Source organism: Enterobacter sp. CPE_E1241 (genome assembly GCF_045618265.1).
Lineage (GTDB): Bacteria > Pseudomonadota > Gammaproteobacteria > Enterobacterales > Enterobacteriaceae > Enterobacter > Enterobacter adelaidei.
Genome location: NZ_JBIWYV010000001.1, coordinates 457912 through 570719 on the forward strand (window position 1 = coordinate 457912; position 112808 = coordinate 570719).

The 112808-nt window shown below is 52.1% G+C and carries 108 protein-coding genes, 4 tRNA genes and 3 pseudogenes (1 of these 115 running past the window's edge); 63 read left to right on the forward strand and 52 right to left on the reverse strand.

Annotated features, from left to right (window positions below; all coding sequences use genetic code 11):
* Positions 1-339: 339 nt before the first annotated feature.
* The 4 genes from ACJ9Y9_RS02165 (at position 340) to ACJ9Y9_RS02180 (ending at position 5967) form a co-directional block, all read left to right on the forward strand.
* A complete protein-coding gene (locus ACJ9Y9_RS02165; RefSeq protein WP_407226053.1) occupies positions 340-3459 on the forward strand; it encodes a hypothetical protein in 3120 nt (1039 codons plus the stop codon).
* 528 nt (positions 3460-3987) lie between these two features.
* Positions 3988-4275 (forward strand): hypothetical protein, encoded by a 288-nt coding sequence (locus ACJ9Y9_RS02170; protein WP_123923331.1) that lies wholly within the window; start codon positions 3988-3990, stop codon positions 4273-4275.
* A gap of 82 nt (positions 4276-4357) precedes the next feature.
* Positions 4358-5176, forward strand: coding sequence for a hypothetical protein (locus ACJ9Y9_RS02175; RefSeq protein WP_032676604.1), 819 nt, complete (start codon positions 4358-4360; stop codon positions 5174-5176).
* On the forward strand, positions 5176-5967 hold the full coding sequence (locus tag ACJ9Y9_RS02180; RefSeq protein ID WP_032676605.1) for a site-specific integrase: 792 nt from the start codon (positions 5176-5178) through the stop codon (positions 5965-5967). The genes ACJ9Y9_RS02175 and ACJ9Y9_RS02180 overlap by 1 nt, the downstream gene beginning before the upstream one ends.
* A 27-nt stretch (positions 5968-5994) precedes the next feature.
* On the opposite strand, the pseudogene umuC reads toward ACJ9Y9_RS02180, so the two are convergent.
* A pseudogene (gene umuC / locus ACJ9Y9_RS02185) lies at positions 5995-7041 on the reverse strand (translesion error-prone DNA polymerase V subunit UmuC); the annotation flags it as partial.
* A 250-nt stretch (positions 7042-7291) separates the two neighbouring features.
* Between umuC and ACJ9Y9_RS02190 the strand changes: the two are divergent.
* Positions 7292-9430 carry an AAA family ATPase gene (locus tag ACJ9Y9_RS02190; RefSeq protein WP_407222983.1) on the forward strand — a complete coding sequence of 713 codons (2139 nt, stop codon included), beginning with the start codon at positions 7292-7294 and terminating at the stop codon, positions 9428-9430.
* A 296-nt stretch (positions 9431-9726) separates the two neighbouring features.
* Positions 9727-11160, forward strand: a complete 1434-nt coding sequence (locus ACJ9Y9_RS02195) for a DNA cytosine methyltransferase (protein WP_039025476.1) — start codon at positions 9727-9729, stop codon at positions 11158-11160.
* A 33-nt stretch (positions 11161-11193) separates the two neighbouring features.
* On the opposite strand, the gene ACJ9Y9_RS02200 is transcribed toward ACJ9Y9_RS02195, so the two are convergent.
* The 5 genes and pseudogenes from ACJ9Y9_RS02200 to umuD all read right to left on the reverse strand — a co-directional run bounded on the left by ACJ9Y9_RS02200 (position 11194) and on the right by umuD (position 16406).
* Complete coding sequence (locus tag ACJ9Y9_RS02200) at positions 11194-12402, reverse strand: type II site-specific deoxyribonuclease (RefSeq protein WP_407222984.1); 1209 nt, start codon at positions 12400-12402, stop codon at positions 11194-11196.
* A 154-nt stretch (positions 12403-12556) separates the two neighbouring features.
* Positions 12557-14683 carry a tyrosine-type recombinase/integrase gene (locus ACJ9Y9_RS02205; protein WP_407222985.1) on the reverse strand — a complete coding sequence of 709 codons (2127 nt, stop codon included), beginning with the start codon at positions 14681-14683 and terminating at the stop codon, positions 12557-12559.
* Positions 14667-15671, reverse strand: a complete 1005-nt coding sequence (locus tag ACJ9Y9_RS02210; protein ID WP_407222986.1) for a tyrosine-type recombinase/integrase — start codon at positions 15669-15671, stop codon at positions 14667-14669. The genes ACJ9Y9_RS02205 and ACJ9Y9_RS02210 overlap by 17 nt, the downstream gene beginning before the upstream one ends.
* 73 nt (positions 15672-15744) lie before the next feature.
* A pseudogene (locus tag ACJ9Y9_RS02215) lies at positions 15745-15972 on the reverse strand (DNA polymerase V subunit UmuC); the annotation flags it as partial.
* Positions 15972-16406: a translesion error-prone DNA polymerase V autoproteolytic subunit gene (umuD, locus tag ACJ9Y9_RS02220; protein ID WP_032676607.1), complete on the reverse strand. Its 435-nt coding sequence runs from the start codon at positions 16404-16406 to the stop codon at positions 15972-15974. The gene umuD and the pseudogene ACJ9Y9_RS02215, both read right to left, overlap by 1 nt.
* A 186-nt stretch (positions 16407-16592) precedes the next feature.
* On the opposite strand from umuD, the gene ACJ9Y9_RS02225 reads away from it, so the two are divergent.
* Positions 16593-17780, forward strand: a complete 1188-nt coding sequence (locus ACJ9Y9_RS02225) for an FRG domain-containing protein (RefSeq protein ID WP_032676608.1) — start codon at positions 16593-16595, stop codon at positions 17778-17780.
* 583 nt (positions 17781-18363) lie between these two features.
* On the opposite strand, the gene ACJ9Y9_RS02230 is transcribed toward ACJ9Y9_RS02225, so the two are convergent.
* Entirely contained in the window at positions 18364-18657 is a 294-nt protein-coding gene (locus tag ACJ9Y9_RS02230) for a hypothetical protein (protein ID WP_123923334.1), read from the reverse strand.
* Between the two features lie 89 nt (positions 18658-18746).
* On the opposite strand from ACJ9Y9_RS02230, the gene ACJ9Y9_RS02235 reads away from it, so the two are divergent.
* Complete coding sequence (locus ACJ9Y9_RS02235; protein ID WP_032676611.1) at positions 18747-19637, forward strand: integrase domain-containing protein; 891 nt, start codon at positions 18747-18749, stop codon at positions 19635-19637.
* A gap of 239 nt (positions 19638-19876) precedes the next feature.
* Here the strand turns inward: ACJ9Y9_RS02235 and nirD are convergent.
* The 4 genes and pseudogenes from nirD to nirA all read right to left on the reverse strand — a co-directional run bounded on the left by nirD (position 19877) and on the right by nirA (position 23358).
* Positions 19877-20370: pseudogene (gene nirD / locus ACJ9Y9_RS02240) on the reverse strand (nickel resistance OB fold protein NirD).
* Between the two features lie 159 nt (positions 20371-20529).
* Positions 20530-21672, reverse strand: coding sequence for a nickel/cobalt efflux protein RcnA (locus tag ACJ9Y9_RS02245; protein ID WP_032676613.1), 1143 nt, complete (start codon positions 21670-21672; stop codon positions 20530-20532).
* 12 nt (positions 21673-21684) lie between these two features.
* Entirely contained in the window at positions 21685-21954 is a 270-nt protein-coding gene (gene nirB, locus ACJ9Y9_RS02250; RefSeq protein WP_032676615.1) for a nickel-sensing transcriptional repressor NirB, read from the reverse strand.
* A gap of 105 nt (positions 21955-22059) precedes the next feature.
* Positions 22060-23358 (reverse strand): MFS transporter, encoded by a 1299-nt coding sequence (gene nirA, locus ACJ9Y9_RS02255; RefSeq protein ID WP_032676616.1) that lies wholly within the window; start codon positions 23356-23358, stop codon positions 22060-22062.
* A 273-nt stretch (positions 23359-23631) separates the two neighbouring features.
* On the opposite strand from nirA, the gene ACJ9Y9_RS02260 reads away from it, so the two are divergent.
* Both ACJ9Y9_RS02260 and chrA read left to right on the forward strand, forming a co-directional pair.
* Positions 23632-24585 (forward strand): chromate resistance protein ChrB domain-containing protein, encoded by a 954-nt coding sequence (locus tag ACJ9Y9_RS02260; RefSeq protein ID WP_032676617.1) that lies wholly within the window; start codon positions 23632-23634, stop codon positions 24583-24585.
* A 114-nt stretch (positions 24586-24699) separates the two neighbouring features.
* Positions 24700-26058: a chromate efflux transporter gene (gene chrA, locus ACJ9Y9_RS02265; protein WP_072268467.1), complete on the forward strand. Its 1359-nt coding sequence runs from the start codon at positions 24700-24702 to the stop codon at positions 26056-26058.
* Between the two features lie 228 nt (positions 26059-26286).
* Here the strand turns inward: chrA and ACJ9Y9_RS02270 are convergent, their stop codons facing one another.
* The 6 genes from ACJ9Y9_RS02270 to ACJ9Y9_RS02295 form a co-directional block, all read right to left on the reverse strand.
* Positions 26287-27045 carry a hypothetical protein gene (locus tag ACJ9Y9_RS02270; protein ID WP_032676619.1) on the reverse strand — a complete coding sequence of 253 codons (759 nt, stop codon included), beginning with the start codon at positions 27043-27045 and terminating at the stop codon, positions 26287-26289.
* A gap of 53 nt (positions 27046-27098) precedes the next feature.
* Positions 27099-28019, reverse strand: a complete 921-nt coding sequence (locus ACJ9Y9_RS02275; RefSeq protein ID WP_407226054.1) for a methyltransferase domain-containing protein — start codon at positions 28017-28019, stop codon at positions 27099-27101.
* Positions 28020-28082: 63 nt separating this feature from the next.
* Positions 28083-28445: a hypothetical protein gene (locus tag ACJ9Y9_RS02280; RefSeq protein ID WP_226991620.1), complete on the reverse strand. Its 363-nt coding sequence runs from the start codon at positions 28443-28445 to the stop codon at positions 28083-28085.
* Positions 28446-28594: 149 nt separating this feature from the next.
* The gene (locus ACJ9Y9_RS02285) at positions 28595-29284 is read right to left on the reverse strand and encodes a hypothetical protein (RefSeq protein WP_032676623.1); all 690 of its coding nucleotides are present in this window, start codon (positions 29282-29284) and stop codon (positions 28595-28597) included.
* A gap of 13 nt (positions 29285-29297) precedes the next feature.
* A complete protein-coding gene (locus ACJ9Y9_RS02290; RefSeq protein WP_032676624.1) occupies positions 29298-30035 on the reverse strand; it encodes a HupE/UreJ family protein in 738 nt (245 codons plus the stop codon).
* Positions 30036-30078: 43 nt separating this feature from the next.
* Entirely contained in the window at positions 30079-30444 is a 366-nt protein-coding gene (locus ACJ9Y9_RS02295) for a hypothetical protein (protein WP_032676625.1), read from the reverse strand.
* 749 nt (positions 30445-31193) lie between these two features.
* Between ACJ9Y9_RS02295 and ACJ9Y9_RS02300 the strand changes: the two genes are divergently transcribed.
* The 7 genes from ACJ9Y9_RS02300 (at position 31194) to ACJ9Y9_RS02330 (ending at position 36179) form a co-directional block, all read left to right on the forward strand.
* The gene (locus ACJ9Y9_RS02300) at positions 31194-31610 is read left to right on the forward strand and encodes a hypothetical protein (RefSeq protein WP_032676627.1); all 417 of its coding nucleotides are present in this window, start codon (positions 31194-31196) and stop codon (positions 31608-31610) included.
* Between the two features lie 88 nt (positions 31611-31698).
* Positions 31699-32064, forward strand: a complete 366-nt coding sequence (locus tag ACJ9Y9_RS02305) for a hypothetical protein (RefSeq protein WP_001003975.1) — start codon at positions 31699-31701, stop codon at positions 32062-32064.
* Between the two features lie 154 nt (positions 32065-32218).
* Complete coding sequence (locus ACJ9Y9_RS02310; protein ID WP_032676630.1) at positions 32219-32527, forward strand: hypothetical protein; 309 nt, start codon at positions 32219-32221, stop codon at positions 32525-32527.
* An 81-nt stretch (positions 32528-32608) separates the two neighbouring features.
* A complete protein-coding gene (locus ACJ9Y9_RS02315) occupies positions 32609-33232 on the forward strand; it encodes a hypothetical protein (protein WP_032676632.1) in 624 nt (207 codons plus the stop codon).
* Between the two features lie 95 nt (positions 33233-33327).
* Entirely contained in the window at positions 33328-34320 is a 993-nt protein-coding gene (locus ACJ9Y9_RS02320; RefSeq protein ID WP_032676633.1) for an ArdC family protein, read from the forward strand.
* A gap of 91 nt (positions 34321-34411) precedes the next feature.
* The gene (locus tag ACJ9Y9_RS02325; protein ID WP_000493293.1) at positions 34412-35365 is read left to right on the forward strand and encodes a DUF1281 domain-containing protein; all 954 of its coding nucleotides are present in this window, start codon (positions 34412-34414) and stop codon (positions 35363-35365) included.
* Between the two features lie 130 nt (positions 35366-35495).
* Positions 35496-36179: a hypothetical protein gene (locus ACJ9Y9_RS02330; protein WP_000793034.1), complete on the forward strand. Its 684-nt coding sequence runs from the start codon at positions 35496-35498 to the stop codon at positions 36177-36179.
* 83 nt (positions 36180-36262) lie between these two features.
* On the opposite strand, the gene ACJ9Y9_RS02335 is transcribed toward ACJ9Y9_RS02330, so the two are convergent.
* From ACJ9Y9_RS02335 to ACJ9Y9_RS02360, 6 genes are all read right to left on the reverse strand, one after another.
* Complete coding sequence (locus tag ACJ9Y9_RS02335; RefSeq protein ID WP_032676634.1) at positions 36263-36541, reverse strand: hypothetical protein; 279 nt, start codon at positions 36539-36541, stop codon at positions 36263-36265.
* Complete coding sequence (locus tag ACJ9Y9_RS02340) at positions 36538-37185, reverse strand: hypothetical protein (RefSeq protein ID WP_032676635.1); 648 nt, start codon at positions 37183-37185, stop codon at positions 36538-36540. Before ACJ9Y9_RS02340 ends, ACJ9Y9_RS02335 begins: the two co-directional genes overlap by 4 nt.
* 35 nt (positions 37186-37220) lie before the next feature.
* Positions 37221-37766, reverse strand: coding sequence for a hypothetical protein (locus ACJ9Y9_RS02345; RefSeq protein ID WP_032676637.1), 546 nt, complete (start codon positions 37764-37766; stop codon positions 37221-37223).
* Between the two features lie 57 nt (positions 37767-37823).
* Positions 37824-39020: a conjugal transfer protein TraF gene (locus tag ACJ9Y9_RS02350; RefSeq protein WP_072268468.1), complete on the reverse strand. Its 1197-nt coding sequence runs from the start codon at positions 39018-39020 to the stop codon at positions 37824-37826.
* Positions 39021-39128: 108 nt separating this feature from the next.
* The gene (locus tag ACJ9Y9_RS02355) at positions 39129-40145 is read right to left on the reverse strand and encodes a hypothetical protein (protein WP_032676639.1); all 1017 of its coding nucleotides are present in this window, start codon (positions 40143-40145) and stop codon (positions 39129-39131) included.
* A gap of 176 nt (positions 40146-40321) precedes the next feature.
* On the reverse strand, positions 40322-40882 hold the full coding sequence (locus tag ACJ9Y9_RS02360) for a hypothetical protein (RefSeq protein WP_032676640.1): 561 nt from the start codon (positions 40880-40882) through the stop codon (positions 40322-40324).
* A gap of 197 nt (positions 40883-41079) precedes the next feature.
* Here ACJ9Y9_RS02360 and ACJ9Y9_RS02365 point away from each other — a divergent pair, with 197 nt between their 5' ends.
* Positions 41080-42618 (forward strand): TraI domain-containing protein, encoded by a 1539-nt coding sequence (locus ACJ9Y9_RS02365; protein WP_032676641.1) that lies wholly within the window; start codon positions 41080-41082, stop codon positions 42616-42618.
* A gap of 40 nt (positions 42619-42658) precedes the next feature.
* The gene (locus ACJ9Y9_RS02370; protein ID WP_032676642.1) at positions 42659-43612 is read left to right on the forward strand and encodes a site-specific integrase; all 954 of its coding nucleotides are present in this window, start codon (positions 42659-42661) and stop codon (positions 43610-43612) included.
* Positions 43613-43888: 276 nt separating this feature from the next.
* On the opposite strand, the gene ACJ9Y9_RS02375 is transcribed toward ACJ9Y9_RS02370, so the two are convergent.
* The 6 genes from ACJ9Y9_RS02375 to aspA form a co-directional block, all read right to left on the reverse strand.
* Positions 43889-43964, reverse strand: a tRNA-Phe gene (locus tag ACJ9Y9_RS02375).
* Between the two features lie 127 nt (positions 43965-44091).
* Positions 44092-44667 (reverse strand): transcriptional regulator, encoded by a 576-nt coding sequence (locus tag ACJ9Y9_RS02380; RefSeq protein WP_028016412.1) that lies wholly within the window; start codon positions 44665-44667, stop codon positions 44092-44094.
* A 49-nt stretch (positions 44668-44716) separates the two neighbouring features.
* The gene (locus tag ACJ9Y9_RS02385) at positions 44717-46408 is read right to left on the reverse strand and encodes a protein-disulfide reductase DsbD (protein WP_028016413.1); all 1692 of its coding nucleotides are present in this window, start codon (positions 46406-46408) and stop codon (positions 44717-44719) included.
* Complete coding sequence (gene cutA / locus ACJ9Y9_RS02390) at positions 46384-46707, reverse strand: divalent cation tolerance protein CutA (RefSeq protein ID WP_028016414.1); 324 nt, start codon at positions 46705-46707, stop codon at positions 46384-46386. The genes ACJ9Y9_RS02385 and cutA overlap by 25 nt, the downstream gene beginning before the upstream one ends.
* A gap of 113 nt (positions 46708-46820) precedes the next feature.
* The gene (locus ACJ9Y9_RS02395) at positions 46821-48122 is read right to left on the reverse strand and encodes an anaerobic C4-dicarboxylate transporter (RefSeq protein ID WP_028016415.1); all 1302 of its coding nucleotides are present in this window, start codon (positions 48120-48122) and stop codon (positions 46821-46823) included.
* A 115-nt stretch (positions 48123-48237) separates the two neighbouring features.
* Entirely contained in the window at positions 48238-49674 is a 1437-nt protein-coding gene (gene aspA / locus ACJ9Y9_RS02400) for an aspartate ammonia-lyase (RefSeq protein WP_003855923.1), read from the reverse strand.
* A gap of 335 nt (positions 49675-50009) precedes the next feature.
* Here aspA and ACJ9Y9_RS02405 point away from each other — a divergent pair, with 335 nt between their 5' ends.
* Positions 50010-50474, forward strand: a complete 465-nt coding sequence (locus ACJ9Y9_RS02405) for an FxsA family protein (RefSeq protein ID WP_028016416.1) — start codon at positions 50010-50012, stop codon at positions 50472-50474.
* A 34-nt stretch (positions 50475-50508) separates the two neighbouring features.
* On the opposite strand, the gene yjeH is transcribed toward ACJ9Y9_RS02405, so the two are convergent.
* The gene (gene yjeH / locus ACJ9Y9_RS02410) at positions 50509-51747 is read right to left on the reverse strand and encodes an L-methionine/branched-chain amino acid transporter (RefSeq protein WP_028016417.1); all 1239 of its coding nucleotides are present in this window, start codon (positions 51745-51747) and stop codon (positions 50509-50511) included.
* A gap of 179 nt (positions 51748-51926) precedes the next feature.
* Between yjeH and ACJ9Y9_RS02415 the strand changes: the two genes are divergently transcribed.
* The 3 genes from ACJ9Y9_RS02415 (at position 51927) to ACJ9Y9_RS02425 (ending at position 54383) form a co-directional block, all read left to right on the forward strand.
* Positions 51927-52220, forward strand: a complete 294-nt coding sequence (locus ACJ9Y9_RS02415; RefSeq protein WP_003855929.1) for a co-chaperone GroES — start codon at positions 51927-51929, stop codon at positions 52218-52220.
* A gap of 31 nt (positions 52221-52251) precedes the next feature.
* On the forward strand, positions 52252-53895 hold the full coding sequence (gene groL / locus ACJ9Y9_RS02420; RefSeq protein ID WP_028016418.1) for a chaperonin GroEL: 1644 nt from the start codon (positions 52252-52254) through the stop codon (positions 53893-53895).
* 134 nt (positions 53896-54029) lie between these two features.
* On the forward strand, positions 54030-54383 hold the full coding sequence (locus ACJ9Y9_RS02425; protein ID WP_023310115.1) for a DUF4156 domain-containing protein: 354 nt from the start codon (positions 54030-54032) through the stop codon (positions 54381-54383).
* A gap of 45 nt (positions 54384-54428) precedes the next feature.
* On the opposite strand, the gene epmB is transcribed toward ACJ9Y9_RS02425, so the two are convergent.
* Positions 54429-55457 (reverse strand): EF-P beta-lysylation protein EpmB, encoded by a 1029-nt coding sequence (epmB, locus tag ACJ9Y9_RS02430; RefSeq protein WP_028016419.1) that lies wholly within the window; start codon positions 55455-55457, stop codon positions 54429-54431.
* A 40-nt stretch (positions 55458-55497) separates the two neighbouring features.
* On the opposite strand from epmB, the gene efp reads away from it, so the two are divergent.
* From efp to ecnB, 3 genes are all read left to right on the forward strand, one after another.
* Positions 55498-56064 carry an elongation factor P gene (gene efp, locus ACJ9Y9_RS02435; protein ID WP_010427766.1) on the forward strand — a complete coding sequence of 189 codons (567 nt, stop codon included), beginning with the start codon at positions 55498-55500 and terminating at the stop codon, positions 56062-56064.
* 58 nt (positions 56065-56122) lie between these two features.
* Positions 56123-56254, forward strand: coding sequence for an entericidin A/B family lipoprotein (locus ACJ9Y9_RS02440; RefSeq protein WP_024907352.1), 132 nt, complete (start codon positions 56123-56125; stop codon positions 56252-56254).
* A gap of 108 nt (positions 56255-56362) precedes the next feature.
* Positions 56363-56509 carry a lipoprotein toxin entericidin B gene (gene ecnB, locus ACJ9Y9_RS02445; protein WP_003025482.1) on the forward strand — a complete coding sequence of 49 codons (147 nt, stop codon included), beginning with the start codon at positions 56363-56365 and terminating at the stop codon, positions 56507-56509.
* 37 nt (positions 56510-56546) lie between these two features.
* Here ecnB and ACJ9Y9_RS02450 read toward each other — a convergent pair whose 3' ends face one another.
* Complete coding sequence (locus ACJ9Y9_RS02450; protein WP_028016420.1) at positions 56547-57146, reverse strand: LuxR C-terminal-related transcriptional regulator; 600 nt, start codon at positions 57144-57146, stop codon at positions 56547-56549.
* A 262-nt stretch (positions 57147-57408) separates the two neighbouring features.
* Here ACJ9Y9_RS02450 and sugE point away from each other — a divergent pair, with 262 nt between their 5' ends.
* Positions 57409-57726, forward strand: a complete 318-nt coding sequence (gene sugE / locus ACJ9Y9_RS02455; RefSeq protein WP_028016421.1) for a quaternary ammonium compound efflux SMR transporter SugE — start codon at positions 57409-57411, stop codon at positions 57724-57726.
* Here the strand turns inward: sugE and ACJ9Y9_RS02460 are convergent.
* Positions 57723-58253: a lipocalin family protein gene (locus tag ACJ9Y9_RS02460; protein WP_028016422.1), complete on the reverse strand. Its 531-nt coding sequence runs from the start codon at positions 58251-58253 to the stop codon at positions 57723-57725. The two genes, sugE and ACJ9Y9_RS02460, sit on opposite strands and share 4 nt — an antisense overlap.
* A gap of 95 nt (positions 58254-58348) precedes the next feature.
* Positions 58349-59494 carry an ACT family cephalosporin-hydrolyzing class C beta-lactamase gene (blaACT, locus tag ACJ9Y9_RS02465; protein ID WP_028016423.1) on the reverse strand — a complete coding sequence of 382 codons (1146 nt, stop codon included), beginning with the start codon at positions 59492-59494 and terminating at the stop codon, positions 58349-58351.
* A 132-nt stretch (positions 59495-59626) separates the two neighbouring features.
* On the opposite strand from blaACT, the gene ampR reads away from it, so the two are divergent.
* Positions 59627-60502 (forward strand): LysR family transcriptional regulator AmpR, encoded by an 876-nt coding sequence (ampR, locus tag ACJ9Y9_RS02470; RefSeq protein WP_028016424.1) that lies wholly within the window; start codon positions 59627-59629, stop codon positions 60500-60502.
* A gap of 30 nt (positions 60503-60532) precedes the next feature.
* Here ampR and frdD read toward each other — a convergent pair whose 3' ends face one another.
* Genes frdD through frdA form a run of 4 tightly spaced genes read right to left on the reverse strand, consistent with a single transcriptional unit; the run spans position 60533 to position 63826 of the window.
* Positions 60533-60892: a fumarate reductase subunit FrdD gene (gene frdD / locus ACJ9Y9_RS02475; protein WP_013095272.1), complete on the reverse strand. Its 360-nt coding sequence runs from the start codon at positions 60890-60892 to the stop codon at positions 60533-60535.
* 10 nt (positions 60893-60902) lie between these two features.
* Entirely contained in the window at positions 60903-61298 is a 396-nt protein-coding gene (frdC, locus tag ACJ9Y9_RS02480; protein WP_028016425.1) for a fumarate reductase subunit FrdC, read from the reverse strand.
* A gap of 10 nt (positions 61299-61308) precedes the next feature.
* The gene (gene frdB, locus ACJ9Y9_RS02485) at positions 61309-62043 is read right to left on the reverse strand and encodes a fumarate reductase iron-sulfur protein (protein ID WP_028016426.1); all 735 of its coding nucleotides are present in this window, start codon (positions 62041-62043) and stop codon (positions 61309-61311) included.
* Positions 62036-63826 carry a fumarate reductase (quinol) flavoprotein subunit gene (frdA, locus tag ACJ9Y9_RS02490; protein ID WP_028016427.1) on the reverse strand — a complete coding sequence of 597 codons (1791 nt, stop codon included), beginning with the start codon at positions 63824-63826 and terminating at the stop codon, positions 62036-62038. The genes frdB and frdA overlap by 8 nt, the downstream gene beginning before the upstream one ends.
* A gap of 310 nt (positions 63827-64136) precedes the next feature.
* On the opposite strand from frdA, the gene epmA reads away from it, so the two are divergent.
* Both epmA and yjeM read left to right on the forward strand, forming a co-directional pair.
* Positions 64137-65114, forward strand: coding sequence for an elongation factor P--(R)-beta-lysine ligase (gene epmA, locus ACJ9Y9_RS02495; RefSeq protein WP_028016428.1), 978 nt, complete (start codon positions 64137-64139; stop codon positions 65112-65114).
* A gap of 195 nt (positions 65115-65309) precedes the next feature.
* Positions 65310-66809, forward strand: a complete 1500-nt coding sequence (gene yjeM / locus ACJ9Y9_RS02500; protein WP_028016429.1) for a glutamate/gamma-aminobutyrate family transporter YjeM — start codon at positions 65310-65312, stop codon at positions 66807-66809.
* A gap of 38 nt (positions 66810-66847) precedes the next feature.
* Here yjeM and mscM read toward each other — a convergent pair whose 3' ends face one another.
* The 3 genes from mscM to rsgA all read right to left on the reverse strand — a co-directional run bounded on the left by mscM (position 66848) and on the right by rsgA (position 72309).
* On the reverse strand, positions 66848-70171 hold the full coding sequence (mscM, locus tag ACJ9Y9_RS02505; protein ID WP_028016430.1) for a miniconductance mechanosensitive channel MscM: 3324 nt from the start codon (positions 70169-70171) through the stop codon (positions 66848-66850).
* Positions 70172-70190: 19 nt separating this feature from the next.
* On the reverse strand, positions 70191-71159 hold the full coding sequence (asd, locus tag ACJ9Y9_RS02510; RefSeq protein ID WP_028016431.1) for an archaetidylserine decarboxylase: 969 nt from the start codon (positions 71157-71159) through the stop codon (positions 70191-70193).
* Positions 71160-71256: 97 nt separating this feature from the next.
* Complete coding sequence (gene rsgA / locus ACJ9Y9_RS02515; protein WP_032666746.1) at positions 71257-72309, reverse strand: small ribosomal subunit biogenesis GTPase RsgA; 1053 nt, start codon at positions 72307-72309, stop codon at positions 71257-71259.
* A 107-nt stretch (positions 72310-72416) separates the two neighbouring features.
* Here rsgA and orn point away from each other — a divergent pair, with 107 nt between their 5' ends.
* The 4 genes from orn to ACJ9Y9_RS02535 all read left to right on the forward strand — a co-directional run bounded on the left by orn (position 72417) and on the right by ACJ9Y9_RS02535 (position 73458).
* Positions 72417-72962, forward strand: coding sequence for an oligoribonuclease (gene orn, locus ACJ9Y9_RS02520; RefSeq protein WP_028016433.1), 546 nt, complete (start codon positions 72417-72419; stop codon positions 72960-72962).
* Positions 72963-73158: 196 nt separating this feature from the next.
* Positions 73159-73234: transfer RNA gene (locus ACJ9Y9_RS02525), tRNA-Gly, on the forward strand.
* A gap of 36 nt (positions 73235-73270) precedes the next feature.
* Positions 73271-73346 (forward strand) — tRNA-Gly (locus ACJ9Y9_RS02530).
* 36 nt (positions 73347-73382) lie between these two features.
* Positions 73383-73458, forward strand: a tRNA-Gly gene (locus ACJ9Y9_RS02535).
* Positions 73459-73728: 270 nt separating this feature from the next.
* Here the strand turns inward: ACJ9Y9_RS02535 and queG are convergent.
* On the reverse strand, positions 73729-74868 hold the full coding sequence (gene queG / locus ACJ9Y9_RS02540) for a tRNA epoxyqueuosine(34) reductase QueG (RefSeq protein WP_028016434.1): 1140 nt from the start codon (positions 74866-74868) through the stop codon (positions 73729-73731).
* On the opposite strand from queG, the gene nnr reads away from it, so the two are divergent.
* From nnr to rlmB, 14 genes are all read left to right on the forward strand, one after another.
* A complete protein-coding gene (gene nnr, locus ACJ9Y9_RS02545; RefSeq protein WP_028016435.1) occupies positions 74867-76390 on the forward strand; it encodes a bifunctional ADP-dependent NAD(P)H-hydrate dehydratase/NAD(P)H-hydrate epimerase in 1524 nt (507 codons plus the stop codon). The genes queG and nnr overlap by 2 nt on opposite strands.
* Positions 76383-76844 (forward strand): tRNA (adenosine(37)-N6)-threonylcarbamoyltransferase complex ATPase subunit type 1 TsaE, encoded by a 462-nt coding sequence (gene tsaE, locus ACJ9Y9_RS02550; protein WP_028016436.1) that lies wholly within the window; start codon positions 76383-76385, stop codon positions 76842-76844. Before nnr ends, tsaE begins: the two co-directional genes overlap by 8 nt.
* A 16-nt stretch (positions 76845-76860) precedes the next feature.
* On the forward strand, positions 76861-78198 hold the full coding sequence (amiB, locus tag ACJ9Y9_RS02555; RefSeq protein WP_028016437.1) for an N-acetylmuramoyl-L-alanine amidase AmiB: 1338 nt from the start codon (positions 76861-76863) through the stop codon (positions 78196-78198).
* Positions 78199-78207: 9 nt separating this feature from the next.
* Positions 78208-80052, forward strand: a complete 1845-nt coding sequence (gene mutL / locus ACJ9Y9_RS02560) for a DNA mismatch repair endonuclease MutL (protein WP_028016438.1) — start codon at positions 78208-78210, stop codon at positions 80050-80052.
* Positions 80045-80995, forward strand: a complete 951-nt coding sequence (miaA, locus tag ACJ9Y9_RS02565) for a tRNA (adenosine(37)-N6)-dimethylallyltransferase MiaA (RefSeq protein WP_028016439.1) — start codon at positions 80045-80047, stop codon at positions 80993-80995. Before mutL ends, miaA begins: the two co-directional genes overlap by 8 nt.
* A gap of 85 nt (positions 80996-81080) precedes the next feature.
* A complete protein-coding gene (gene hfq, locus ACJ9Y9_RS02570; protein WP_008502919.1) occupies positions 81081-81392 on the forward strand; it encodes an RNA chaperone Hfq in 312 nt (103 codons plus the stop codon).
* A 73-nt stretch (positions 81393-81465) separates the two neighbouring features.
* Positions 81466-82746 carry a ribosome rescue GTPase HflX gene (gene hflX, locus ACJ9Y9_RS02575; RefSeq protein ID WP_028016440.1) on the forward strand — a complete coding sequence of 427 codons (1281 nt, stop codon included), beginning with the start codon at positions 81466-81468 and terminating at the stop codon, positions 82744-82746.
* A 56-nt stretch (positions 82747-82802) separates the two neighbouring features.
* The gene (hflK, locus tag ACJ9Y9_RS02580) at positions 82803-84065 is read left to right on the forward strand and encodes an FtsH protease activity modulator HflK (RefSeq protein WP_028016441.1); all 1263 of its coding nucleotides are present in this window, start codon (positions 82803-82805) and stop codon (positions 84063-84065) included.
* A 2-nt stretch (positions 84066-84067) separates the two neighbouring features.
* Positions 84068-85072: a protease modulator HflC gene (hflC, locus tag ACJ9Y9_RS02585; RefSeq protein WP_028016442.1), complete on the forward strand. Its 1005-nt coding sequence runs from the start codon at positions 84068-84070 to the stop codon at positions 85070-85072.
* Positions 85073-85143: 71 nt separating this feature from the next.
* Entirely contained in the window at positions 85144-85341 is a 198-nt protein-coding gene (locus ACJ9Y9_RS02590) for a DUF2065 domain-containing protein (RefSeq protein ID WP_010427497.1), read from the forward strand.
* 104 nt (positions 85342-85445) lie between these two features.
* Entirely contained in the window at positions 85446-86744 is a 1299-nt protein-coding gene (locus tag ACJ9Y9_RS02595) for an adenylosuccinate synthase (RefSeq protein ID WP_024907332.1), read from the forward strand.
* 193 nt (positions 86745-86937) lie between these two features.
* Positions 86938-87363 carry a nitric oxide-sensing transcriptional repressor NsrR gene (nsrR, locus tag ACJ9Y9_RS02600; protein ID WP_023293453.1) on the forward strand — a complete coding sequence of 142 codons (426 nt, stop codon included), beginning with the start codon at positions 86938-86940 and terminating at the stop codon, positions 87361-87363.
* A 38-nt stretch (positions 87364-87401) separates the two neighbouring features.
* Positions 87402-89843, forward strand: coding sequence for a ribonuclease R (gene rnr / locus ACJ9Y9_RS02605; RefSeq protein ID WP_028016443.1), 2442 nt, complete (start codon positions 87402-87404; stop codon positions 89841-89843).
* 69 nt (positions 89844-89912) lie between these two features.
* The gene (rlmB, locus tag ACJ9Y9_RS02610; RefSeq protein ID WP_028016444.1) at positions 89913-90644 is read left to right on the forward strand and encodes a 23S rRNA (guanosine(2251)-2'-O)-methyltransferase RlmB; all 732 of its coding nucleotides are present in this window, start codon (positions 89913-89915) and stop codon (positions 90642-90644) included.
* Positions 90645-90685: 41 nt separating this feature from the next.
* Here the strand turns inward: rlmB and ACJ9Y9_RS02615 are convergent, their stop codons facing one another.
* Positions 90686-91960, reverse strand: a complete 1275-nt coding sequence (locus ACJ9Y9_RS02615; RefSeq protein ID WP_028016445.1) for an MFS transporter — start codon at positions 91958-91960, stop codon at positions 90686-90688.
* A gap of 201 nt (positions 91961-92161) precedes the next feature.
* On the opposite strand from ACJ9Y9_RS02615, the gene ACJ9Y9_RS02620 reads away from it, so the two are divergent.
* Positions 92162-93784, forward strand: a complete 1623-nt coding sequence (locus ACJ9Y9_RS02620) for an isovaleryl-CoA dehydrogenase (protein ID WP_028016446.1) — start codon at positions 92162-92164, stop codon at positions 93782-93784.
* Here ACJ9Y9_RS02620 and ACJ9Y9_RS02625 read toward each other — a convergent pair.
* From ACJ9Y9_RS02625 to bsmA, 3 genes are all read right to left on the reverse strand, one after another.
* Positions 93781-95712 carry a methyl-accepting chemotaxis protein gene (locus ACJ9Y9_RS02625; RefSeq protein WP_028016447.1) on the reverse strand — a complete coding sequence of 644 codons (1932 nt, stop codon included), beginning with the start codon at positions 95710-95712 and terminating at the stop codon, positions 93781-93783. The genes ACJ9Y9_RS02620 and ACJ9Y9_RS02625 overlap by 4 nt on opposite strands.
* Positions 95713-95882: 170 nt before the next feature.
* Complete coding sequence (gene yjfN, locus ACJ9Y9_RS02630) at positions 95883-96170, reverse strand: DUF1471 family protease activator YjfN (RefSeq protein ID WP_032666749.1); 288 nt, start codon at positions 96168-96170, stop codon at positions 95883-95885.
* Between the two features lie 136 nt (positions 96171-96306).
* A complete protein-coding gene (gene bsmA, locus ACJ9Y9_RS02635) occupies positions 96307-96636 on the reverse strand; it encodes a biofilm peroxide resistance protein BsmA (protein ID WP_028016449.1) in 330 nt (109 codons plus the stop codon).
* 137 nt (positions 96637-96773) lie between these two features.
* On the opposite strand from bsmA, the gene yjfP reads away from it, so the two are divergent.
* The gene (gene yjfP / locus ACJ9Y9_RS02640) at positions 96774-97496 is read left to right on the forward strand and encodes an esterase (protein WP_028016450.1); all 723 of its coding nucleotides are present in this window, start codon (positions 96774-96776) and stop codon (positions 97494-97496) included.
* Here the strand turns inward: yjfP and ulaR are convergent.
* Together ulaR and ulaG are read right to left on the reverse strand one after the other, a co-directional pair.
* Positions 97493-98248, reverse strand: coding sequence for an HTH-type transcriptional regulator UlaR (gene ulaR, locus ACJ9Y9_RS02645; protein WP_407226055.1), 756 nt, complete (start codon positions 98246-98248; stop codon positions 97493-97495). The two genes, yjfP and ulaR, sit on opposite strands and share 4 nt — an antisense overlap.
* A 109-nt stretch (positions 98249-98357) precedes the next feature.
* Positions 98358-99422: an L-ascorbate 6-phosphate lactonase gene (ulaG, locus tag ACJ9Y9_RS02650; RefSeq protein ID WP_028016452.1), complete on the reverse strand. Its 1065-nt coding sequence runs from the start codon at positions 99420-99422 to the stop codon at positions 98358-98360.
* 358 nt (positions 99423-99780) lie between these two features.
* Here ulaG and ulaA point away from each other — a divergent pair, with 358 nt between their 5' ends.
* From ulaA to ACJ9Y9_RS02680, 6 genes are read left to right on the forward strand one after another with little or no spacing between them, the layout of a single operon-like run.
* Entirely contained in the window at positions 99781-101181 is a 1401-nt protein-coding gene (ulaA, locus tag ACJ9Y9_RS02655) for a PTS ascorbate transporter subunit IIC (RefSeq protein WP_028016453.1), read from the forward strand.
* Between the two features lie 12 nt (positions 101182-101193).
* Complete coding sequence (gene ulaB / locus ACJ9Y9_RS02660; protein WP_003856022.1) at positions 101194-101499, forward strand: PTS ascorbate transporter subunit IIB; 306 nt, start codon at positions 101194-101196, stop codon at positions 101497-101499.
* A gap of 9 nt (positions 101500-101508) precedes the next feature.
* Positions 101509-101976: a PTS ascorbate transporter subunit IIA gene (ulaC, locus tag ACJ9Y9_RS02665; RefSeq protein WP_028016454.1), complete on the forward strand. Its 468-nt coding sequence runs from the start codon at positions 101509-101511 to the stop codon at positions 101974-101976.
* A gap of 12 nt (positions 101977-101988) precedes the next feature.
* Positions 101989-102639, forward strand: coding sequence for a 3-keto-L-gulonate-6-phosphate decarboxylase UlaD (ulaD, locus tag ACJ9Y9_RS02670; protein ID WP_023345304.1), 651 nt, complete (start codon positions 101989-101991; stop codon positions 102637-102639).
* 9 nt (positions 102640-102648) lie between these two features.
* Complete coding sequence (locus ACJ9Y9_RS02675; protein WP_028016455.1) at positions 102649-103509, forward strand: L-ribulose-5-phosphate 3-epimerase; 861 nt, start codon at positions 102649-102651, stop codon at positions 103507-103509.
* Positions 103502-104188 (forward strand): L-ribulose-5-phosphate 4-epimerase, encoded by a 687-nt coding sequence (locus tag ACJ9Y9_RS02680; RefSeq protein ID WP_028016456.1) that lies wholly within the window; start codon positions 103502-103504, stop codon positions 104186-104188. The genes ACJ9Y9_RS02675 and ACJ9Y9_RS02680 overlap by 8 nt, the downstream gene beginning before the upstream one ends.
* A 142-nt stretch (positions 104189-104330) precedes the next feature.
* On the opposite strand, the gene yjfY is transcribed toward ACJ9Y9_RS02680, so the two are convergent.
* Positions 104331-104606, reverse strand: a complete 276-nt coding sequence (gene yjfY / locus ACJ9Y9_RS02685; RefSeq protein ID WP_028016457.1) for a DUF1471 family protein YjfY — start codon at positions 104604-104606, stop codon at positions 104331-104333.
* A gap of 345 nt (positions 104607-104951) precedes the next feature.
* Between yjfY and rpsF the strand changes: the two genes are divergently transcribed.
* The 4 genes from rpsF to rplI are packed head-to-tail and all read left to right on the forward strand — an operon-like array spanning position 104952 to position 106391.
* A complete protein-coding gene (rpsF, locus tag ACJ9Y9_RS02690; protein ID WP_014830397.1) occupies positions 104952-105347 on the forward strand; it encodes a 30S ribosomal protein S6 in 396 nt (131 codons plus the stop codon).
* A 6-nt stretch (positions 105348-105353) separates the two neighbouring features.
* On the forward strand, positions 105354-105668 hold the full coding sequence (priB, locus tag ACJ9Y9_RS02695; protein WP_008502895.1) for a primosomal replication protein N: 315 nt from the start codon (positions 105354-105356) through the stop codon (positions 105666-105668).
* A 4-nt stretch (positions 105669-105672) separates the two neighbouring features.
* Positions 105673-105900 (forward strand): 30S ribosomal protein S18, encoded by a 228-nt coding sequence (gene rpsR / locus ACJ9Y9_RS02700; RefSeq protein ID WP_000135199.1) that lies wholly within the window; start codon positions 105673-105675, stop codon positions 105898-105900.
* A gap of 41 nt (positions 105901-105941) precedes the next feature.
* A complete protein-coding gene (rplI, locus tag ACJ9Y9_RS02705) occupies positions 105942-106391 on the forward strand; it encodes a 50S ribosomal protein L9 (protein WP_028016458.1) in 450 nt (149 codons plus the stop codon).
* 68 nt (positions 106392-106459) lie between these two features.
* Here the strand turns inward: rplI and ACJ9Y9_RS02710 are convergent, their stop codons facing one another.
* On the reverse strand, positions 106460-107098 hold the full coding sequence (locus ACJ9Y9_RS02710) for an OapA family protein (protein WP_032666753.1): 639 nt from the start codon (positions 107096-107098) through the stop codon (positions 106460-106462).
* Positions 107099-107331: 233 nt separating this feature from the next.
* Between ACJ9Y9_RS02710 and fklB the strand changes: the two genes are divergently transcribed.
* Positions 107332-107952, forward strand: a complete 621-nt coding sequence (fklB, locus tag ACJ9Y9_RS02715; protein WP_028016460.1) for an FKBP-type peptidyl-prolyl cis-trans isomerase — start codon at positions 107332-107334, stop codon at positions 107950-107952.
* Between the two features lie 312 nt (positions 107953-108264).
* A complete protein-coding gene (cycA, locus tag ACJ9Y9_RS02720) occupies positions 108265-109674 on the forward strand; it encodes a D-serine/D-alanine/glycine transporter (RefSeq protein WP_049005168.1) in 1410 nt (469 codons plus the stop codon).
* A 95-nt stretch (positions 109675-109769) separates the two neighbouring features.
* On the opposite strand, the gene ytfE is transcribed toward cycA, so the two are convergent.
* Positions 109770-110432, reverse strand: coding sequence for an iron-sulfur cluster repair protein YtfE (gene ytfE / locus ACJ9Y9_RS02725; RefSeq protein ID WP_028016462.1), 663 nt, complete (start codon positions 110430-110432; stop codon positions 109770-109772).
* 242 nt (positions 110433-110674) lie between these two features.
* Between ytfE and ACJ9Y9_RS02730 the strand changes: the two genes are divergently transcribed.
* Positions 110675-112324 (forward strand): methyl-accepting chemotaxis protein, encoded by a 1650-nt coding sequence (locus tag ACJ9Y9_RS02730; RefSeq protein WP_028016463.1) that lies wholly within the window; start codon positions 110675-110677, stop codon positions 112322-112324.
* On the opposite strand, the gene ACJ9Y9_RS02735 is transcribed toward ACJ9Y9_RS02730, so the two are convergent.
* Positions 112321-112808 carry the 3' portion of a DMT family transporter gene (locus ACJ9Y9_RS02735; protein WP_028016464.1) on the reverse strand. It continues 478 nt past the right edge of the window, so only the last 488 of its 966 coding nucleotides appear in the window; its start codon lies off the right edge, out of view; it ends in the stop codon at positions 112321-112323. The two genes, ACJ9Y9_RS02730 and ACJ9Y9_RS02735, sit on opposite strands and share 4 nt — an antisense overlap.

A 112808-nucleotide genomic window follows, 5' to 3' on the forward strand; every position in this document is an offset into this window, starting at 1 on the left:
AGTGGCTCAGTCCCGGGAAGGCTCAGGGCCTCATCTTCAGAAAGCCACCCTTACTGGTGGCTTTTTTTTCAGCAGTCCGGGATCCTTGTTTCACCTTGGCACTCCTAGAAATTGCAGGTTGTAAAGCTCACAGTATTACATCATTGCTAAAATTGCATTGTATTCCGATTTTGTCTCTGATTATGCAATGTTCTGTTTCCCTTCGATCCGAAAAAAGCATAAATCGGATAATAGGGTGACGAACTTTGCATGAAGGGCATCAGGTGACATTTTCCAGAGAAAAAAAGCTCCCTACCGCTTATTATTCATGAAATTTCTTATGGAAAACGCAGGATATCTATGTTTGGAAAACTTCTAAAAAGTGTCTCATGGCAGGTCAGAGCTGAGCTCCGACGGAGCCTGAAGTCGAACCGGGATTACAAAAAACTACGCTGGAACCCGGTGGAGAGAATACTTATTGCCTGCACCACCCATTACATCCGGGCTATGCTGGTTCTCTGGTCCGCAGCCTTCGCGGCTGTTGGCGTGGTCGAATATTTTCGCCCTGTACTACTACCTTTCGCTCTGCAGCATTTCAAGGGTATTACCACGCTTTCAGGTTGGATGTCTAATTTACTGGGTAGCCAGTTGACTATTATCGGTATCGTTTTTCCACTTGTCGTGGGCCTTATAAGTGTTCTGTTTCAAAAAAAATCAGCAAGGATCCATATCCAATCAGCATATCAACTTCATTCCGGATATTTGTTTGCTGGTCTGAGTGGACTGTCACTTGCCGCATTTATTGTGTTGGGCGGTATGACGTTATCTGTTGGTGACAGATACCTTAATACAGCTTTCGCCGTTACTGCTTTTGTGTGGATGCTTTTCAATATTATTCTGTCTATCTGGTTCTTCGTCTCCAGTCTGAATGTCCTGGATGAGAGCAAGCGCGATCGACTAATGAATAAGTTTTTTTTGTCTCAGATAGTGGATGACTACATTCAAAAAGCATATATTCTGGCGTGGCTGCGCTACCCGGGGGCTAACGTAGGTGAAAATTACCTCGGTAATATTAAAACACTGCCTTACTCAATCTCTGAGAAAGACGACATGCTTCATGTTAAATCTAATATCAGTAAAGGTGATGTTGTTACAGATATTTATGTTAGGCCATTTTTATTTCTGCTGAGAAGGCTAGAGGCGGTAGATGGGCAGGATGCGGAAATTATCATTTTGCCCTCCTTTGGTGTTCGTTCTGGTGAACTGACTTTATTGTCATCGAGAAATATCAAGCCTGTTTCAGGATTGTGGCGGTGGTTATTTAGCCGTTGTATTGTAACAGGGCGCCCTGAGAACAAAAGGGATCTGGATGATATTACTTTTGATTTCTTTGGTGAGGCTTACGATGCACTTAACGATAAAAATATTAGCGTCTTCAGAACAGGGATTGAACGATTAACAGATACCTATACCTCTATCAAAAGAAGTTACAATTACGGGGTCGATAAAAATTATCTGGATGAAGTAAAAGAATCAGGTTTTAGCCATACTTTCAGTGATTCATTCCATTATGAATTGAGAAAGTTTTTTCGTGAATCCGTAAAATCAACGGAATATTCAGGCGAATATTTCCGTGAATCGATGGCCATTCCATTGCAAGTGTACAGAAAAACACAGAGCACGTGTTTTACCGATTTCAGACAGTTTTTACTTTCGCTTTTCAGGGTGTGGCATGTGTTAAACGAGTGGAAAGCGGGACTGGGGGGCCCCCTCTCGGCCAGCCAGGAGCTGACTCACCAGGCCCTTATCCGCGAGTATATCGGACTGTGGGAAGGCTGGAGTATGACCACGATCACTGGCAAACCCGGGAGTGAAGATTCTTCTGGCCGCCTGATGTATCATCTGCATAATACCGCCAGGCTTCTTATTCCGTCAGTGGTTGCCGATAATGCCTCTTCCGTGCGATATGCTCACGACGTTCTCTGCCTCTGGTTTAATCAGAGCCGGTTTACACGGTACTGGGAGGAAGAGTACCGCTGGCACAGTTTCTTCCTGACTCCGGATTATCTGTCCCAGAAGGAGACTGATCCGCAGTGGGATATGTTACTCAGGGGCAGCCTGTATAAAAAAGATGCGGCCTTGTCCATTATATTTTCAAATGCCTTATCTGATTTGCGGTTGTTAATGGCAGGGTATCTTATTGCGCATTTTGAACCGCAAAAAAATATAGACTTAGCCGATCTTGTGAATCATCTCATTATGTCTGAATTATATGAAGATAGAGATACACATGACACGCTGACGCCTGCATTCAGATGTTCTGTCGATATCATTGACATGATACTGAGAATTGAGCACTGTAATCTGCATACGAATACAAGCTGGTACAGTGGGTTATCCGAAACCATTGAGGTTATGAACTCATATAATGAAAGGCCTTACATTCCTGGGCGTATGTATACAGGAGTATATGAAGATTTAGGGAGTCTCTACGGGGCGTTTGCCTTGCTGGCTATAAAGCTCGCAAGGCCTGCGGAACAGGTTACACAGCGTGTTAATGAAGCCCTGGCGGGAGGGTTGTTTTCCTACTTCAGTAAACACAGAATAATTTCTATTCTTGAACGACTGAAGCGAGACCCTTCAGTCCCTTATGAAGGCTATATCATTTCAGAAGCAGATTATGTAACGAATGTGGTTTTTTTTAATGATGTTCTGGATAAATACATTGATGTTTTCAGTCGTAGTAAAATGGCAGATATCCTTGCTGCTGAAGTAGACCAGGAACGACTGCGGAATACCGATATTCGTCTTACAAAAGAATCCCCAGAAATATTGACTGAACATGCTCTACTTAAACATTTCAGCTTTTCTCAAGATACAGAGTGTAATCGCCACTGGCAGGTCAGATTTATCTCAGGCAATGTTTCCAAAGAGTATGTTTCCAGAGAGATAAATCGTAATTTCTACGGAGATTTTCCGTCTGTATCAGATGTAAGGTCAAATATTCTCAACGAACTGCATTATTTACTGTGGAAATCACAGGCCAAACTAACGATGAAAGTTAAAAGCCTGGATGTTCTTCTAAAACAAGTCGCGCGACGGTCCGCTGATCAAAAGAATTACATTCTGGTGATCTATGGTTCTTGCTTCAGTGAAGAATTGAGAGGTCTGGCCTATCAGCGGGAAAGACATGCAGCTTTTGACATACATGCTGATGCGTCAGCCAGGGGTATCCACTCTCTGCCCTTCAGGGTAAATAACTGTATTATTTACCTTGTCCACAATTCCGAACAGGAGTATTCACTTATGGTCAGCACGGAATCCTTTGGTGAACTCAGGCTGTTCAGGTATCCGGATGGAACCCTTTTCAACACCTTCTACCGCAGCAGCGACGATCCACTTGAAGGTGTAATGAAAACGCTCTGGGAGATGGAGATGGAAATCACTGATACACCAGTGGCGCGGTTTGAACATCGCTGATCAAAATTACGGTGACCCCTGATGGGGTCGCTGTTTAATTGAATTAGAGTTATCAATCAATACAAATTTTGCTCCTCAGGGAATAATCACCAATTCGCAACAATCCTTCTCTTTTAGTGCTATTCATACAATAATCCCTTTTCCCCGCTCCTGAGATCCGAAAAAAGGTTGACCCGGATCTGCTTCCCCCCTCCGGGGCGCTGCGGCTATTTAACCCGACATGTGGGGGGAATGCCGCCACCGTCACGCTATATGCTGTATTTTCGCCATCTTTCGTGACCCGGCGAGCAGGGCGGAAAAAGGCCGCCCTGCTTCTTCACTGACCGTGGTACCCTTCCGGAAAGTCGTTATACGTAAGAAAATCGGATCCCGCCGGAACCGGCATCCGGTAATTTAATGGCGTGGTTATATGCCTGGTTATTATCAGGTGAGTGATTATCACAAAGCGCGATAATACAAAAGGCAGGGATGGCGTCAGGAAGATATGTTTTCATGGCGGGAACATTTTATGTGGAATGAGTGAGAGGCGTGATGACATTTAAAGAGTTAATCAGTGTACTGAGACTCATGCACTATAAACTGGAGTGGCTGTGGATCCTGAATTTTGGCACCGGTACACCAGAACTTATAACGGGTGGGCGTTCACTTGCTGGATTTGATGCCCAGAGCAAAACATGGCGTTTTAATGCTGCCGACCGGTGCATTAAAGAAAGCGATAAAGTCTGGCCACCCCTCAATCGCCAGTCAGTTATGCAGCTGGATATGGGAGCAGTTAATTATATAAATCGGATGTACGGTGGTGATTCTGACGATTGACGGGATTTCACAACAGTGCAGGGGCGCTGAGTAATGGCGGGCGGGATTTCACATTTACAAAAACACACAGGAGGATGGCGTTATGGGAAGCCTCAAAGACCAGTTGATGGATATTGAAGCTGAACGATTTGATGAATGGCTTGAGGATAATTACCCGGATGTAGTCCCCAATTCTGAAGAATGGGAGCAGGCCGCGAACCTGTACTACTGGGAACAGGAGGCGCTTGCAGACCAAGCACAATGGGATCATGAACACGGGCTGTTTGTGGCTTCCCTGAATAATATTCAGGAGCGCTACCAGCATGCAAAACAGGAACTGAAGAAGCTAGATGCCCTGCTCGATAAGGAGCAGTCTGAACTGGTGTACAGGATGTCTTTCGTGCATACAGTTACAGTGATGGAGGCATACCTGATGTACTGCGCCAGGGCGCTGCTTGAGCATGACTGGCCACTTTGTCGTTTTCTTGTGGAGTATTACCTGAAGTCCGAACGTGTCAAAAAAAACGAAAAGCAGTCAGCTCGTGAGATGGAACTTCATATGTTCAGACCTGCTGCGCGCAATTATGTTTCCCGAATGACGTTTCATAACGTTAAAACTATTGAGCGCTATTTCGGTGCCGTACTCCACATCCCGCCCGTCTGGCCTGTTAAGCCGCTGGGCATCATTGCAGACTGGCGAAACGATCTGGTACACCGCAACGGCGTGGATGAATACGATGTGCCACGAGTCATATCAGCGCAGCAACTGCAGAATGCCCTGCAGAAAGTATCTGACCTGATAGAGGCCGCTCATCTGTCCCTGCGTCTGGAACTGGATTATTTCGGTAACTGGCGCACCGAGGAAAACCGGGAAATCATTTCATCAGCACTGTACATCCCTCCAGCCGGAGAAGAATCCTGATGACCGGACTCGTTACCCCTGGGCAGCATCCGGCACCTTCAGCGCTGTTACCGGTAGCCATCGACTACCCGGCCGCGCTTGCGCTGCGCCAGATGGCTCTGGTGCACGACGAACTGCCGAAATACCTGCTGGCACCGGAAGTCAGCGCCCTGCTCCATTACGTGCCGGATCTGCACCGCAGGATGCTGCTGGCCACCCTCTGGAACACCGGCGCACGGATTAACGAGGCACTGGCGCTGACGCGGGGGGATTTTTCGCTGGCGCCGCCGTACCCGTTCGTGCAGCTGGCCACGCTGAAGCAGCGCGCGGAAAAAGCCGCCAGAACGGCAGGCCGTGCGCCCGCCGGCAGTCAGGCGCACCGTCTGGTTCCGCTGTCCGACAGCCAGTACGTCAGCCAGCTGGAGATGATGGTGGCCACCCTGAAAATTCCGCTGGAACGTAAAAATAAACATACCGGCAGAATGGAAAAGGCACGCATCTGGGAGATCACCGATCGGACGGTCAGGACCTGGCTGAATGAAGCGGTCGAAGCCGCTGCGGCCGATGACATTACATTCTCCGTACCAGTGACGCCGCACACGTTCCGTCACTCCTATGCCATGCACATGCTTTACGCCGGTATTCCGCTGAAGGTGCTGCAGAGCCTGATGGGCCATAAGTCAGTAAGCTCGACGGAGGTGTACACGAAGGTGTTTGCCCTTGATGTCGCTGCCAGGCACCGGGTTCAGTTTCAGATGCCTGCAGATGAAGCAGTAAGTTTGATGAAGCAGATTACTCAACATGCGCGGTAAACCGGTGCATATACAGAGCTACTAGAATTATCTAATCGAAGCGCAAGGGAGATCTGACCATTTCGTTGTATAAGAAGGTGAGAGCATTTCACGTTTCATTTGCCACTCCGGCGCTATCCCTCGTCCGGCAAACCATATTTTTCCCAGTCCGGAATGGTTGATCCCGTCCAGCACTTTCATCAGCTCATCGCTGTTTGCGCGCGGCTGTATCTCGTCAAACAGGTTTAGCTGAGAAACTCCGGTGGGTGTAAAGTCATTCAGCATCACACCGGCCTTTGCATAACGATGGCCATCTATAAAAATACGATCCAGAGCTTTTACTGCGGCGGTGATGATGTCCCGTGTATCGAGTGTGGGAAGGAGCAGCTTTTCACTGGCCACGTTGCCGTAATAAGTCTCCTTGACTGCAAATGGTGAGGTTTTGACGAAAACCGAGATGTGCCGGCAATACTGTCGTTCTCCCCGTAATTTCTCAGCTGCCCGTTCGGCGTACTGACAAACAGCCTGACGCAGCGCCTCATAGGTTGTGATCCTTTCCCCAAAGGAGCGGCTACAGACAATCTGCTGTTTCGACGGAGGAGCCTCTTCAAGCGATATGCATGCTTCCCCATTCAGTTCGCGTACCGTGCGTTCCAGTACTACCGTGAAATTCTTGCGCACAAAGGTCGGGTTCATGCGGGCCAACTGCAGAGCAGTGGTGATCCCGTAGGTATTCAGTTTTTTGCCGATGCGACTGCCAACACCCCAGATTTCTTCGACTGGCTGCAGGGACAGCAGTTTCTCCGTTCGCTTCAGGTTTCCTGGTGTCAGGGCCAGTACGCCCCCGAACTGGGCCCATTCTTTTGATGCCCACTGCGCAGATTTAGCGAGGGTTTTGGTTGGCCCCATCCCCACACCGATTGTTAACCCGGTCCCGTTCTGGACATACTCGCGTAGTTGCCGGCCGAAATCCTCAAAATTCATGCAGCTATCGATGCCACGGATGTCGAGGAACATTTCATCAATGCTGTACTGTTCCACGCGCGGTGCCAGTTCTTCCAGGTGGGACATTACACGGTTGCTCATGCTGGCATTTATGTGGAATAGAAAATCAATATAAATAATGCATGCTTTAAAAGATTACTATGAACTAAAAGCATACGTCCGAAATTGTTACCATATCTCAAGATTCACAACTAATAATTTCGTATATTAATCCGTCAGGGCAGGTAGTCAGCTATCTGTTTGGCTTCCCTGATGCGATGGCAAAATGAAAAGACCACCGTTATGGGTTTAATAAAAAGATACAGTCTTCTCCAGCTCAGCATGTTAGAAGGATTTTTCAATGGATGTTGAAATCAACTACTGCAATAACATAGATAACGCTTGCATTACACTCTCTGAAAATAAACTTAACATTAAGTTCGCTCCAAATGGCACGGGTAAAAGCACCATATCACGTGCCATTTTGCACAGTGTTTCTCGTGATGCCGCTGGTCTTAACAGTCTGCTACCTTTTAAGTTTCGAGCAGCGAATCCCGACGATTTTCAGCCCAGTGTAACGGGTACAGAGCAAATTCAGGATGTAATGTGCTTTGATGAAAAGTACGTATCTCAGTTCACATTTCAGCCTGATGAACTGATTAGTAACAGCTTTGACATCTTTATCAAAACAGAAGCTTACAACCAAACGGAGCGAGAGATCGACTCGATGGTAATGGCAATCCGGCAGGAATTCAGTGGTAATGATGAACTTGAGCTATTTATTACACATCTTCAGGAGCTTAGTGGTGCGTTCAAGCTGACAAGCAAGGGCTTATCTAAAGCCTCTACTGGGATGAAGGGGTTGGCAGGGGGTAACAAGCTTCAGCATATTCCCTCCGGGCTAGAGTCTTATCAGCCATTTATTCAGAGTCCTCGTAATGTAGAGTGGATCGAGTGGCAGACCAAAGGGTATGAAAATTTCTGCTCACTCTCTGAGGGATGCTGTCCTTTCTGCACAGGTGATTCTCACGATAAAGCAGAACAAATTAGCAAAGTAAGCGCTGAATATGACAAAGCAGTGATCAAAAATCTGGTTGGTATCATCACAGTACTTGATAAATTAGGCGAGTATTTTTCCGAAGCCGCACGCTCCCGTCTGAGGGAAATAACGACGTTACAGGGAGGATTGGAGAAGAAGCATGAAGACTATCTTGTTACCGTAAAGCAGCAGACAGAAAATCTTCTGGCCATGCTCTTAACATTAAAAACCCTGAACAGCTTTACTTTTAACGACGCCGGAAATATTCGTGCCTCTTTAGCCTCTTTTCGTTTGGATGTGAAGTATTTTTCCGAGCTGCAATCTGATAAAACTCTTGCAACAATTGGGCGACTGAACGCCTCGTTAGATAGCCTCATTTCCCAGGCTGGTTTGCTGCAGGGGCAAATCAACAAGCAGCGCGCTGGCATGCAGCGGCTCATTCAGAAACACAAGAAGGATATCAACACTTTTCTGGCATATGCGGGTTACCGCTATCAGGTAGATATATCTGGCGATGGAGAACAGTGCCGTCTTAAGCTTCGCCATGTCGACTATACCGACTATCTCAGTGGAGGTAGCCAACATTTGAGCTACGGCGAGCGTAATGCCTTTTCGATCGTTCTTTTTATGTACGAATGCCTTGCTCGTAAGCCCAACCTGATTATTCTCGATGATCCTATCTCTTCGTTTGATAAAAACAAAAAATTTGCCATCCTAGAAATGTTGTTCCGCCGTGACTCATCTGAGTGTTTGAAAAACCAGACGGTACTGATGCTTACACATGACGTTGAGCCAATCATCGATACTCTGAAGTCGGTGAAGAAGTTGTTTAGTAACCAGGTTACTGCATCCTATTTACGTTATAGCACTGGCACGATAACTGAATTACCTATCCGCGAAAGCGATATTCTGACGTTTGCCCAAATCTGCAAAGTGGTTCTCGAATCCGACTGTGATGACCTGATCAAGCTCATTTATCTTCGCAGGCATTATGAAATCATGGACAATCGAGGTGATGTTTATCAGGTACTTTCTAACTTGTTTCACCGCCGAGAGGAACCAATTGACACACGCCTACCTCTGATTGAAGGAACAGGGTACCCGATGATGGACCCGGAGAGCTTCCTTAATGGATGCAGTTTAATCACTAAAAATATTTTTGGTTTTGATTACCCCCATATGCTGAGCTTGCTGAATGATCCTGACAAAATTCTGTCGTTATATCGAAGCTGCACGAATGGCTATGAAAAACTTCAGGTGTTCCGACTACTGGAACCTGAGGCCGATAACCGTGTCATTCGCAAGTTTGTGAATGAAACCTATCATATTGAAAACGAGTTTATCTGCCAACTAGACCCCACACGATTCGATCTTATCCCGGAATACGTTATTGTTGAATGTGACAGGCTGCTCCTTAATATCGGGGCGTCGAACGATGATGCTGAACTGGAAACGGCCTGAGCGTATGGTCTAGATGTAACTCTTCTTAGCAGTGAAGGTGAGTAGTAATACTCACCTACCTGGATCTCCAATTCAATTGAGCCTGCTGATAAGCAGGCCTTTTTGGTGAGACACAGAAGCCTCTAAAGTTGGGACATGCGAGACATGCGCTTTTTATGCCGCCAGATAGTATCTCCCTGTAATGACAAAAAGCTGATTTCCGTTAACATTAACCCTGTTTAAATATCCAGATAAAAACATTTCCTCTGGGTCAAATGAGTGATACAGTTTCACCCATAAGACCCAATGGAGGCAATATGTCTGAATTTGAATTACTGGCGCAGGATCTGCTTGAGAAAGCAGAGGCGGAAGAACAACTGCGTCAGGAAAATGATAAAAAGCTGCTCGGGCAGGTGCTGGAAATCTATGACCAGAAGTACGTGGCTGAACTGCTTAGAAAAGTTGGTAAAAATGAGTGGAGTCGCGAGACTCTTAATCGCTGGATTAATGGTAAGTGCTCACCTAAGTCGCTGACGTTAGCCGAAGAGGAACTTCTACGAAAAATGCTTCCGGAAGCGCCTGCACATCACCCTGACTATGCCTTCCGGTTTATTGACCTGTTTGCTGGCATTGGAGGTATACGGAAGGGCTTCGAAACCATCGGTGGCCAGTGTGTTTTTACCAGTGAATGGAATAAAGAGGCTGTGCGCACATATAAAGCTAACTGGTTTAACGATGCTCAGGAACACACTTTCAATCTCGATATTCGGGAAGTCACGCTCAGTGATAAACCTGAAGTACCTGAAAACGATGCCTATGCTTACATTAATGAGCATGTGCCGGATCATGATGTACTTCTGGCAGGTTTTCCCTGTCAACCGTTCAGCCTTGCGGGTGTAAGCAAGAAAAACTCGCTCGGACGCGCGCATGGTTTCGAATGTGAGGCTCAGGGAACGCTTTTCTTCGATGTGGCGCGTATTATCCGCGCAAAAAAACCTGCCATCTTTGTTCTTGAAAACGTTAAAAACCTGAAGAGCCATGATAAGGGTAAAACCTTTAAAGTCATCATGGATACCCTCGACGAACTGGGCTATGAAGTTGCGGATGCAGCTGAGATGGGCAAAAACGATCCTAAAGTTATCGACGGAAAGCACTTTTTACCTCAGCACCGTGAACGTATCGTTTTGGTCGGTTTCCGTCGTGATCTGAATATTCACCAGGGCTTTACCCTGCGCGATATTAGTCGTTTTTATCCGGAACAGCGTCCGTCATTTGGCGAACTGCTGGAACCCGTGGTTGACAGCAAATATATACTGACGCCGAAACTCTGGGAGTATCTCTATAACTACGCCAAAAAGCACGCAGCTAAGGGTAACGGATTCGGTTTTGGCCTCGTTAATCCTGAAAATAAAGAAAGCATTGCCCGTACGCTTTCTGCTCGCTATCACAAAGACGGGTCTGAAATTCTGATAGATCGTGGCTGGGATATGGCCACGGGTGAAACAGACTTCGCGAACGAAGAAAATCAGGCGCATCGGCCCCGCAGGCTGACTCCACGAGAGTGCGCGCGCCTTATGGGTTTTGAAAAAGTAGATGGCAGGCCTTTTCGCATTCCTGTGTCAGACACTCAGTCGTACAGGCAGTTCGGTAACTCCGTAGTGGTGCCCGTGTTTGAAGCCGTAGCCAAACTGCTTGAACCTTATATCCTGAAAGCGGTTTATGCCGATTCGTGCAAGGTTGAACGAATCTGATCGCTCCTCCCGGTATTTATGCCGGGAGATTCTCTATGTAATATCTGCGTAAAGCCCTGTCAGCTCAGCAATAAACGCACCTAGCGTCATTAGCTCAGCTCTCACCGCCTCCGGGTATTTTTTGTGCAGAGATGATGGCACGACCAGTCTGACACCCGACTCCCGCATCTCCCGATATTGAGCCAGAGAAACTCCCTCCTGGAGTGTAAACAGATGCACCTGATGAATTTTATCGGCCTCATTCAGTATCTGACGCCAGCGATCCTTACAGGTAGTCTTGACTGCCAGCATGCGCAGATTTTCTACGGGAAACTCAGTATCGTGGTAAGCCCCTGCTGAAGGGAAAAGGAAATCGGGTTTTTTATTACCTTCTGTGACGGCCTGCGTCGCAAAGTGTCGCAGGCCGTGCTCAATGAATAGATGCTCCAGGTGCAGTTCCAGCGACTTCCCGGCTCTGGATTTACGGCGATTGCTGACAGAATTGGCCAGCGCAATAAATTCATCCACAGAGCCAAATCCTTTCCGGATGATATCCAGAACATGCAGTTCCTCAACCAACAGAAATATGTCGTACTCCACGCGCCGGCGGTCAAGAAGTTGCTCATCCGGATCAAGGGAATTTTTCACATAATGGCTGGCTGCATACTGAATAATTTCACTTCCCGACGGAAAGCGCAGGTGCCAGTCTTCAGGTAGAATATATTTATGATTTACTGGCGCTTGCTGTAGAGATAGTCCGCCAAGAATCTGTCCTGCGGGGCCGGATATAAGCGCTCCGGGTATAACTTCACCAATAGCGGTCTCAATGACGTCCTCTTCATCAGTGCTGGCGCATACCCAAATATTTACTTCCTTACAGTCCCCCCCTTGCTCATCAAGCTTGAAAGCCAGGAGCGTCAGAGCCCCTGTATTTTCAGGATCTTGAAGTGGGCTGCCTCTACCCCAGCGGGTAATCCTTTTTTCATTCCGGGTTTTACCAAAATGACGGCTGTTATAATAAATTGCCCGGGCTTCGCTGTCAGGGCAATCATGCGATGACACATGTGCGGTGAGAAAAACCGAAGGGTTCAGTTCACGGGTATGGTTGATAGACGGAAACAGTTTTTCAACGATACCTGAAGGGATATAAAGCCCTACCTGGTGACCACCTGTTGCGCCGGTATCGTTGGCGGAAAGGCGTTTGATGTAGACGAAGTAATTCTCACATGCGATCTCAAGTAGCCAGTTGTGGAAAACCGACATAAGCATCCCCTGTTACCCTGAAACTCTACTCACCATTTTTTCATAATTATATACAAACAACCAGAAAGGCTGTTACAGGCGATTTGATCTGCAACCTATTGGTTAATATGCTCTGATGTGCGCAATCTTCGCTTTTTGCTCATATTGGTTCATTTTATCCTCCGGACTTACCGGTTAATTTTGCAAGAGCCTGTTCTACTTTTTTAATATCCTGCTCTACAATGGTTTTCTCATCAGGCGTGAGCGGGACCTCTTCGAGATAACGCCTGATAGATGTTTTACTCTCCAGCATCAGTCCGCGCGCACTGTCTTTCAGCAGATTAAAATCGCAACCAATGCAGGCCATTCTGTGCGGGCAACTGCTCCAGAATGGATTCATGCAGAAGGACTCACCAAGGTCATAATAGGTTGCCGGACCAGTGGGCGAGACCGCTTCCGGATCGTGATCGACCAGTACGCTTATCATATGGGCTATCCGATCGGCCTTCACAAATGACGCTGCCAGCTGTGTAGGGCGGATGCGAATGTAATGCAGGGTTGACTGTGGTGATGAATGACCTGACCACTGCATCAGTTCATACAGCGACATGCCCTGTGGTACGCTGGCAAGCGCAGTCAGGGCTGAAGCCCGTCCACGGTGACTGGTTATGGCGCCTCCGCTGTCTTCAACCGGCAGCCCCGCTCTAGCGCAGAGGACTGGGATGACCGTCCGGTTAATCACATCGCTGCCTGCCGGCTTGCCGCGATATTGGAAGAGATAACGGACTTTTTCTCCGGTGCGATCATCATTCAGTTTTGCCTGATCCACGGGACGGACGTTCAACCATATGTCTACATATTTTTTTACAATGACAGAGACGGGTTTAACAAATGCTTTCGATGTCTTTCCTGCCGGGACGTTTAGATAACATAGTGTTCCGGCAGGAACGACACTACCATCCTCCCTGATAATGTCTTCTGACTGAGGCGTGACGCATTCCGTAGTCAGGCGCAGGAGTTCATTCTGTCGTAAACCTGCATGGGTCCAGATAACAGCCATTGCCTGAAGCATGGAAAGGGGATAGTGAATTTCACTGAGCAGGTCTTCGTGGCGCAGGTTCAGACTGGCCCAGATGAGTTTGAGCCAGACGGGATCATCTATCACTCTCGGATTTACACCACGGCGAAAAAGTGGGGTATCCGGCGTGAAAAGGTGACGGGCGGGGCTGAAATTAAGGCGTCCCCAGCCCCAGAGTTCGAAATCGCTCATAAATCGTCGCAGCGAATAGATAAAATGTGCACGTGAATGTGGCATCATGGGCTCTCCGGAGCGTTTGGACTTCCGCAGTCCATGTTCAGTCCCCAGAGACAGCTCATCCACTTTCATTCTCCCCACAGCAGCGATAAAACTGGCACATGTCTCAATAGACCAGTCTGTCGGGACCTTCACCTCGGGATGCTCCTTTGCCAGCCAGAGGCCGCAGCGAAGAATAAAGCTGTACTGGTTTTCACGGGTTCTGGGACGAAGCACAGATGTCTCACGCCAGCGTCTGCACCACGCGACCCATTCAGGGCTGATATTTTCGACCGGCTTCTCATGCCATTCGGTGTAGTTACGCATTCGTACCGGCTTTGCAATAATGCCAAGTGCGGCAAGCCCATGAGAAATTTTCCCTACGTGTCTTGATACGCGCTTATCGTGGTACTGCTGAGCTTGCCAGAGAAGCTCTGTGGTCATCTCTTCAAGCCTGGGATTATCATTGAGTAGCATCAGCAGACCCAAGGGGGAGGAAACGGCATGCCGCAGGTGCTGCGGGGAATAGCCCAGAGATATCAGTGCTTCCGACAGCCGGTTCAGCTGGTCCCGGAAAATCGCGTTGCCGTAGATGGCACTGGCGTAAAGCGACAGAGTGTTTTCATGAGGGATCTGAAGCGGCGACGTGAATGGACCGAGATAATATGCAAATGCCATCATAAGTGGTTTACCGCGACGATATTTATCAAACAGGGAGATCCACTGGTCTTTCCGCCAGTTCCAGCAGGGTTGCCCTACATTTTGCATTTCAGTCAGCATCGCCATAATTACAGTGCGGGTAAGTCTACAGCCGGTGCCACTGTTGTTGGCGATATCCAGCAGGGGGGTGATCAGGGAAGAGAGGGAACCGGACCTGCCATAGTTACGGGAGCGTTTATGGCTTGTACTTAGCGCTTCTTTCTGCTCAGAACTAAAGCCAGCGTGCAGGTCATAATCTGCACGGCAAAAATGCGCGTATATGAAACCTTTATCACGCTTGCCTGTCATTCTCTCTCTCCGGGCCAAACATGATAGCTGCGATTTTCCGGTCAGTCTCCGCAACAGTCGTCGCCATTCTGGCCGCAAGATCAGTGCCTGAAAGATGGATATATATCTGCGTGGTGCGTAGATCACGATGACCAGCATAGGTTGCTATCTCATGCAGCTTCCATCCCGCCCGGGCAAGATGTGTCAGTCGCAGGTGACGAAAGGTGTGCGTGGTCAGAAATGGCATGCTGGTCCTGTCTGACCACTCGCGAACCGTTTTAGTCCAGCTCCAGTATGAAAGCGGTGAGCCATAATTTCTGTCAGAAAACGAACGGAACAGTGCTCCACCAGTAATACCCGTTTGCCTCAGGTTCCTGAGATGTGCTGCCAGTACCGGCGTAATCGCCGGGCCGTAGCAGACCACCCGTTCGCGTTTGCCTTTAGTGTTTTCGGCGCGAATCCGTATAAGCCTGTGGGCAGGATCGATATCCTCTATGGTTATTGTTGTCACCTCAGAGCGTCTTAGCGCACCATGATACGCCAGAGCTAGCATCAGGCGATCGCGCAATGAACAGTCTGATATATAACCCAAGAGATGATACCACTGGCCGTCATCCGGAATTTGTGGCAGTCGTGTTATTCGCTGGACCATACCGCGTCCTGCTGAAGGCATGTGGGGTGTGCCTGCTCGCGGTAAAGGGTTCCGGATAATTACCCCCATGTAAATCAGATAGTCAAACCACAGACGTATAGCAGAAAGGCGAAGCTGAAGCGTTGCACTGGCTGCAGACTGAGGCATGCCGGGTAACTGGGGGCGAATGTACGCAGCGATATCTTCAAAGCTTGCCTGTTCGGGGGGCAATTCCTGCTGGCAGCAGAAGTGAAAGAAGTGAGTAAGTGCGCCGCGGTAGGCATGAATTGTCGCCGGTGACCTGCCGAGATCGGATAATAACCCCAACCATCGTTCTGCCTGTGAACTGGCAGGAGTACAGAATAAAGTGGTGAGCATTGTTTTCTCCTTTGTAATCAGGAACCCTGTTCAAAGTTTACACAGGAAATGTTGCATTCCACTTAACTTACTAGAGCTCATAATTACTGGAGAACGTGACGATGGGTTCTGGAAATGACATCGCTTTGAGCTGAAACCATGGTACGCCCATTTTTATACCCAGAATCTTGGCTTCCTTTGAGCGTGCGATCACACAGCCATCATTGTTGCTAAGCACTACTACTGGTTTGCCACGCAGGTCAGGACGAAAGACTTTCTCACAGCTCGCATAAAAGCTGTTCACGTCGGCTAAGGCGAACATCACTGTGCTCCGCGAGTTTTATGAACAAAAGCGGTAACAACTCCAAAAATCTGTAGCTGTTCTGGCTCTGGCCATAGCGTTGGATACGCAGGATTCATTGGTTGCAGCCCCGGACGTGGGGTGAGCAGCAGTCGTTTAACGGTAAATTCACCATCGATCTCCGCGATAATGATATCGCCATGCCGTGCTGGTTCGGCCTTATCAACAACCATTAAATCACCTGAATGAAGACCGATGTCTGTCATTGAATTACCAATAGCTCGTACAAAGTAAGTAGAGCCACGTCGCTGAATGCAGTATTCGTTCAGATCTAGTTCGGCTTCTACATAGTCTTGTGCCGGGCTGGGAAAACCTGCGGAACAGCTCTCGATAAACAATGGAATCGATACTTCTGGCGGCTCTGATGTTGGACTAAGGAAGGATAAAACACGCATGATCTCACCCATTGATTAACTGTATGCATATACAGTATTAATTGAGGGGGTGAAAGAATCAAGTACTGTTTTTTAACTTGTTGATAAAGCATCGTTTGATGTTATTGTCTTATCATTACGTAAAACAGCAGATAATGATAATTAGACAAATATTAGTGCACTAACGCATTGAAAAAAGGAAAAAATATGTGTGCAGAAGAGGTAATAAGCTCCGTAGGTGATTTTCTTAAGGTGGTGAAAAGATTCTCACCGGGAAATGAAAAAGTTTTTTATCGTGGGCAGGGAAATGCTATTCATGGAGTGAATTCCAGCCTTTATCGCTTGTTAGATAATACGAAATTAAAACCGTTTAATATAACACAGTATAATTTTATTACTCAACAAATGCAGACTGATGACATTTCAGAGTATGTGTTGGCACATAAGCTTTATGAGAATTTTAAAGATAATCATGTTGTGTATCCTGATGTGAATATAATCAGCGGATACACTATGAACGAAATTGATCTTCATGTGACAGCTCAACACTATGGTTTATCGACAAGGGTTATCGACTGGACAAAAAGCCCATTAGTTGCTCTGTATTTTGCTACAGAAAAAAGAAAAAATTCAGATGAGCTAACTGATGCTTCTGTTTTTATGATTTGGGATACTCCAGATAGTAAATTAGATGTAGTGCAAAGCTCGAAATTTCTCGCTGCAATAAAATCAGAGAAAGATGCTTACAAGGAAATTTACCGTCGAAGTTCTCAGTTTTATAAATCTAACCATGCTCTTTATATTTCGAACCCTTCTGATCCAGTTTTATTGAAAAATATAAAAGATTATCTGGATGATGTAAGTTCACTCTTAATTCATTATGAACCAGGGACAGGGATTAAATTATATTTGAATCAAAGCCTTCATCTTTTTGATTTAATGACTCTGAATTTCAGTTTTACTGGTCAAAATCTTGTCACCCGTTTGTTTGGGAGTTTGACACAATTCTTAGGGGATCTAGACTACAATTACAGTAGGAGTCACGATAACGTTGATATTTTTAATAAGCATCAGACTATAATAAAACCACTACCGATAAATCAACGGGTAAAAAACCAGCAGGGCGTATTGCTTTTTTCAAATAAAATAAATGAAGAAGTTTATGCGGCCTCCATGTTTGGTGCAAGTAATACGGTGTCGAAAATAGATGAGGAAAGTCTTTCCGGTTTACAATCAAACTCGGGGCTTTTGAAGATAGTCATTCCAAAAGAGAAAATTATTGAAATCAGGAAGGAACTGGATTTATATGGATTCACTAAAGAATTCATATATCCTGAGATAATGTCTTTCACAGAGTATATGCAAGAGAAAATAGTTTCAGAAAGTCAAAATTGAATATATACCGTTATTTCATGATTTAAATGCGGAGCATACCAGCTCCGCTTTTTATTGTCGTAACCATTGAAAATGGATCGAGCTCTGATCTAATATGACTCTGTTGTACCGTTGCGTTGTATGCAACATGCCAATGCCTCGGCGATCTGAGAGAGGCGCCTTCGGGTGATCGCCATGCCAATGCCACCGTGACCTGAGAGGTGGCGCCTTCGGGCGGTAACTTCGTTTACCCTTTGAAAACGAAGATCGCATACAGTTTGAATCTGGCGATGAAGGTCCCTTTCACTTCTGTATCTGTTTTTTAGGTACGTCTTGCAGCCGTTGTCTGGTCGCAATTTTCTTATCGTTTTCACTCTTTATGACGCTGCTGGCCGTTGCGAACTTTGCAGCGTGGATATGACCATTTGGAACATTTGGGCATCTTCCACGACTGCATTGAGAGCAGAGGAGCGCGGCGTCACTTGTGCACGAGTGAAACGAGTACCAAGTGACGCGCGCAGCGCATAACTGGCAGAGCTGACGCACTGCCATTTCGACAACTTTTTTACCAACTGACCAACACGTATTTAAAGGTTTAAGGGCCTTAAAAACGTACTTCATTCACTGTTTGTTCATTTATCAACCAAACGTCTTTCCCGTAAAAACGGGTAAGGACTTCATTCTGAAAGGAGAAAATCGACACGATATCGATGGCGACACCAGTCAACATACTGGTGTGTGGAAGCAGACTGATTAATTTCAGCCCGGTGTAAACCGCGAACAGGTCAGAGACCTGGGGAGCTTCGCAATAACTCAACATTTCGCCGCCCCGATGCACAGATATCTGTCGAGACGCAGGAAGGGCAACCATAAACCGTGCCGTCGGGGTGAAATTCATCGTCTGTAGCTGTGGCGCAGCCGGTGTCAGTGCTTTTCCGTTCACGCAGACGGAAAAGCACTGACACCTGTTTAAATGGAGGGTTGTTTATGGCAAAACTGAATAAAAATCTTAAAACACTTGCCAGGCAGGCAGGGGGAAGTTTTAAAACCGTTTCTGACCGAATGAAAATTGCGGACAGGTTTGCCGAACGTTTATTAAAACTTAATGTTCAAATCAGAGATATTAAAAATATCAAGACGGGGCATATCGAGTTGTATATGAAGAGCCGCCTTTCCGAAGATATTTCCAGACGCACACTTCAGAACGAAATGGCAGCTATCCGGGCTTTGTTACGTGTTGCGGGGAAAACATTCATGGCAAATCCTTCTCATGAAAAACTGAGCAATCAGGCTCTGGGTATTTCGGAAACGAGCCGGGATGGAACTAAGGTTGCTATTCCCGATGCTTATTTTCGGCAGGTATTGACGTGTGTAGAGCAAAAGGATGATGGCGTTGCATGTGCAATGAGATTATCCAGATTACTCGGGTTAAGAACAGAAGAAACAGTACAGTCTGCTAAATCGTTGCGTACCTGGCAAAAAGCTTTACTCAATGGTAACGAAAAAATACGTGTTGTATTTGGGACAAAAGGAGGACGACCAAGAGATACAACGGTATTAGATCGCGAGTCAACTCTGGCTGCAATCAATGCGTCCCTTAAACATTTGAATGAAAATAATGGAAAGTTGATTGATAAGCCATCATTACATACAGCGATTGAACGTTATCGCAATGTTGTCCGTGAGTCCGGATTAACAGGAAAATATGCGCCTCATAGTTTACGCTATGCCTACTCTGTTGATGTCATGAATTATCATATGAAAAGAGGTTTCACTAAAGAAGAGGCACAGGCTCTGACATCAATGGATCTGGGACATGGCGATGGCAGGGGACATTACGTGGCTCGTGTTTATAATATGGTAGAGGGTAATGAGTAAAAGAGTTTTTGTTTCTGGTGACGATTCGGTTATTGGGCGTGTGTTTTTGGGATGGGTGGAACGGGTTTTACGTATTGTATTATAGACAGGGGGCATTATGAGATTGCCTGTTCACAGGAGGCACATGCGTATTACGGCGACAAATTCACCCGTACTGATGTGTATTAGCTCAGACTTGACCTGACAGTTTTATCTGGCAGCACACAATCAAATCTGACAGTCTGCTTTGAGCTGTGAATTCAACTGACGAACTTCACATGCCCAGAAAAGTGCCGTTCGCCAGAATTGTGTTTTAGGGTTTGCTGATAACTGCAACGTCTAAAATTGTACTACCATTTTCATGGCTTACCTGGCCACTAACACGCACCAGATCCTGAGCGTCGAAATGTTGCCCGTTCCAGACCTTCTGCTGAATGCGCACTTTGATGGTGCCGGTAGGATCACGGAATGTGTACCATTCCTCCTGTTGCTGACTGATAACATTGCCTTCCAGCGTTACCCACGCCCCTTCGCGCATTGAAGGAACGGCCTGAATACGACTTTGACCATTCTCCTGCTGAACTTTATGACCGGCGTACATGCGCTCAGTGACGACAGGCTCTTTCTCAGCGGAGAAGCCGCCCTGCGCTGCCAGGGCAGGAATGGCGATGAATGAAGTGAGTAACATACCGGTGACGTTGAAGAACTGACGACGAATCTGACTGAAATATTGTTTTTGCATAGCAGGTTCCATTTATGATTTTACATCCTCCCAGGGGGGATGATTTGATGATAAATGAGCGCCTGTAAAAGCTCAATTGCTATCCCCGGTAGGGGGATAAAAATGTGATGGGCTTCAGAGATAAAAAACCCACCGGGGGGTGGGTTCAGAGAAGAGTCATGTAAGGCGAAATCAGCGGGTCACGCCGATCCAGCCGTGATAACCCATGTAGATGCCAACAAGGGCAATCAGTACGCTTGAGAAGTACGGGGCCCGACGTGCCAGCGTATCCAGGCCGCTCCAGCGTTTTGTTGCCTGACGAACGCTGAAAGCCGCTGCTGCGCCCACTGAAACCAGCGTAATCGCTAACCCAATGCTGAAACACAGTACCAGCGCGGCACCGAGCGTAAATTCTTTCACCTGGATGCAGAGCAGCAAAACGGTAATGGCTGCCGGGCAAGGAATGAGTCCTCCGGTCAGGCCGAACAGGATAATTTGCCCGGTGGTTACGCTGCGATTGGCAAAGCGTTTTTTGATGTCGTTCGCGTGCGCTTTCTCATGGGCGTCCTGATACTCGGGGGAATTAACATCCAGTCCCTCCAGCGCGGAGTGATCGTGGTCATGATCGTGACCGTGTTCATGCTCGCGGAATTCCACATCATAATCGTGTACATGGCCGCGATGACCCAAAGAGAGACGAACATCAAAACTGTGCGGCTCCGGGATCGCCAGGGCCGATTCCATAAACCCGTCTTTTTCGATGAAATCAAAGGCCTGTGAAAATGTTCCTGTGCCCCGGTTAGTGACCAGCGAGATATCGCGGGCTTCCCATTTCTTGCCGCTGAGCGTGCGTAAACGCCAGTGAGGCGGCTGGCCTTCCTCGAAAATTGAGAGTTCAATGCTGCCATGACCGGTATCGATGATGCGGGTTTCGTCGTGATCGTGATGACCGTGGCCGTGTTCCTCTTCCTGCTCCATCTTCCACAGTTTTTCGCCGCGCCAGGTGCGCCAGAACATCCATGCCGCCGTGGCAAGAATGATGATCGCTGAAATCAGCTGGAACCAGGGTTCAGCCGATTCGGCGGTGAATTTCTGACTGACATACATTCCGCCCATGGCAATCAGCCAGACAACTGACGTGTGCGAAATGGTCGCAGCAAGCCCTAATAATACGGCTTGTTTGACCGTTCCCCGGATAGCCACAATAAAGGCGGCCATCATTGTTTTGGAGTGCCCGGGCTCCAGGCCGTGAAGCGCACCCAGCAGGATCGCGCTGGGGATGAACAGCCAGGCATTCGCCACGCCTTGCTGTAAAAGAGCAGAAAAATCAGTCATATTTCGCTTGCCTTAAAGATACTTGGTTATCTCTTTAAATTCGCTAAGCGTGTTATCAGACTCAGTGTAGTCGGCATGAAGGGCGTCCTCCAGGCAGTGATCCAGATGGTCATGAATTAAGGTACGCTTCGCATTCGTTATCGCCTTTTCCACAGCGTGCAGCTGCTGGGCGATATCCAGACACGCTTTTTCATCTTCGAGCATCTGGATGGTACTTTTCAGGTGCCCTGCGGCACGCTTAAGTCTTTTAATAATGTCAGGGTGTGATGCGTGAACGGTCATGATTTATCCTCTCCAGGTGGAGGGGATAAGATAATGTGTATCAACGCCATGGTCACACGTTTTATCGGCTTATCCTCTCCTGCCCGTTTGTCTGTTTTACGGAAATTACTTCTCTTTCTTCGGCCATGAAGGGTGTTCATCATCAATGACGAAATCATGCTCATGGGTCGATTCGTTGTTTGTTTCTGGATCGGTGTGGCTGTGAACCTGGGCGTAAACTTCATGCTCAGGCCGCCAGATAAGAACGGCAGTAATCAGTGACAGTGCGGCCACAATGGTCAGGGCGATGAACGAAGCCTGTGTCCCCCATGTTGCACCGACCCACCCGGCCAGCGGATAAGTCACCAGCCAGCATGAATGCGACAGTGCAAACTGGGCGGCGAACAGTGCCGGTCTGTCTTCAGCCGTAGAAGAACGGCGCAGCAGGCGACCACTCGGCGTCTGAGAAAGCGAATAGCCCACGCCCAGCAGCGTCCAGAGCACAACCAGCGTGATGTAATCCTTGAGGAAAATGCCCAGCCCCAGGCCAACGACTAAGAGTACGGTGCCCACAAGCATCGGCATGCGGTCACTCATTTTGTCGAGAAGTCTGGGGAGAATCAGAGCCGATATCATGGATCCGACACCGAAGAAGGTCAGCGCAATGGCGGTGGAGCGCTGCGAGAGACCAAAGTCCGCCTGAACCAGAACCACGGTGTTGACGATAACCATCGCACTTGCTGCGGCCACGGCCATGTTGAGTGCCAGCAGGCCGCGCAGTCTTGGGGTTTTCAGGAAGATGCGCATGCCCCGTGTGGTTTTGTCATAGATGCTGCGGTTGACCGTTAACGCTTTCATCTTTGGCAACGTCACGGAAACAACCAGAGTCGCTGAGGCGAGGAACCCGACCGCCGTACCGGCAAACAGGTTGTGGAAGTTCATGACCGTCAGCAGCGCCGCCGCCAGCATGGGGCTGATTACACTTTCCAGATCGTAGGCCAGACGTGACAGAGACAGCGCCCGGGTATATTCGCGTTCGTCAGGAAGAATATCCGGGATTGTCGCCTGGAAGGTTGGCGTAAACGCCGCCGAGGCAGACTGAAGAATGAAGATCAGGATATAGATTTCCCAAATCTGGGTGACAAAAGGCAACGCGACAGCCACGAGGGCGCGAACCAGATCCAGCGTCACCAGCATGGTTCGACGCGGGAATTTGTCGGCAAAGGCCGCTGCCACAGGCGCAACCAGAATGTAGGCGCTCATCTTGATAGCCAGTGCGGTACCCAGAACCGCCCCGGCCCTGTCTCCGGCAAGATCGTAGGCTAACAGCCCCAGGGCAACGGTCGCCAGACCGGTGCCGATAAGGGCGATAACCTGTGCCATAAACAGGTGGCGGTAGGTACGATTAGAAAGAATATTGAGCATCAGGAAATCTCTTGGCTTGAATTTACATCCCCCCCAGGGGGATGTTGAAAGCATAGAGGGAGCTGAAAAAAATGACAAGCTTTATCCTGGTGGGGAGGATTAAAGAGACATTCGTCAGTAATTAACTTCAGTTTTTAAGCTCATTAAGTCTTCATCAGCGAGTCCACTCTATTCGCATTCATTGTAAATATGTAGCATATTCTTCATTCTGTTATATCATTAACAAAATCCCTCGAAGGAGGGGAGACAATAAACAGAGAGTGGTGAGTGAAAATGAAATATCTCCTTCTCATCCTGTCGCTTCCGACAGAAAACGCCGCCGTCCGGATGCGGATCTGGCGTGCACTCAAAGCGTCCGGAGCGGCAGTATTGCGGGATGGTGTCTATCTGATGCCTGAAACAGAATTATGCAGGATGACTCTGGATGCTCAGGCAAAGGATGTCTGTGATGCTGGAGGGATGGCTTTGGTACTCAATACTGAAGAGCCTGAAGGTTCCTGTTTCGCCAATCTTTTCGATCGTGGTGAAGATTTTGCGGTACTGCTTGTAGAGATCTCACGTGCACAGGGAGCCCTGACCGGGGGGAATGTCCAGGAAACACTCAGGCTGGTTCGCAAACTGCGAAAATCGTTTACCGGTCTTGCTGACATCGACTTCTTTCCGGGAGAGGCGCAGCGCCAGGCGGACAATGCACTACAGGAACTGGAGATGGCCTGCTCGCGGATATTGTCACCTGATGAACCTCATATGGTGATCGGTACCATCCCGAAGTTACGCATAAGTGACTATCAACAGCGAGTCTGGGCAACACGACGGCGTCCCTGGGTGGACAGACTGGCCTGTGCGTGGTTAATCCGGCGCTTTATTGATCCCCGGGCAAAATTTCTCTGGATGAGCAATCCGGCGGAATGTCCGGCCGGAGCTATCGGGTTTGACTTCGATGGGGCCACATTCAGTCATGTGGATAACAGGGTAACTTTTGAAGTGCTGCTGGCTGGTTTTTCTCTGGAACAGGAGGGGCTTTCACGCACCGGGATACTCGTGCATTACCTTGATGTCGGCGGTGCCCAGCCCCCGGAGGCTGCCGGGGTGGAAAGTATTCTGGCGGGATTACGTGAAACCTTTACCGACGATGAGCAACTGCTGAATGCGGCCTGTCCCATTTTTGACAGCCTTCTGCTGACCTACAGCAAAAGCGCCTCCAGCGACGATAAGCCGGGTCATTAAGCCTCCGGTGTGGATCCATCAACACAGGTCATCATAGTCATGGACATCAATAACAGCAGTTCTTCAGACCCGGTATTTCCCTCTCAGCAAACACCGGCATATGAACGGCACGGTGTGTCTTTTCGAGAAGCGTTGCTGGTATGGGTGCGGGTTGCCGCGCTGAGTTTTGGCGGACCGGCAGGCCAGATAGCCGTGATGCACAGGATACTGGTGGAAGAAAAAAACTGGATCAGTGAAACCCGTTTCCTGCACGCCCTCAACTATTGCACTCTTGTTCCTGGTCCGGAAGCACACAAACTGGCCGTCTATATCGGCTGGTTACTGCATCGCACCCGGGGAGGGCTTGCTGCCGGGATATTATTTATTCTGCCTGGCCTGCTGGCCCTGGGAACACTGAGCTGGATTTATGCCAGCTATGGCCAGATTGGCATTGTCCAGGCGCTCTTTTTTGGCCTCAAGGCTGCGGTGCTTGCCGTAGTGCTGGAAGCCGTAATGCGGGTCGGCCGGCGGGCACTAAAAAGCCAGGCCATGGTGGGTGTTGCCGTCTTGTCATTTATCGCGATATTTGTGTTTGCCATCCCTTTTCCGTTCATTATTGCGGCAGCTGCGCTGATCGGATTTATCGGGAGTAAAACCGGGATCAGCGCTTTTCAGCCCCGTTCAGGCTCTGACAAACCCGATGCGGCGGATGATTCCGGGGCAGCGATTGATGTCGCGTTTGCTCAGGAAATCCCTGAACACGTGCGACCTTCTCACAGAAGAGCCATAAAAGTGACGCTCCTGGGTTTACTGATATGGCTGGGACCGCTGATGGCTTTTGTGGTCACGATGGGGGTTGATAACGTCTATACCCATATTGCGGTATTTTTCAGTAAGATGTCCGTGCTCACGTTCGGCGGGGCTTACGCGATACTGTCTTATGTGGCGCAACAGGCTGTTGAACATTTTCACTGGCTTACCCCGGGGGAAATGTTAATCGGACTGGGGATGGCTGAAACCACTCCGGGTCCGCTGATTAGCGTTGTGCAGTTTGTAGGATTTATGGCGGCATTCCGCGATCCGGGAGTATTCAGCCCGGTGCTGGCCGGGACGCTGGGCGGTATTTTAGCCAAATGGGTGACCTTTACCCCTTCGTTTCTGTTTATTTTTATCGGTGCGCCCTATATCGAGGCATTGCGTAACAACAAGGCACTCAATGCCGTACTGTCTACCATCACCGCCGCTGTCGTGGGAGTGATACTCAACCTGTCCGTCTGGTTTGCCCTGCATACGTTGTTTGCGCAAATTAATGTTGTTCGCACTTTTGGCATGGTCCTGCAGGTACCGGTACTGTCCAGCCTGGAACCCTGGTCACTTGCGCTATCCTGTGTTGCCATGCTGGCGCTGTTCCGCCTGAAGCTGGGAATGATGACGACACTGGCCACTTGTTGCGCCGCCGGGATTGTTCTTCATCTACTCGGTACAGGACCCTGAGTGTTCTTTAGTCTGTAAACGATAAGGCAAGAGAAAAAACTGTCAGGTTTTGCCTGTTAACGCCCCCTGAAACCATTTATGCCGGATTCGCTGATTGCCGGCACTCACTGGAATCGTACATGGCGTAAAAAAGCTTCAGGTATCCCAGCGTTATACCTGAAGCAGCATAAAGAGTGTCGGAGGTGTTATCACCGCTTCCCTGCGCAGTCCCTCCTGACCAGAATGGTATTAACTCAATTGCCCAAGGCAGGTTTTCAGGCTCAAACGGGTGGCTTCAACATCGCTGTGGATGATGGTGCACCAGTCGTCACGGTTAGCCCGAATATCCTCCAGCCAGCTGTTCAGGGCCTGATTGAATGCCATGGTTTTCTCGCGCTGCGGCCAGCTCATCTGGTTCGCGCTGTAAATGTCCTGCCCGGGCTGCGGCATCTGTACAGTTTGCTGTGTCGACATCCGGGAAGTCACTGACCAGGTATCAGAGTTACCATCCCAGGAAGGCATCACAGGGAAGCCCGCACCGCGCAAAGCGATATCCCAGGTGGCATCAAACAGGAATGTTTTCCCGTCTAACTCAAAAGTCACGGTGTCATGAAACCCCTGTGTTTGCGGCAAAATGGCCAGTATTTCCGGAGGAATGGGTAAATCAGCCCAGTCAAACTGCACCAGTTTTCGCCTTGCCGTAATACCACCGGCAACCAGCAGTCGTTCGGCCGCGGCGGCTTTATGACGACAATCGCCAAAACCCTGCTCAAACAGGCTCATGCTTTGGTCATTCCATGAACCGAGCTGATAGGGCATTCGCCTGACCAGTTCAAAAATGGCTCTCCGCAATTCCGTTGAGCCACTCTGAAGCCCGAGAGACTGCAAGATCCAGCCCGGTGTTATCGTCTCCTGAGCAGAGCGACGAGTGATTATTTTTTGCCATGTATTACTGACTCTTTCCGCCAGAGAGGCTGCCAGGGTTTCCCCCGGCAGTAATGTTGTCATCAGCAATGCTCCTGTGGTGGTGAGGAAATGTCTACGCGTCAACATATCGGGCGTTACACCTCCACGCTGCGACGAAGCGCCGACATAACCAGTGATTCACAGACCACTTCTTCATCCTGCGCCCGATTCACGCCAGGGAAGACCATCTGGCTCATCGGGGACGAACGAAGCCGGTGATAGCGGGCAATCGCGCCATTCATGCCGCCCATTTGCTTGCGTCTGACCAGCCGCAGCCCGTGCTCCCAGGCGACTTCATCCATCGCACTTGCCAGGACAGGATCATGGTTGAAGATTAAGACGCCATCCCCTTTCAGCAGGCGTGCTGCGTTGCGAAGGAATGCCGCGTAATCCTGCTCGAAATAGGCCGCTGCCTGGGAGTAGATAATATCGACCTCACCGGCCTGAACGCCCCGGTTCTCCAGGGCACACAGCCCGGCAGCCGTCACGTAAGGGTGCTCAGTCACGCCTTTTGGTAGCGATTCATGCCATGGCGTGAGATTGGTGAAGTGCAGGAATGCACTCTCCCCGAGTTGCTCTCTGAAGCCCTCAGCAAGCCCGGAAATTGTCGCCTGATGGCTGGCCGCTTCTTCTGCACGAAAACCCGCCCAGGCAGCACCAATTTCGAGGAAGGTGACGGTGCCATTTTTGTGGTGAATGTTCTTCGCGTAGTGAACGATATCGAACCCAATTTCCCGCGCCAGACGAAACGAACCGCCGCTGGAGGTCCAGGGGCCGTCAAAGCCAAAGGCGAGGATCGCTTTAAGCATCGAGCCCGTTTCCTGATGCATCATTTTCAGGAACGGAATGACCTTCCGCCGTGAAGGAACCGGAACATTCGGACGCAATTTTTTGGCCTGAAGGTCGCGATTAACGCCCATGCAGAGCGTCTGCCAGTGCAGGGGATCAATACGATAATTGAGTGCAGTGAAATTCCGCGCAATCTCGCGACGCGCCTGGATAGAGTCTTTATACATAGCCTCTCCGCTAAATCTGAAGTTGATTAAAGCCGGGCAGGAAACAGCTGCCGGTAACAGCGATCAGATCTGGCGGGTGCTGGGAGGACGGTAGATGATGTCCGTGGCTTTAACCGGGCTACGGAGATCGGCAAGTGGCAACCATCTGTCTGCTACAGGGGAGAGGGAAATCTCCACAGAGGGCGGCTGTTCAGGGGTTTCATGGAAATGGTCTGTCTGATGATGACCTGCGTGACCAGACTGAGGGATATCCGAATCGTGAGAGTGATCCTGCATTGTCATGGTGACTTCTGCATCGTGCAGATTCATCTCGTAGCCTGTCAGGCCGTTTGTACCGTGCGACGCAAACGTCCCCATCGACGACATCATCATGCCAAAGGCCATGATGACAATCATCAGAACATAACGGGGTGAACGCTTAAACATCAGGTACATCGCTCAATGCTTCTCTCAATGGACAATGACAATGGTTTAAAAAGATTAGCATCCCCCCGGGGAGGATGTAAGGGCTGGAGTGTAAAGTCTTGTATTGCCGGGATGAATAAAATGGGCCCGCATCATGCGGGCCCGATCAATCAGATGACGCGCTTGATACTCATGTACTCCCCGTTGGTATCCAGTTGGATCGTGATCGTCTGCGAACCTCGATTTCGCCAGAACCAGCCGTGCTTCCCGTCAAAGGCGGCCTGCAATACCCCATCTCCGGAGGTTATCTGCCGGTCCTTGCCATAGCCGTGGTAAAACCCTTTCGGTGCGTTAACCGGATCGCCGTGCGCATCAACGTTTACAGGGCCGGAACTCATCCACTGAAAAGCCACCCGGGCGTCCTTACGCATTTCCATCTTCACTTCAGCCGCTTCATTCGGTTTCAGCGTAATCAGCAACTGATTGCGTTGAGAACCGGTTGTTGATACTTCCGGCGAACGGGTTGTCACTGGTGCGCTAAGTTCCGGGTAGTTGTTTTGTGTGATCGTCGGCGGATTATCCGGCACCGGGCGTTCATTTTCCGGGGTCGTTGACTGCCCCCATTGACCTATACTTGCTTGTTTATCTGCAACGGCTTCAGCAGCCAGTTGTGTTTTTATCTCTCCCATTTGCTTGAGACCCAGCAAACGTCCTACGCCTGTCGGATCGATACCATATTCGGAAGGCATGACGATAGTGATCAGCAGTGTCAGCGCAACAATCGCCGCCAGGATGGTTGATTGCATCAGTTTGAATGCCGACGGCAATTCTGCACGGGTAGGTAAATCAGTGTTATACATTCTCTTTTCTCCCTCAGGCTAAAATGTAGCCACAAATCTGGTAACTCATTAACAGGAAACCGGCGCTCATCATGACGACGTTGGCGGTGTAGGCATGGCGGAAAAAGCCCGCCGTCTGCCGCCAGTAGCTCATGATGATCAGGATGGCGCTGAGCGCCAGCAGCTGGCCTATCTCCACCCCGACATTGAAGGCAATCAGGTTGACGAAAAGGCCATCGGGAGAGATTTCGAACTCCTTGATTTTGGTCGCCAGACCAAAGCCGTGGAAGAAACCAAAGATGAGCGTGGCCAGCTTCGTGTTTGGCTGAAAACCAAACCAGCGCTGGAAAGCTCCAAGGTTATCAAGTGCTTTGTAGACCACTGACAGACCGATAATGGCATCAATAAGATAAGCGCTGACGCTGATATTGAAGAACGTGCCGATAAGCAGCGTCGTTGAGTGCCCGACAGCAAACAGGCTGACGTACAGCCCGATATCGCGCATTTTGTAGAGAAAGAAAATCACGCCAAACAGAAACAGCAGGTGATCGTAACCGGTCACCATGTGCTTCGCGCCAAGATAGATAAACGGAATGATGTTAATCCCGGTGATTTCCTGGATGTACCCTTTGTCGCCCTCCGCCACGCCGTGGGCAGACGCGCCCTGGCTGTAGAACAGCAATAACAACAAAAAAAACAGACAAGCTGAACGCGCCTGAGCAGAAAGCAGGCCACCGCTCAACCGGCCCTGCATATCAAGGCTGGTATTCATAAAAACCCTTACAGTTTGAATAATAACGAATTAAAGGAAGTTATTAGGCAATCAGGGATCTCGGAGGGCGTTCGGGGGCGGCCAGGGGCATCCGCAGGATTTGTTCTGAACTCAGCGCAAACATCGCCCGCATGCCTGCGTTCCAGGCCTGCAAAGCAGTCAGTGTGAAGAGTTTGTTCAGATCGTGGGAATGATCGGCATTGAGGTGATGCACGTTACCGTGCGAGTGGAACAGCAACGGATCGTGCTCATTCAGCGGTTCATCGCTGTCGTGCTGATGGTCACTGATGGACGTTGTATCCTGGACGTTGTAGACAGCCTGTGGTTTTGCCATAAGCGAACTGCTCAGCACGGCAACAGCCATGATGATAAGCACGATTCTGGAAATGACTTCACGGCTGATAAACACAGTCAACGGCATCCTGATGATACAAGGTAACAACGTGCGTAATGTATCCGCTATGCTGGCCTGATTTCAATAGCTGTTTTGAGTCTCGTTTTGTCTGAAATATTTCAATATTTCCTAGCTTCCATTTTTGGCACAGAGCTGTCTGTCAGATTAGGTTTGGCTCTGTGCCATAGATGTGTCAGGTCATATCTGAGCTAATACAACTGATGCCTGTCTGTATTTCATCCATGGCGCACTGTCTGAAACTTTCAGGAAATCACTGAGAGAAAAAGAAAACGCTCATAAAATGTAAAAATATGATCCTTTTTTCTGATCAATTTAAACATGACACATTTTCTCAGGATATTCTCAGCAGTAGTGACTTTCCCGTTAAGGGCTTCATCGTCCTGGTTCAAACCACAATGTGGGAAGATCTTTGCGTTGACACTATTGCCTGAGGTGCGGGAATTGTGTACGCTTAATTTGCTAACGTTGTCTCTGACAACTGCCAATGCCTGAGTGATTTGAGACAGGCGCCTTCGGGTAATCACATGCCAATGCCATCATAACCTGAGAGATGGTGCTTTCGGGCGGTTCAAACCTGTTTAACCTTTGCAAACAGGAACCTGATTACAGGTTAAGGTCCTTTTCTACTTAACTTCACACTACCAAACACCTGATTTACTCATCCGGCATTTTTGGCCTGATTCTCACCCTAAGGGATACTTTCCCTTTGGGACGGTTCCCTTTTTTCATAAGGAATCGTACCCATGCATTACACCAGCATGATCAATCCGCTCGCGTTACTGAGTTGTGACTCACCCGCTTCTGCAAAAATCATTGTGGATTACGTAAAAACTCAGCTTAACGTTCGTCTGGATAACAAACTCATAGTCGACGCAGATCCTCAGGTTCCTGCTGACGGCCTTCCTGATTACCTGACTTTTCTCAGACATGTCGCGTATACAGTTGGTTTTGCAACTGAGCATGGCTTCATAAAACATACCTTTGTCGAAGAAGCAGTGAGCGAGCTTACGCTTCTGGGGACAGATGTTCACAGTTTTCACTGGAGTACAGCTTTTCTTCAGGGCGTTACCAGGTCTCGCGAGGAAAAAGAGCTGGACGAAGCTACAGAGCAATTGCGCGAAATGTTTTATCAGAGCGCCCATTTCTCAGACATCGCCTGACGGCCTTATTAGTCGAAGATTTTCTCACCCTAACGGGACTTCTGTCCCGGTCAGGGACAGGATTCCACAACTCTTTAAGGAATCCTTTATGAACGAGTTAATTCTCACCGAAGATTTTCACATCCGTGCCAGCGAGCGTAATGCTCACAAAGTTGCACTGGCTAAAGCGGAAGGCGAACTGCTGAGTATCGCAGCGCTTCGCCGCCTTGACCTAAATACCGGGACAGATGAAGACGGCTTTCCGTATTACGTCTGGGATATGGCTTCTGTTGCCCGGGAACTGGCTGAACTGTATGTTCGAAAACTTATACCGGGATCATGGGAGGCATTCTTTAACGACCTCTGCCGCATGGCAGAAGGTATTGATAAAGAAGCCTGGACATATTTCTACAAAAGCGCAGTCAAAGACGAAGAGGCCTTTCTGTCTATGGAACGCAGCGATGCTGATTTCTGACGTGATGCACTGAACCCTATGGGGACTTTCTCCATACGGAGGTGGTTGTGTTTTCTGAATGAAGCCAGCTTATAACTGATGTACCAACCCATGCGGGGACAACCTCCCTGCATCTGCGGTGATGGTTTTCTCCGCATTAACTAAGGAGAAAACCATGAGCAGTATAATACTGTTGTTTATCACCCATACCACGCGCGTCCTCAGCCGCATTTCAGAAGCAATGCGGCAGCAGCAGGCCGAATGGTTCACCAACCGTAGCGGTCACAGCAGTTTCCGCGCCGAGGTCGTTCAGTCTGAAGGGGGTTTTACCGCCATCATTTCACGCAGAACGGGCTACAGTTCGCGTGACTGGCAGTATCAGCAACTGGCCAGCGCCGGTCAGTTTGCCTCCGCACGTAAGGCTTTACGGGCGGGACGGCAGATGGCGCAGCAGATGGCCTGGCTGCGTTACCGTTTCGACTGAATCAGTTCTGACTGATTAACACTTCCCGGAGGGACCTTCCCTCCAGGGGAGGTCTCCTCCTTATTAATTTAAGGAGTCCTGATGATTCGCTTTACCTCAACCGAATTACGCCCTCTTTTATCACAGCAGGGCGGTATGCAAAGGCCACTGCTGCTTGAAAAGAACCTTGGTATATACATCCGGGTTCCGGATGACCGAAACCCCGGCGAATGGCTCAGGGCATGGGCGGAAGGTTGTAATCCCTCGAAAGATGCAAACTGGTCGGAAAATGCAGACCTGTTAATTCCCGGGAAGGAATACGCTTTTCAGACCTTTATGGAGCAGAGCAAATTCGACGCCGTTCTGAACGAACACCACGATCTTTTTATGATGCCATCGGCCGGTCCACTGGGGACTGGTATGACAATTCGTAAGGAGACCTGCCCGCCAGAAAAGGTGTATGTCCTGGTGGAGGAATATCGCAGCAATATTCGCTGGCTCTACGATCAGTCTCTCCGGCATTTACCTGCCTGTGTAGGGAATGCGGAACGTCTGAGCTGGCGCTCACAGGCGCTGTCTGTGCTTGACAGGGTAATCCGTCTCGACTGTAAACGGGCAAAACCGGCTGATCGCACGATGTTTGAGAGTGCGGTTCGCAGCGTACGCAGCAGCGTCAGCGAGGTGATGTCTGATGGCTCTTTCCGTTACGCGGGAACCCGCCGCTAGGTTGTATTACTGACTATCTCTGACTTTTTTCCACTCCCGGTGGCGCATTCTTCCGCCCCGGGGAGGATGCGCCCTTTTTTACAGGTTGCATCCTTATGAACAAATCCATTCGCGGCCGTAAGGCCGCGCCGGCTCAGAAAGCCGATCTTTACCAGCAGGTCACCGACAAAATCATTGCCGCCCTGGAAAAAGGGGTTCCACCGTGGCGCCGGCCGTGGCGTTCTGCACAGAACGTACATGGCAGCGCGTTACCGGTGAATGCCACAACCGGCCGCCATTACAGCGGAGTGAATATACCCTTGCTGTGGATGTCTGCTGAAGAGCGGGGATTTTCATCCGATCGATGGCTGACATACCAGCAGGCGAAAGCCGTGGGTGGTCAGGTGCGCAAGGGTGAAACCAGCTCGATGGCCATCATCTACAAACCGTTTGAGAAACAGGCGACGGATGGCAACGATAACAAGCTGTTCGATAAAGACGGTAATCCCGTCATGGAGTCGCTTGCAATGCTGAAGCCGCTGCAACTTTTCAATGTCGCCCAGTGTGATGGACTGCCGGATGCTGTTGCCGGCATGCCGCCAATAGAGGCAGAAGAGGAGCGGCATTCCATACTCAGTGAACAACAACAGGGGCAGGTACTGTCAGTACTGAATGCAACCGGTGTGGTTTGCACATCGTACCGACAAAACCGGGCGTATTATCAGCCATCAACCGATCGAATTGTGATGCCTACGACTTCACAGTTTAATTCTGAAGCTGATTACTGGTCCACACTACTGCATGAACTGGTTCATGCAACCGGCCACAGCCGCCGTCTGAGCCGTGAAGGGATAACATCTTCTTCGCGAAAATTCGGTGATCCAGTTTACGCCTTTGAGGAGCTTATTGCCGAAACCGGCAGTGCTTTTCTTTGTGCAGAGCTGGGTATTTACGGTGATGTTCAACATGAAAGCTATCTGGCCAGTTGGTTGAAGGTACTTCGTGACGATAAAAAAGCCTTTTTCCGCGCCTGCCGGTTTGCCCGGGAAGCGTCGGATTTTTTACTGCAGCCACTGAACCGACAACCGGAACAGAACAAGGCTGCTTAACAATAAACTTGATGGCTCTGGTCATCAGCATCCCCTGAGGGTATCTCCTCAGGGAGATGCCCTCTGTCTAAACTAAAGAGGAGTAATAACTATGTTTTCATGGTGCAAAAACCGTCTGGAAATCACTGCGAAATCTGTTTGTATTGACGTGATGCAGTCCTGGATTGCCGGCACTGAAACTCCGCGTTATCGACATGCCATACGGCAGGCCATAAAGCTGTTTCTTGCTGGATGTGCCGGGATACTTAAGCCAACAAAAGCGACAGAGTTTACTGCTTATCCGATGCTTACGGCCGCCGGTACGGGGGCTTCTACTTCGGCAAACCAGGCGTTCCAGCATTTCCTGGAATTAATGGAAAAGGATGCGTGGCTCGACAGCGCTACTATTGCACGTATGGAGAAGATCTGGGTTCAGTCCGGCCTGGAAACACTTAAATGGGAGAGTATTCCAGTTTCATCGCGCCAGATAATGTCCCAGTTGATGGCTGTTCACTATGCTGACTGGTTTGGTGTTGCCAGCTTCGGGGAACAGTTCGATCCGCAGGAGCGTTGGGAATGGCTCAGTATAATGCCGGCCGCGAGTTGTCCCTGCGATATGCTGATGATAATGCCGTCACGTCTTGCAACTGAGCTGAACGGTAACAGTGGTTTGTTCCGGGGGCTTAACACAACTGCAGATCTTTACACGCAGCTGTATGGTGTGGAGTTCCCGGCTGGTCATAAAGCCAACTGGAGCCGTGAATCACTGGGCACGATATTACTGACGTTCGATACCCCCTGGTACCCGCCATCTGGAGAGGTTATGGGTGAGATGTCAGAGCTGTTTGACTGTGAGATCCGTCATTACTGGAAATCAGTGGATGAAGGTTTTTCCGGATATAACTGTTTTGACCGCGGTGATCACGTTGACAGTGGCCCCTGGCCGGAAGAAATGCAGCAACTGAGCAACGGTGAAACAGCAAGAATGTACCTTGTCTCTACGGAAACCACAGCGGTAACGCCATATGCGGCGCCAGCGGCACAATACGGGAGCATTCGGGCCTGACACTAAACCAGGATAACCCGGGCTAACCGGTTCAACATACTGGCCACAACACTTGTTGTGGCTTTTTTTCACCCTGACGGGAAACACTGTTTCCCTGTCAGGGGCGTGTTTCCCGTTAAAGGAGACATGCATGAAAAATCTAATAAACCATGAAAAGGCGTTCATTTCGCTTTTCAACCAGACTGCTCGTTATCACCATCGACATCAGGTTTTTGAAGACTTCATCAGTTGCAGCGTTATTGCTCTTCAGAATGCCCTCAGTTTCTGCGAAAAGCGGGAGCAGAAATATCTGCGCATAGTTGCACGTTATGAAAAGAAGGATGTAGTCCGTATGGCAGAATTGCTGGCCCATGTTGTCAATGGGCTGGATGATTCACCGGGGGATTTTCTTGGACAGGTTTTCATGCAGCTTGAACTGGGTGATAAATATCGTGGTCAGTTTTTTACCCCATGGGATGTGGGCATCATGATGGCGCGCATGCAGCTCGGCAACGTTGCTGATAATTTTGCGGACAAGCCTTTTATTACCCTGGCGGAGCCAGCCTGTGGCGCGGGATGTATGGCGCTCGCATTTGCCACTGTGCTGCGCGATGCCGGTTATTCACCACACCGGTATTTGTGGGTTTCAGCTACTGATATCGATCCGCTGGCTGCGGGGATGGCTTATATTCAGTTAACGCTGTGTGGAGTGCCAGGTGAAGTGGTTATTGGCAACTCTCTTTGCGATGAACGCCGTCGTGTGTTGCATACGTTTGCGCATTACCAGGGCAACTGGCCCGGTCGTTTACGTCATGTCCTGAATCAGGCCGCCTGAATAATAAAAAGCTCCCTCCCGGGGGCTTTTTTATTGGGTATAGAGATTGAATGGTTGATGAGGCAGCATCTTGCTACTGGCCGTTATAGTAGTCTTATCTGAGTTGGCATTTCTCCGCGAACGAATTTAATGGTGAGCGGAGCATCAGTTCTGACCTGCAAAAGTGCTTTTACTTCCTCTTCAATTTCAGGCCAGTACAGGCCTGTTTTCTTATATGCAGGGAAAAAGAAAAACCTGATAACGGCAACGATCCTGTTCATCCAGTTTGCCTTCACGGACTTGTGGATGTCTTCAAACTCATCCAGTGTCATAGCGCCAATTTCCTTCCCGTTGGCTTCGACTACCCAGTACACATCTTTCATTCCGTCACCTCATCGTTCAGGCTTTTCCGTTTATCTACATCGTCTATTAAGGTGTTTGCCTGGAGATGACGAAGTGCGAATTCCAGTGAGGGAAACTCCATCGTTTCCTGACGTGACATAAAGCGATCTGTGGCGATGCCATATGTACCTGTTTCGATATTAAAAACGAAGCTGTGGCAGCAGTCCACCGCGGGGTAGTTATAAATCATTAATGATTTTTCTTTTCGCTCATCAGCAATAAGGTACGGCAGAACAAACTCCACCATCCGGATTGTTTGCTCCAGTTCTTCTTCAGACTTTGTTGTGAAACCGATCCCGTAAACTGACTGTCCGGTATAAATATTGCCGAAGGCAGTCAGACGCAGACCTGCGATCGTACCGACCCATTTATCACGGTATGCTCGCATGGTGGTTGAGGCATCCTCACTCATACTAAATATTCCATGCCAGTTGGGAGCATCTCCCCAGCTCGCTATGACGAGTTCATCTCTCTGATTTTCCAGGTCTGCAAGGTGGTCTTCGGCTATTTCCAGATTTCGTTCTGCACGTCTGACTGAGCGCTCTCGCTTTGCAATAACCTCTGAGGCATCGCTAATTAGCTTTTCAATGGCTTTGATATTTTCACCAGTTGGTAAACTGGACATATCAGTCTCCTGCGGCCGTGGAGAAGGTGACTTGCTCATTGCCCGACCTCCCGACTAACCTTCGTACCGCGTGCGACTTCCGGAATTTGTTTCCACAGGCGCGCGGTCCATTCAGGTTTAAGATGCTCCGGATTGGAGGAACGATAAATTGCGGTCACGTTGCTGCGTTTAGCATCGCCTGTGACTTCTATTGTCAGACGATCATTAGCTGCCCAGTTCCGGCTCATGCGATAATAAGACCCAGGTTGGGCTGACCAACTGGCACCTTCTGAAATTGCCGATGCTGACCAGCCAGCATTTCCCTGACCATTGTTTCTTGCGGCTGAAACGTCTTCATCAGAAGGAAAACCATAATGCTGCTTCAGGCGTAGTGCAGCAGTATCTACGCCGACTGGCAGGCTGAATGCCTGGGCAATCTCATTACGTTCAGCCTCTTTTTCAGAAGGATGCTGCTCACCAGGTGATATCATCGTGCTGACATCTGACAGTTGCCGCTGAAACTGATTGAGCTGGTTCTGGCTACACCCAGCAAGAGCCATAAGTACAAAAGAGATACCTGAGCAAAGAATGAGTTTTTTCATAGTGTTCTCCTGAGGACTTCCAGGGCTGTCAGTAAACAGCCCCTTCATTTTGCTGGATCAGAAAGTGAATTGAAGTTGTGCAACCGCCCCGTAGGTACGATCAGTGCCTGCGATGCCCGTGATATCCAGGTGAACCACATCAAACGGAGAGAACCCCAGGCCGGCAGTGAAAGCATTGCCTTCTCCGGAAGCCATGTTCTGGCGGTATCCCGCGCGCACCTGCATCCAGTTCCAGGCATTAATCTCGGCACCCAGACTTGCAAACTGACGCTTATTATCACTGGTGAAACCACTCGCCTCAGTCAGGTCGACATCGAGCGCGGTTGTGATGAAGCTGTTGTGCCATGAGGCGCCGGCAGTGGCCTGCGGTTTAATCCTGAACGTTCCCTTTTCACCATTTACTTCTTTGGTATCGATTGAGCGGGGGATGATATTTTGTACGGCCAGACCAAGAGTCCAGTTGTCGTTCAGGTTTGTGGACAGACCGACGTCGGCGTTAAAACCGGTTTTGGTATTGCGGTACTCGCTGGAGTCAATGTCGTTTTTGTCAAAATTACTGACGGAAACGTTGTAGTTAAACAGGTCAACGCGCTGGTATTTTGGTGTGATACCAAAGGACCAGGCATGTCCTGCAGTTTCGAACTCATGCGCCATGGCCACTCCGACATCGGTGATCACAGCCGCACGACCGTAGGCTCTTGACGTAAGTGAGTCAGTATCCACTGCAGAAGGGGGGATTGTGCCATCGGCGACCTTGTCGAGGTATTCCAGGTCGTGATCGCTGACCTTACCATCGACAGAGACAGTACCCCATGATTTCACCACAACGGCGAACGGTAGTGTCTGGTTCGGCACAGTTGCAATAACTGAAGCCCCGACCTGGCCGTTCGCATGTGTGTTTTTCAAATCCTGAAGCTTACTCTTGAGTGCCGCGGCGCTTTCGCTGACACCGGACTGATTAGCGACGGCGCTGTCGAAACGATCCCAGAGGTCCTTAACATCATCCGCTTTATCCACGGTTTTATCCGGGTCAGAGACCTGGGCGCCCACCGATGGCAGCACCAGGCTGAAATCATCGGTTGGTCCGGACGTAGTTAACAGAGCAGGGTTAGACAGAGCCGCAGTACCGTAGTGCGCGGATGCCACGCCGGTGCCACCCATAGCATCACCGCGTGCCTCCATCCAGTTCGTCGCAGCATTAACCGACGGCGCTGCGGAAACCAGAAGAGCAAGGGAAACGCAGCGTGTAATCATTGAAATTGAAGCTTTCATCATTTATATCCTTTGTCGTTTATGGTGTTTAAGGCAAAAAAATCCCCTGGCGCTGGTGCACCAATAAAACAATGTGTCTGACTGATTATTTCACTTAATATTGAGGGCTGTTATTTGGCTAACAAATTTACTCCATTCTGGTGTTATAAATTCCTCAGGGAAAAGAAAAGGTTCTCTTTCCTCTTCGGTCCATATATTTTGAGAAAACTTACCTGACTCTGTTTGTTGAAGTTTCTGAATTTCCCACAGTGCAGCGGCCGGAAGTATCTTTCCTTCTCTCAGCGCATCCAGTAAATAACCGGATGCATAAAATGTGTCGAAACTGTTGAGAATATGCGCTCTGAAGAGAATGTTGCTCATACTCAGGAATGAATTAAGTTGTGTTTTATAAGTACCTGAAGATGGACAATGCCCGATACATTCAACTACACGAATTGTTGTGTTATTAACGGTTTTATAGCGCCGAATAAAAATGAAAACATGTCCGGATTCGTCTTTGATATCTCCTGAGGTGTATTGATTCTCTCTGACCAGGAATATGTCAGGACGGGTCAGGTTGTCGTCAGATGTATATTCCTGAATTCTTTTTTTAATTATCATGGCAACCTGAATCCATTCGCTGAAAGCGGTCAGGTACACTGGCCGGGGATCACTTCCTTCCAGCCATCTGGTACTTACACAGAACCAGTCAGATAGCTGTTTCAGCAAAGGTGCAGTTAAGTAATCCATCGTTCTTTCACGGCTTTCCAGAACGCTCAGACCGATATTCCAGTCCGAGAGCAGGCGAGCCACGTCCAGTACCGACAGGCGGTGCTCATCCATCAGCAGCCAGAACCGTTCGTGGATATGTGTGATCACAGCCTGTCGGGGGATAAGCGTCTCGCGCATGATACCCTCGACGAGAATATTGACCAGTTCAGCTGATGAAATACCCAGGCGTCCTGATACCAGTGTGACGAAATCCCTGACAGCTGGTTTAAAACGTATTGCAATAGGGCTGCCAGACGTTTTCTTTCCGTCCGAAAGCTGGGCTACCAGCTGCTGCATATTTTCATCCCGTTCAGTGATGATACTGGCAAGGATGGAGGTGACGTTCAGACGGTTCATATAATTTCCCGGTGTTGGCTAATACATTAATTCGACTTAAGTTATTAATTATTGTATCCACTGTGGATACGTTACCGCGCACCAGAGTGGATGTATAACGATGAAAATCGATCGTTCAGATCGACTACATTGATGTAGCCAGTGTGACAACGGGTGAAAAATCAAAACAGGGGAAATTATTTTTCCGGATTGAAAGTTTTTCGTATGACAAGAACGGGCCATAACGTTCTGGACGGTACACGCCAGCGCCACTGTGCAAGAAGAATTTCCAGTTGCATAACTGCACGCGCAGCGGGTGTGAAGGGGACATGTATGACATGGCTTCGGTAATGTCCGGCCTGAATCTGAAGATGCCTTCTGATACGTTTAATTCGATAAGAGGTGAGGAGATGGGAGGCAATCACGATGGTGTTCTCTCTGCCACTGAGAGCGTCCTCTATACTGGTTAGCACTCCATTCCAGAACCAGGCCACACGTTCGGATGAAATACTGACGGTTGGCTGGTTTGGCGACAGATGCACGAATATCCTTGAGCTGCGCTTATGGTAGCTCAGGATGCAGGGCTGGCTGATGAGTCTGCGCTGCATCCAGTTCACCACTCTCAGAGAAAAAGGGGATATCAATACAAGCCCCCAGAGATACACCATCCCATCCTGATACCCCGTAATTAAAGCGATGAGCCCGTAACTCGCAAGACCCCAGCAGAGGATAATTCCAGAGACCACTAATCTTTGCATTCCTGTAGCTTCCCTCAGATTTCTGATGGCGCTTAAGGAAGCATGCTGATTAATTCTCTTCATCTGAAAACTGTGAACCGGCCTTTAAGGATTAATGCAAGTTCGTTTTGTTTAATCAGGAACTAAGGCTTTTGACTTGCAAAATACAACCGTCTCCATAGCGTAGCGTCAATTCGGTATTTGGTTATGGGGTGCTTATGCGTGGACTGAAATGGTTAACAGGCCTTGGGCTGGCAGTCGGAACGGAATACTCAGTAAGGCCATCCGTGCAGCCGGCACAAGCGGGAGGGTTCCGGAACGTACTGTCCGGTCAGTTGTTACTGGGAACTGCGGAGCGACAGAAGAACGTCCGGATGTTGCGGGAAAATTGCCCACTGTCACAGTCAGCCTTTGACGAATTCTGGCTAAAACCCTTAGAGCAAATGGCTGCTCGCGTTCAGGAAGTACCGGCAGCCTGGGCGGGGCCGTTCGCCACACCAGGGAGCTTTACTGACCTCAGTTTATCCGTGGCCGCAAGTGCCGTGAGGCTGGTACGCGGTATGATGTTACCTCCGGGAGCGACGCCTGAGGAGCAGGCAGAGCAGGGGCCTGCCTGGATATGCGCAGTGTTCTGGGCTGGGCTTTTTCATCATCTTGACTGGTTGTCGCAGATTGAAGGGAGCCTGGCGAACGGAAAAGCCTGGTGTCCGGGGATGGAAATACCCGGTGCAAACTGGCGGGTGCGTCCCCGGCAGGGGAGAACGGCTTCAATGAACGGCATGTACATTGCCAGTAAACTCATCCCGGATGCTGCGGCTATCTGGCTTCAACGCTGGCCGGCGATTTCAGGTGCGCTATTTTTGTACCTCAGCGGACAAAAAGCTCAGTCTGGAATTCTCAACAGCATCATCAGCGATGCGCTTGCCAGCGTTGCCAATAAATCAGGAACCGTTTCTGGTACAGCAAGCCCCTCTGAAAGCGATAAGGTGATCACCTCAGGGGAGGAAGGGGAGGAAGGATCCAGAACAAACAATATCCCAAATTTAATAGACGACGATATGCATCAAACGTCCAGTCACAAAAATATAACACCGGTTCCAGAGCCAATTAACAATGCTTCAATAGGTTACGATACTAACCAGACAGGTGATTATGCTGCTAAGGATGTTACCGGTCAGGTTACGTTGCTTTCGGCATTTGATAATCATGATACACAGTCATCCGATGAACGAACAGGTGATGAAACTGTCCCGGATGAGTCGGTATCAACCGCAGAATTTCTTAGCGTGCTTGACCAGATGTCGGGCTCTGGTGCTCCTGTTGTTGAAGAGAAGGTTGAAACTACTTCTTCTGAAGAGCCTTCGCTGGTCGGGATGGAATCTGGCACTCCAGGAGAAAAGTTTCTGGACTGGCTGAAATCCTCAATCCTTGACGGTACGGCTAGTGTCAATGAGGGCGAGAGTTTTGCACATATTCTGGCTCAGTTTGTATTCATTGTTTCACCTGAGTGTTTTTTTAAATATTTATCGCTGAATACAAACGAGTCACTGGATAAATCAGAGTTACAAAAAAGCTTTGAAGCTCTGAACGTTCATTATTCACGAAATGGTAAAGGCCTCTGGCATTACCATAAATACGATACGCCGGACAAAAGCGGTCGTTACACCAAAATGTCAGGATACATGCTGAGTGCTGACATTATTTACAGAAAAGGAACCTGTCCACCGGACAGCGTATGGCTTGCACGAAGAAATTAATACTATTGTTTAAGTCAGAATAACAATATACGAGGTGAATATGAACAATGCATTTGAAGAAGTGCTGGATGATTATTTTTTCAGTAAATCTTTGCGCCCGGCTACGGAGTGGAGCTACAGGAAGGTAGTCAGATCATTCATTTCCTTTAGCGGGAAAGGTATTTCACCTGAGCAGGTTGATAAAACGCTGGTTTTAACGTGGCGCCGAAAAATTATCCATGAGGAAGGACTGAGCAGAACGACATGGAATAATAAAGTGACTCATATGCGCGCTATATTTAATCACGCCATCGTTAATGGGCTTGTAACGATGAGGGAAAACCCTTTCAACGGCGTAATCACCCGACCCGATGTCAAACGCAAAAAAACACTGACTGATGTGCAGATGAATAAAATTTATCTGCACATGCTGGCAAGGGAAGAGGATGAACGGACTGGTATGATGGAGTTAAGAAAAAGCGCCTTACGGCCAGCATGGTTCTGGCTAACGGTACTGGATGCATTGCGGAGGACAGGAATGCGCCAGAACCAGTTGCTGCACATTCGCCTGGAGGATGTAAATTTTGAGCACCGCTGGATTAATCTCCGGCCTGAGGGTTCCAAGAACCATAAGGAGCACCGGGTTCCGATTACTGAAAACCTCCGTCCCAGACTTGAAAGGCTCTATAACCTCTCCCTTGAGCGTGGCGCGAAGATGCAGGACCAGTTGTTTAATCTTTCTCGCTTTGATGGCCGGAAGAATGAAATCAGCAGCAACATGGATTATCCGCCGTTGCGTGCGTTTTTCAGACGGCTTTCACGAGAATGCGGTTTTACAGTCAGTCCGCACAGGTTCCGACACACCATCGCGACTAACCTGATGCGTTTGCCGGATCGTAACCTGAAGATGGCACAGGACCTGCTGGGTCATTCAACACCGGCGGTCACGCTGGAGTATGTTGAAAGTGACCTGGATAAGGTACGGGACATGCTGGAGGAGCTGGATGCTGCATAAGACTAATCTTAAGTTAAATCTAAGTTGATGAAATTAAAAATGGAAAAAAAAGGGATGTTTGCTTTACAAAAGATTGACACAGGGAAGATCTGAGGGTAAATACGTTCGTGAAGTAAATTGTGGACGTGAGAAATCCAGAGGATGGTACCAACATCCTCTGGATTTAAGTCCCGTGTTCAACTGATGCGGTAACACAAGTACCATCATCATGCCGTCTGGGGACTGCTGTCTTGCCCGTTAAGGATCTCATCTCTTAACGAACAGGCTCTGAAGAAGTGGTGCCCGGACTCGGAATCGAACCAAGGACACGGGGATTTTCAATCCCCTGCTCTACCGACTGAGCTATCCGGGCAACGGAGCGCATTAAACCGCAATCAGGCCTTATCGTCAACCTTATTTCAGGAAAAGCTGTTCAACTGCTTAAGTTTGCGGCAATCTGACGGTTTACGCGCCGAATCAGCCCAATTTAGCCGATTCGTTTACGTCAATGCTCCGCCCATACGACATTGAGCAAAGCGCAGAATGTCTTCAGCCAGGCGATGTGCCGTATCGACATCAGCCTGGCTACGGTTTACCAGCATGCGGCTCAGGCAACCCTCCAGTACCAGCTCCATCTGCTTAGCCACCATTGCCGGGTCATCCACTTCCAGTGTGGTCAGCAGTTCGTGGGTGAAGTCATGCGCCGCCCGTTTTTGCTGATCCGCCAACTGATGGATAGGATGGCCAGGGTCAGGATAGAACGTACAGGCTGCAATAAACAGGCAGCCCGGATAACGGTTGTTACTGACACATTCGGTCAGGGCGGTATAGCGCGCCAGCAGCTTTTGTTCCGCTGTCAGTTCTTCGTTCAGCATCAGTTGCCTGCGCCAGACATCAACCTGCTGGCTGAGATAGCGCAGAGCATCATAAAGCAGTGCCTCTTTATCCGGCCAGAAGCGCTTAAGCTCATCCAGAGGGTAATCGATACGGTCGGCTACCATCTCAAGCGTGGTGCTGGCGATCCCTTGAATCTCAAGTAATTGCAGGGCTTGTCCCAGTACGTCTTCACGTTGCACGGTTTTCTCCTCCGCTATTCCCAACGGTTTGTCCCGTCTAAAGTGTTGTTTACGGTTGGCGATCGCGCAAATGTGTGCTGAAAGCCGCCGCATCCATAAACCCGGTTACGCGCTGTTCCGGCTGCTCTTTCCCCTGTTCATTGAAGAACAATATGGTTGGCAGACCGAGAACATTAAGTTGTTTCAGCAGGGCCTTGTCCTGTGCACTGTTGGCTGTAACGTTCACCTGGAGGAGAACAGTCTCTTTCAGGGCGCTTTGCACCTGTGGATCGCTAAAGGTGTATTTTTCGAACTCTTTACAGGCGACACACCAGTCAGCATAGAGATCGAGCATCACCGGTTTACCTTTTGCCTCTGCCAGGGCGCTGTTGAGTTCATCCACGTTTTTAATTTGGGTGAAGTTCAGATGCGCTTGTGTCTGACCCACCGGTGTGCCGAACGCCCAGTCCTGCAGAGGGCGTATGCTCACCAGCGCGGCAGCCAGCAGCAGGATTTGCACCAGGCGCATCCATGGCTGTTTCGCCCCCTGGCTGACGAGAAATGCCCAGGCAAAGAATGCTACGCCGAGCATCGCCCATAGGCGCAAGCCCCAGACGTCGCCAATGATACGCTCAAGGAGGAATACCGGCAGCGCGAGGATGACAAAGCCAAACGCGGTTTTCACCGTTTCCATCCACGGACCACTCTTAGGCAGCAGACGATTACCAAATACTGTTACCAGAATGAGCGGTAGACCCATCCCTAAAGCATAAAGGTACAACGTACCCCCGCCGAGCCACATATTGCCGCTCTGGGCGATGTAGAGCAGGATGGCGCTCAGTGGGGCCGTAGTACACGGGGAACAAATCAGACCGGCAATCGCCCCCATCGCAAACACGCCGCCTGCAGAGCCCCCCTGCTGACGGTTACTCATCATCGTTAAGCGGGTTTGCAAAGCCGACGGTAACTGCAGGGTAAACAGGCCGAACATCGACAGTGCCAGCAGGATAAAGATCGCCGACAAGCCAATAAGCACATAAGGATGTTGAAGTGCCGCCTGGAACTGTAACCCAGCAGCGGCAACCACAAGGCCGAGCGCCGTATAGGTAAGCGCCATACCCTGCACGTAAATAAAGGCCAGCAGCAGCGCGCGGGCGGTGGAAAGGCGTTGCTTACCGCCCAGCACGATGCCAGAGATGAGCGGATACATCGGCAGCACGCAGGGGGTAAAAGCAATGCCAATGCCAATCAGTAAGGCCCACAGTGCGGAGAACGGAAGGTCAGCGGGAGCTTCACGCTTCTCGCCCGAAGGAAGAGGGGTAACCGTGGTTGACGCTTTCACTTCACTGAGTGGAACCACCTTCGTTTCAGGGGGATAACAGAACCCGGCATCCGCACACCCCTGATAGGTCACCGTCAGCGTGGCGCCTTTATCGGCCTGATTCACCGTAACAGGCACGCTCAGGCGCTGGCGATAGATTTCACTTTTGCCGTAAAACTCATCCTCATGCCACTCGCCTGGGGGCATCTGTAAAGCGCCCACGTTTGCCTGAGCTGGCGTGATGCTTACCTGCTTGCGGTAGAGGTAATACCCCTCTTTGACCTGCCAGTTGAGATTCAGGTCGTGCTGATTTTGCTGAAAATCGAAAATGAACGCCTGGTCGGCAGGGATAAAATTCGAACGGCCGGGTGCGTCAAACAACCCGGCAAATACTGACGTGCTGCACAGCAGCAGGATCAGCGTAAGGAAGCGTTGAGCCATGAGAGATAGTCGTTATCGCCGTGGACTACTGGCAACACCAGCAGTTCTGGGGTTTGGTAAGGATGATGAGATTTGAGGCAGTCCAGGAGTGCCTGCTGGTTCGCCTGATTCGTTTTTAACAGCATCTGGACTTCGTACTCCTGCTCCAGTTTACCTTCCCAGCAGTAAAGGGAGGTGGCTCCGGGGAGGAGCGTCACGCAGGCAGCCAGCTTTTCGGCCAGTACTTTGGCGGCGAGATCCTGGGCAGAGGCTTCATCGGGGGCGGTGCACAATACGACAACAGCATCAGGCGTGTTCACAAGTCGACCTCCTCATCACGAAAGTCTTCACTATATCACGCGAGGCGATTGGTCATTAATGAATCGGGCCGCAGAGCGGCCCGATTTTAACTATTTTTACAACAACGCATGGTTTACAGCACGATGCCGCCGATGATAAATCCGAGGATCACGCACAACGTAATGGCGACCACACCCGGGATCAGGAACGCATGGTTAAACACGTATTTACCGATACGGGTTGAGCCGGTGTCGTCCATCTCCACTGCGGCCAGCAGAGTTGGATAGGTTGGAAGAACAAACAGAGCAGAAACCGCCGCAAACGAAGCGATTGCCGTCAGTGGCGTTACGCCCAGCATCAGTGCCGCAGGCATCAGTGCTTTGGTGGTCGCCGCCTGAGAGTAAAGCAGGGTAGCGGCGAAGAACAGGACTACCGCCAACAGCCATGGGTAGTTGTGCAGCAGGTCACCCGCAACGGTCTGAATATCGCTGATGTGTGCTTTCACGAAGGTATCACCGAGCCATGCAACGCCCAGTACGCAGACACAGGCGCTCATACCGGATTTAAAGGTGCTGGCGTTCAGCACTTCGCTGGTGTCAATTTTGCAGGTGATGCTAATCAGCGTAGCGATGGTCAACATGAACACCACAATCGCTTCGTTACGCGGCAGCACCGGGTTCTGGATCAAGCCCACCGTGTCACTGATGGCGGTCGCGTAGAACATGACTGCGACGATACCGATCAGGAACAGCAATACCGAGCGTTTTGCATGCGGTTTCAGTTCGAAGACCTGGCTACCACGCAGTTTCACTTCACCCTTAGCCAGACGTTCCTGATACACCGGATCGTCTTTCAGTTCGGCGCCAAGGAAGTTACACAGTACGGCAGTAATCATCACCGCAATCAGCGTCACCGGAATACAGATCGCCAGCAGCGTCAGGTAACTCACGCCCATCGGTTCAAGAATACCGGCGAAGAAGACTACGGCAGCGGAAATTGGCGACGCGGTGATTGCAATCTGCGACGCAACTACCGCAATGGAGAGCGGACGAGAAGGACGAATACCTTGCTCTTTCGCCACTTCGGTAATCACCGGCAACGTGGAGAATGCGGTGTGTCCGGTTCCCGCGAGAATGGTCATAAACCAGGTCACCAGTGGGGCAAGGAAGGTGATGTATTTTGGATGGCGGCGCAGCATACGCTCCGCCAGACTCACCAGGTAGTCCATACCGCCTGCCACCTGCATCGCTGCGATAGCGGCAATAACTGCCATGATGATTTCGATAACGTCAAAAGGTATTGCACCGGGTTTGATCTGAAAGATAAGGGTAAGAACGAGCACCCCGAGACCGCCGGCAAAACCGATGCCGATACCCCCGAGTCTTGCTCCCAAATAAATCGCCAACAAGACGATGACGAGTTCTGCTCCAAACATAAGGACCTGCCTTGCTTATTAACAAGTTGATATTGAATTGTTGTATTTTGGTAACGCTTATAAAGAAAAAAGGCACGTCACAAGTGACGTGCCTTAAGAAGCCTAGCCTGAACGGTTACTGTTCGCTTTCATCGGTATATCGTTTCGCTTTATATGCCGGGTGCATCAGGTTTTGGGCCGAGAAAATATCGTCCAGCTCGGCTTCGGTCAACAGTCCGCGTTCCAGAACCACTTCACGTACGCTCTTACCGGTTTCGGCGCAAATCTTACCGACGATGTCACCGTTGTGGTGGCCGATGAACGGGTTGAGGTAGGTGACGATCCCGATGGAGTTATAGACATAACCTTCACAGACTTCTTTATTCGCTGTGATGCCGTTAATGCATTTTTCCAGCAGGTTGTAGCAGGCGTTGGTCAGGATGTGGATGGATTCAAACATCGCCTGGCCAATCACTGGTTCCATCACGTTCAGCTGCAACTGACCCGCTTCAGAGGCCATAGTCACGGTCGTGTCGTTACCGATGACTTTGAAGCAGACCTGGTTCACCACTTCAGGCACAACCGGGTTCACTTTGGCTGGCATGATGGACGAGCCCGCCTGCAGTTCTGGCAGGTTGATTTCGTTCAGACCCGCACGCGGACCAGAGGAGAGCAGGCGCAGGTCGTTACAGATTTTGGACAGTTTCACCGCCAGACGTTTTAGGGCGCTGTGTACCATCACGTAAGCGCCGCAGTCGGAGGTCGCTTCAATCAGGTCTTCTGCAGGGACAACCGGCAGGTTAGAGACTTCAGCCAGTTTCTGTACCGCCAGTTGCTGATAGCCATCCGGGGTGTTCAGACGTGTACCGATGGCGGTTGCGCCCAGGTTCACTTCAAGCAGCAACTCGGAGGTGCGCAGCAGGTTTTTCGTTTCTTCGTTGAGCAGCACGTTAAACGCGTGGAATTCCTGGCCGAGGGTCATTGGCACTGCGTCCTGTAATTGGGTACGACCCATTTTCAGGATATCCTGGAACTCAACCGCTTTACGCTGGAAGCCATCGCCCAGCTGGTTAATCGCGTCCACCAGTTTCACTACAGAGGCATACACCGCGATACGGAAACCGGTAGGGTAGGCGTCGTTGGTCGACTGGCATTTATTAACGTGGTCGTTCGGGTTCAGGTACTGGTATTCACCTTTCTGGTGACCCATCAGCTCCAGGCCAATGTTTGCCAGTACTTCGTTGGTATTCATGTTGACAGAAGTGCCCGCGCCGCCCTGATAGACGTCAACCGGGAACTGGTCCATGCATTTGCCGTTGTTCAGCACTTCATCGCAGGCCGCGATAATCGCATTTGCCGCGCTTTTAGGAATGGTTTGCAGCTCTTTGTTGGCCAGTGCTGCGGCTTTTTTCACCATCACCATGCCACGGACAAATTCAGGGATGTCGCTGATTTTGCTGTTGCTGATGTAGAAGTTTTCAATCGCTCTCAGAGTGTGGACACCGTAGTAGGCATCCGCTGGAACTTCCCTGGTACCCAACAAGTCTTCTTCGATACGAATGTTGTTTAACATGTGAACCTTCTTTTCAAGCTGCCGATGGATTGTACTAAACACACAGTATTAATGTGGTTTTGAATATTTTCTGACCGACGATTATTCCCTCAATCAGCCAGATGCTCGAGATCATATGCTGATGATAGCGAATTGCCGTAAGCTGGATCACTTATTATCGAGCCGATTCCATGATAATTATTAATCTGTGAAATGAGTCACCGCTTTAATATTTCCAAAAAAAATATCCGTGCAAACTGATTGAAATTTCGCTAACCGTCACCATCTCATACAAACGCGCGTCGCGAACACATTCAGACAGGGGCCCAACGGCACCTGCCACACAGGAGATGCCAGTGCGCTGGATACCGTTTATTGCTTTCTTTCTCTATGTTTACGTTGAGATTTCCATTTTCATCCAGGTTGCCCATGTGCTGGGCGTCCTGCTGACGCTGATTCTGGTGATTTTCACCTCCGTCATCGGCATGTCGCTGGTGCGTAATCAGGGTTTCAAAAATTTCCTGATAATGCAGCAGAAGATGGCTGCTGGTGAAAGCCCGGCCGCGGAGATGATCAAAAGCGTTTCGCTGATAATTGCGGGTCTGCTGCTGATTCTGCCGGGGTTCTTCACCGACTTCCTCGGCCTTTTATTGCTTCTGCCACCGGTGCAAAAGCACCTGACCATGAAGCTGCTGCCGCATCTGCGCTTTAGCCGTATGCCGGGCGGTGGGTTCAGCACCGGCCCGGGTGATACGTTTGAAGGGGAGTATCAGCGTAAGGATGAACAGCACGACCGTTTAGACCATAAAGACGATCGCTGATTTTTTTTGCCCGGTGGCGCTTCGCTTACCGGGCCTACGGATTCTGCCGTTTTGGTAAAAACAGCCACAGCCCTACCAGCATGACAATAGCGTACACGCTCTTCCATCCCACCATCGCGAGCAACAGCAGGCAAAGCACACCCCCGATGACCGCCAGCGCTTTGTAGCGACCTTTCAGCAGACGACAACCCGCCAGCATGCACAGCAGGTAGATCATGATGAAAATGCCGTTGGCGTAGACGATCAGTGCATCCAGATTGATATTCAGGGCGTAAATACACAGCGTGCTCAACACACAGCAGCCCAGTACGGCATTCAGGGCATTCAGCGGAAGCTGGCGTTTTGACAGACGCGCGAGACGGCTTTCAGGCTTGTACAACGCTTGCGACCACACCAGGCGGGCAAAACTCTGAATGTAGATATTGAGGCTGGCAAAACAGGCGAGATAACCAATCACGCAGGCCACCCAAAGGGCTTTTACCCCAAACAATTGCACCACAATGCCTGGTAGCGAGGCGGCAGCCGCTTTATCCGCCCCGAATGCGTTAAAGTGCAGCACAAGTACGGTACACGCCCAATAAACCGTTCCCGCCAACAACAGACCAATCATCAGCGCGCGCGGGAAATCGCGTTCAGGTTGCGTAAACTCGGAAGCCAGATGGGCGAACGCTTCAAGTCCAACAAAGCACCAGAACATGACGGAAAGCGCAGCGAAAAGCTGCGAATGGTCGACATCCTTGAGTACCGGGAAGGGAATTTCCGCTACGGTGAGATTTCCTGCCCACCAGATAGCGACAATCAATGCGACGATAAGGATTGCGACCAGCGTTTGCAGATTGGCACTGGAACTGGCTCCGCGCGAACCGACCCACCAGACAATCGCCAGCGTACCCAGTTCGGCTAACAGCAACTGCTCGTTATGCCAACCAAACAGCGCCTGGCCAAAGCCGGTCGCAATATGAAGCGCCGCAGGCAGGCCAACCGGAATGACGGAGAGAAACAGCCAGCCGGTAACACGCTGCAGCCGCGGGCCAAAGGCCAGCCCGACAAAATGCGCCACGCCGCCTGCGCTGGGAAAATGCCGCCCCAGGATGGCAAACACAATGGCTATTGGGAAAACCAGCACAATCAGTACCGGCCACGCCCACAGGCTGTTATTTCCGGCAACCATCGCCGCCAGTGCGGGTACGGCAAACACGCCCGTCCCTAACAAGGAGGTTGAGAGCAGGCCAACGCCTTGCGCCAGCCCCAACTCCTGCTTGAGTCCACTCATTGACATCGCCCTGCCAGTACTAAAAGAGAGGCGATGGTAACACTTTCGCAATTTTTTTTTTCAACTCCCCCTTGAAGGGGGAAAAAGCTATCCCCATCTCTCAGGGCACTAGTCGGAAAACCGCATGCGGGCCGGCGTCATCCATAACTGATAATGACTTTCTCAAAGGAGAGCTATCAATGAGTATTCGTCCGTTACATGATCGTGTGATCGTCAAACGTAAAGAAGTTGAAACCAAGTCTGCTGGCGGTATCGTTCTGACCGGTTCTGCAGCAGCCAAATCAACGCGTGGCGAAATCATCGCTGTCGGTAAGGGCCGCATCCTGGAAAACGGAACTGTGCAGCCACTGGACGTTAAAGTTGGTGACATCGTAATTTTCAACGATGGCTACGGCGTGAAATCCGAGAAGATCGACAATGAAGAAGTGTTGATCATGTCCGAGAGCGACATTCTGGCAATTGTTGAAGCGTAATTTACGCACGAGAATTTGAGGAAATAAGAACATGGCAGCTAAAGACGTAAAATTCGGTAACGACGCTCGTGTAAAAATGCTCCGCGGCGTAAACGTACTGGCAGATGCAGTTAAAGTAACTCTGGGCCCGAAAGGCCGTAACGTAGTGCTGGATAAATCCTTCGGCGCGCCAACCATCACCAAAGATGGTGTTTCTGTAGCACGTGAAATCGAGCTGGAAGATAAGTTCGAAAACATGGGCGCGCAGATGGTGAAAGAAGTTGCCTCTAAAGCGAACGACGCTGCAGGCGACGGTACCACCACCGCGACCGTACTGGCGCAGGCTATCATCACCGAAGGTCTGAAAGCCGTTGCTGCAGGCATGAACCCAATGGATCTGAAACGTGGTATCGACAAAGCTGTCGCTGCTGCTGTTGAAGAACTGAAAACGCTGTCTGTACCATGCTCTGACTCTAAAGCGATTGCTCAGGTAGGTACCATCTCCGCTAACTCCGACGAAACCGTAGGTAAACTGATCGCGGAAGCGATGGACAAAGTCGGTAAAGAAGGCGTCATCACCGTTGAAGACGGTACCGGTCTGGAAGACGAACTGGACGTGGTTGAAGGTATGCAGTTCGACCGCGGTTACCTGTCCCCATACTTCATCAACAAGCCAGAGACTGGTGCTGTTGAACTGGAAAGCCCGTTCATCCTGCTGGCTGACAAGAAAATCTCCAACATCCGCGAAATGCTGCCAGTGCTGGAAGCCGTTGCGAAAGCAGGCAAACCGCTGGTTATCATCGCTGAAGACGTTGAAGGCGAAGCGCTGGCGACCCTGGTGGTTAACACCATGCGTGGTATCGTGAAAGTGGCTGCGGTGAAAGCACCTGGCTTCGGCGATCGCCGTAAAGCGATGCTTCAGGATATCGCTACTCTGACTGGCGGTACCGTTATCTCTGAAGAGATCGGTATGGAGCTGGAAAAAGCGACCCTGGAAGACCTCGGCCAGGCTAAACGTGTTGTGATCAACAAAGACACCACCACCATCATTGATGGCGTAGGTGAAGAAGCCGCTATTCAGGGCCGCGTTGGTCAGATCCGTAAGCAGATCGAAGAAGCCACCTCTGATTACGACCGTGAAAAACTGCAGGAGCGCGTAGCGAAACTGGCAGGCGGTGTTGCCGTAATCAAAGTGGGCGCAGCGACCGAAGTTGAAATGAAAGAGAAGAAAGCACGCGTTGACGATGCTCTGCACGCGACCCGTGCTGCGGTAGAAGAAGGCGTGGTTGCTGGTGGTGGTGTTGCGCTGGTGCGCGTTGCCGCTAAACTGGCTGGCCTGACTGCGCAGAACGAAGATCAGAACGTGGGTATCAAAGTTGCACTGCGTGCAATGGAAGCACCTCTGCGTCAGATCGTATCCAACGCCGGTGAAGAGCCATCTGTGGTTGCGAACAACGTGAAAGCGGGCGAAGGTAACTACGGTTACAACGCAGCGACTGAAGAATACGGCAACATGATCGACTTCGGTATCCTGGACCCAACTAAAGTGACCCGTTCTGCTCTGCAGTACGCGGCATCTGTTGCTGGCCTGATGATCACTACCGAGTGCATGGTGACCGACATGCCTAAAGGCGACGCACCTGACTTAGGTGCTGCTGGTATGGGCGGCATGGGCGGTATGGGCGGCATGATGTAATCGTGCGTTCTACGTCGTAGAATGTGAAAAACCCCCGGGCAGAAATGCTCGGGGGTTTTTCTTTTGGTCATCTTTTAGGTATAAGGTTTACACACGGACAACTACTGTCCAGCTTATTGAAAACGAGGAATAACATGCGCGTAAAAGTCTGTGCAGGGATCGTAGGAGCAGCATTGCTGCTGGCGGGTTGTAGCTCCAGCAATGAACTGTCGGCAGCGGGCCAGGGCGTTCGCTTTGTGGAAGATAAGCCTGGCAGTGAATGTCAGCTGTTAGGCACCGCAACCGGTGAGCAAAGCAACTGGATGTCAGGTCAGCATGGCGAGGAAGGTGGTTCTATGCGCGGTGCGGCGAATGCCCTGCGTAACCAGGCTGCGGCCATGGGTGGGAACGTGATTTACGGCGTAAGCAGCCCAACGCAGAGTATGCTGTCCAGCTTCGTGCCGACCGCCAGCCAGATGAATGGCCAGGTCTACAAGTGCCCGAACTGATTGCCTTTTCCCTCTCCCGTTGGGAGAGGGTTAGGGTGAGGGGAATTAGTGTTGCCGCAACTGTAAATCCAGCGGCGTCTTGCTTGGCTCACCGCCAATCTCACGTGCCAGTTTCGGCACCATATAGCCTGAAACCAGCGTTAACAGTTCGCGCATAATCTGCCGGGCTTCTTCATCCGTTACCATGAAATGTGCCGCACCCTGAACGCGATCCAGCACGTGCAGGTAATAGGGCATTACTCCGGCATCAAACAGGGCATTGCTCAGGTCAGCCAGCACGTGGGCGCTATCATTCACGCCACGCAGCAGCACGCTCTGGTTTAGCAGCGTCACGCCCGCTTTACGCAGACGCGCCATCGCCGCGCGAAAATCATCGCCAATTTCGTTCGCGTGGTTAATGTGGTTCACCAGCAGCACCTGCAGTCGAGACTGCTCCAGGCGCGACACCAGGCCGTCAGTGATACGCGCCGGAATGACAATCGGTAAACGGCTGTGAATGCGCAGACGCTTAATGTGCGGGATGGCTTCAAGCTGAGTCAGCAGCCAGTCCAGCTCGTGATCTTTCGCCATCAGCGGATCGCCACCGGAAAAAATAATCTCGTCCAGCTCCGGATGGGCGGCAATATAGTCCAGCGCGACCTGCCAGTTGCGTTTATTGCCCTGATTTTCCGCATACGGGAAGTGCCGACGGAAGCAATAACGACAATTTACCGCGCAGCCACCTTTTACCAGCAGCAGGGCTCGGTTGAGATACTTATGCAGTAAACCTGGCACCACACTGTTCTGCTCTTCCAGAGGATCGGTGCTATAACCCGGCGCGGTGACAAATTCATTCTGCGAAGTAAGTGTTTGTTTTAAAAGTGGATCGTCGGGGTTGCCTTTCTCCATCCGTGCCACAAACGCACGGGGAACGCGCAGGGCGAAAAGGCGCTTTGCCTCGCGTCCTGCAAGCAACTCTGGGTGCTGATCGAGGTCTAAAAGACGCAGCAATTCATCAGGACTGGTGATTACATCGGCAAGTTGCGATAACCAATCTTCTCTGGACGGGGTGTTTAGGGTTACAATATGCGCCATTTTGTGGCTTAGCTACCAGTTAACAAATTTAGAGGGCCTTATGGCAACGTACTATAGCAACGATTTTCGTGCTGGTCTTAAAATCATGATGGACGGCGAACCGTACGCGGTTGAAGCCAGCGAATTCGTTAAACCAGGTAAAGGCCAGGCATTCGCACGCGTTAAGCTGCGCCGTCTGCTGACCGGTACCCGTGTTGAGAAAACCTTCAAGTCTACTGATTCCGCTGAAGGCGCTGATGTTGTTGATATGAACCTGACCTATCTGTACAACGACGGTGAGTTCTATCATTTCATGAACAACTCTACTTTCGAACAGCTGTCTGCTGATGAGAAAGCGGTAGGTGACAGCGCGAAATGGCTGCTGGATCAGGCCGAGTGCATCGTGACCCTGTGGAATGGCCAGCCTATCGCTGTGACCCCACCTAACTTCGTTGAGCTGGAAATCGTTGAAACCGATCCAGGTCTGAAAGGCGACACCGCAGGTACCGGTGGTAAGCCAGCCAAACTGTCTACCGGCGCAGTGGTTAAAGTTCCACTGTTCGTACAGACTGGCGAAGTGATCAAAGTGGATACCCGCTCCGGCGAATACGTATCCCGCGTGAAGTAATTTACGTTTTGATTGAAGGCGCAGCGCCCGCTGCGCCTGATTTTTACAGGCAGGGATGATGAAACGTACCGTTAAAATTCTGCTTCTGTTAGCGCTTTCCAGCGCATTACTCTCCGGCTGTAACACCACGCGTGGAATGGGACAAGATATCCAGGATCTCGGTCATATCATTTCTCACGCCGCCAGCTAAGTTCGTCTAATTTTCCTAAAAATGCTTCCTTTTCCGTCAGCCGACGGGATCTTGTCTATTCTTAAGTTGCTATACACAAAACAACTTTGGCTATAAAAGGAAGATATTATGGTTAAGAAGACAATTGCAGCGATCTTTTCAGTCTTGGTACTTTCTTCGGTGTTAACGGCCTGTAATACCACGCGTGGCGTCGGTCAGGATATTTCTGAAGGTGGTAGCGCAATCTCTGGTGCGGCAACAAAAGCCCAGCAGTAATTAACAAACGGTACGGGACCTGATGGGTTTCGTACCGTCAGCTTTCTGATTCCTGCAAGGATAAAAACGGTGAAAAACGCGTATCCATATGCAGTTTCATGCGGATATTACGTTTATAGGTATAGACCGTTTTCCCGTTGATACTCAGGTGAGCGGCAATTTTCTGATTGCTCGCACCGTCCATCCACAATGTCAGCACTTTCTCTTCCTGCCGGGTCAGCAAGGGGGCCGCCGTCGTCGGCCTGTCAGCGCTTGCGCGCGAGACTAATGCGTCGTTGATAACCGTTGCGACTTCTTCGAGGCTGGCGTTTTTCAACAATGACGACCAAACCGGGAACTGCCCGAGCCAGTCCGTCATGCTGTTGTCTTCTCCCGATTGCAGCAAGATAAAAGGCAATTTTTCACTGGCGTTAAGTAGGGTAGAGAGCTGTTGGAAATGGTGAATATCCTGCCTGAAGCCGTACAGGTCAGCGATAACCAGATTGGGTTTCCATTGCAGAATGTGCTCTCTGGCAAGAAATAGATTATTCAGCCCGGTCACAACGTAGTGCCCAGGGAACAAACCGGAGTGATTGAGCCATGCTTCAAACCCTGCGCGGGTGAAGTGACAACGGTCAATCAATAGAATTTTGAACATATTTTATTCGCAGTCGGCTAGTGGTTTGGCTTCCTGCCATCAGAAAGCACATCATCATAGAGAAGTCAGATGAGTGGTAAATGCTTGAACTCCGCGCCATACTGCGGCTATTTCTTGCCTTAACGTGTTCAGCAGAAAGGGATTGAAAAAAAATCGCACGCTAAGCAAAATAAAGGGCGTAATCTTTGCCTTACGGGACGACCCGTAAGCGTATCTTTCACCGGGGACGGCCCCAACTTACCTGTAAGTTAAGGAGCCTGAAATGTCCTGGATCGTTCTTTTAATTGCCGGCCTGCTCGAAGTGGTATGGGCGATTGGTCTCAAGTACACCCACGGATTTACCCGTCTGACGCCCAGCGTCATTACCGTTACCGCGATGATAGTCAGTATCGTCCTGTTGTCGTGGGCGATGCGTTCTTTGCCTGTGGGAACGGCTTATGCTGTCTGGACAGGCATCGGCGCCGTAGGCGCTGCCATCACGGGCATTCTGCTGCTGGGAGAGTCAGCGAGCCTGGCACGTATCGCCAGCCTCGCTCTGATCGTGGCCGGTATCATTGGGTTGAAACTCAGCACGCATTAATGGGGTTGTTCTACCCAGATGAGTTTTGACACATCAAACCCCTGCCGGGTCGCAACATCCAGCATCTGCTGTTTCATCTCAGACGAGATGGTTGGCGTGCGGGAGAGTATCCACAGGTAGTTGCGATCCGGCCCGCAAACCAGCGCATGGCGGTACTCTTTGTCGAGTGCTATCACGTTGTAGCCGCCATAGAAGGGGCCAAAGAAGGAGACTTTGAGCGCGGCCCTCCGTGGGTCGCCAGTGAAGTATGCTTTTCCTGTCGACTGCTGCCACATCTCCCGGTCGGGATTATAGCCCCTGTTGATCACCTGAATACCGCCATCATCCATCGGACTGTAATTCGCAGTGACTTTCTCTAAGCCCCGTTCAAACCGATGGTCCAGGCGGGCGATTTCATACCATGTTCCGAGGAAGCGTTGTGCATCGAAAGGCGTGACAACGGTAACGCCAGAAGGTGGGGTAGGGGAACTACAGGCAACCACTAAAAACGCGGCTGTCACCGCGGCGATAACAGGCAGAATGCGCATAGGAGTTTCCTTACTGTTTTTTTGTTAAGTGTAGATGACGGCAAGGAAAATGCGGGTGTTTTGCCGGGTAAGCAGAGTCGCCACCCGGCAATGTTTTACTTCAGCGCGTCGAGGATATGATATGCCGCCTCAACTCGTGCCGGGTTCGGGTAGCTTTTATTCGCCAGCATCACAATGCCAAGCTGCTTTTCTGGAATAAACGCCACATAGCTACCAAACCCGCCAGTAGAGCCCGTTTTATGCACCCAGGACGCTTTTACCGGAGGGGCCGTGGGATTCACTTCTACCGCAGGCAACGGTGCCAGGGCAACCTTATTATCGCTACCCTCGACCACGGTTTTGGCCTCTACCGGCCAGTTCAGCATCTCCCAGCCTAACCCTTGATACATGGCACCTACGCGCCAGTATCGGGATTGCGCAAGGGCGATACCTTGCTTCAGAGAGGTATCCTGCAGAGTATCGGGAGACATGTTCGCCATCACCCAGCTCGCCATATCTTTGACATTGGTTTTCACACCATAGGCTTCGGCATCCAGCATGCCCGGCGAAACGTGGACGGCTTTACCGTCACGGTATCCCCAGGCGTAATGCTCTTGTTCAGATTCCGGAACGTTAATCCACGTATGGTCCAGCTTGAGCGGCTTAAAGACCCGCGTCGTTATGGCCTGCTCATAGTTCATGCCGGAAGGTTTAACCGCAAGGGCGCCAAAAAGACCAATACTGGCGTTCGCATAAAGACGCGTGGTTCCCGGCTTCCACTCTGGCTGCCAGTCCTGATAGAAGCGCAGCAGAGAGGCGTTATCGGTCACCTCATCCGGTACCTGTAATGGCAGACCACCCGCAGTATAGGTAGCCAGATCCAGCATGCGAATTCCCTGCCACTGCTTGCCTGTCAGCTCAGGCCAGTATTTTGTTACCGGATCGCTCAGCGAAATTTCACCGCGAGCAATGGCATCGCCACCCAGGACGCCGGTGAAGGTTTTACTTATAGAACCCAGCTCGAACAACGTTTGCGGGGTAACAGGTTTGTTCGCCGCGATATCGGCTTTGCCGAAGGTAAAGTAGTGCGGCTGACCCTGATAAATTACGGCGACCGCCATCCCCGGGATGGCCTGCGCTTTCATCAGCGGGGTAACGGTACGTTCGACCACTGCAGCCAGCTGTTTTTCTGACATCGGTGCAGCAAAGACGGAGCAGGAGGTGCTGAGTAACAGGGCGCAGCAAAGGGATTTTTTCATCATCAGTTATCTTCCGTAATAGCAGGTCAAAGGAGTGTCCGGGCCCGTCAGACAGCTGTAGTCTGTGGGATTTGACTGTCGCTGACAAACGGTTAAATTTAGCATTAGCTGTTAATTTTTCTAACGGATGGGCCGATGACTCGCAGCTATCTCCCGCTTAATTCGCTTCGTGCTTTCGAAGCAGCCGCAAGGCATCTCAGTTTTACTCATGCCGCGATAGAGCTGAATGTTACCCATTCTGCTATCAGCCAGCATGTTAAGACGCTGGAACAGCATCTGAACTGCCAGCTTTTTGTTCGCGTTTCGCGCGGGTTGATGCTGACGACGGAAGGTGAGAATTTGCTGCCAGTGCTTAACGATTCGTTCGATCGTATCGCCGGAATGCTGGATCGCTTTGCCAGCCATCGTGCGCAGGAGAAACTCAAAATTGGTGTGGTAGGAACCTTCGCGACCGGTTTTTTATTCTCGCGGTTGTCTGATTTCCGCCGCTGCTCTCCGCATATCGATCTTCACCTTTCAACCCATAACAACCGCGTCGATCCGGCGGCTGAGGGGCTTGATTACACGATCCGCTACGGTGGCGGGGCGTGGCACGGGACCGAAGCGCAGTTCCTTTGTGATGCGCCGATGGCTCCGCTTTGTTCACCCGATATCGCCGCCGGGCTCCATACTCCGGCCGACATTCTGAAATTTACCCTGCTGCGCTCCTACCGGCGCGATGAGTGGTCCGCGTGGATGCAGGCGGCGGGAGAGCATCCCCCGTCACCCACGCATCGGGTGATGGTGTTTGATTCGTCTGTCACCATGCTGGAAGCCGCGCAGGCCGGTGTGGGAATTGCGATCGCTCCGGTCGATATGTTTACGCATTTGCTCAACAGCGAGCGCATTGTACAGCCGTTTGCCACACAGATTGATCTGGGCAGTTACTGGTTAACAAGACTACAGTCGAAAGCCGAAACCCCGGCAATGCGTGAGTTTGCGCAGTGGCTGGTGGGCAAAATGCAGAACTAAAAAGGCCCGCCGGAGGGCGGGCCAGAAGGGTCAGATGGTGACCACGGCAATCAGCGTTACCACGGTCAGAATGGTTGCCAGGCCGTAGAATACCCATTTACCGCTCGGGACATGGATTTTCAGGTCATGCATCGCATGGTGAATACGGTGCAGGCCACACCACAGCGGCAGGACGATCATCAGGAAGATGAATACGCGGCCGATAAAGCTACCCGCAAACGCCAGCACGCGTTCGTAGCTCAGTGCATCGCCCGGGAACAGCCCCAGCGGCAGCATAATGCCGACCAGCAGGATGATCACAGGTGCGATGATGGCACTCCACATGCCGCCAGCGCCAAACAGTCCCCAGAAGACCGGCTCGTCAGAACGTTTTGGATTTGGATTGATCACAGTAGTCTCCTTACCAGAACAGTGCGACAAACAGAATGACCACAGTGACCAGAATCGTCACTGCCCAGAGGCCTTTAATCACCGGCTCTGGCCCCATTTTCTCGCCTTTTACGATGATGTTCGCCGCTTTTGGCGCCAGCTCAAACCAGGTTTTGGTATGAAGCAGCGCGGCTGCGAGCACGATCAGGTTCAGGACCACAATGATCGGGTTTTGTAGAAAGCCAACAAAGCTTGCCCAGGTTTCCGGACCGTGCTTGAGGGCAAAAACACCGTACATCAGCTCAAGACTGAACCAGACCGCCGGCACCGCTGTGCCTTCACGCAGCATATAGAAGCGATAAAACGGCAGATTTTTCCACCAGGTGGACGGCACTGGCCGTACATAGGCTTTGCGTTTAGTCGTCATCATGCACTCCTTAGCGTGGTTTCAGGGTAGCGATAAGAAAGTCTTTCGAGCTTTCCACTTTACCCTGCTGAATAGCGGCGGCTGGGTCGACATGCTTCGGACAGACTTCGGAGCAGTAACCCACGAAAGTACAGCTCCAGACGCCGTTCTGGCTGTTAAGCTGCGCCATACGTTCTTTTTTACCGTGGTCGCGGCTGTCTTCGTTATAGCGGTGCGCCAGCGTAATGGCGGCCGGGCCGATGAATTCGGGATTCAGGCCAAACTGTGGACATGCGGCGTAACACAGGCCGCAGTTGATGCAGCCAGAGAACTGATGGTATTTCGCCATCTGGGCCGGGGTCTGGGTATTTGGACCCTGATCCGGCGTGCGCGGATTGCCGATGATGTAAGGCTTAATGGCTTCCAGACTTTCGATAAAGTGGGTCATATCGACCACCAGATCGCGCTCAATCGGGAAGTTGCCCAGCGCTTCAACCTTGATGCCCTTGGTGTAATCACGCAGGAAGGTTTTACAGGCCAGTTTCGGCACTTTGTTAACCATCATGCCGCAGGAGCCGCAGATGGCCATGCGGCAGGACCAGCGGTAGCTCAGGTCTGGTGCCAGGTTATCTTTGATATAGCCAAGCGCATCCAGCAGAGAGGTTTGCTCGTCATAGGGGACTTCATAGAAAGCGCTATGTGGTGCGGTGTCCACTTCCGGATTGTAGCGCACCACTTCAACTTTCAGTTTTTGCATCTCAGCCATTCGCCTTCTCCTTCTTCTCGGCGGCTTCTGCTTCTGCGCCGTACACGCGTTTAGCCGGTGGCAGCGTGGTGATTTTCACGTCACTGTAGTCCAGACGTGTGGTGCCATCTGCATCGCGCCAGGCGAGAGTGTGTTTCAGGAAATTGACGTCGTCACGTTCGGTACAGCCTTCATCAAGACGCTGATGCGCCCCGCGTGACTCTTTACGCGCCAGCGCAGAGTGCGCCATACATTCTGCCACGTTCAGGCCGTGACCCAGCTCGATGGTATAGAGCAGGTCGGTATTGAAGACACTGGAGGTATCGGTAATGCGCACACGTTTGAAACGCTCCTGCAATTCCGCCAGCTTATCGACGGTTTTTTGCATCAGCTCAGGGGTACGGTAGATACCACAGCCTTCTTCCATCGACAGGCCCATTTCATCGCGGATCTTAGACCAGTTCTCGTTACCTTCCTGGTTCACCAGGTCTTTCAGGCGTTTTTCAACGTCAGTAACCTGAGCATCGAGCGCGGCACCGTTAGCTTCGCCCGCTGTAGCCGCGCGTTCCATTGCGCGCTCGCCCGCCATGCGACCAAAGACGACCAGCTCTGCCAGCGAGTTAGACCCCAGACGGTTGGCGCCGTGCAGGCCCACAGAGGAGCATTCACCCACGGCGAACAGGCCTTTGATACGGGTTTCGCACTGCTGGTCGGTTTCGATCCCGCCCATGGTGTAGTGCGCGGTTGGACGTACCGGAATCGGTTCTTTCACCGGATCAACACCGACGTAGGCTTTTGCCAGTTCGCAGATGAACGGCAGGCGTTCCAGCAGCTTCTTCTCACCCAGGTGACGCAGATCGAGATAGACCACATCACCGCGTGGTGTGGAGATGGTGTTGCCTTTGCGCCACTCGTGCCAGAAGGCCTGGGAGACTTTGTCGCGCGGACCGAGTTCCATGTATTTGTTTTTCGGCTCGCCAAGCGGGGTTTCCGGGCCCATGCCGTAATCCTGCAGATAGCGGTAGCCATTTTTGTTGACCAGAATACCGCCTTCACCACGGCAGCCTTCCGTCATCAGAATGCCGGAGCCCGGCAGGCCAGTCGGGTGATACTGTACGAACTCCATATCGCGCAGCGGCACACCGTGGCTGAGCGCCATGCCCATACCGTCACCGGTGACGATGCCGCCGTTGGTATTGTAGCGATACACGCGGCCCGCACCGCCCGTTGCCATCACCACCGCATTAGCGCGGATCTGGACGAGCGTGCCTTCCATCATGTTCATCGCCACCAGGCCGCGAGCCTGTCCGTCATCAACCAGAATGTCGAGGACGAAATGTTCATCAAAGCGCTGAATTTGTGGGAACTGAAGAGAGGTCTGGAACAGAGTGTGCAGCATGTGGAAGCCGGTCTTATCGGCGGCGAACCAGGTACGTTCGATTTTCATTCCACCGAAGCGGCGAACGTTGACGCTGCCGTCCGGACGGCGACTCCACGGACATCCCCACTGTTCAAGCTGGGTCATCTCCGTAGGACAATGGTGTACAAAGTAGTCAACCACATCCTGTTCGCAAAGCCAGTCGCCCCCTGCAACCGTGTCGTGGAAATGGTATTCAAAGCTGTCATGATCCTGCGCGACGGCGGCGGACCCTCCTTCAGCTGCAACCGTGTGGCTGCGCATTGGATAGACTTTTGAAATCAATGCGATTTTAGCGTTGGGATTAGCTTGTGCTGCAGCAATCGCAGCACGTAATCCAGCACCGCCAGCGCCAATTACGGCAAGATCGGCTTGAAAAGTTTGCACGACATTCCTCCAGATTTTTGTTATTTCGCAACGCGACAAACTAAAGGTAGTTCACCTGCCCAAAGGGACAATTGCGAAAGCGTTTCCACTGCTCCTTTATGGGTAAAACAGTATAACCGTGTAGATGTCAGGGAAATTTGACGTGTTCGATTTTTTTGCTGTTCTGTAGGGTGATTTATCATCGTGATTGATGAATTGCGTCACGTAATTACGCACCTAAATGAAATGCGCGTTTTTACTGCGCAAAATTTGTCTCTGTCCCCGCTAACGAGTAGACTTCGTGCCCTTGTCTGAAATCGGAGAATTACCCATGAGCGAAACGGCCACCTGGCAGCCGAGCGCATCCATCCCAAATCTGTTAAAACGCGCTGCAATTATGACGGCGATCCGCCGTTTCTTTGCCGACCGCGGAGTCCTGGAGGTGGAAACGCCGTGCATGAGTCAGGCAACGGTAACCGATATTCATCTGGTCCCGTTTGAAACCCGTTTTGTTGGCCCGGGGCACTCTCAGGGCATGAATTTGTATCTGATGACCAGCCCGGAATACCACATGAAACGCCTGCTGGCGGCAGGATGCGGTCCGGTGTATCAGCTGTGCAGAAGCTTCCGTAATGAAGAGATGGGGCGTCACCACAATCCGGAATTCACCATGCTGGAGTGGTATCGTCCGCACTATGATATGTACCGTCTGATGAATGAGGTGGATGACCTGCTGCAGCAGGTGCTGGATTGCTCAGAAGCGGAAACTCTCTCCTATCAGCAGGCTTTCCAGCGCTATCTGGAAATCGATCCATTGTCAGCGGACAAGACTCAATTGCGCGAAGTGGCGGCAAAACTGGATCTCAGCAATGTGGCAGATACTGAAGAAGATCGCGATACGCTTCTGCAGTTGCTGTTCACGTTTGGCGTTGAACCGCAGATTGGCAAAGACCGCCCGACGTTTGTCTATCACTTCCCGGCAAGTCAGGCGTCTCTGGCGCAGATCAGCACGGAAGATCATCGTGTGGCAGAGCGTTTTGAGGTCTATTACAAAGGCATCGAGCTGGCGAACGGTTTCCACGAATTGACGGACGCGCGTGAACAGCAGCAGCGCTTCGAGCAGGATAACCGTAAGCGTGCCGCGCGCGGTCTGCCGCAGCAGCCCATTGATGTTAATCTGCTTGAGGCATTAAAAGCAGGTTTGCCGGATTGCTCCGGCGTGGCGCTGGGTGTTGATCGCCTGGTGATGCTGGCGCTGGGTGCAGAACAGTTGGGCGATGTGATTGCGTTTACGGTCGATCGTGCCTGAAAAAATGCCGGGTGGCGCTGCGCTTGCCCGGCCTACTCCCCCGGTGGCAATTTTCCTTTCCATTTCGCATAACAACATTAAAAACTGCCACATTCTCTATACACGGGTCTTTTTCTTAATTTGCTCCCTATAGGCACAATTTTTGTCTGGTCTTCTGCTACCATCCGCGCAGATTAATTTCCTTTGGATGGTTCTATGTCCCACTCACTCAAAAAGATGACCCTCACCGGGCTCATCCTGATGATTTTTACCTCCGTCTTTGGCTTTGCTAATAGCCCGTCGGCCTTTTACCTGATGGGTTACAGTGCGACGCCGTTCTATATCGTTTCAGCCCTGTTCTTCTTCATCCCATTCGCGCTGATGATGGCGGAAATGGGGTCGGCATACCGGAAAGAAGAGGGAGGGATCTACTCGTGGATGAATAACAGTATCGGCCCGCGCTACGCGTTTATTGGCACGTTTATGTGGTTCTCCTCTTATGTTGTCTGGATGGTCAGTACTGCGGCCAAAGTTTGGGTACCGTTCTCGACGTTTGTTTTCGGTAGCGATAAAACCCAGGTCTGGTCTCTGGCGGGCCTCAGTTCTACACAGGTGGTCGGGATTCTGGCTGTTTTCTGGATGGTGGTTGTGACGCTGGTCGCGTCTAAAGGCATCAATAAGATTGCCCGGATTACCGCCGTGGGCGGGATCGCAGTGATGTGTTTGAATCTGGTACTGCTGCTGGTCAGTATCGCTATTCTGTGTCTGAACGGCGGTCACTTCGCGCAGGAGGTGAACTTTGTTGCTTCGCCTAACCCAAGTTATCAGTCCGGCCTTGCGATGCTCTCTTTCGTGGTGTTCGCCATTTTCGCCTACGGTGGTATCGAGGCGGTAGGGGGTCTGGTCGACAAAACGGAGAACCCGGAAAAGAACTTCGCGAAAGGGATTATATTTGCCGCCATCGTCATTTCCATTGGCTATTCGCTGGCAATCTTCCTCTGGGGGGTCAGTACCAACTGGCAGCAGGTGTTGAGCAACAACACCACTAACCTTGGCAACATTACTTATGTGTTGATGAAAAGCCTGGGAATGACGCTGGGACAGGCGATGAACCTGACGCCGGAAGCTGCGGTGACAATGGGCATCTGGTTTGCGCGCATTACCGGCCTGTCAATGTTCCTCGCCTATACCGGCGCGTTCTTTACGCTTATCTACTCGCCGTTGAAAGCGATAATCCAGGGCACGCCAAAAGCGCTGTGGCCAGCGCGTATGACGCAACTGAATACGGCGGGAATGCCTGCCAACGCGATGTGGATGCAATGTCTGTTGGTGTGCGTATTCATTCTGCTGGTATCGTTTGGCGGTGATACCGCGTCAGCGTTTTATAACAAGCTGACCCTGATGGCGAACGTGTCGATGACGCTGCCGTATCTGTTCCTGACGCTGGCGTTCCCGTTCTTCAAAGCGAAGCAGGGTCTTGAACGTCCGTTTGTGATTTTTAAAACCCGCACGTCAACGCTACTGGCGACGACTGTGGTCGTGCTGGTGGTGGCGTTCGCGAATATCTTCACTGTCATTCAGCCAGTGATTGAGGCGAATGACTGGAACAGCGCGCTGTGGATGGTTGGCGGTCCGATCTTCTTCTCGCTGCTGGCGATGGGGATTTATGAGAATTACCGCCGACGCTCAGTGGCGTACGTCACGGAAGCGGTGTAGCGGTTAAAACGCCCCTCCCGAAAGAGAGGGGCGAAGATTTACAGGCTTCCCGCCGGGCGCTTACGTGCCGCCGACGTCAATGTTCTTCCCGTTTTACGTCCGTCCAGACTTTCCAGACGCATCTGGAACGGTGGGAATGGCATATCAATACCATGCTCGCGGAAGCCAGCCAGAATCAACTGGTGGATCTCGTGGCGCAGCGGCATACGGTGTCCCATTTCTGCAGCGTAAATACGTAGCTCGAAAATCTGAATCCCCTGCTGCAAATCGACCAGGAACACTTCCGGTGCCGGGTTATCGAGCACCAGCGTGCAGCGCTCGGCTGCGGTGTAGAGAATTTGTGTCACCTCTTCACTGTTGGCATCCGACGGTGCCGGTAGTGTCAGCACCACACGCGTGACCGAGTCTGACAGCGACCAGTTGATGAACTGTTCGGTGATGAATGCCTTGTTCGGCACGATGATCTCTTTACGGTCCCAGTCGCTGATCGTTGTGGCGCGGGTATTGATCTTCGTTACGCTACCGGTCAGATCGCGGATCGTCACCGTATCGCCTATACGTATCGGTTTTTCAAACAGGATGATCAGGCCGGAAACAAAGTTAGCGAAAATTTCCTGCATGCCAAAGCCAAGTCCAAATGTCAGCGCAGCGACCAGCCACTGTAATTTAGACCACTCAATGCCAATCATTGAGAAACCCACCATCCCACCAAAGAGCAGGATCAGGTATTTAGTGATGGTGGTAATGGCGTAGCCCGTGCCGGGGGTTAAATCCAGGTGTTGCAGCAGAGCCAGCTCCAGCAGCGCCGGGAAGTTACGTACCAGTTGGGTAGTAATGATCAACACCAGAATGGCAATCAGTACTGAACCTAAGGTTATAGGCTCCAGACTTTCCACGCCCTGAACTGTAGATGTCACGTCCCAGAGAGAGATGTTCTCCAGGAAGCCAAACGCGGAGTGAATTTCCGACCACAGCACGATCACCGACAGGAGAGCAATCAGCATCAGGATGGAGCGCACCAGGCGCAGGGACTGGGTACTGATGGCATCCAGATCCAGTTCGACATCGTCCGCCTCCGTCGTCCCTTCCGTGCTGTTGACGTGGTTTGGCTCATCCTCACCCCGCGCACGCTGAGCGAGGATTTCTGCCCGGCGATGCTTGGCACGGTCGAAGGCCAGACGGCGGCGCTGAATCAACATCCAGCGACGGATGACGTGATACACCACCAGAAGCAGGAACCAGATCGCCACCGAGGTTTCCAGCCGCGCCAGCAGCGCCTTCGAAGTCGCCAGGTAACCCACCGCCGCTGCCAGCATCGCAATCAGCGGAGCGCTCAGCAGCAGGTTCCAGAGCAGGCGGTTGAACATGTTGTCGCCGCTACCGGATTTATCAAGATAGAGCGGTATACCGGCGCGTTTCAGGCTGAGCGTGACGATGGCCAGCGCCCCGCATATCAGCATAAAGCAGAGGCGACCCAGTGAGCCTGAGAACTCCCGGTCGTTAAGATTATCGAACATAATCAGCGCCATAATGAGTGGCACAATCAGTCCGATGCTCATCAGATAGTAACGCATAGCGCGTGCAACACGATTACGCGGCCAGCCAAAGTGGGCGATGAACAGGCCATTTGGCCGCGCGAATGTGGCACAAATCATCACGACCCACAGCAGTGGAACCGTCGCGGTGACGCCATCGCCTATCGCCACGGCGAGCGGATAGGGCCAGGCTTCCCGCAGGCCGTACCCCAGCGTCATCCACAATACCGGTAGGGGAGAGGCCACGAGAATCGACCAGAACACCGTGCGGAGCGTCAGCCAGAAGTGATCCTGGGTGACTTTCCCCACGCGCGAACTGGAACGCTCCAGAAAACGGGTGAAATGTCTGCGCGAGTAAATGCTAAAGCCCACCAGAATCAATGCGCCCAGCAGTGGGAAAATGGTCTCTTTGCTGGTGAGCATCATCACGCTGGCCTGTCCCAGCTGGCTGAAGGTGTCCAGTGAAATCAGGCGGCGCAGATCCTGAACAATCTCAATTGGCCACGAGAAGGTCATTGGACGCACGTCAGAGGTCCAGAAGAGGTAACGGTGCGTTGCCTCGTTTACCTCTTTCAGCGCATCTTCCAGCTGACTGTTTGACACCTTCAGCTTGGTAAGCTCGAGGATCAGCGTATCACCGCCCTGGAGCAGTGAGTTCAGGAGTTCACGCTGGGTGCGCAACTGGGCTTCAAGGATCCGGTTTTGCTCACTGCTCAGAGGTTGCCCGTCAGCCTGACGGATCTGGCGAATTTGCGGTTGTTTATTGAGAAGATCTTCAAAGTGCAGCCGCTGAACGCGTAGCTGGGCCATCTCGGTATCCAACTGCTGCGGCTTCGGCATTTCCGGCAGGCGTGCCACCTGAGCACGTAACGCCTCGCCCAGCAGGTTTGATGACCCAAGCCACTGCGACTGTTCGCGCAGAGTGTTGAGCGCCTGGCGGACCTGCAGGGTTTGGTTCGTCGCCTGCCGCTGTTGTGAAGCGACCAGGTCCATACGCTGTGCCTGCTGGTTCAGTGCCGCTGAAAGCTCACGGTTGATCTTGAACTGATCGACGATGCCGACGGGCAGGTTAGCGCTGTTTTCCGCCAGTAGCTCGGTACTTTCCAGCGCGCGTTCGGCCTCGCGCTGGCGCTGGCTATTCAGCTGGTTACGTAGCGCCTGGAGATAAGCATCAAGCTGTTCGCTCTGTTTTTGCGCCAGTTCTGAACGCATCCGCGATAGCTCCTGGCGGTTATTGGCGGAGAGCTGCGCCAGCTCCAGTTCATCGACCAGCGCTTTCAGGCGGGCAGACTCTGCCTGCAGCCCAAGGTTTTGTGCCTGGTTTTGCGGCGTGTTGCCGGTTTGTGTGCCGACACGGCGTTCAACCTCGTTGAGCTGACGGCGGGCATCGGTTTGCTGTTGCGGAAGCTGGCTGAGGGAGTCGGCAATTTCACGCGCTCGCTCCTGCTCCTGCTGGGCAAGGCGGCTCTTTTCCAGAAGCTGGCTGCTGACCTGCAGGATCTCCTGGTTCAGGGCGTCCGAGGTCATGCCTGCGGGCACGTCGCGCGGTTCGTCACGCAAATTATTGAGCTGCGCGCGCAGCGTCTGCGAGAGTTTGGGGAAGTTGTCGATAACCTGCTGATACTGCTGAGCGCGCTCAAGGGAGCCTTTCCGCTCCTCAAGCGCGTTCAGGGCAGACTGGAGCGACTCGACGGTCTCTGGCTGAGCGGGTTTGGCCGCTTTTGCCTGCTCCAGTTCCTGCGTTATCTGTTTGGCGTCGGGGGCTGTCGCTGCGTACGCCCCCATGCTGAGGCACCAGGCCATCAGTAGAACGATAATCGGGCGCACGTCAGCGATCCTTCTGTTGTTAGCCTTCGTCTTTTTTGTCGTCAACCAGTGGGCTGGCGTCGTGCTCGGCGTTAATCTCTTCCTGTGACAGCGGAGCAGATTCTGCATCTGGCGTCACGAAGGTTTCGGTAGAGACCGCCAGCGGCTGGCCCAGTTTGGTGACCGACAGGCTTTCGAGCTGTTCAGCCAGCTTCACTTTGCCCGGCGCAAACAGGTTGATCACGGTAGAGCCCAGCTTGAAGCGACCCATCTCCTGACCTTTCAGCAGGGCGACAGAGCCTTCCGCTTCACCGGCAGGCCAGGTCCAGCGTTTGATCACGCCTTCGCGAGGCGGAGTGATGGTGCCTGCCCAGACGGTTTCGATGCTGCCGACGATGGTGGCACCCACCAGAATCTGCGCCATTGGGCCAAATTCAGTATCAAACAGGCAGATGACGCGTTCGTTACGGGCAAACAGGTTTGGTACGTTTTGCGCGGTCAGATGGTTCACGGAGAACAGATCGCCCGGAACGTAGATCATTTCACGCAGAATACCGTTGCACGGCATGTGCACGCGGTGGTAGTCGCGCGGTGACAGATACGTGGTGGCAAACGTACCGTTACGGAACAGGTCTGCCATCAGGTAATTACCCGCCAGTAAGGCCTCCAGGCTGTAGTTATGGCCTTTGGCCTGCAGAATTTTGTCTTCTTCGATGTTACCTAACTGGCTAATCACGCCATCTGCAGGCATCACCAGCACGTTAGGATCGGTATCAACCGGACGAACCTCGTCGCGCAGTGGGCGCACGAAGAATTCGTTGAAGGTGCGATAGCTGGCGGTATCCGGCTTCTGCGCCTCTTTCATGTCGACCTTGTAATATTTTACGAAAAGGTCGATGACCAGTTTGGTCAGCCAGCCTGCTCGTTTGCTTGCGCCCCAGCCCGCCAGGCGAGTGAGCCACAGTTTTGGCAGAATGTATTGAAGCGAAAGTTTAAATGCGTTTAACAAGGTAGCCTCCAGGCCATTGTTTTGTCGTTCCTGATCCGGCGGCAAAGCACCGGAACCTGAAAAAAGGGGACGATTTTAGCGATGCTTAGCTTAGTTGTCAGTTATCAGAATCAGAAAAGTTTTTACGCGTTTTTACTTGATCCATGCTCTCAAGAATACGGTGGTAATTCTCGAAACGAGTCTCCGCGATTTCACCATTCTCGACCGCTTCACGGATAGCGCAACCTGGGTCGTTATCGTGTTTACAGTCGCGGTATTTGCAAGCGCCTAAATAATCATGGAATTCGACAAATCCGTTGAAGATTTGTTCCGGCTCGAGATGCCATAAACCGAATTCGCGCACCCCCGGAGAGTCGATCACATCGCCGCCATGTGGGAAGTGATACAGGCGTGATGCGGTGGTCGTGTGCTGGCCCAGACCCGAGACATCAGACACATCGTTGGTGAGGATCTCTTGCTGGAGACCAAGCAGGTTATTCAGCAGGCTCGATTTACCCACGCCGGATTGACCCGCGAAGATGCTGATACGATCGGTGAGCGCCTCTTCCAGCGGTTTCAGGCCATCTTTGGTGTAGCTGGAGACCATCAGAACGCGGTATCCAATCTTGCGATAGATATCCATCTGTTCATTGACGAAAGCCATCCCTTCGTCATCCAGCAGATCGATTTTGTTCAGCACGATAATCGGTTCAACCTGCAGTGTTTCGCAGGCGACGAGGTATCGGTCGATAATATTGAGTGAAAGTTCAGGCAAAATCGCCGAGACGATAACGATTTGGTTAATGTTGGCGGCAATCGGTTTCACGCCGTCGTAGAAATCGGGACGGGTTAACACAGACGTGCGCTCATGGACCGCTTCAACGATACCTTTTACCGTAACACCCTCCGCCGCCTCTTTACCCGGACGCCAGACGACGCGGTCACCGGTCACCAGAGAACGAATGGTCCGGCGGATGTTGCAGCGGTGGATCTCACCATCGGCGGATTCCACGTCGGCATGCATACCGAAACGGCTGATGACTACGCCTTCCGTTGGTTCGCCAAAGAGGTTGTCGTCGTAATCGACCTTCTCCGAAGTGGTTTTAAGACGGCGCTGGTGATTGGCATTCACGCGGCGCTGCTGCCCTTTGGAGAGTTTATTTTTACTCAATCGCGCTGGCTCCTGGTCGCCCGTAAGGGGCAAAACCTCTATGATACACTCTAATTAATACTAGTTAACCTGCTACTGCCGGTTATGCGAGAAGGGTGGAAAATAACATGAGCGCGGATGAAAACAACCTGATTTGGATCGATCTTGAAATGACCGGGCTGGATCCCGAGCGCGATCGCATCATTGAGATTGCAACCCTGGTGACCGATGCCAACCTGAATATTCTGGCGGAAGGACCGACGATTGCTGTTCATCAATCTGATGAACAGCTTGCATTGATGGATGACTGGAACGTGCGTACCCATACCGGCAGCGGTCTGGTGGATCGCGTGAAGGCCAGTACTCAGGGTGACCGTGAGGCGGAGCTGGCGACGCTTGAATTCCTGAAACAGTGGGTTCCGGCAGGCAAATCGCCAATCTGTGGTAATAGCATCGGCCAGGATCGCCGCTTTCTGTTTAAGTACATGCCGGAGCTCGAGTCTTACTTCCACTACCGCTATCTGGATGTGAGCACCCTGAAAGAGCTGGCTCGTCGCTGGAAACCTGAAATCCTGGATGGCTTTAAAAAACAGGGGACGCATCAGGCAATGGACGATATTCGTGAGTCTGTTGCGGAGCTGGCGTATTACCGCGAAAACTTCATTAAGCTGTGATTTTGAGATCCGGCGCCTTGCGTGGCCGGGTTTTTGCCGTTAAATTGTGCAGCTTGCCGATTAAATAAGCATTTGAACTGAATTTCGAAAAAATCGCTTTCAAGGGGGTTGCAGCTAAAAGGATTTCTCGTATAATGCGCCTCCCGTAACGACAGAGAATTACACGTTACGACAGCAACAAAAGCAGTACAGATTTGCGGGAATAGCTCAGTTGGTAGAGCACGACCTTGCCAAGGTCGGGGTCGCGAGTTCGAGTCTCGTTTCCCGCTCCAAAATTTGAAAGTGCTTTTAAAGCATGCACCACCCAAGCGGGAATAGCTCAGTTGGTAGAGCACGACCTTGCCAAGGTCGGGGTCGCGAGTTCGAGTCTCGTTTCCCGCTCCAAAATTTGAAAGTGCTTCCACAGCACGCACCACCCAAGCGGGAATAGCTCAGTTGGTAGAGCACGACCTTGCCAAGGTCGGGGTCGCGAGTTCGAGTCTCGTTTCCCGCTCCAAATTCTTCTTCATCTTTAAAATATCCACAGCGAAAAGAGTCGTTGGGGACGTTTTCTGTTGTCTCTGAAATACTCTTGTGAACAGAGTTATCCACAGAAACTACGTTTAATCGGAATCGGCTAAAAACTTAGCAGGGTGAATAGTATTCGTGTAATTATCTGTATTATATGAATAAAATTTGATTTCAAAATGTTATTGAGATCACTTGACCTCTTCTCCAGTCCCGATGCTGCTTGAGTTTGTATTTTTATACACAGGCTGTGAATATATTATGCGTCGCGCGTAAGCCCTTTCTCAATCACCCTCACCAGACGTTGTTTCTTCGGTAATTGCACCTCGACTACGCAGGCATTTCGCTTCTCGATTTGCTGTGCAACCGCCCATTCTATGTGTTCATCGAGAAGTGGGTGCTCACCTCTGCGGCTTTCGAGCGCCTGAATATTGGCTTCATCCCAGGGCGCATTCCCCAGTGCAACGGCAACATTACGTAGCCAGCGCAGATGGCCAATGCGACGAATGGCAGACCCTTCTGTCACTTTCAGGAACCAGGCTTCGCTCCAGGCGAACAGCTCAACGAGTTGCGGTGCGTGCAGAGCTTTACGCGGACTGAAATCTTCTTCATCCGTGAGTTGTGAATAGCGGTTCCATGGGCAGATCAGCTGACAGTCATCGCAGCCATAGATTCGGTTGCCGATAAGCGGCCGAAACTCCTCAGGGATCGCACCTTCCAGTTCGATAGTGAGATAGGAGATGCAGCGGCGAGCATCAACAGTATAGGGTTCAACGATAGCGCCGGTGGGGCAGATGGTCATACAGGCCACGCAGCGGCCACAGCCTTCCTCTACCGGGCCGTCTACCGGCAGCGGTAAATCAATCAGCAGTTCCCCGAGGAAGAAGAACGATCCGGCGTCCCGGCTAAGGATAAGTGAGTGCTTACCTGTCCAGCCAAGCCCGGCTTTTTCGGCGATCGGGCGCTCAAGAATAGGCGCAGAATCGACAAAGGGTCTAAAATTCAGCGAAACACAGTGCTGCTGAATAGTTTCCCCGAGTTTTTTTAAACGGTTACGCAGAAGCTTATGGTAATCACGTCCCAGGGCGTACCGGCTGACGTAACCCAGCGAGGGATTTTTTAGCGTGCGCGCAAAAGCCGCGTTGGCGGGCAGGTAGTTCATGCGCACGCTGATGACACGTAATGTGCCCGGCAAAAGCTCGTGCGGACGGGCGCGCATCATGCCATGACGCGCCATCCACTCCATTTCGCCGTGGTATTGTTTGTCCAGCCAGGCCTGTAGTTTCGGCTCGCTGGCGGAGAGATCGGTATCGGTAATGCCTACCTTCTGGAAGCCAAGCTCAGCACCCCACTGTTTAATTTTTTGCGCTAACTGATTGAGATCGAGGGGCTGTGACATGACGGACCATACAGTGAAGAAAAACCCCGCAAGTATACCACATTCCATCTGGCATGCGGACGACCTCCGGCGCGCCGAAAAAGAGGCAGCAGACAGCCTCGGTATCACCCTATATGAACTCATGCAGCGCGCAGGCGAAGCCGCGTTTAACGTTGCCCACAATGCATACCCGCAATCCAGACACTGGTTGGTTTTGTGCGGGCACGGCAATAACGGCGGTGACGGTTATGTCGTCGCCCGTCTTGCCGTTGCTGCGGGTATCCGCGTGACGTTGCTGGCGCTGGAGAGTGATAAACCGCTGCCGGAGGAGGCCTGCTCGGCCCGAGATGCCTGGCTGAATGCCGGCGGTGTGATTCATGCACCAGATATCCTCTGGCCGGAGGATATGGATCTGATTATTGATGGTCTGCTCGGGACCGGTCTACGCAGTGCGCCGCGTGAGAACATTGCCGCGCTGATTACACATGCCAATTGCCATTCCGCGCCGGTGGTGGCGCTGGATATTCCCTCAGGCCTGATAGCACAAACCGGCGCGACGCCGGGGGCGGTGATTCAGGCGGCGCATACGGTAACATTCATCGCCCTGAAGCCGGGTTTACTGACCGGCAAAGCGCGGGATGTGGTCGGCGTACTGCACCACAATGCGTTGGGGCTGGACAGCTGGCTAGCCGGTCAGGAAACGCACCTTTCGCGCTTTGATGCTTCGCAACTTGCAGAGTGGCTGCCTCCGAGACGTCCCACATCCCATAAAGGCGATCATGGCAAACTGGTGATTGTCGGGGGGGACTACGGTACGGCGGGGGCTATCCGCATGGCGGGTGAAGCGGCATTGCGAAGCGGTGCTGGTCTGGTACGAGTCCTCACGCGCATTGAGAATATTGCGCCGATCGTTACTGCCAGACCCGAGTTGATGGTGCATGAGCTTACGCTCCCGATGCTCGAGGAAAGCCTCGAGTGGGCAGATGTGGTCGTTATCGGCCCCGGGCTTGGGCAGCAGGCGTGGGGTAAACAGGCCCTGCAAAAGGTCGAGAATTTTCGTAAACCGATGCTGTGGGATGCTGACGCGCTGAACCTTCTGGCAATCAACCCAGATAAGCGTCACAATCGCATTCTGACGCCACACCCCGGCGAAGCCGCGCGTCTGCTTAACTGCAGCGTGGCAGAAATTGAAAGCGATCGCTTACTTTCTGCTCAGCGTCTGGTAAAACGTTACGGAGGTGTTGCCGTTTTGAAAGGGGCAGGAACCGTCGTCGCCAGTGACGAGGCGCTGGGCATTATTGATGCCGGAAATGCGGGCATGGCGAGTGGCGGAATGGGTGATGTGCTTTCAGGCATCATTGGCGCATTGCTTGGACAGAAACTTCCCCTTTATGATGCAGCCTGTGCGGGCTGCGTGGCTCATGGTGCAGCGGCAGATCAACTGGCTGCACGTTACGGTACACGCGGTATGCTGGCCACCGATCTTTTTTGCACGCTGCGGCGTGTTGTTAACCCGGATGTGATTGACGTAGAAAATGACTAATCGAGCGATTCCTTTACCTGATGAACAAGCCACTTTAGATCTCGGCAAGCGCGTGGCGCAGGCCTGTCAGGGGGCAACCGTCATTTATCTGTATGGTGATTTAGGTGCGGGTAAAACCACCTTCAGCCGGGGCTTTTTACAGGCGTTAGGGCATAGCGGGAATGTGAAAAGCCCAACCTACACGCTGGTAGAACCGTACACCCTTGAAAATCTCATGGTGTACCACTTCGATTTATACCGCCTTGCGGATCCTGAGGAGCTGGAATTTATGGGGATCCGCGATTATTTTGCCAATGATGCCATTTGCCTGGTGGAGTGGCCGCAACAAGGTGCGGGTGTGTTGCCTGACCCGGATGTCGAAATTCACTTAGATTACCAGGCACAAGGGCGTGAGGCACGCATCAGTGCGGTTTCCTCATCAGGGTGTTCCTTACTGGCTCGTTTAGCCGGTTAAGCTTAGGGATAACGGGATGATTAATCGCGTTAAAAGTTGGTTGTTGGCTGCCACCGTGCTGCTGTGCGCGCAGGCCGGGGCGGCTAACCTCTCAGATATTCAGGTATCGAACGGTGAAAACCAGGCCCGGATCACATTCAGTTTTATGGGTGACCCTGAATACGCTTTTTCACAGCCAGACAGCCACAGCGTGGCGCTGGATATCAAACAAACCGGAGTGATTCAGGGATTACCGCTGCAGTTCAGCGGTAACAATCTGGTGAAGAGCATTCGCTCAGGCACACCACAAGATAGCCAGTCATTGCGCCTGGTGGTTGATCTCACCGAAAAGGGCAAAACGCGGGCGGTGAAGCAGCAAAACGGCGCAAATTATACGGTGGTGTTTACCATCAATGCTGACGCACCTCCACCACCACCGCCTCCGCCAGTGGTGGCAAAACGCGTCGAAGAACCGGTTTACACACCGCGTCCTTCTGAACCTGCACGTAATCCGTTTAAATCGGACAGCGACCGCATTACCAGCGTCACCAGCAGTAATAGCGTTACACGCCCTGCGGCCAGCGCACGTCGTGCGGTCAGCGGTGATAAAGTGATTATCGCGATTGATGCAGGGCATGGTGGTCAGGATCCAGGCGCGATTGGTCCAGGCGGCACGCAGGAGAAAAACGTCACGATTGCGGTAGCCCGTAAGCTGCGGACGTTGTTAAACGATGATCCGATGTTCAAAGGCGTGCTGACTCGCGACGGCGACTATTTTATCTCTGTAATGGGGCGCTCAGATGTGGCGCGTAAACAAAATGCCAACTTCCTGGTCTCCATTCATGCGGATGCAGCGCCAAACCGTAGCGCGACTGGCGCATCGGTATGGGTCCTTTCGAACCGCAGGGCGAACAGCGAAATGGCAAACTGGCTGGAAGAGCACGAGAAACAGTCTGAACTGTTAGGCGGCGCGGGTGATGTGCTGGCAAACAGCCAGTCTGATCCATATCTCAGCCAGGCAGTGCTGGATTTACAGTTCGGTCATTCCCAGCGCGTCGGTTATGATGTCGCCACTAACGTATTGAATCAGTTGCAGGGCATCGGAGCATTGCATAAGCGTCGTCCGGAGCATGCGAGCCTGGGGGTTCTGCGTTCGCCGGATATTCCATCCATTCTGGTGGAGACAGGCTTTATCAGCAATAACAGTGAAGAGCGCCTGCTGGGCAGCGACAGCTACCAGCAGCAACTTGCCGAAGCCATTTATAACGGTTTGCGTAAATATTTTGAGGCGCATCCTCTGCAGTCCGCGCCACAGGGCGGGGCAGCTCAGACGGCCAGTGCCGCGCAGCCTGGCGAGATAACTGCGACCAACTAAGGAGAATTCATGCCGATTCAGGTTCTACCGCCGCAGCTTGCGAACCAAATCGCCGCCGGTGAGGTGGTAGAACGCCCTGCGTCGGTGGTGAAGGAGCTGGTGGAAAACAGCCTCGATGCGGGCGCGACCCGCATTGATATTGATATTGAACGCGGTGGCGCGAAGCTAATCCGCATTCGTGATAACGGCTGTGGTATCAAAAAAGACGAGCTGGCGTTAGCGCTGGCTCGTCACGCTACCAGTAAAATTGCTTCTCTGGATGACCTGGAAGCCATCATAAGCCTCGGTTTTCGCGGTGAAGCGCTGGCCAGTATCAGCTCGGTTTCCCGTTTGACGCTGACCTCCCGCACGGCTGACCAGGCAGAAGCCTGGCAGGCCTATGCTGAAGGGCGCGATATGGATGTGACGGTCAAACCTGCGGCGCATCCTGTCGGTACGACGCTGGAAGTCCTGGATCTGTTCTACAACACTCCCGCCCGACGCAAGTTCATGCGTACCGAAAAAACCGAGTTCGGCCATATCGACGAAATCATCCGTCGTATCGCGCTGGCCCGTTTCGATGTCACCATTAACCTCAGTCATAATGGCAAAGTGATGCGCCAGTACCGAGCGGTGGCCGAAGGGGGGCAGAAAGAGCGTCGACTGGGAACTATCTGTGGAACACCGTTTCTGGAACAGGCGCTGGCCATTGAGTGGCAGCATGGCGATCTGGCTTTACGCGGCTGGGTGGCTGACCCAAACGCCAGCAGCGCGGCGTTCGCGGAGATCCAGTATTGCTACGTGAATGGCCGCATGATGCGGGATCGCCTCATTAATCACGCCATTCGTCAGGCCTGCGAAGATAAGCTCGGAGCCGACCAGCAACCTGCTTTTGTGCTTTATCTGGAGATCGACCCGCATCAGGTCGACGTGAACGTCCATCCAGCCAAGCATGAAGTAAGGTTCCACCAGTCACGACTGGTACACGATTTTATCTATCAGGGCGTGCTGAGCGTATTGCAACAGCAGGTTGAACCGGTGTTGCCACTGGAAAATGAAGAGCCTGCCCCACGTTCGTTCCCGGAAAACCGTGTTGCTGCGGGCCGGAACCATTTTGCGGAACCCGCTGCAGTACGCGAGCCGGAAGCGCCGCGTTTCTCCTCTGCAGGGAGCGCTCCGCGCCCAACGGGAGCAAACTACCCGAACGCCCAGCCTGGCTATCAAAAGCAGCAGGGGGCGTTGTATCGCAAACTGCTGGAAACCCCAGCCGCGGAGCGTAAAGAACACATCCCGGTAGCGTCGTCTTCCCTGGACGCTCATAGCCAGAGTTTTGGCCGGGTGTTGACGATTGTCGTACCGGATATGGCACTGCTTGAGCGTGACGGCAAATTGATGCTTCTGGCATTGCCGGTAGCCGAACGCTGGCTCAAACAGGTGCAGCTCACTCCGGGAGAAAATTCGGCCTGCGCGCAGCCGCTGCTGATCCCGGTTCGTCTGAAAATATCCGCTGAAGAAACAAGGGTATTGCAACGTGCAGAGGCCCAACTGGCGCAGATGGGCATTGAAATTGTGCTCGAACCACAACATGTGACAATTCGTGCAGTGCCTTTACCCTTACGCCAACAAAATTTACAAAACTTGATTCCTGAACTGATAGGCTACCTGGCGCAGCAAACATCGTTTGATGCCGCCAACACCGCGCAGTGGATCGCCCGTCATCTGGCAAGCGAACACACGCCGTGGAGTATGGCGCAGGCCATTAGCGTGCTGGCAGAGGTTGAACGTCTTTGTCCGCAACTGGTGAAATCGCCGCCAGGGGGTCTATTACAACCTGTTGATTTACAAACGGCGATGAACGCCCTGAAACATGATTGACGTAAGCAAGGCGAGCCTGCCTAAGGCGATTTTTTTGATGGGCCCAACGGCCTCCGGCAAAACGGCACTGGCCATTGAGTTGCGTAAAGTTTTGCCCGTAGAGTTGATTAGCGTTGATTCCGCCCTCATCTATCGGGGGATGGACATCGGCACGGCGAAGCCTGACGCAGAAGAGTTGCGTGCGGCACCGCACCGTTTGCTGGATGTTCTCGACCCTGCTCAGGCTTACTCCGCAGCGGATTTCCGCCGGGATGCCTTAGCTGAGATGGCCGAGATAACAGCGGCGGGACGTATACCGCTATTGGTTGGCGGAACCATGCTCTATTTCAAGGCGTTGCTGGAGGGGCTATCACCTCTGCCATCAGCGGATCCTGAGGTAAGAGCGAAAATTGAGCAGCAGGCGGCAGAGCAGGGCTGGGACGTTTTGCACAAGCAACTGGCAGAGATTGATCCGGTTGCTGCAGCACGGATCCATCCAAATGATCCGCAAAGGCTTTCCCGGGCACTGGAAGTTTTTTTCATTTCGGGTAAAACTTTAACGGAACTGACGCAAACGTCAGGAGAGGCTCTGCCGTATCAGGTGCATCAGTTCGCCATCGCCCCGGCGAGCCGTGAACTGCTCCATCAGCGAATTGAGCAGCGTTTTCATCAGATGTTAGCTTCAGATTTTGAAGCAGAAGTGCGGGCGCTATTTGCCCGTGGAGATTTGCATACGGATATGCCTTCCATTCGTTGTGTGGGATACCGCCAGATGTGGTCGTATCTTGAAGGTGAAATTTCATACGATGAAATGGTTTATCGAGGTGTTTGCGCCACGAGACAGTTAGCGAAGCGCCAGATCACCTGGTTGCGCGGTTGGGAGGGGGTTCACTGGTTAGACAGTGAAAAACCGCAACAGGCGTTAAACGAAGTGATTGAGGTTGTTGGTGATATCGCTCACTGAATGTGTACAATTGAGACGTATCGTGCGCAATTTTTCAGAATCGCAAGGTTCTAAGTACAAAACAAGCATATAAGGAAAAGATAGAATGGCTAAGGGGCAATCTTTACAAGATCCGTTCCTGAACGCATTGCGTCGGGAACGTGTTCCAGTTTCTATTTATTTGGTGAATGGTATTAAGCTGCAAGGTCAGATTGAGTCTTTCGATCAGTTCGTGATCCTGTTGAAAAACACGGTCAGTCAGATGGTCTACAAGCACGCGATTTCTACTGTTGTTCCGTCTCGTCCGGTATCTCATCACAGCAATAACGCTGGCGGCGGCACTGGCAGTAACTACCATCACGGCAGCAACGCGCAGGGTTCTTCAACGCCAGCGCAGGACAGCGACGAGACCGAATAAGGTCTCTGCTGTTATCCACACGGGGAGCCAGGGATCCTGCGTTCCCCGCTGATCTTTTTAGAGAGGTTTACGCTTGTTTGACCGTTATGATGCCGGTGAGCAGGCGGTGCTGGTACACATCTATTTTTCGCAAGACAAAGATATGGAAGACCTCCAGGAGTTTGAATCTCTGGTCTCTTCCGCCGGTGTCGAAGCAATGCAGGTGATTACCGGTAGCCGTAAAGCGCCGCACCCAAAGTATTTTGTTGGTGAAGGTAAAGCAGTTGAAATTGCGGATGCCGTAAAAGCAACTGGCGCTTCAGTTGTGTTGTTTGATCATGCGCTGTCTCCGGCCCAGGAACGTAACCTGGAAGCGCTTTGCGAATGCCGTGTTATCGATCGCACGGGTTTGATTTTAGATATTTTTGCTCAGCGTGCGCGTACCCATGAAGGTAAGTTGCAGGTTGAGCTGGCGCAGTTGCGCCATCTGGCAACGCGGCTTGTGCGTGGCTGGACCCACCTTGAGAGACAGAAAGGCGGGATTGGTTTACGCGGTCCGGGGGAAACCCAGCTCGAAACCGACCGTCGTTTGCTGCGTGGCCGTATTACTCAGATCCTCTCACGTCTGGAACGCGTTGAGAAACAGCGTGAGCAAGGTCGTCGTGCACGCTCAAAAGCCGACATCCCAACGGTGTCGCTGGTGGGGTATACCAACGCCGGTAAATCCACCCTGTTTAACCAGATTACTGAGGCCCAGGTTTATGCCGCAGACCAGTTGTTTGCGACTCTGGACCCAACGTTACGTCGTATTGACGTCGCCGATGTGGGTGAAACAGTGCTGGCGGATACCGTAGGGTTTATCCGTCATTTGCCTCACGACCTGGTGGCGGCGTTTAAAGCTACCCTGCAGGAGACGCGACAGGCGACCCTGCTGGTGCACGTGATTGACGCGGCGGATGTTCGTGTGCAGGAGAACATCGACGCGGTAAACGTGGTGCTCGAAGAGATCGACGCCCACGAGATCCCAACGCTGTTGGTGATGAACAAGATCGATATGCTGGAGGATTTCGAGCCGCGTATTGATCGAGATGAAGAGAACAAACCGATTCGGGTCTGGCTTTCTGCCCAGTCCGGTATTGGTGTGCCACTGCTTTTCCAGGCTTTGACAGAACGTCTTTCCGGTGAGGTAGCTCAGCACACGCTGCGATTGCCGCCACAGGAAGGCAGGCTGCGCAGCCGGTTTTATCAGCTTCAGGCGATAGAAAAAGAGTGGATGGAGGATGACGGCAGCGTGGGGATGCAGGTGCGTATGCCGATCGTTGACTGGCGTCGCCTCTGTAAACAAGAACCTGCGCTGGTCGACTATATCGTCTGATCAGAAAGGGGATGCCTGAATAATTCGCCCTTGCATAACAAATATGGAGCATATACATGGCGTGGAATCAGCCCGGTAACAACGGACAAGACCGCGACCCGTGGGGAAGCAGCAATAATCAAGGCGGCAACTCTGGGGGAAATGGCAACAAAGGTGGTCGCGAGCAGGGGCCGCCGGATCTGGATGATATCTTCCGCAAGCTGAGCAAAAAGCTTGGTGGCCTTGGCGGAGGTAAAGGTTCTGGCTCGGGTGGAAATTCTACCCAGGGGCCGCGCCCACAAATGGGTGGCCGCGTGGTGGGCATTGTTGCCGCTGCGGCGGTGATCATCTGGGCTGCCACCGGGTTCTACACCATTAAAGAAGCGGAACGCGGTGTCGTCACCCGTTTCGGTAAGTTCAGTCATCTGGTGGAGCCAGGTCTTAACTGGAAACCGACCTTCATTGACGACGTTACCGCGGTAAACGTGGAATCCGTCCGTGAACTGGCGGCGTCTGGTGTGATGCTGACCTCTGATGAGAACGTGGTGCGCGTTGAGATGAACGTGCAGTACCGCGTAACCGATCCTGAACGTTATCTGTTTAGCGTGACCAGCGCCGATGACAGTCTGCGCCAGGCGACTGATAGCGCCCTGCGTGGTGTTATCGGTAAATACACCATGGATCGCATCCTGACCGAAGGTCGTACCGTTATTCGTAGCGATACCCAGCGCGAGCTGGAAGAGACCATTCGCCCGTACAACATGGGTATTACCCTGCTGGACGTCAACTTCCAGGCTGCTCGTCCGCCGGAAGAGGTGAAAGCGGCGTTTGATGACGCGATTGCTGCCCGTGAAAACGAACAGCAGTACATCCGTGAAGCGGAAGCGTACACCAACGAAGTGCAGCCACGTGCTAACGGCCAGGCGCAGCGTATTCTTGAAGAAGCTCGCGCATATAAAACCCAGACCATCCTGGAAGCACAGGGTGAAGTGGCGCGTTTCGCGAAAATTCTGCCGGAATATAAAGCGGCTCCGGAAATTACCCGTGAACGTCTCTATATCGAGACCATGGAAAAAGTGCTGAGCCACACGCGTAAAGTGCTGGTTAACGACAACAAAGGCGGAAACCTGATGGTACTGCCACTGGACCAGATGCTGAAAGGCGGTTCGGCTCCGGCGGCGAAAGCTGACACCAGCGGTTCCAATAACCTGCTGCGTCTGCCACCTGCGTCGTCCAGTAGCTCAAGCGCAACAACCACGCCTTCTTCGAACGATGGTGACATCATGGACCAACGCCGTGCTAACGCGCAGCGTAACGACTACCAGCGTCAGGGGGAATAAGGATGCGTAAGTCAGTTATTGCGATCATCATCATCGTACTGGTCGTGCTTTACACCTCTATTTTCGTTGTGAAAGAGGGTGAACGAGGGATCAAATTCCAGTTCAGCAGCGTCGTCCGTGATAGCGACAAGCGTCCGGTGATCTATGAGCCGGGCCTGCACTTCAAAGTGCCGTTCATTCAGTCGGTGAAAACGCTTGATGCCCGTATCCAGACCATGGATAACCAGGCTGACCGTTTCGTGACCAAAGAGAAGAAAGACCTGATCGTTGACTCTTACATCAAGTGGCGTATCAGTGATTTCAGCCGTTACTTCCTGGCGACAGGCGGTGGCGACGTTTCTCAGGCTGAAGTGCTGTTGAAACGTAAGTTCTCTGACCGTCTGCGTTCTGAGATTGGACGTCTGGATGTGAAAGATATCGTGACCGATTCCCGCGGTCGTCTGACGCTGGAAGTGCGTGATGCGCTGAACTCCGGTACCGCAGGCACTGAAGACGAAGTCTCAACACCGGCAGCGGATGATGCGATTGCTAAAGCGGCGGAACGCGTTCAGGCTGAAACCAACGGCAAAGTGCCGGTGATCAACCCGAACAGTATGGCGGCCCTGGGTATTGAAGTCGTTGACGTGCGTATTAAGCAGATCAACCTTCCTGTGGAGGTGTCCGAGGCGATCTACAACCGTATGCGCGCCGAGCGTGAAGCGGTCGCCCGTCGTCACCGTTCACAGGGTCAGGAAGAGGCTGAGAAGCTGCGCGCGGCAGCGGACTACGAAGTCACCAAGACACTGGCGGAATCTGAGCGTCAGGGACGTATTCTGCGCGGTGAAGGTGATGCAGAAGCCGCGAAGCTGTTTGCAGATGCCTTCAGCCAGGATCCGGACTTCTACGCCTTTATCCGTAGCCTGCGAGCTTACGAGAATAGCTTCCAGAGCAACCAGGATGTGATGGTCCTCAGCCCGGACAGCGATTTCTTCCGTTATATGAAGACGCCAACCAACGCGACGCGATAAACTCAGGCTCGTTTGAGTATTCAAACCACCGCTCTTCACGGAGCGGTGGTTTTCTTTTATAAGGAATAAAAATGAATTCAACCATTTGGCTCGCGCTGGCGCTGGTGTTAGTGCTGGAAGGTCTTGGCCCTATGCTTTATCCGCGCGCATGGCGTCGTATGATTGCGACGATGAGCCAGCTCCCGGATAATATTTTGCGTCGTTTTGGCGGCGGTCTTGTGGTTGCTGGCATCGTGATCTACTACATGTTGAAGAAAACGATTGGCTGATCAAAAAGTGGTCGGATTTGGCGTATTTTGAGGTCAAAAAGTGCTGTATATCTGAAAAAGCGATGGTAGAATCCATTTTTAAGCAAACGGTGATTTTGAAAAAAATGGGTAACAACGTCGTCGTACTGGGCACCCAATGGGGTGACGAAGGTAAAGGGAAGATTGTTGATCTTCTGACTGAACGGGCTAAATATGTTGTACGCTACCAGGGCGGTCACAACGCAGGCCATACTCTCGTAATCAACGGTGAAAAAACCGTCCTCCATCTTATTCCATCAGGCATTCTTCGTGATAACGTCACCAGCATCATCGGTAACGGCGTTGTGCTGTCTCCTGCTGCGCTGATGAAAGAGATGAAAGGTCTGGAAGACCGTGGTATCCCTGTTCGTGAGCGTCTGCTGCTCTCCGAAGCTTGCCCGCTGATCCTGGATTATCACGTGGCACTGGACGTTGCGCGTGAGAAAGCGCGTGGCGCGAAAGCGATCGGTACCACCGGCCGTGGTATCGGCCCGGCTTACGAAGACAAAGTAGCTCGTCGCGGTCTGCGCGTGGGCGACCTCTTCGACAAAGCAACCTTCGCTGAAAAGCTGAAAGAAGTGATGGAATATCACAACTTCCAGCTGGTGAACTTCTACAAAGCTGACGCTGTTGACTACCAGAAAGTACTGGATGACGTCATGGCGATTGCTGACATTCTGACCGGTATGGTTGTTGATGTATCCGATCTGCTGGACCAGGCGCGCAAGCGTGGCGATTTCGTCATGTTTGAAGGTGCGCAGGGTACGCTGCTGGACATCGACCACGGTACCTATCCGTATGTGACCTCTTCTAACACCACCGCGGGTGGCGTGGCGACCGGCTCTGGCCTGGGCCCGCGTTATGTGGATTACGTTCTGGGTATCATCAAAGCTTACTCCACTCGCGTGGGTGCAGGTCCATTCCCGACCGAACTGTTTGATGAAACCGGCGAGTTCCTGTGCAAGCAGGGTAACGAGTTTGGCGCGACCACCGGTCGTCGTCGTCGTACCGGCTGGCTGGATGCGGTTGCAGTGCGTCGCGCAGTGCAGATCAACTCCCTGTCTGGCTTCTGCCTGACCAAGCTGGACGTACTGGACGGCCTGAAAGAAGTGAAAATCTGCGTAGGCTACCGTATGCCAGATGGCCGCGAAGTGACCACCACTCCGCTGGCGGCTGACGACTGGGAAGGCATCGAGCCAATCTACGAAACCATGCCGGGCTGGTCTGAGACCACTTTCGGTGTGAAAGAGCGTAGCGGCCTGCCACAGGCGGCGCTGGATTACATCAAGCGTATTGAAGAACTGACCGAAGTGCCGATCGATATTATTTCTACCGGCCCGGATCGTACTGAAACGATGATCCTGCGCGACCCGTTCGACGCATAATCTTCGTGACTGCTGGCCTGCGGGGGTGACCCGTAGGCCGGATAAGCGTAGCGCCATCCGGCGACCACTCCTCGATCTCTGCTTTTTCGCCCCGTCAGTCAAATAAATTAGCCGCTAACTATCTGGCTGGTTTATCATCATTAATGAATATCTCAGCGGTTTGTCCGCGATTTCCCTTTTTCCTGAGGTTGATGTGCAGTTAACAAGTTTCACCGATTACGGCTTACGCGCGCTGATCTACATGGCGTCGTTACCCGATGGGAAAATGACCAGTATCTCTGAAGTGACAGAGGTCTACGGCGTGTCTCGTAATCATATGGTCAAAATAATCAATCAACTTAGTCGTGCCGGATATGTTGCTGCCGTTCGCGGGAAGAATGGGGGGATCCGTCTCGGTAAACCGGCGCAGAGTATTCGTGTTGGCGATGTGGTACGTGAGCTGGAGCCATTGTCTCTGGTGAACTGCAGCAGCGAGTTCTGCCACATTACGCCCGCTTGCCGTCTGAAAAAGGCGCTTTCTAAGGCCGTGCAAAGTTTTCTCAAGGAACTGGATAACTACACGCTGGCCGATTTGGTTGAAGAGAATCAACCGCTTTATAAATTATTGCTGGTGGAATGAAGAAAATTTCCACCGGAGCTGACAACGGAGGAACCGACATGTCACAAGATCCATTCCAGGAACGCGAAGCCGAAAAATACGCGAACCCTATCCCCAGCCGCGAGTTCATCATTGAACACTTAACAAAACGCGAAAAACCCGCCAATCGTGAAGAACTTGCCGTTGAATTAAATATTGAAGGTGAAGAGCAAATTGAAGCCCTTCGCCGTCGCCTGCGCGCCATGGAGCGTGACGGGCAACTGGTCTTTACCCGCCGTCAGTGCTATGCGCTGCCAGAACGCCTTGATCTGCTGAAAGGAACCGTCATTGGTCACCGCGACGGCTATGGCTTCCTGCGCGTGGAAGGCCGTAAAGACGATCTGTACCTTTCATCTGAACAGATGAAAATGTGTATCCACGGTGACCAGATCCTGGCCCAGCCGCTGGGCGCTGACCGTAAAGGTCGCCGCGAAGCTCGCGTGGTGCGTGTGCTGGTGCCAAAAACCAGCCAGATTGTTGGCCGCTACTTTACCGATGCGGGCGTCGGCTTTGTGGTACCGGACGACAGCCGTCTGAGTTTTGATATCCTGATCCCACCTGAAGAGGTTATGGGCGCGCGCATGGGCTTTGTGGTGGTGGTTGAGCTCACCCAGCGTCCTACCCGTCGCACTAAAGCGGTCGGGAAAATCGTGGAAGTATTGGGCGATAACATGGGCACCGGCATGGCTGTTGATATGGCGCTGCGTACCCATGAGATCCCGTACATCTGGCCGAAAGCGGTTGAAGAACAAATTGAAGGCCTTCGTGAAGAAGTGCCTGAAGAGTCTAAAGCTGGCCGCGTGGACCTCCGCGATCTGCCACTGGTGACGATTGATGGCGAAGACGCCCGCGACTTCGATGATGCGGTGTACTGCGAGAAAAAACGCGGCGGCGGCTGGCGCCTGTGGGTTGCCATCGCGGATGTGAGCTACTATGTTCGCCCGCACACCCCGCTGGATAACGAAGCACGCAACCGCGGTACCTCGGTTTACTTCCCGTCACAGGTTGTGCCGATGCTGCCGGAAGTGCTCTCTAACGGCCTGTGCTCCCTGAACCCGCAGGTTGACCGCCTCTGTATGGTTTGTGAGATGACCATCTCCACCAAAGGGCGCTTAACAGGTTACAAATTCTACGAAGCAGTCATGAGCTCACATGCGCGCCTGACCTATACCAAAGTCTGGCATATGCTGCAGGGCGACCAGGATCTGCGCGAACAATATGCGCCGCTGGTGAAGCATATTGAAGAGCTGCATAACCTCTACAAAACGCTGGATCAGGCGCGTGAAGAGCGCGGCGGGATCTCCTTTGAGAGCGAGGAGGCGAAGTTTATCTTCAACGCGGAACGTCGCATTGAACGTATCGAACAGACCCAGCGTAACGACGCGCATAAGCTGATTGAAGAGTGTATGATCCTGGCGAACATCTCGGCGGCACGTTTTGTTGAGAAAGCCAAAGAACCTGCGCTGTTCCGTATTCACGATAAACCGTCGACGGAAGCCATCACCGCGTTCCGTTCAGTACTGGCTGAACTGGGTCTGGAGCTGCCTGGTGGTAACAAGCCAGAGCCGCGTGATTATGCCGAGCTGCTGGAATCCATTGGCGACCGTCCGGATGCAGAAATGCTGCAGACCATGCTGCTGCGCTCCATGAAGCAGGCGATTTACGATCCGGAAAACCGTGGGCACTTCGGTCTGGCGTTGCAGTCCTACGCGCACTTTACGTCGCCAATTCGTCGATACCCGGATCTTTCCCTGCACCGTGCAATCAAGTATTTGCTGGCGCAGGAGCAGGGCCATAAAGGGAACACGACTGAAACCGGAGGCTACCACTATTCAATGGAAGAGATGCTGCAACTGGGTCAGCATTGTTCCATGACCGAACGCCGCGCGGATGAAGCGACCCGTGAAGTCTCAGACTGGCTGAAGTGCGACTTTATGCTGGATCAGGTCGGTAACGTTTTCAAAGGTGTGATCGCCAGCGTGACCGGTTTTGGTTTCTTTGTTCGTCTCGATGAGCTGTTTATCGACGGTCTGGTGCATGTCTCCAGCCTGGATAACGACTACTACCGTTTTGACCAGGTCGGGCAGCGTCTCATTGGCGAATCTGGCGGTCAGACCTATCGTCTGGGCGATCGTGTGGAAGTGAAGGTCGAAGCGGTCAATATGGACGAACGCAAGATCGACTTCAGCCTGATCTCCAGCGAGCGTGGCCCGCGTAATGTGGGTAAAACGGCGCGTGAGAAGGCGAAAAAGGGTGGCAACGGTAATACCAGCGGCAAACGTCGTCAGGCGGGTAAGAAAGTGAACTTCGAGCCAGATAGCGCCTTCCGCGGCGAGAAGAAAAAGAAACCGAAGGCAGCGAAGAAAGAAGCTCGCTCCGCGAAAAAGCCTTCCGCTAAGACCCAAAAAATTGCCGCCGCTACCAAAGCGAAGCGCGCGGCGAAGAAAAAGCAGGCGGAGTAATTCCGCCCCTTACCCTGACCCTCTCCCCATCGGGGAGAGGGAAAAGTATCGTCATAATGAGAACCATCAATGAGTGAAATGATTTACGGCATCCACGCGGTGCAAGCCCTGCTGGAGCGCGCACCGGAGCGTTTTCAGGAAGTGTTCATTCTGAAAGGGCGTGAAGACAAGCGTCTGATGCCGCTGATCCACGCCCTGGAGGCACAGGGTGTGGTGATCCAACTGGCAAACCGCCAGTTCCTGGATGAGAAAAGTGACGGCGCGGTTCACCAGGGGATCATTGCCCGCGTGAAGCCGGGTCGTCAGTATCAGGAAAACGATCTGCCGGATCTGATTGCCGAGCTGGATAACCCATTCTTCCTGATCCTCGATGGCGTTACCGATCCGCACAACCTCGGCGCATGTCTGCGTAGTGCTGATGCTGCCGGTGTACACGCGGTCATCGTGCCAAAAGATCGCTCTGCACAGCTGAACGCCACGGCCAAAAAAGTGGCCTGCGGCGCGGCAGAGAACGTTCCGTTGATCCGTGTTACCAACCTGGCGCGCACCATGCGTCTGCTGCAGGAAGAGAATATCTGGATTGTCGGTACCGCCGGTGAAGCCGATCATACCCTCTATCAGAGCAAAATGACTGGCCGTCTGGCGCTGGTGATGGGAGCCGAAGGTGAAGGTATGCGTCGTCTGACGCGCGAGCACTGCGATGAGCTCATCAGCATTCCGATGGCGGGCAGCGTGTCGTCTCTGAACGTTTCTGTTGCGACGGGCATCTGCCTGTTTGAAGCGGTGCGTCAGCGGGGCTAGCCTTTTGTGCCCGGTAAGCACAACGCCACCGGGCATTAGCCTCACTCCTCTAACGACCGCAAATGGTCATCCTTCCTGAGCGTCATCAGCGCCGCAATGCTCACCACTGCTGTCGTCATGACGTAGTACGCTGGAATATCCAGATTGCCCGTCTCTTTAATCAGCCCGGTAATAATCAACCCTGCGCAGCCTGAAAAAATAGCGTTCGACAGGGAGTAAGCCAACCCAAGCCCGGTATAGCGCACACGCGTCGGGAACATCTCAGAGAGCATCGCCGGGCCAGGCCCTGCCAGCATTCCCACCAGACCACCTGCAATCAATACCACCAGCGCTTTCACTGCCAGCGTACTGGATTCGGCCTGCAGGATTTTCAGGAGTGGCAGGGCGAGGATCAGCAGCAGCGTGGTGGCGATAATCATCACCGTGCGACGCCCGATCCGGTCGCTCAGGATCCCAGAGGGAATGATGGTGAGTGCAAAACCAATATTCGAAATCACCGCTATTAATAACGCCTGGTTAAAGCCGGTGTGCAGCGCTGACTGCAGGTAGGTTGGCATAATCACCAGATAGGTATACCCCGCCGCTGACCAGACCATCACCCTGCCAATCCCCATTATGATAGCTCTGAGGGTCGCAGCGGTATCCGCCCGAGCGGTGACCGGTTTGTCCTGCTGCTGCACAAAGCTGGGTGTCTCTTCCATGCTTACCCGAAGCCATAGTGCGACGACGCCCATGGGCAGCGCCAGGAAGAACGGAATGCGCCAGCCCCAGTCATGCAAAGCTTCAGGGGTGAGGAGGGCGGAGAGCAGCGCGACAATACCCGCGCCTGCCAGTAATCCCAGCGCCACGGTGAAGGATTGCCACGCGCCGTACAGGCCGCGCTTGCCGCGCGGGGCAAACTCCGTCATCAGCGAGACCGCGCCACCGTACTCGCCGCCCGCGAACAGCCCCTGCAGGATGCGAAGCAGTGTAATAATGAGCGGTGCGGCAATCCCGATGCTGGCGTAGACCGGCACCACGCCGATAGCGGCGGTAGCGAGCGTCATCAATACCAGCACAATGATTAGCGTTGGCTTACGGCCAATCCTGTCGCCAATGCGGCCAAACACCACCGCGCCCAGGGGACGGAAAAAGAAAGCGATGGCAAACGAGGCGTAGGTCAGGATCAGGCTGGTTAGCCCCGCTTCCCCCTCAAGCTGGAAGAAGTTTTTCGCAATAACGGTCGCCAGAAAACCGTAGACCGCAAACTCATACCACTCGATAAAGTTACCAATGGAGCCTGCAATTAATGCTCGCTTGTGCGCATCCGGTTGCATAACGATCCTCACTGAAGGGGGTAAGAATAAATTATTCAACAAAAGAGAAGTGATGAAATAGTTTATTCTTATGTTCTGTGAGCTATTTCACGAATGATATCAGCAGGATCGCCACTGTGTGACTTCACTCCCATGCAGCGTGTATGCGGTCTGTCCATACTTACCTTCATTGCCACCGAGCCACTGAAGGAGGGAGACAGCATGCACTGGCAGACCCATACCGTTTTTAATCAACCAGCTCCACTCTCAAACAGTAACCTTTTCCTCTCTGACTGCGCCCTGCGTGACGCAGTTTCCCGCGAGGGTGCCGAGTGGGATAGTGAGTTGCTCGCCAGCATCGGGCAGCAGTTAGGCACCGCTGAGTCACTGGAGCTGGGCAGGCTGGCGAACGTGAATCCACCTGAGCTATTACGCTATGATGCCACCGGGGAGCGGCTGGATGATGTCCGCTTTCATCCCGCATGGCACTTGCTGATGCAAGGACTCTGTGCCAACCGTGTACACAACCTGGCGTGGGAAGAGGAGGCGCGAAAGGGCTCTTTTGTCGCCAGAGCCGCACGGTTTGTTCTGCATGCGCAGGTCGAAGCCGGCACGCTTTGTCCCATAACCATGACTTTTGCTGCGACACCCTTGCTACAGCAGACGCTCCCTAAAATATTTCATGAATGGCTGACGCCGCTACTCAGCGATCGCTACGATCCTCATCTTGCTCCAGGATCGCAAAAGCGTGGTCTGCTGATCGGCATGGGGATGACGGAAAAGCAGGGCGGATCCGACGTTCTCAGCAACACCACCAAAGCAGAAAAATGCAGCGATGGTAGCTACCGGCTGGTGGGACACAAATGGTTTTTCTCGGTGCCTCAAAGCGATGCGCACATGGTGCTGGCCCAGGCGAAAGGCGGACTCTCCTGCTTTTTTGTTCCCCGTTTTTTGCCTGACGGACAACGGAATGCCGTGCGTCTGGAGCGGCTGAAAGACAAGCTCGGTAACCGATCCAACGCCAGCAGCGAGGTGGAGTTTCTTGATGCCTCCGGCTGGCTGCTTGGGGAAGAGGGCGAAGGCGTGCGGCAGATCCTGAGAATGGGCGGGCTGACGCGTTTTGACTGCGCACTAGGCAGCCACGGGCTGATGCGCCGGGCGTTATCTGTGGCGCTTTACCACGCCCATCAGCGGCAGACGTTCGGGAAAAACCTTATCGATCAACCCTTGATGCGCGATGTGCTGAGCCGTATGGCCCTGGTGCTGGAGGGGCAAACTGCACTGTTATTTCGTCTGGCGCGGGCGTGGGATAAACGCGCGGATCCGCAAGAAGCCGCCTGGGCTAGGTTGTTCACCCCTGCGGCGAAATTTAGCGTGTGCAAAGCCGGAATCCCCTTTGTGGCAGAAGCAATGGAAGTCCTCGGTGGTATGGGCTACTGCGAGGAGAGCGAACTGCCACGACTCTACCGTGAGATGCCGGTAAACAGCATCTGGGAAGGATCGGGCAATATTATGTGCCTGGATGTGTTGCGCGTACTAACTAAGCAGCCCGCTGTCTTCGACCTGCTGGCCGACGATTTTGCGCAGGTGAAAGGGCAGGACAGACACTTCGATCGTAGCTGGCGGCAACTACAGCAAAAACTGCGTAAACCTCAGGAGGCACAGGGGCGGGAGATCGCGCACCAGCTTTTCTTACTGGGTGCCGGGAGCCAAATGCTGCGGCACGCATCGCCACCCGTGGCGCAGGCGTGGTGCCGCATGATGCTTGATACCCGCGGTGGGACGCTGATGAACGAGCAGGTGCAAAGTGACCTGCTGCTGCGTGCCACCGGCAGGGTTGGCTAGTTTTTCAGCTGGAACAAGCTCACCAGTTGGGTGAGGTGTGAACCTTTCTCACGCAGCGTTTGTGCCGTTTGTTCGCTGCGTGAGACGCGATCGGCGTTGATGTGTGATGCTTCGCCAATATGGGTCATAGCAAGATTAACCTGACCGATTCCTGCGGATTGCTCGCGTGACGCGTGGTTAATCTCCATGACCAGCTGGCTGATGTTATCAATATGAAGAATGATGGAGTCCATCGCCAGACGCGTCTGTTCGGACAGCGCGTGTCCTTCACTGACTTTCCTGAGCGTATCGCCAATCAGCTGTTCAATCTCCTTCACTGCGTTAGCGCTACGTCCAGCCAGAGCGCGAACTTCCTGCGCGACCACCGCAAAACCTTTTCCGTGTTCACCAGCACGAGCCGCCTCTACTGCCGCATTGAGCGCCAGGATATTGGTCTGGAAAGCGATTGACTCAATCACGCGCGTGATGTCTTCGATGCGTTTTGACGCTTCCCGGATGTCATCCATGGTGGCAACCGCATGGGTTACCGTCTCGCCACCCTGATGTACCGCGAGCGAGGTTTCACTTACCAACTGCTGTGTTTGCTCCATATTGGCCGCGTTTTGCTGTACGGTTGCGGCCAGTTGCTCCATGCTGGCGGAGGTCTCTTCCACGCTGCTGGCCTGTTTGTTGATCTGCTCTGAAATCTCGCCGGTATCGGAGGCCAGGGCGTTTGTCCCCATATGGATTTCACCTGCTGCTTCGCGAACTTGCAGAACCATTTTTTGCAGTCCGCCACCGATACCATTGATGGCATCAACCAACTGACCAACCTCGTCCTGGCGCGTTACGGGAAGGCTGGAACGCAGATCGCCCGCAGCATACTGACGAGCCAGATGAATCACATTTCTCAGCGGTTGGGTAAGCATCCGACGAATAATCATCACAAAGAGGCCCGCGAAGAGTACAGACAACACCACACCAGCCAGCAGGAAACGGTCACGCAGAGTGGTCACGCTTGAGAGCAGTACGGATTTATCCACTTCGCCGACGATGGTCCAGTTCCAGCCTGGCAGCGGGGTATAGGCCATTTTCACCGTGCTGCCATCTTCAGTGATGCGTTCCAGTGTGCCGGGTTTGTCACTCAGCAGCTGCTGTTGTGTTGCACTGTCCCATTTCGGTAACTGACCCTCCTCGCTGGAATGGAACAGATACTGGCCGCGCGTTTTGCCGTTGCTGCGATCCAGCACAAAGAAGTGGCCGCTCTCACCCAGACGGCGGTTGAGGATTTTCTCGCGCATGACGTTCCAGGAGCGGGTGATGTCCACGCCGACAAAGACGATCGCAATGATCTGTCCTTCGGCGTTTTTAACGGGCTGGTACTGGGTGATGTAACGCTTGCCAAACAGCAGCGCCAGTCCACGGTAGACTTCGCCTTTGCTTACGGCAGCGAAGGCCGGGCTGGAGACATCCAGAACAGTACCCATTGCACGCTCGCCATTCTCTTTGCGCAGGGAAGTGGCTACACGAATAAAATCGTTACCACTGCGTACAAACAGCGTCGAAATGGCTCCCGTACGATTCAGGAACTCGTCCGAAAGGGTGTTATTTTCATGCAGCCCGGTTTCTCCGCCTTTCAGAAGCGGAACGCTAAGCCCGTTTATCGTCTGGGGTTGGGAACGATCAATATTCAGAGGCTGCGGTAAAAAGGTGGAAAACAGGCGGGTATAACTCTCGACCTCTTCACTCAGGCTGGTGTTAAACATCTGCACCATATCGACCATGCCAGTGGACTGGTTATGCAGATCCTCGACCGCAAGCTCTTCAAGCTGCTGGCTGGCTTTTTGGCTGAGCAGAAAAGTGAAAAGCAAAAACAGTATGGCGACACTGACACCCGTAAGCAGTGACAGCTTCGTACCAAGTCCTGCACGGCGAAAAAAATTGATCATAAATTGCTCATCATTGAAAAGGTATGGTTCTTCAACGGCAGAGCGGGGATGACGTTTATCCCTTTAATGTAACAAAGTGTTATTTAATTGTTTTTAATATGTTTGTTGCGAGGGGAAAAATTTGCAAAAACGAAAAGCCACTAAAAGTAAGTGGCTTTTATTGGGAGGGGTTAAACATAAAGAATGGCCTGTACGCGCCAATGATCAACATGGTTATCTTCCTGCATCTGGATGATTCGATACCAGGAAGCGCCCTGCTCATCGGCCTTCAATGCAACTACACGTTCAACGTCTTGCGGGCTCCCTGAAATATTATTCACGGAGATCTGGCCTATTTCATTCAGACCCGTTACACAATCAGCACTGGCGAATTCTGCTGACTGTGCGGTTGTGCTCACAAGGCCAGCTGAGAGCAACAGAGAGGTCAAAGCAAGAGTTCGTTTCATCGTCAGCTCCATTTCACATATTTCCGGTATCCGCCGGGCAATCCTTCGCAAATAAACTCACTTCCATTGTCGCGGGCATGGAGTTTATTGTGGACAGGAAAATGTCTATGGACGCAAAGCAGTGTAAATGTCGTTCAAAGGAAGACCATTACTTATGGTACAAAATTGCCTGTGAGTACCACTGTCCCGTTATGATGGTTTCATCGATCATAATGATGACGTAATAATCTGCTTTGGCGGCGACGGCTTGTGCTTTTATTGCCTCTTCAGCGTCATCCGGAGAGCCGCGAACCAGCGCGGAGACCGTGCCCATTCGCTGTAATCCTTCCGTCTGATTACGACGAATCTCCTGTGGATGATCGGCGACCGGCGGAGCGGGCTGCGGCGTTCCCTGCAGTGCGTTACAGCCACTGAGCAGAGACACCAGCAATAAAGCAGCAAACCTGCGCATAACCATATCTCGTTTCCTGATAGCCATAGTGTAGTTGTCTGTGAATTTAGTTTTGGGGGAATGTTCCCGAAGTGTTATCTGGGACGTATATTTCGAATGAAAATGACGTGAAAGCGTAACCCAGTTCTCAACATTATGAATCATACATTCGGACAGGGTCGACAATGATTGAAATTGAAATACGCCATCTCGGCGGCCATGAAATTTTACACGCGATACCAGCGGGAAAACGTGATGTGCCGCTGCCTGTTATCGTTTTTTATCATGGGTTTACGTCTTCGAAGCTGGTTTACAGTTATTTTGCGGTGGCGCTGGCTCAGGCCGGCTTTCGAGTGGTAATGCCGGATGCACCTGACCACGGCGCACGCTTTACGGGTAATGAACAGGCGCGGCTTGGACAGTTCTGGCACATTCTGCACGGCAGTCTGACCGAGTTTGCCGGGTTGCGTGATGCGCTCTATGAGGCAGGGCTGGTGGCTGATGATCGTCTGGCCGTGGCCGGGGCGTCAATGGGGGGCATGACGGCGCTGGGGATTATGACGCATCACCCAGAGGTGAAATCCGTCGCCTGCCTGATGGGCTCGGGCTATTTTACCTCACTGGCGAAGACGCTTTTTCCCCCTCAGGATTTAACGGAAATGACCGCGACGCTGGCAGAGTGGGAAGTGACCCGGGCATTGCCGCGTCTGGCCGATCGTCCCCTGTTGCTGTGGCATGGTGACGCGGATGATGTGGTCCCACCCGATGGAACCTTCCGTCTTCAACAGTCGTTGCAGCGCGAGGGACTGGATAGCAACCTGACCTGCCTGTGGGAAGCGGGCGTCCGCCACCGCATCACGCCCACGGCACTGGACGCCACGGTGGCATTCTTCCGCCAGCATTTTTAAACGCGCAGGACTTTGACGCCCTGATCCTCCAGTTTCTGGAGGATCTCTGGGTTGGCCCCTTTGCCGGTGATCACCATGTCGATCTGTTCGGCGCGGCTGAATAACATCCCTGCGCGCTCGCCCACTTTGCTGCTGTCGACCAGCACAACGATCTTGCCCACAACGTTAAGCATGTTTTGCTCCGCCATCGCGGTCAGCATATCGGTTTTATACAGGCCATCTGCCGTCAGGCCTTTGCCGCTGGTAAACATCCAGTGCCCGGCATAGAGACTGTTTTCGCTGTCCTGAGGGCTAAGGGTGATGGACTGGCTTTTGTTGTACTGCCCGCCCATGATCACCACGCTCTCATGCTCCTGGTCGATGAGATAGTTGGCGAGCGGTAAGTAGTTGGTGATGATTTGTACCGGTTTTCCGCACATCTCCCGGCCCAGAAGAAACGCCGTGGAGCCGCAGTTGATGACCACGCTCTCGCCGGGATTCACCAGCTGCGATGCGGCTCTGGCAATACGCACTTTTTCATCATGATTTTGTGCCTGATGAATGTTCATTGGCGTCCAGCGTGGGCGTTGTTGGCTGATCGCTTCTGCGCCGTTGCGGACTTTTTTCAGTTTCCCGCTCTCATCCAGCTTGTTGATATCCCGCCGTGCTGTCGCCGGGGAAATCCCTAAATGCTCGATGACTTTCTCGACGGTGATGAAACCTGTTTGCGCCAGGAGTTCCAGGAGAATTTGATGCCGTTGCGCTTCCGTCATGAGCTATTCCGATAAGAATTGATTTGAAAAGATGATATTTGAAATAGCATGAAATTACTAAAATAATTATGGAATCGCCAGACAGAAGTCTGGCGATTTGGCTTCACAATCAGAGGAAGGACTTGAACGGCAGGTCGGGTTCGATGGTGAAGCAATCATCAAAGCCACGCGGGTAGTGATACTCGAGATTGTCTTTGTCCAGTGGCCAGGTGAACTTGCCTCCAACCTGCCAGATGAATGGCTTGAAGCCATATTTCAGACGATCTTTTTTCATCTCCCACAGTACGCGGATTTCCTGTGGGTCGGCCTGGAAATTGGACCAGATATCATGGTGGAACGGGATCACCACTTTGGTGTTCAATGCTTCCGCCATGCGCAGCATATCAGCGCTGGTCATCTTGTCAGTGATGCCTCGTGGGTTCTCGCCGTAGGAGCCCAGCGCCACGTCAATCTGATGTTCATTACCGTGCTTCGCATAGTAGTTGGAGTAGTGAGAGTCACCGCTGTGGTACAGAGAGCCGCCAGGGGTTTTAAACAGATAGTTAACCGCGCGCTCGTCCATGCCATCTGGTAGTACCCCAGCGGCTTTCTGATCGGCAGGCAGAGTAATCAATGCGGTACGGTCAAAGGCATCAAGCGCGTGGATTTCAATGTCTTTAATTTTCACCACATCGCCCGGCTTCATGACAATGCAGCGCTCTTTCGGTACACCCCAGCCAATCCAGAGATCCACGCAGGTCTGCGGTCCGATAAACGGGACGTCATCGGCACAGTTTTGCATGACCGCTGCCGCTACATTTACGTCGATATGGTCGTTGTGATCGTGCGTTGAGAGAACAGCATCGATCTGCCGAATAGCAAATGGATCAAGCACAAAAGGTGTCGTACGCAGGTTTGGCTGCAGTTTTTCCACACCCGCCATACGCTGCATCTGATGGCCTTTTTTCATCAACGGGTTGCCGTGGCTCTGTTTGCCCGTACCGCACCAGAAATCGACGCAAATGTTCGCACCACCCTCTGATTTCAACCAGATACCGGTACAACCCAGCCACCACATTGCAAAGGTACCGGGAGCAACCCGTTCCTGCTCGATCTCTTCGTTCAGCCAGCTACCCCATTCCGGAAAGGTGCTCAGAATCCATGATTCGCGGGTGATGGTGTTTACTTTACTCATCGTTTGACTCCTGGTTTTAATCAAAAGTAATCACAATGTGATTTGTTGTGATTAATGCTGGCACCATTTGACGTACTTTGCAACGGTAAAAATGAGGAATTTTATCTGTTCGACTTCACGGATTATCCGCTTTTACCTTGTTAGACTATCTCTTATTAATGATTAATTGCATGAATTATAAAGATTAAATTATTTATCTCAGAGGGCGGTGAAAATCATTACTCACAGCATGGAAATAATTTGCGTGATACGTCACAAATAATCAAATTCAATCTTGTGGTGATTATTTGTGATTACTAGAGTGATGGCACCAACCACACAGGGATTGCCCCTCGTGTTCTCATTTCTGGAGAGAGTTATGGAGATCCTCTACAACGTCTTTACCGTGTTCTTTAATCAGGTAATGACTAACGCCCCGCTGCTGCTGGGTATCGTGACGTGCCTGGGCTATATCCTGCTGCGCAAGAGCGTCAGCGTTATTATTAAAGGCACGATTAAGACCATCATTGGTTTCATGCTGTTGCAGGCAGGGTCAGGCATTCTGACCAGCACGTTTAAGCCTGTCGTGGCCAAAATGTCGGAAGTGTATGGCATCAATGGTGCGATCTCTGACACATATGCATCAATGATGGCCACTATCGATCGCATGGGTGATGCCTATAGTTGGGTCGGTTATGCGGTGCTGCTCGCGCTGGCGCTGAACATTATTTATGTTCTTCTGCGCCGCATTACAGGCATTCGCACCATCATGCTGACGGGACACATCATGTTCCAGCAGGCGGGGCTCATTGCGGTTTCTCTCTATATTTTCGGCTACCCAATGTGGACCACGATTATCTGCACCGCAGTGCTGGTATCGCTCTACTGGGGTATCACCTCCAACATGATGTACAAGCCAACACAGGAAGTGACTGATGGTTGCGGTTTTTCCATCGGCCATCAGCAGCAGTTTGCCTCCTGGATTGCTTACAAAGTTGCACCGTACCTGGGTAAAAAAGAAGAGAGCGTTGAAGACCTCAAGCTGCCTGGCTGGCTGAATATCTTCCACGACAACATCGTTTCTACGGCGATTGTGATGACCCTCTTCTTCGGCGCCATTCTGCTCTCCTTCGGCATTGATGTAGTGCAGGCGATGGCAGGGAAAACCCACTGGACGGTCTATATCCTGCAGACCGGCTTCTCCTTCGCAGTGGCAATTTTCATCATCACTCAGGGCGTGCGTATGTTCGTTGCCGAGCTGTCTGAAGCCTTCAACGGGATTTCCCAGCGCCTGATTCCTGGCGCAGTACTGGCGATTGACTGTGCGGCTATCTACAGCTTCGCACCGAACGCGGTGGTCTGGGGCTTTATGTGGGGCACTATCGGCCAGCTGATTGCGGTGGGCATCCTGGTAGGCTGCGGCTCCTCAATCCTGATTATCCCTGGTTTTATCCCTATGTTCTTCTCCAACGCCACCATCGGCGTCTTTGCAAACCACTTTGGCGGCTGGCGCGCGGCGCTCAAGATCTGCCTGGTGATGGGCATGGTGGAAATTTTCGGTTGTGTGTGGGCGGTCAAGCTCACCGGCATGAGCGCCTGGATGGGCATGGCGGACTGGTCAATTCTGGCGCCACCAATGATGCAGGGCTTTGCATCCGTCGGACTGGTCTTTATGGCCGTCATCATTCTGATTGCTCTGGCTTATATGTTCTTCGCGGGCCGCGCTCTGCGCGCTGAAGAAGATGCGGAAAAACAAACAGCAGAAGTGTCTGCTCATTAAGGAGTTTCGATTATGACCGTACGTATCCTGGCTGTGTGTGGCAATGGGCAAGGTAGCTCCATGATCATGAAGATGAAAGTGGACCAGTTTTTAACCCAGTCAAACATCGATCACACGGTGAACAGCTGCGCAGTGGGTGAATACAAAAGTGAGCTGAACGGCGCGGACATCATCATCGCCTCTACCCACATCGCCGGCGAAATTAGTGTGTCAGGCAATAAATATGTCGTGGGTGTACGCAACATGCTTTCACCTGCGGATTTCGGACCAAAGCTGTTGGAAGTGATCAAAGAACATTTCCCACAAGACGTGAAGTAAGGACGCCACATGAAACTACGTGATTCTCTGGCAGAGAATAATTCCATTCTTTTACAGGCTGAGGCCAGCACCTGGCAGGAAGCGGTGAAGCTGAGCGTGGATTTACTGGTTAAAGCTGATGTTGTCGAGCCACGTTATTACCAGGCCATTCTGGATGGCGTTGCTCAGCACGGCCCTTACTTTGTCATTGCACCGGGCCTGGCCATGCCGCATGGCCGGCCGGAAGAGGGGGTGAAGAAAACCGGCTTTGCCCTGGTGACGCTGAAAACGCCGTTGGTGTTTAACCATGAAGATAACGACCCGGTAGACATTCTTATCACCATGGCCGCTGTTGATGCCAATACCCACCAGGAGGTGGGCATCATGCAGATCGTGAATCTGTTTGATGACGAGGCCAATTTCGACCGTTTACGTGCCTGCCGCACCGAGCAGGAAGTGCTGGATTTAATTGATATCGCCACTGCGGCGGCAGTTTAAGAGGAATTGAACATGTCATTACCAATGTTGCAGGTTGCGCTGGATAACCAGACGCTGTCCCACGCTTACGAAACGACCCGTCTGATTGCAGAAGAAGTGGACATCATCGAAGTTGGAACCATTTTGTGCGTGGGCGAAGGTGTCCGTGCCGTTCGCGACCTGAAGGCGCTCTATCCGCACAAAATCGTGCTGGCGGATGCCAAGATTGCGGACGCAGGCAAAATTCTCTCTCGTATGTGTTTTGAAGCCAACGCCGACTGGGTCACCGTGATCTGCTGTGCGGATATCAACACCGCCAAAGGCGCGCTGGACGTGGCAAAAGAGTTTAACGGCGACGTGCAGATTGAACTGACCGGCTTCTGGACCTGGGAGCAGGCGCAGGAGTGGCGTGACGCGGGCATTCAGCAGGTGGTTTACCACCGTAGCCGTGATGCACAGGCTGCAGGCGTGGCGTGGGGTGACGCAGATATCAGTGCGATTAAACGTCTGGCTGATATGGGCTTTAAAGTGACCGTTACGGGCGGCCTGGCGCTGGAAGATCTGCCGTTATTCAAGGGTATTCCAATTCACGTCTTCATTGCGGGTCGTAGCATCCGCGATGCTGCCTCCCCGGTAGAAGCGGCGCGTCAGTTCAAACGCTCCATCGCTCAGCTTTGGGGCTAAGGAGCGGGTATGTTGTCAAAACAAGTCCCGCTTGGCATCTATGAAAAGGCACTCCCCGCGGGGGAGTGCTGGCTGGCGCGGTTACGGTTGGCAAAAGAGCTGGGTTTCGATTTTGTCGAAATGTCAGTGGATGAGACAGACGATCGCCTCTCTCGCCTCGACTGGAGCCGTGAACAACGCCTGGCGCTGGTGGGCGCTATCGCTGAAACGGGTGTGCGCGTGCCCTCCATGTGTCTCAGTGCCCATCGGCGGTTCCCGCTTGGGAGTGAAGATGATGCCGTGCGTGCTCAGGGTCTGGAGATCATGCGGAAAGCGATTCGCTTTGCTCAGGACGTCGGCATCCGGGTGATCCAACTGGCGGGTTATGACGTTTACTATCAGGAAGCCAACGATGAAACGCGCCGTCGTTTCCGTGACGGCCTGAAAGAGAGCGTCGAGATGGCAAGCCGTGCGCAGGTGACGCTGGCGATGGAGATCATGGATTATCCGTTAATGAACTCAATCAGCAAAGCGCTGGGCTACGCGCACTATCTGAATAATCCGTGGTTCCAGCTCTATCCTGATATTGGCAACTTGTCGGCATGGGATAATGACGTGCAGATGGAACTGCAGGCAGGTATAGGTCATATCGTGGCGGTTCACGTCAAAGATACGCGGCCTGGTGTGTTCAAAAATGTTCCGTTCGGCACCGGGGTGGTGGATTTCGAACGGTGCTTCCAGACGCTCAAGCAGACAGGGTATTGCGGGCCTTACCTGATTGAGATGTGGAGTGAAACGTCGGATGACCCGGCCGCGGAAGTGGCGAAAGCGCGCGACTGGGTGCGTGAGCGAATGGCGCGTGCGGGTATGCTGGAGGCTGAACATGCTTAAGCTCAAACAGCAGGTCTTTGAGGCCAATATGGATCTGCCGCGTTACGGCCTGGTGACCTTCACCTGGGGTAACGTCAGTGCTATCGATCGCGATCGAGGGGTGATCGCGATTAAGCCGAGCGGTGTGGCGTATGAAACCATGAAAGTGGACGATATGGTGCTCGTGGATCTCGAAGGAAATGTTGTCGATGGCAAATGGCGACCTTCTTCCGATACGGCCACTCACCTGGCGCTTTACCGGCGTTATCCTTCACTGGGTGGTGTTGTGCATACGCACTCAACGCATGCTACGGCCTGGGCACAGGCGGGTCTGGCAATACCCGCTCTGGGAACTACGCATGCAGATTACTTCTTTGGCGACATCCCCTGTACACGGGCACTTACGCAGGATGAAGTGGAAGGTGAGTACGAACTCAACACCGGTAAGGTGATTATTGAGACCTTGGGAGACAGTGAGCCGCTGCATACACCGGGCATTGTGGTGTACCAGCACGGTCCGTTCTCGTGGGGTAAAGATGCCCACGACGCTGTCCATAATGCGGTGGTCATGGAGGAGGTGGCACGAATGGCGTGGATTGCCCGCGACATTAACCCACAGCTTCAGGGCATTGATGATTACCTGATGGACAAGCACTTCAAGCGTAAGCACGGCCCAAACGCATATTACGGGCAAAAGTGAATAAGTGCTCTGGAATACCAAAAAACAGTTGTAACCGGTGGTATTTCAGAGCCATTCATAAAAAAAAAGCCCCCGGGCTGGGGGCAAGTTAAACTATGGCTATGTTCTCGTTGTTGGGCTTCCTGGTGCTAGCGTTAAAACGTTATCTGTATATATCTGCACTGGCGTGCATGTTGCCGTTGCTACCGGGTTCACGCATCAGAATGACGTGATAGTATGTAGCACCCTGAGCATCGGTTTCTTTGTTAAGAGCCTGATCTGCTTCACTTTCAGTGGCGAAATTATGATTGATGTAGATTACGCCCAAGCTTTGCACATCATCCATGTTTCTGGCCTGTCGGCTGTCTATTTTGATGGCTGCCATCGCGTTTGCACTGAGCAAAAGCGCAGCCATTATGGCTAATACGATTTTTTTCATGATATGCGCTCCACGACTGCGTGCTGTGAGAGAGTGGTGTGATACTCCTTCTTTAATTCAGATGACCTCTGATTAAAGTGTAATCACTCATTCGGCGGGAAAGCGTGACCATTTCTGATGCTGTTGTTCAAAAAAACAACGCTTTCGGATGTGAGTAATTTTAAATCATCCACTTAGACCAGCTTTGCGCTTTGTGCGAATTATTTGTGCAATCAGCTTGAGTTTCCAGGGGTGTGCAAGTATTATGACGCGTCAATTTTTCAGCCGACCTTTAACACGTTCCTTGCCTCCCCGGGCCTCGGCTGACCCAGACAGGAGGCTGAATAATCCGTAAGGAGCAATTCGATGCGTCATTACGAAATCGTTTTTATGGTCCATCCTGACCAGAGCGAACAGGTTCCGGGTATGATCGAGCGCTACACTGGTGCAATCACTGCAGCAGCGGGCACGATCCACCGTCTGGAAGACTGGGGCCGCCGTCAGCTGGCTTACCCGATCAACAAACTGCACAAAGCTCACTACGTTCTGCTGAACGTTGAAGCGCCGCAGGAAGTGATCGATGAGCTGGAAACTAACTTCCGCTTCAACGATGCCGTTATCCGCAGCATGGTTATGCGTACTAAACACGCAGTTACCGAAGCATCTCCGATGGTTAAAGCGAAAGACGAGCGCCGCGAGCGTCGCGATGATTTCGCAAACGAAACCGCAGATGATTCTGATGCTGGGGATTCTGAAGAGTAATTTCTGATGACCAACCGTCTGGCGTTGTCCGGCATCGTATGCAGGGCTCCCCTTCGAAAGGTCAGTCCATCAGGAATTCCGCATTGCCAGTTCGTGCTTGAGCATCGTTCTGTGCAAGAGGAAGCCGGGTTTCACCGGCAGGCATGGTGCCAAATGCCCGTTATTATTAGCGGACACGAAAACCAGGCCATTACTCACAGTTTAACGGTCGGTAGTGCAGTAATCGTTCAGGGGTTCATCTCTTGCCACAAGGCAAAGAACGGTCTGAGCAAAATGGTTCTGCATGCCGAGCAGATTGATTTGATAGATTCTGGAGACTAGCCATATGGCACGTTATTTCCGTCGTCGCAAGTTCTGCCGTTTCACCGCGGAAGGCGTTCAAGAGATCGACTATAAAGATATCGCAACGCTGAAAAACTACATCACCGAAAGCGGTAAGATTGTCCCAAGCCGTATCACCGGTACTCGTGCAAAATACCAGCGTCAGCTGGCTCGCGCTATCAAACGCGCTCGCTACCTGTCCCTGCTGCCGTACACTGATCGTCATCAGTAATCGGGCACGGTCCATTAATACGACTTTAAGAGGATAAGGTAATGCAAGTTATTCTGCTTGATAAAGTAGCAAACCTGGGCAGCCTGGGTGATCAGGTAAACGTTAAAGCGGGCTACGCTCGTAACTTCCTGGTTCCACAGGGTAAAGCTGTTCCAGCTACCAAGAAAAACGTAGAGTTTTTCGAAGCACGTCGCGCTGAACTGGAAGCCAAACTGGCTGACGTTCTGGCGGCTGCTAACGCTCGCGCTGAGTCAATCAACGCACTGGGCACCGTTACCATCGCTTCCAAATCTGGCGACGAAGGTAAACTGTTCGGTTCCATCGGTACCCGCGATATCGCTGATGCAGTTTCTGCAGCAGGCGTTAAAGTGGCTAAGAGCGAAGTTCGTCTGCCGAACGGCGTTCTGCGTACCACTGGTGAGCACGAAGTTGACTTCCAGGTTCACAGCGAAGTGTTCGCTAAACTGGTTGTTAACGTTGTAGCTGAGTAATTTTTTACTCTGCTCACGTCGAGACGCCGGCCTTGTGCCGGCGTTTTGCTTTTTAAAGAACCGGGTTCTTAACGTGCCCTGATAAAACTGCCATCTGGCTGACGGGTAAACAGCACCTGCTGACCATTTCCCGTATCAATCGTTAGCCCGGTGACCACACCGCTGGCATTCTGACGAATCTGCACCATCTGACCATTTTGCAGGTTGCTGAGCGGCTTACCTGAACCCTCCACCTGCGCCATGGCATACACATCCGTTGGCGGCAGGTTATGGTCGCGGAACAGCTGCGCCAGGGTTTTGCCTGGCTCTACGCGATAAGAGCGCCACTGCTGCTGGATACCGGTGGGCTGCTGCGTCTGTGGCTCAGCAGCGGCCTGTTCCTGCGGCTGTTCATCCTGGACAGGTTCTGGCTCAACTGGCGCGACCTGACCCGGATCGTTAGACGGCGTGACCAGCTGCGTCTGCATGGGTTGTGCATCAGGCTGAGGCCGCGTCTGCGACTGAATGTCCAGCTGTGCATTGCGGGTGACGGGCGCGGTATTGACATCATCGCCGCCGGAAGGAAGCAGGAAGCCCACGATCACCATCAGCGCGCCGATGATGATCCCTCTGCGATGCAGGGGAGGCAGCGGGTCCATGATGCGAAAATTGTCCGGCGCCTGCCAGATTTTCGCCAGGGTAGGTTTCAGTTCAAATCGCCCGGGCATGGCTCTCCTCCTGCTCCGCGTATTTTTTATCCTGTGCTCCGAAGTATAGTTTGCTAACTGCCTGAACGACGTAGCAAACCCGACATCCGTGACATCAGTTCGGGATTAATCCTGGTTATCTCTATTGTTTCTGTTTCGTCGCGGTTTGTCACCTTAACTTCAGACAAAGTTTTACCCATAAGGGCATGGCTGATATGCTGCCCGCTACTTTAAATGTGATGGAAGGAAATCCCATGACCACCCCGACTTTTGACACTATCGAAGCGCAGGCAAGTTACGGTATCGGCTTGCAGGTAGGACAGCAGCTGAGCGAATCCGGCCTGGAAGGTCTGTTACCTGAAGCGCTGGTGGCGGGTATCGCTGATGCGCTGGAAGGCAAACAGCCTGCCGTTCCGGTTGATGTTGTGCACCGTGCGCTGCGTGAAATCCACGAACGTGCTGACGCTGTACGTCGCGCACGTTTCGAAGAGATGGCAGCAGAAGGTGTTAAATTCCTGGAAGAGAACCGCGAGCGTGAAGGTGTGAACAGCACGGAGTCAGGCCTGCAGTTCCGCGTGATCAACCAGGGCGATGGTGCAATCCCGGCTCGCACTGACCACGTTCGTGTGCATTACACCGGTAAACTGATCGACGGTACTGTGTTCGACAGTTCTGTTGCGCGTGGCGAACCGGCTGAATTCCCGGTGAATGGTGTTATCGCGGGCTGGATCGAAGCGTTGACCCTGATGCCAGTCGGATCCAAATGGGAACTGACTATTCCGCACAACCTGGCTTACGGCGAGCGTGGTGCTGGTGCATCCATCCCGCCATTCAGCACGCTGGTCTTTGAAGTCGAGCTGCTGGAAATTCTGTAATCGACTTTTCTTATTTCCTCTCCCCGGTTGGGGAGGGGAAAATAGTGTTAAAACCTATAGTTACGATGTAATCAATATTTTATCTTGCAAACGAAACTGTTGCGTGTATTTTTGTGAGCTGTTTCGCGCTGTATGAGTGATATGACACTCACTTTCAACATATTATTAACATAATATCTAAATCATAGTATTCATCCCGCCGATTCTTACCTAATATCGATAAGCCCTTACAAAGGGATCGTCATTTTTTGACGTATTTAAAGGCCAGAAGAGCCTTAACAACACAGACAGGCATAAACAGGAAAATATCACATGGTAGATCAGGTCAAAGTCGTCGCCGACGAAGAGGCGCCGTCTGAACAGTCGCTACGGCGCAATCTCACAAACCGTCATATTCAGCTCATTGCCATTGGAGGAGCCATTGGTACCGGGCTGTTTATGGGGTCAGGCAAAACTATCAGTCTTGCCGGGCCGTCGATCATATTCGTTTATATGATTATCGGTTTTATGCTTTTCTTCGTGATGCGTGCAATGGGTGAATTGCTGCTCTCGAATCTCGAATACAAATCCTTCAGCGACTTTGCTTCTGACCTCCTCGGGCCATGGGCGGGCTATTTCACTGGCTGGACCTACTGGTTCTGCTGGGTCGTCACCGGTATGGCGGATGTTGTAGCGATTACGGCTTACGCGCAGTTCTGGTTCCCCGGCCTTTCTGACTGGGTGGCTTCGCTGGCGGTCATTGTTCTGCTGCTGAGCCTTAACCTCGCCACCGTTAAAATGTTCGGTGAGATGGAATTCTGGTTCGCGATGATCAAAATCGTGGCCATCGTAGGGCTCATCGTGGTGGGGCTGGTGATGGTTCTCACGCACTTCCAGTCGCCAACGGGCGTTCAGGCCTCGTTTACTCATCTGTGGAATGATGGTGGTTGGTTCCCGAAAGGCATTAGCGGCTTCTTTGCGGGCTTCCAGATTGCGGTATTTGCTTTCGTGGGCATTGAACTGGTGGGGACCACGGCTGCAGAGACCAAAGATCCTGAGAAATCTCTTCCGCGCGCCATTAACTCCATTCCGGTTCGTATCATCATGTTCTACGTTTTCGCGCTGGTCATCATTATGTCCGTGACGCCGTGGAGCTCTGTCGTGCCAACCAAGAGCCCGTTCGTTGAGCTGTTCGTCCTGGTGGGTCTGCCAGCGGCAGCGAGCCTGATTAACTTCGTGGTGCTGACCTCTGCGGCCTCTTCTGCCAACAGCGGCGTATTCTCCACCAGCCGTATGCTGTTTGGTCTGGCGCAGGAGGGCGTGGCGCCGAGCGCGTTTGCCAAGTTGTCTAAGCGTGCGGTACCGGCAAAAGGGCTGACCTTCTCCTGCATGTGCCTGCTGGGTGGTGTGGTGATGCTCTACGTGAACCCAAGCGTGATTGGCGCGTTCACCATGATTACCACGGTCTCTGCGATCCTGTTTATGTTCGTCTGGACCATCATCCTCTGTTCATACCTGGTGTACCGTAAGCAGCGTCCACACCTGCATGAAAAATCGATCTACAAGATGCCACTTGGCAAGTTGATGTGCTGGGTGTGCATGGCGTTCTTCGTCTTCGTGCTGGTTCTGCTGACGCTGGAAGACGATACCCGTCAGGCACTGATCGTCACGCCGCTGTGGTTTATTGCGCTGGGGCTGGGTTGGGTGTTTATCGGTAAGAAACGTATGGCGGGCATAAGGTAAAAGCAAAACGGCAACGTCAGTTGCCGTTTTTAGTTTTTGCACCCTCTCCCGGTGGGAGAGGGCCGGGGTGAGGGCATCAGGCCGCAGCGGCTTTTTTATTCCCCGGATAATGCACGTGGGAACAGAACGTTATTCTCAAGACTGATGTGTTCCATCAGGTCGTCGATCGTTTCGTTAATGCCGTTGTACATCGCTTTCCAGGTGGTACAGGCTTCTGGCGGCGGTGTAACGTTGCCGGTAGTGTGTTTGATCACTTCCAGCAGTTCACCTGCTTCATCGTGTTCGCTTTCCATCACGCTGATAGGCCCCATTGCCTGACTGCCCATTCCCTGTTTGATCATCGGGAAGAGGATCTGCTCTTCTTTCATCATGTGGCTGGAAAGTTCTTCGTGCAGCATAGTCAGGTATTTTGCCAGGCCGCGCGGTACGGAAGGTTTGTCGGCATGTACGCGCTCGACTTTGGTTGCCTGCAGGATCAGTTCCGGCAGCTGTTCACGGTGACGGTCATGGTATCGTACGATGATATGGTCGATGATTTCAGCGAGCGGGGCAGTTCGCCAGTCTTTGTCGACGGGCTGCTCGGCCAGCAGCGCCAGCTCTGCTTCAATCACCTCAACATCCAGCTCTTTGCGCGAGGCTGCACGCGCCAGGGTTTGCTTACCGCCACAGCAGTAATCCATGTCGTATTTACGAAACAGCGCAGAAGCGCGAGGGATGGAGAGCGCCAGCTCGCCGAGGGGTTGGTCGCGATAGGCCATAGCAGTTACCTCGTTATCAATAATATAAGATGCATATTAAATGCATCTTTAAGCAAGCGCTATAACCCTTTAGAGGGAAGGGGGAAAATGAGATTCGGATCACAAAAAATCGCTCTTATTAACTCCCTGAATGGACTTAAGAAAGTGGTTTAGAAAGTTTTTAAAGGCGTAGAAACAGTAAACAACCCGCCGCGCCTGCCGATATATCCACGTCAAACAAACCTGCATATAAAAGGCAACGCATGTTTAAACGTATAAAAGTTATTACCCTTCTGATTTCGGTGCTGCTTGTACTCGGCATTATGCAACTGATCTCCGCTGGTATCTTTATCAACGCGCTGAACAACGATAAAGACAACTTCACCGTGTCGCAGCTTTCCAGCAAGAATGTGGCGGAATTCACCGATGCGTGGATCAGTCTGAACCAGGCCCGCGTCACCCTGAACCGTGGGATGTTGCGCCTGCAAAGCAGCATGGCCTCTCAAATTAACGGTGGTCAGCTGAATGAGCTGGTGACGACGGCTAAAAATCTGCTGACTGAAGCACAGGTTCATTATGATAAATACAATGCCTTGCCGAATACTCCTGGTCTGGATGAGAACCTGACGAATCGCCTGGAGGAGCAGTACCGCAATTATTCTGCGACGCTGGCACAAATGAACGTGTTGCTGAGCCAGGGTAATCTGGAAGATATGTTCAAGCAGAATGCCGAGCAAAAACAAAACGCGATGCAGACGGTTTATCGTGAATGGCGTGAAGCGCAGGCCGCGCTCAGTGATAAAGGCATCAGGGATAATGAAAGTGACTACAAACGCATCTTGTGGATCCTTTCTGCGGTGATGCTGCTGGTCATTGTGGTCATTATCTCCAGCTGGATCGCCATGCGCCGCGTGCTGTTGCTGCCGCTGGAAGAGATTATCAGCCATATCCGCGCCATTGCGGCAGGCGATTTAACCCAGCCGATTCAGGCTGACGGTAAGAACGAGATGGCGATCCTTGCGCACAACGTCCAGGAGATGCAAGCCTCACTGGCGAATACCGTGGGTGTCGTGCGTCAAGGCGCTGATACTATTTACACCGGGGCGGGCGAAATCTCTGCGGGCAGTAACGATCTCTCTTCCCGTACCGAGCAGCAGGCCGCTTCTCTGGAAGAAACGGCAGCCAGCATGGAACAGCTGACGGCAACCGTGAAACAGAACGCCGATAACGCGCGTCAGGCTTCTCGTCTGGCACTGGATGCTTCTTCAACCGCGAAGAAGGGCGGTCATGTGGTGGAAGGAGTGGTACGCACCATGGATGAAATTGCTACCAGTTCCAGCAAAATTGCGCAAATTACTAACGTGATCGACGGAATTGCCTTCCAGACGAATATTCTGGCGCTGAACGCGGCGGTGGAAGCTGCCCGTGCAGGCGAGCAGGGACGTGGTTTTGCGGTGGTAGCCGGTGAAGTGCGTACCCTGGCACAGCGCAGCGCCCAGGCCGCGAAAGAGATCAAAGCGCTGATCGATGATTCCGGTGAGCGCGTGAATGCAGGTTCTCAGCTGGTGAATGAAGCGGGCGCGACGATGGCGGAAATTGTCAATGCAGTCACTCGCGTCACCGACATCATGGGCGAAATTGCCTCTGCGTCTGACGAACAGAGCCGTGGTATTGATCAGGTTGGCCAGGCCGTGGCAGAGATGGATCGCGTCACTCAGCAGAACGCCTCGCTGGTGGAGGAGTCTGCGGCAGCGGCAGCAGCGCTGGAAGATCAGGCAGCTCGCCTGAACGAAGCGGTGGCGGTATTTAAAATTATCCGCAACCAGACGGTCAAAGCGGCTCCGGTGAAAACCTATGCACCAAAGGCGCAGCCCGTAGCGGCTGCGTCTGAGGCCAACTGGGAAACGTTCTAACTCTCCGACGCCGGAACAACCATCGGTTTTTCCGGCTTCGCTCTTACCGCCATCACCACCCCGATGACCAGCAGCGCGATCCCGCAGGCCGTGAATAACGGCGGCACGCTCTGGCGCATCAGGAAGGTGTAAAGCAGCCCGGCCAGGGTTTCGAAAACAATCAGCGGCCCTAAGATCACCGTCGGCAGCTTCTGGCTGGCAATATTCCAGCACAGCGCGCCCACCCATGAGCACAGCACCGCAATCGCAACCATCAGGCCAATAAACACCCACGGCCTTGGCCCGAAGGGCTGGGTGAAGTCTGGCTGTTGATGGCCTAACCAGATGCACGCCCCGGCATATCCCACCAGTGAGACGGGCAGCGTCACCAGCGCCTGCGCCGTTGCCCACATCATCGGATGCTTGTCCGGGTTCTCCCGCAGCCAGCGTGCATTTCGCAGGGCATACCATGCCCAGCACGCCACGGAAATGAACGCCAGCATAA

What these genes read in the sequence shown, in the direction of transcription:
- ACJ9Y9_RS02165 (WP_407226053.1), top strand. Translation starts at nt 340, where the DNA reads ATGTTTGGAAAACTTCTAAAAAGTGTCTCATGGCAGGTCAGAGCTGAG.
- ACJ9Y9_RS02175 (WP_032676604.1), top strand. Translation starts at nt 4,358, where the DNA reads ATGGGAAGCCTCAAAGACCAGTTGATGGATATTGAAGCTGAACGATTT.
- ACJ9Y9_RS02180 (WP_032676605.1), top strand. Translation starts at nt 5,176, where the DNA reads ATGACCGGACTCGTTACCCCTGGGCAGCATCCGGCACCTTCAGCGCTG.
- ACJ9Y9_RS02190 (WP_407222983.1), top strand. Translation starts at nt 7,292, where the DNA reads ATGGATGTTGAAATCAACTACTGCAATAACATAGATAACGCTTGCATT.
- ACJ9Y9_RS02195 (WP_039025476.1), top strand. Translation starts at nt 9,727, where the DNA reads ATGTCTGAATTTGAATTACTGGCGCAGGATCTGCTTGAGAAAGCAGAG.
- ACJ9Y9_RS02200 (WP_407222984.1), bottom strand. Translation starts at nt 12,402, where the DNA reads ATGTCGGTTTTCCACAACTGGCTACTTGAGATCGCATGTGAGAATTAC.
- ACJ9Y9_RS02205 (WP_407222985.1), bottom strand. Translation starts at nt 14,683, where the DNA reads ATGACAGGCAAGCGTGATAAAGGTTTCATATACGCGCATTTTTGCCGT.
- ACJ9Y9_RS02210 (WP_407222986.1), bottom strand. Translation starts at nt 15,671, where the DNA reads ATGCTCACCACTTTATTCTGTACTCCTGCCAGTTCACAGGCAGAACGA.
- umuD (WP_032676607.1), bottom strand. Translation starts at nt 16,406, where the DNA reads ATGCGTGTTTTATCCTTCCTTAGTCCAACATCAGAGCCGCCAGAAGTA.
- ACJ9Y9_RS02225 (WP_032676608.1), top strand. Translation starts at nt 16,593, where the DNA reads ATGTGTGCAGAAGAGGTAATAAGCTCCGTAGGTGATTTTCTTAAGGTG.
- ACJ9Y9_RS02230 (WP_123923334.1), bottom strand. Translation starts at nt 18,657, where the DNA reads ATGAATTTCACCCCGACGGCACGGTTTATGGTTGCCCTTCCTGCGTCT.
- ACJ9Y9_RS02235 (WP_032676611.1), top strand. Translation starts at nt 18,747, where the DNA reads ATGGCAAAACTGAATAAAAATCTTAAAACACTTGCCAGGCAGGCAGGG.
- ACJ9Y9_RS02245 (WP_032676613.1), bottom strand. Translation starts at nt 21,672, where the DNA reads ATGACTGATTTTTCTGCTCTTTTACAGCAAGGCGTGGCGAATGCCTGG.
- nirB (WP_032676615.1), bottom strand. Translation starts at nt 21,954, where the DNA reads ATGACCGTTCACGCATCACACCCTGACATTATTAAAAGACTTAAGCGT.
- nirA (WP_032676616.1), bottom strand. Translation starts at nt 23,358, where the DNA reads ATGCTCAATATTCTTTCTAATCGTACCTACCGCCACCTGTTTATGGCA.
- ACJ9Y9_RS02260 (WP_032676617.1), top strand. Translation starts at nt 23,632, where the DNA reads ATGAAATATCTCCTTCTCATCCTGTCGCTTCCGACAGAAAACGCCGCC.
- ACJ9Y9_RS02270 (WP_032676619.1), bottom strand. Translation starts at nt 27,045, where the DNA reads ATGACAACATTACTGCCGGGGGAAACCCTGGCAGCCTCTCTGGCGGAA.
- ACJ9Y9_RS02275 (WP_407226054.1), bottom strand. Translation starts at nt 28,019, where the DNA reads ATGTATAAAGACTCTATCCAGGCGCGTCGCGAGATTGCGCGGAATTTC.
- ACJ9Y9_RS02280 (WP_226991620.1), bottom strand. Translation starts at nt 28,445, where the DNA reads ATGTTTAAGCGTTCACCCCGTTATGTTCTGATGATTGTCATCATGGCC.
- ACJ9Y9_RS02285 (WP_032676623.1), bottom strand. Translation starts at nt 29,284, where the DNA reads ATGTATAACACTGATTTACCTACCCGTGCAGAATTGCCGTCGGCATTC.
- ACJ9Y9_RS02290 (WP_032676624.1), bottom strand. Translation starts at nt 30,035, where the DNA reads ATGAATACCAGCCTTGATATGCAGGGCCGGTTGAGCGGTGGCCTGCTT.
- ACJ9Y9_RS02300 (WP_032676627.1), top strand. Translation starts at nt 31,194, where the DNA reads ATGCATTACACCAGCATGATCAATCCGCTCGCGTTACTGAGTTGTGAC.
- ACJ9Y9_RS02305 (WP_001003975.1), top strand. Translation starts at nt 31,699, where the DNA reads ATGAACGAGTTAATTCTCACCGAAGATTTTCACATCCGTGCCAGCGAG.
- ACJ9Y9_RS02310 (WP_032676630.1), top strand. Translation starts at nt 32,219, where the DNA reads ATGAGCAGTATAATACTGTTGTTTATCACCCATACCACGCGCGTCCTC.
- ACJ9Y9_RS02315 (WP_032676632.1), top strand. Translation starts at nt 32,609, where the DNA reads ATGATTCGCTTTACCTCAACCGAATTACGCCCTCTTTTATCACAGCAG.
- ACJ9Y9_RS02320 (WP_032676633.1), top strand. Translation starts at nt 33,328, where the DNA reads ATGAACAAATCCATTCGCGGCCGTAAGGCCGCGCCGGCTCAGAAAGCC.
- ACJ9Y9_RS02325 (WP_000493293.1), top strand. Translation starts at nt 34,412, where the DNA reads ATGTTTTCATGGTGCAAAAACCGTCTGGAAATCACTGCGAAATCTGTT.
- ACJ9Y9_RS02330 (WP_000793034.1), top strand. Translation starts at nt 35,496, where the DNA reads ATGAAAAATCTAATAAACCATGAAAAGGCGTTCATTTCGCTTTTCAAC.
- ACJ9Y9_RS02335 (WP_032676634.1), bottom strand. Translation starts at nt 36,541, where the DNA reads ATGAAAGATGTGTACTGGGTAGTCGAAGCCAACGGGAAGGAAATTGGC.
- ACJ9Y9_RS02340 (WP_032676635.1), bottom strand. Translation starts at nt 37,185, where the DNA reads ATGTCCAGTTTACCAACTGGTGAAAATATCAAAGCCATTGAAAAGCTA.
- ACJ9Y9_RS02345 (WP_032676637.1), bottom strand. Translation starts at nt 37,766, where the DNA reads ATGAAAAAACTCATTCTTTGCTCAGGTATCTCTTTTGTACTTATGGCT.
- ACJ9Y9_RS02350 (WP_072268468.1), bottom strand. Translation starts at nt 39,020, where the DNA reads ATGATTACACGCTGCGTTTCCCTTGCTCTTCTGGTTTCCGCAGCGCCG.
- ACJ9Y9_RS02355 (WP_032676639.1), bottom strand. Translation starts at nt 40,145, where the DNA reads ATGAACCGTCTGAACGTCACCTCCATCCTTGCCAGTATCATCACTGAA.
- ACJ9Y9_RS02360 (WP_032676640.1), bottom strand. Translation starts at nt 40,882, where the DNA reads ATGCAAAGATTAGTGGTCTCTGGAATTATCCTCTGCTGGGGTCTTGCG.
- ACJ9Y9_RS02365 (WP_032676641.1), top strand. Translation starts at nt 41,080, where the DNA reads ATGCGTGGACTGAAATGGTTAACAGGCCTTGGGCTGGCAGTCGGAACG.
- ACJ9Y9_RS02370 (WP_032676642.1), top strand. Translation starts at nt 42,659, where the DNA reads ATGAACAATGCATTTGAAGAAGTGCTGGATGATTATTTTTTCAGTAAA.
- ACJ9Y9_RS02385 (WP_028016413.1), bottom strand. Translation starts at nt 46,408, where the DNA reads ATGGCTCAACGCTTCCTTACGCTGATCCTGCTGCTGTGCAGCACGTCA.
- ACJ9Y9_RS02395 (WP_028016415.1), bottom strand. Translation starts at nt 48,122, where the DNA reads ATGTTTGGAGCAGAACTCGTCATCGTCTTGTTGGCGATTTATTTGGGA.
- aspA (WP_003855923.1), bottom strand. Translation starts at nt 49,674, where the DNA reads ATGTTAAACAACATTCGTATCGAAGAAGACTTGTTGGGTACCAGGGAA.
- yjeH (WP_028016417.1), bottom strand. Translation starts at nt 51,747, where the DNA reads ATGAGTGGACTCAAGCAGGAGTTGGGGCTGGCGCAAGGCGTTGGCCTG.
- ACJ9Y9_RS02415 (WP_003855929.1), top strand. Translation starts at nt 51,927, where the DNA reads ATGAGTATTCGTCCGTTACATGATCGTGTGATCGTCAAACGTAAAGAA.
- groL (WP_028016418.1), top strand. Translation starts at nt 52,252, where the DNA reads ATGGCAGCTAAAGACGTAAAATTCGGTAACGACGCTCGTGTAAAAATG.
- ACJ9Y9_RS02425 (WP_023310115.1), top strand. Translation starts at nt 54,030, where the DNA reads ATGCGCGTAAAAGTCTGTGCAGGGATCGTAGGAGCAGCATTGCTGCTG.
- epmB (WP_028016419.1), bottom strand. Translation starts at nt 55,457, where the DNA reads ATGGCGCATATTGTAACCCTAAACACCCCGTCCAGAGAAGATTGGTTA.
- efp (WP_010427766.1), top strand. Translation starts at nt 55,498, where the DNA reads ATGGCAACGTACTATAGCAACGATTTTCGTGCTGGTCTTAAAATCATG.
- ACJ9Y9_RS02440 (WP_024907352.1), top strand. Translation starts at nt 56,123, where the DNA reads ATGAAACGTACCGTTAAAATTCTGCTTCTGTTAGCGCTTTCCAGCGCA.
- ecnB (WP_003025482.1), top strand. Translation starts at nt 56,363, where the DNA reads ATGGTTAAGAAGACAATTGCAGCGATCTTTTCAGTCTTGGTACTTTCT.
- ACJ9Y9_RS02450 (WP_028016420.1), bottom strand. Translation starts at nt 57,146, where the DNA reads ATGTTCAAAATTCTATTGATTGACCGTTGTCACTTCACCCGCGCAGGG.
- sugE (WP_028016421.1), top strand. Translation starts at nt 57,409, where the DNA reads ATGTCCTGGATCGTTCTTTTAATTGCCGGCCTGCTCGAAGTGGTATGG.
- ACJ9Y9_RS02460 (WP_028016422.1), bottom strand. Translation starts at nt 58,253, where the DNA reads ATGCGCATTCTGCCTGTTATCGCCGCGGTGACAGCCGCGTTTTTAGTG.
- blaACT (WP_028016423.1), bottom strand. Translation starts at nt 59,494, where the DNA reads ATGATGAAAAAATCCCTTTGCTGCGCCCTGTTACTCAGCACCTCCTGC.
- ampR (WP_028016424.1), top strand. Translation starts at nt 59,627, where the DNA reads ATGACTCGCAGCTATCTCCCGCTTAATTCGCTTCGTGCTTTCGAAGCA.
- frdC (WP_028016425.1), bottom strand. Translation starts at nt 61,298, where the DNA reads ATGACGACTAAACGCAAAGCCTATGTACGGCCAGTGCCGTCCACCTGG.
- frdB (WP_028016426.1), bottom strand. Translation starts at nt 62,043, where the DNA reads ATGGCTGAGATGCAAAAACTGAAAGTTGAAGTGGTGCGCTACAATCCG.
- epmA (WP_028016428.1), top strand. Translation starts at nt 64,137, where the DNA reads ATGAGCGAAACGGCCACCTGGCAGCCGAGCGCATCCATCCCAAATCTG.
- yjeM (WP_028016429.1), top strand. Translation starts at nt 65,310, where the DNA reads ATGTCCCACTCACTCAAAAAGATGACCCTCACCGGGCTCATCCTGATG.
- orn (WP_028016433.1), top strand. Translation starts at nt 72,417, where the DNA reads ATGAGCGCGGATGAAAACAACCTGATTTGGATCGATCTTGAAATGACC.
- nnr (WP_028016435.1), top strand. Translation starts at nt 74,867, where the DNA reads ATGACGGACCATACAGTGAAGAAAAACCCCGCAAGTATACCACATTCC.
- queG (WP_028016434.1), bottom strand. Translation starts at nt 74,868, where the DNA reads ATGTCACAGCCCCTCGATCTCAATCAGTTAGCGCAAAAAATTAAACAG.
- tsaE (WP_028016436.1), top strand. Translation starts at nt 76,383, where the DNA reads ATGACTAATCGAGCGATTCCTTTACCTGATGAACAAGCCACTTTAGAT.
- amiB (WP_028016437.1), top strand. Translation starts at nt 76,861, where the DNA reads ATGATTAATCGCGTTAAAAGTTGGTTGTTGGCTGCCACCGTGCTGCTG.
- mutL (WP_028016438.1), top strand. Translation starts at nt 78,208, where the DNA reads ATGCCGATTCAGGTTCTACCGCCGCAGCTTGCGAACCAAATCGCCGCC.
- miaA (WP_028016439.1), top strand. Translation starts at nt 80,045, where the DNA reads ATGATTGACGTAAGCAAGGCGAGCCTGCCTAAGGCGATTTTTTTGATG.
- hfq (WP_008502919.1), top strand. Translation starts at nt 81,081, where the DNA reads ATGGCTAAGGGGCAATCTTTACAAGATCCGTTCCTGAACGCATTGCGT.
- hflK (WP_028016441.1), top strand. Translation starts at nt 82,803, where the DNA reads ATGGCGTGGAATCAGCCCGGTAACAACGGACAAGACCGCGACCCGTGG.
- hflC (WP_028016442.1), top strand. Translation starts at nt 84,068, where the DNA reads ATGCGTAAGTCAGTTATTGCGATCATCATCATCGTACTGGTCGTGCTT.
- ACJ9Y9_RS02590 (WP_010427497.1), top strand. Translation starts at nt 85,144, where the DNA reads ATGAATTCAACCATTTGGCTCGCGCTGGCGCTGGTGTTAGTGCTGGAA.
- ACJ9Y9_RS02595 (WP_024907332.1), top strand. Translation starts at nt 85,446, where the DNA reads ATGGGTAACAACGTCGTCGTACTGGGCACCCAATGGGGTGACGAAGGT.
- rnr (WP_028016443.1), top strand. Translation starts at nt 87,402, where the DNA reads ATGTCACAAGATCCATTCCAGGAACGCGAAGCCGAAAAATACGCGAAC.
- rlmB (WP_028016444.1), top strand. Translation starts at nt 89,913, where the DNA reads ATGAGTGAAATGATTTACGGCATCCACGCGGTGCAAGCCCTGCTGGAG.
- ACJ9Y9_RS02615 (WP_028016445.1), bottom strand. Translation starts at nt 91,960, where the DNA reads ATGCAACCGGATGCGCACAAGCGAGCATTAATTGCAGGCTCCATTGGT.
- ACJ9Y9_RS02620 (WP_028016446.1), top strand. Translation starts at nt 92,162, where the DNA reads ATGCACTGGCAGACCCATACCGTTTTTAATCAACCAGCTCCACTCTCA.
- ACJ9Y9_RS02625 (WP_028016447.1), bottom strand. Translation starts at nt 95,712, where the DNA reads ATGATCAATTTTTTTCGCCGTGCAGGACTTGGTACGAAGCTGTCACTG.
- yjfN (WP_032666749.1), bottom strand. Translation starts at nt 96,170, where the DNA reads ATGGAGCTGACGATGAAACGAACTCTTGCTTTGACCTCTCTGTTGCTC.
- bsmA (WP_028016449.1), bottom strand. Translation starts at nt 96,636, where the DNA reads ATGGCTATCAGGAAACGAGATATGGTTATGCGCAGGTTTGCTGCTTTA.
- yjfP (WP_028016450.1), top strand. Translation starts at nt 96,774, where the DNA reads ATGATTGAAATTGAAATACGCCATCTCGGCGGCCATGAAATTTTACAC.
- ulaR (WP_407226055.1), bottom strand. Translation starts at nt 98,248, where the DNA reads ATGACGGAAGCGCAACGGCATCAAATTCTCCTGGAACTCCTGGCGCAA.
- ulaG (WP_028016452.1), bottom strand. Translation starts at nt 99,422, where the DNA reads ATGAGTAAAGTAAACACCATCACCCGCGAATCATGGATTCTGAGCACC.
- ulaA (WP_028016453.1), top strand. Translation starts at nt 99,781, where the DNA reads ATGGAGATCCTCTACAACGTCTTTACCGTGTTCTTTAATCAGGTAATG.
- ulaB (WP_003856022.1), top strand. Translation starts at nt 101,194, where the DNA reads ATGACCGTACGTATCCTGGCTGTGTGTGGCAATGGGCAAGGTAGCTCC.
- ulaC (WP_028016454.1), top strand. Translation starts at nt 101,509, where the DNA reads ATGAAACTACGTGATTCTCTGGCAGAGAATAATTCCATTCTTTTACAG.
- ulaD (WP_023345304.1), top strand. Translation starts at nt 101,989, where the DNA reads ATGTCATTACCAATGTTGCAGGTTGCGCTGGATAACCAGACGCTGTCC.
- ACJ9Y9_RS02675 (WP_028016455.1), top strand. Translation starts at nt 102,649, where the DNA reads ATGTTGTCAAAACAAGTCCCGCTTGGCATCTATGAAAAGGCACTCCCC.
- ACJ9Y9_RS02680 (WP_028016456.1), top strand. Translation starts at nt 103,502, where the DNA reads ATGCTTAAGCTCAAACAGCAGGTCTTTGAGGCCAATATGGATCTGCCG.
- yjfY (WP_028016457.1), bottom strand. Translation starts at nt 104,606, where the DNA reads ATGAAAAAAATCGTATTAGCCATAATGGCTGCGCTTTTGCTCAGTGCA.
- rpsF (WP_014830397.1), top strand. Translation starts at nt 104,952, where the DNA reads ATGCGTCATTACGAAATCGTTTTTATGGTCCATCCTGACCAGAGCGAA.
- priB (WP_008502895.1), top strand. Translation starts at nt 105,354, where the DNA reads ATGACCAACCGTCTGGCGTTGTCCGGCATCGTATGCAGGGCTCCCCTT.
- rpsR (WP_000135199.1), top strand. Translation starts at nt 105,673, where the DNA reads ATGGCACGTTATTTCCGTCGTCGCAAGTTCTGCCGTTTCACCGCGGAA.
- rplI (WP_028016458.1), top strand. Translation starts at nt 105,942, where the DNA reads ATGCAAGTTATTCTGCTTGATAAAGTAGCAAACCTGGGCAGCCTGGGT.
- ACJ9Y9_RS02710 (WP_032666753.1), bottom strand. Translation starts at nt 107,098, where the DNA reads ATGCCCGGGCGATTTGAACTGAAACCTACCCTGGCGAAAATCTGGCAG.
- fklB (WP_028016460.1), top strand. Translation starts at nt 107,332, where the DNA reads ATGACCACCCCGACTTTTGACACTATCGAAGCGCAGGCAAGTTACGGT.
- cycA (WP_049005168.1), top strand. Translation starts at nt 108,265, where the DNA reads ATGGTAGATCAGGTCAAAGTCGTCGCCGACGAAGAGGCGCCGTCTGAA.
- ytfE (WP_028016462.1), bottom strand. Translation starts at nt 110,432, where the DNA reads ATGGCCTATCGCGACCAACCCCTCGGCGAGCTGGCGCTCTCCATCCCT.
- ACJ9Y9_RS02730 (WP_028016463.1), top strand. Translation starts at nt 110,675, where the DNA reads ATGTTTAAACGTATAAAAGTTATTACCCTTCTGATTTCGGTGCTGCTT.